Origin of the sequence: Streptomyces anthophorae (assembly GCF_049310305.1) — a bacterium.
GTDB lineage: Bacteria > Actinomycetota > Actinomycetes > Streptomycetales > Streptomycetaceae > Streptomyces.
Genome location: NZ_JBLWQQ010000001.1, coordinates 7,377,501 through 7,489,888, shown reverse-complemented (window position 1 = coordinate 7,489,888; position 112,388 = coordinate 7,377,501). Strand labels below are relative to the sequence as shown.

General features: G+C 71.6%; 101 protein-coding genes, 2 rRNA genes, 3 pseudogenes and 1 riboswitch (2 of these 107 cut by a window edge). Of the genes and pseudogenes, 42 read left to right on the top strand and 64 right to left on the bottom strand.

Going from position 1 to position 112,388, the window contains the following annotated elements:
* Window positions 1–662, bottom strand: the 5' portion of a protein-coding gene (locus ACNYS0_RS34030; protein ID WP_422479152.1) for an alpha/beta hydrolase. It extends 310 nt beyond the left edge of the window; only the first 662 of its 972 coding nucleotides appear in the window; the start codon lies at window positions 660–662; its stop codon lies off the left edge, out of view.
* A 266-nt stretch (window positions 663–928) separates the two neighbouring features.
* Between ACNYS0_RS34030 and purB the strand changes: the two genes are divergently transcribed.
* The 3 genes from purB to ACNYS0_RS34015 all read left to right on the top strand — a co-directional run bounded on the left by purB (window position 929) and on the right by ACNYS0_RS34015 (window position 4,030).
* The gene (gene purB / locus ACNYS0_RS34025; RefSeq protein ID WP_422479150.1) at window positions 929–2,368 is read left to right on the top strand and encodes an adenylosuccinate lyase; all 1,440 of its coding nucleotides are present in this window, start codon (window positions 929–931) and stop codon (window positions 2,366–2,368) included.
* Window positions 2,365–2,916, top strand: a complete 552-nt coding sequence (mug, locus tag ACNYS0_RS34020) for a G/U mismatch-specific DNA glycosylase (protein WP_422482852.1) — start codon at window positions 2,365–2,367, stop codon at window positions 2,914–2,916. The genes purB and mug overlap by 4 nt, the downstream gene beginning before the upstream one ends.
* Window positions 2,917–3,004: 88 nt before the next feature.
* Window positions 3,005–4,030, top strand: a complete 1,026-nt coding sequence (locus ACNYS0_RS34015) for a bile acid:sodium symporter family protein (RefSeq protein WP_422479148.1) — start codon at window positions 3,005–3,007, stop codon at window positions 4,028–4,030.
* Window positions 4,031–4,034: 4 nt separating this feature from the next.
* Here ACNYS0_RS34015 and ACNYS0_RS34010 read toward each other — a convergent pair whose 3' ends face one another.
* From ACNYS0_RS34010 to ACNYS0_RS34000, 3 genes are all read right to left on the bottom strand, one after another.
* The gene (locus ACNYS0_RS34010) at window positions 4,035–4,832 is read right to left on the bottom strand and encodes an SAM-dependent methyltransferase (RefSeq protein WP_422479146.1); all 798 of its coding nucleotides are present in this window, start codon (window positions 4,830–4,832) and stop codon (window positions 4,035–4,037) included.
* A gap of 86 nt (window positions 4,833–4,918) precedes the next feature.
* Complete coding sequence (locus tag ACNYS0_RS34005) at window positions 4,919–5,653, bottom strand: ABC transporter permease (RefSeq protein WP_422482851.1); 735 nt, start codon at window positions 5,651–5,653, stop codon at window positions 4,919–4,921.
* Between the two features lie 12 nt (window positions 5,654–5,665).
* Window positions 5,666–6,589 carry an ABC transporter ATP-binding protein gene (locus ACNYS0_RS34000; RefSeq protein ID WP_422479144.1) on the bottom strand — a complete coding sequence of 308 codons (924 nt, stop codon included), beginning with the start codon at window positions 6,587–6,589 and terminating at the stop codon, window positions 5,666–5,668.
* A gap of 108 nt (window positions 6,590–6,697) precedes the next feature.
* On the opposite strand from ACNYS0_RS34000, the gene ACNYS0_RS33995 reads away from it, so the two are divergent.
* The 3 genes from ACNYS0_RS33995 to ACNYS0_RS33985 all read left to right on the top strand — a co-directional run bounded on the left by ACNYS0_RS33995 (window position 6,698) and on the right by ACNYS0_RS33985 (window position 9,868).
* Window positions 6,698–7,915 carry a sensor histidine kinase gene (locus ACNYS0_RS33995; RefSeq protein WP_422479142.1) on the top strand — a complete coding sequence of 406 codons (1,218 nt, stop codon included), beginning with the start codon at window positions 6,698–6,700 and terminating at the stop codon, window positions 7,913–7,915.
* Window positions 7,916–7,929: 14 nt separating this feature from the next.
* The gene (locus tag ACNYS0_RS33990) at window positions 7,930–8,580 is read left to right on the top strand and encodes a response regulator (RefSeq protein ID WP_422479140.1); all 651 of its coding nucleotides are present in this window, start codon (window positions 7,930–7,932) and stop codon (window positions 8,578–8,580) included.
* Window positions 8,581–8,710: 130 nt separating this feature from the next.
* Window positions 8,711–9,868, top strand: coding sequence for an ROK family protein (locus tag ACNYS0_RS33985; RefSeq protein WP_422479138.1), 1,158 nt, complete (start codon window positions 8,711–8,713; stop codon window positions 9,866–9,868).
* Between the two features lie 114 nt (window positions 9,869–9,982).
* On the opposite strand, the gene ACNYS0_RS33980 is transcribed toward ACNYS0_RS33985, so the two are convergent.
* Together ACNYS0_RS33980 and sigJ are read right to left on the bottom strand one after the other, a co-directional pair.
* On the bottom strand, window positions 9,983–10,744 hold the full coding sequence (locus ACNYS0_RS33980) for a GntR family transcriptional regulator (protein ID WP_422479136.1): 762 nt from the start codon (window positions 10,742–10,744) through the stop codon (window positions 9,983–9,985).
* Window positions 10,745–10,948: 204 nt separating this feature from the next.
* Complete coding sequence (sigJ, locus tag ACNYS0_RS33975; protein WP_422479134.1) at window positions 10,949–11,830, bottom strand: RNA polymerase sigma factor SigJ; 882 nt, start codon at window positions 11,828–11,830, stop codon at window positions 10,949–10,951.
* Between the two features lie 152 nt (window positions 11,831–11,982).
* Between sigJ and ACNYS0_RS33970 the strand changes: the two genes are divergently transcribed.
* Entirely contained in the window at window positions 11,983–12,813 is an 831-nt protein-coding gene (locus ACNYS0_RS33970; protein WP_422479132.1) for an alpha/beta fold hydrolase, read from the top strand.
* Between the two features lie 99 nt (window positions 12,814–12,912).
* On the opposite strand, the pseudogene ACNYS0_RS33965 reads toward ACNYS0_RS33970, so the two are convergent.
* Window positions 12,913–13,701 (bottom strand): annotated as a pseudogene (locus ACNYS0_RS33965) (EamA family transporter); the annotation flags it as partial.
* 102 nt (window positions 13,702–13,803) lie between these two features.
* Between ACNYS0_RS33965 and pdxR the strand changes: the two are divergent.
* From pdxR to ACNYS0_RS33950, 3 genes are all read left to right on the top strand, one after another.
* Window positions 13,804–15,246 (top strand): MocR-like pyridoxine biosynthesis transcription factor PdxR, encoded by a 1,443-nt coding sequence (gene pdxR / locus ACNYS0_RS33960; protein WP_422479130.1) that lies wholly within the window; start codon window positions 13,804–13,806, stop codon window positions 15,244–15,246.
* Window positions 15,247–15,371: 125 nt separating this feature from the next.
* Window positions 15,372–16,952 carry an alkaline phosphatase D family protein gene (locus ACNYS0_RS33955; RefSeq protein WP_422479128.1) on the top strand — a complete coding sequence of 527 codons (1,581 nt, stop codon included), beginning with the start codon at window positions 15,372–15,374 and terminating at the stop codon, window positions 16,950–16,952.
* Window positions 16,953–17,052: 100 nt separating this feature from the next.
* Window positions 17,053–18,339: a GNAT family N-acetyltransferase gene (locus tag ACNYS0_RS33950; RefSeq protein WP_422479126.1), complete on the top strand. Its 1,287-nt coding sequence runs from the start codon at window positions 17,053–17,055 to the stop codon at window positions 18,337–18,339.
* On the opposite strand, the gene ACNYS0_RS33945 is transcribed toward ACNYS0_RS33950, so the two are convergent.
* A complete protein-coding gene (locus ACNYS0_RS33945; protein WP_422479124.1) occupies window positions 18,251–19,516 on the bottom strand; it encodes a trans-sulfuration enzyme family protein in 1,266 nt (421 codons plus the stop codon). The two genes, ACNYS0_RS33950 and ACNYS0_RS33945, sit on opposite strands and share 89 nt — an antisense overlap.
* A 51-nt stretch (window positions 19,517–19,567) precedes the next feature.
* Here ACNYS0_RS33945 and ACNYS0_RS33940 point away from each other — a divergent pair, with 51 nt between their 5' ends.
* Together ACNYS0_RS33940 and ACNYS0_RS33935 are read left to right on the top strand one after the other, a co-directional pair.
* Window positions 19,568–20,065, top strand: coding sequence for an Lrp/AsnC family transcriptional regulator (locus tag ACNYS0_RS33940; protein WP_422479122.1), 498 nt, complete (start codon window positions 19,568–19,570; stop codon window positions 20,063–20,065).
* A gap of 11 nt (window positions 20,066–20,076) precedes the next feature.
* Window positions 20,077–21,774, top strand: coding sequence for a DUF885 domain-containing protein (locus ACNYS0_RS33935; RefSeq protein WP_422479120.1), 1,698 nt, complete (start codon window positions 20,077–20,079; stop codon window positions 21,772–21,774).
* A 3-nt stretch (window positions 21,775–21,777) separates the two neighbouring features.
* Here ACNYS0_RS33935 and ACNYS0_RS33930 read toward each other — a convergent pair whose 3' ends face one another.
* Entirely contained in the window at window positions 21,778–22,635 is an 858-nt protein-coding gene (locus ACNYS0_RS33930; RefSeq protein WP_422479118.1) for an SDR family oxidoreductase, read from the bottom strand.
* Between the two features lie 66 nt (window positions 22,636–22,701).
* On the opposite strand from ACNYS0_RS33930, the gene ACNYS0_RS33925 reads away from it, so the two are divergent.
* Together ACNYS0_RS33925 and ACNYS0_RS33920 are read left to right on the top strand one after the other, a co-directional pair.
* A complete protein-coding gene (locus tag ACNYS0_RS33925) occupies window positions 22,702–23,178 on the top strand; it encodes a hypothetical protein (protein ID WP_422479116.1) in 477 nt (158 codons plus the stop codon).
* Between the two features lie 116 nt (window positions 23,179–23,294).
* Window positions 23,295–23,534: a chaplin gene (locus ACNYS0_RS33920; RefSeq protein ID WP_422479114.1), complete on the top strand. Its 240-nt coding sequence runs from the start codon at window positions 23,295–23,297 to the stop codon at window positions 23,532–23,534.
* 80 nt (window positions 23,535–23,614) lie between these two features.
* On the opposite strand, the gene ACNYS0_RS33915 is transcribed toward ACNYS0_RS33920, so the two are convergent.
* The 3 genes from ACNYS0_RS33915 to ACNYS0_RS33905 all read right to left on the bottom strand — a co-directional run bounded on the left by ACNYS0_RS33915 (window position 23,615) and on the right by ACNYS0_RS33905 (window position 29,030).
* The gene (locus ACNYS0_RS33915) at window positions 23,615–27,124 is read right to left on the bottom strand and encodes an AAA family ATPase (protein WP_422479112.1); all 3,510 of its coding nucleotides are present in this window, start codon (window positions 27,122–27,124) and stop codon (window positions 23,615–23,617) included.
* The gene (locus ACNYS0_RS33910) at window positions 27,121–28,287 is read right to left on the bottom strand and encodes an exonuclease SbcCD subunit D (RefSeq protein WP_422479110.1); all 1,167 of its coding nucleotides are present in this window, start codon (window positions 28,285–28,287) and stop codon (window positions 27,121–27,123) included. Before ACNYS0_RS33910 ends, ACNYS0_RS33915 begins: the two co-directional genes overlap by 4 nt.
* Before the next feature lie 122 nt (window positions 28,288–28,409).
* Entirely contained in the window at window positions 28,410–29,030 is a 621-nt protein-coding gene (locus ACNYS0_RS33905; protein WP_422479108.1) for a YigZ family protein, read from the bottom strand.
* 115 nt (window positions 29,031–29,145) lie between these two features.
* Here ACNYS0_RS33905 and ACNYS0_RS33900 point away from each other — a divergent pair, with 115 nt between their 5' ends.
* Window positions 29,146–31,116: an APC family permease gene (locus tag ACNYS0_RS33900; RefSeq protein WP_422479106.1), complete on the top strand. Its 1,971-nt coding sequence runs from the start codon at window positions 29,146–29,148 to the stop codon at window positions 31,114–31,116.
* Between the two features lie 74 nt (window positions 31,117–31,190).
* Window positions 31,191–31,598 (top strand): CoA-binding protein, encoded by a 408-nt coding sequence (locus ACNYS0_RS33895; protein WP_422479104.1) that lies wholly within the window; start codon window positions 31,191–31,193, stop codon window positions 31,596–31,598.
* Between the two features lie 16 nt (window positions 31,599–31,614).
* Here the strand turns inward: ACNYS0_RS33895 and ACNYS0_RS33890 are convergent, their stop codons facing one another.
* A complete protein-coding gene (locus ACNYS0_RS33890) occupies window positions 31,615–32,583 on the bottom strand; it encodes a TauD/TfdA dioxygenase family protein (protein ID WP_422479102.1) in 969 nt (322 codons plus the stop codon).
* 439 nt (window positions 32,584–33,022) lie between these two features.
* Here ACNYS0_RS33890 and ACNYS0_RS33885 point away from each other — a divergent pair.
* Window positions 33,023–33,270, top strand: a pseudogene (locus ACNYS0_RS33885) (arylsulfatase); the annotation flags it as partial.
* A 10-nt stretch (window positions 33,271–33,280) separates the two neighbouring features.
* Here the strand turns inward: ACNYS0_RS33885 and ACNYS0_RS33880 are convergent.
* Complete coding sequence (locus tag ACNYS0_RS33880; RefSeq protein WP_422479100.1) at window positions 33,281–34,102, bottom strand: class I SAM-dependent methyltransferase; 822 nt, start codon at window positions 34,100–34,102, stop codon at window positions 33,281–33,283.
* Between the two features lie 156 nt (window positions 34,103–34,258).
* Between ACNYS0_RS33880 and ACNYS0_RS33875 the strand changes: the two are divergent.
* Window positions 34,259–34,360: pseudogene (locus ACNYS0_RS33875) on the top strand (hypothetical protein); the annotation flags it as partial.
* An 88-nt stretch (window positions 34,361–34,448) separates the two neighbouring features.
* Here ACNYS0_RS33875 and ACNYS0_RS33870 read toward each other — a convergent pair.
* From ACNYS0_RS33870 to ACNYS0_RS33850, 5 genes are all read right to left on the bottom strand, one after another.
* Complete coding sequence (locus tag ACNYS0_RS33870) at window positions 34,449–36,479, bottom strand: RICIN domain-containing protein (protein WP_422479098.1); 2,031 nt, start codon at window positions 36,477–36,479, stop codon at window positions 34,449–34,451.
* A gap of 50 nt (window positions 36,480–36,529) precedes the next feature.
* Window positions 36,530–38,575: a beta-galactosidase gene (locus tag ACNYS0_RS33865; protein WP_422479096.1), complete on the bottom strand. Its 2,046-nt coding sequence runs from the start codon at window positions 38,573–38,575 to the stop codon at window positions 36,530–36,532.
* Between the two features lie 42 nt (window positions 38,576–38,617).
* A complete protein-coding gene (locus ACNYS0_RS33860; protein ID WP_422479094.1) occupies window positions 38,618–39,955 on the bottom strand; it encodes an ABC transporter substrate-binding protein in 1,338 nt (445 codons plus the stop codon).
* A gap of 64 nt (window positions 39,956–40,019) precedes the next feature.
* Window positions 40,020–40,952 carry a carbohydrate ABC transporter permease gene (locus tag ACNYS0_RS33855; RefSeq protein ID WP_422479092.1) on the bottom strand — a complete coding sequence of 311 codons (933 nt, stop codon included), beginning with the start codon at window positions 40,950–40,952 and terminating at the stop codon, window positions 40,020–40,022.
* Between the two features lie 5 nt (window positions 40,953–40,957).
* Window positions 40,958–41,854 carry a carbohydrate ABC transporter permease gene (locus ACNYS0_RS33850; RefSeq protein WP_422479090.1) on the bottom strand — a complete coding sequence of 299 codons (897 nt, stop codon included), beginning with the start codon at window positions 41,852–41,854 and terminating at the stop codon, window positions 40,958–40,960.
* 215 nt (window positions 41,855–42,069) lie between these two features.
* On the opposite strand from ACNYS0_RS33850, the gene ACNYS0_RS33845 reads away from it, so the two are divergent.
* Entirely contained in the window at window positions 42,070–43,059 is a 990-nt protein-coding gene (locus ACNYS0_RS33845) for a LacI family DNA-binding transcriptional regulator (RefSeq protein WP_422482850.1), read from the top strand.
* A gap of 15 nt (window positions 43,060–43,074) precedes the next feature.
* Here ACNYS0_RS33845 and ACNYS0_RS33840 read toward each other — a convergent pair whose 3' ends face one another.
* Together ACNYS0_RS33840 and ACNYS0_RS33835 are read right to left on the bottom strand one after the other, a co-directional pair.
* A complete protein-coding gene (locus ACNYS0_RS33840; protein ID WP_422479088.1) occupies window positions 43,075–43,635 on the bottom strand; it encodes a YbaK/EbsC family protein in 561 nt (186 codons plus the stop codon).
* A 43-nt stretch (window positions 43,636–43,678) separates the two neighbouring features.
* Window positions 43,679–44,251: a helix-turn-helix domain-containing protein gene (locus ACNYS0_RS33835; RefSeq protein ID WP_422479086.1), complete on the bottom strand. Its 573-nt coding sequence runs from the start codon at window positions 44,249–44,251 to the stop codon at window positions 43,679–43,681.
* A gap of 135 nt (window positions 44,252–44,386) precedes the next feature.
* On the opposite strand from ACNYS0_RS33835, the gene ACNYS0_RS33830 reads away from it, so the two are divergent.
* Window positions 44,387–45,253: an EamA family transporter gene (locus ACNYS0_RS33830; RefSeq protein ID WP_422479084.1), complete on the top strand. Its 867-nt coding sequence runs from the start codon at window positions 44,387–44,389 to the stop codon at window positions 45,251–45,253.
* A gap of 334 nt (window positions 45,254–45,587) precedes the next feature.
* Here the strand turns inward: ACNYS0_RS33830 and ACNYS0_RS33825 are convergent, their stop codons facing one another.
* Together ACNYS0_RS33825 and ACNYS0_RS33820 are read right to left on the bottom strand one after the other, a co-directional pair.
* The gene (locus tag ACNYS0_RS33825) at window positions 45,588–46,895 is read right to left on the bottom strand and encodes an MFS transporter (protein ID WP_422479082.1); all 1,308 of its coding nucleotides are present in this window, start codon (window positions 46,893–46,895) and stop codon (window positions 45,588–45,590) included.
* A gap of 24 nt (window positions 46,896–46,919) precedes the next feature.
* Complete coding sequence (locus tag ACNYS0_RS33820; RefSeq protein WP_422479080.1) at window positions 46,920–47,663, bottom strand: acyltransferase; 744 nt, start codon at window positions 47,661–47,663, stop codon at window positions 46,920–46,922.
* Between the two features lie 154 nt (window positions 47,664–47,817).
* Here ACNYS0_RS33820 and ACNYS0_RS33815 point away from each other — a divergent pair, with 154 nt between their 5' ends.
* Complete coding sequence (locus ACNYS0_RS33815; RefSeq protein ID WP_422479078.1) at window positions 47,818–48,345, top strand: gamma carbonic anhydrase family protein; 528 nt, start codon at window positions 47,818–47,820, stop codon at window positions 48,343–48,345.
* A 70-nt stretch (window positions 48,346–48,415) separates the two neighbouring features.
* Here the strand turns inward: ACNYS0_RS33815 and ACNYS0_RS33810 are convergent, their stop codons facing one another.
* The 4 genes from ACNYS0_RS33810 to ACNYS0_RS33795 all read right to left on the bottom strand — a co-directional run bounded on the left by ACNYS0_RS33810 (window position 48,416) and on the right by ACNYS0_RS33795 (window position 53,890).
* On the bottom strand, window positions 48,416–49,063 hold the full coding sequence (locus ACNYS0_RS33810) for a DedA family protein (protein WP_422479076.1): 648 nt from the start codon (window positions 49,061–49,063) through the stop codon (window positions 48,416–48,418).
* A gap of 89 nt (window positions 49,064–49,152) precedes the next feature.
* Window positions 49,153–50,748: a carboxylesterase/lipase family protein gene (locus ACNYS0_RS33805; protein WP_422479074.1), complete on the bottom strand. Its 1,596-nt coding sequence runs from the start codon at window positions 50,746–50,748 to the stop codon at window positions 49,153–49,155.
* 1 nt (window position 50,749) lies between these two features.
* On the bottom strand, window positions 50,750–53,248 hold the full coding sequence (locus ACNYS0_RS33800) for a beta-glucosidase family protein (protein WP_422479072.1): 2,499 nt from the start codon (window positions 53,246–53,248) through the stop codon (window positions 50,750–50,752).
* A gap of 189 nt (window positions 53,249–53,437) precedes the next feature.
* Window positions 53,438–53,890, bottom strand: a complete 453-nt coding sequence (locus ACNYS0_RS33795; protein WP_422429940.1) for a DUF4442 domain-containing protein — start codon at window positions 53,888–53,890, stop codon at window positions 53,438–53,440.
* A 255-nt stretch (window positions 53,891–54,145) separates the two neighbouring features.
* Between ACNYS0_RS33795 and ACNYS0_RS33790 the strand changes: the two genes are divergently transcribed.
* The gene (locus ACNYS0_RS33790) at window positions 54,146–55,468 is read left to right on the top strand and encodes an MFS transporter (protein ID WP_422479070.1); all 1,323 of its coding nucleotides are present in this window, start codon (window positions 54,146–54,148) and stop codon (window positions 55,466–55,468) included.
* Here the strand turns inward: ACNYS0_RS33790 and ACNYS0_RS33785 are convergent.
* The 3 genes from ACNYS0_RS33785 to ACNYS0_RS33775 all read right to left on the bottom strand — a co-directional run bounded on the left by ACNYS0_RS33785 (window position 55,455) and on the right by ACNYS0_RS33775 (window position 58,586).
* The gene (locus tag ACNYS0_RS33785) at window positions 55,455–56,312 is read right to left on the bottom strand and encodes a spermidine synthase (RefSeq protein WP_422479068.1); all 858 of its coding nucleotides are present in this window, start codon (window positions 56,310–56,312) and stop codon (window positions 55,455–55,457) included. The genes ACNYS0_RS33790 and ACNYS0_RS33785 overlap by 14 nt on opposite strands.
* Window positions 56,313–56,413: 101 nt before the next feature.
* Window positions 56,414–57,598, bottom strand: a complete 1,185-nt coding sequence (tuf, locus tag ACNYS0_RS33780; RefSeq protein ID WP_422479066.1) for an elongation factor Tu — start codon at window positions 57,596–57,598, stop codon at window positions 56,414–56,416.
* A gap of 280 nt (window positions 57,599–57,878) precedes the next feature.
* Complete coding sequence (locus ACNYS0_RS33775) at window positions 57,879–58,586, bottom strand: DNA alkylation repair protein (protein WP_422479064.1); 708 nt, start codon at window positions 58,584–58,586, stop codon at window positions 57,879–57,881.
* A gap of 87 nt (window positions 58,587–58,673) precedes the next feature.
* On the opposite strand from ACNYS0_RS33775, the gene ACNYS0_RS33770 reads away from it, so the two are divergent.
* Window positions 58,674–59,387 (top strand): TVP38/TMEM64 family protein, encoded by a 714-nt coding sequence (locus tag ACNYS0_RS33770; protein ID WP_422405971.1) that lies wholly within the window; start codon window positions 58,674–58,676, stop codon window positions 59,385–59,387.
* Here ACNYS0_RS33770 and ACNYS0_RS33765 read toward each other — a convergent pair.
* Complete coding sequence (locus tag ACNYS0_RS33765; RefSeq protein ID WP_422479062.1) at window positions 59,317–60,546, bottom strand: MFS transporter; 1,230 nt, start codon at window positions 60,544–60,546, stop codon at window positions 59,317–59,319. The two genes, ACNYS0_RS33770 and ACNYS0_RS33765, sit on opposite strands and share 71 nt — an antisense overlap.
* Window positions 60,547–60,673: 127 nt before the next feature.
* On the opposite strand from ACNYS0_RS33765, the gene ACNYS0_RS33760 reads away from it, so the two are divergent.
* The 3 genes from ACNYS0_RS33760 (at window position 60,674) to ACNYS0_RS33750 (ending at window position 63,702) form a co-directional block, all read left to right on the top strand.
* Window positions 60,674–61,672, top strand: a complete 999-nt coding sequence (locus ACNYS0_RS33760; RefSeq protein ID WP_422479060.1) for an ArsR/SmtB family transcription factor — start codon at window positions 60,674–60,676, stop codon at window positions 61,670–61,672.
* 155 nt (window positions 61,673–61,827) lie between these two features.
* Window positions 61,828–62,703, top strand: coding sequence for an undecaprenyl-diphosphate phosphatase (locus tag ACNYS0_RS33755; RefSeq protein ID WP_422479058.1), 876 nt, complete (start codon window positions 61,828–61,830; stop codon window positions 62,701–62,703).
* 78 nt (window positions 62,704–62,781) lie between these two features.
* A complete protein-coding gene (locus ACNYS0_RS33750; RefSeq protein WP_422479056.1) occupies window positions 62,782–63,702 on the top strand; it encodes an NADP-dependent oxidoreductase in 921 nt (306 codons plus the stop codon).
* Between the two features lie 6 nt (window positions 63,703–63,708).
* On the opposite strand, the gene ACNYS0_RS33745 is transcribed toward ACNYS0_RS33750, so the two are convergent.
* Window positions 63,709–64,416, bottom strand: a complete 708-nt coding sequence (locus ACNYS0_RS33745; RefSeq protein ID WP_422479054.1) for an SDR family NAD(P)-dependent oxidoreductase — start codon at window positions 64,414–64,416, stop codon at window positions 63,709–63,711.
* A gap of 101 nt (window positions 64,417–64,517) precedes the next feature.
* On the opposite strand from ACNYS0_RS33745, the gene ACNYS0_RS33740 reads away from it, so the two are divergent.
* On the top strand, window positions 64,518–65,369 hold the full coding sequence (locus ACNYS0_RS33740; RefSeq protein WP_422479052.1) for a helix-turn-helix transcriptional regulator: 852 nt from the start codon (window positions 64,518–64,520) through the stop codon (window positions 65,367–65,369).
* Window positions 65,370–65,468: 99 nt separating this feature from the next.
* Window positions 65,469–65,642 (top strand): hypothetical protein, encoded by a 174-nt coding sequence (locus ACNYS0_RS33735; RefSeq protein ID WP_422479050.1) that lies wholly within the window; start codon window positions 65,469–65,471, stop codon window positions 65,640–65,642.
* Window positions 65,643–65,666: 24 nt separating this feature from the next.
* Here ACNYS0_RS33735 and ACNYS0_RS33730 read toward each other — a convergent pair whose 3' ends face one another.
* Both ACNYS0_RS33730 and ACNYS0_RS33725 read right to left on the bottom strand, forming a co-directional pair.
* Window positions 65,667–66,407, bottom strand: a complete 741-nt coding sequence (locus tag ACNYS0_RS33730) for an SDR family NAD(P)-dependent oxidoreductase (protein ID WP_422479048.1) — start codon at window positions 66,405–66,407, stop codon at window positions 65,667–65,669.
* A 60-nt stretch (window positions 66,408–66,467) separates the two neighbouring features.
* Window positions 66,468–67,139, bottom strand: a complete 672-nt coding sequence (locus ACNYS0_RS33725) for a maleylpyruvate isomerase N-terminal domain-containing protein (protein ID WP_422479046.1) — start codon at window positions 67,137–67,139, stop codon at window positions 66,468–66,470.
* Between the two features lie 100 nt (window positions 67,140–67,239).
* On the opposite strand from ACNYS0_RS33725, the gene ACNYS0_RS33720 reads away from it, so the two are divergent.
* Both ACNYS0_RS33720 and lnt read left to right on the top strand, forming a co-directional pair.
* Window positions 67,240–67,716: a nuclear transport factor 2 family protein gene (locus tag ACNYS0_RS33720; RefSeq protein WP_422479044.1), complete on the top strand. Its 477-nt coding sequence runs from the start codon at window positions 67,240–67,242 to the stop codon at window positions 67,714–67,716.
* Between the two features lie 102 nt (window positions 67,717–67,818).
* Window positions 67,819–69,396: an apolipoprotein N-acyltransferase gene (gene lnt / locus ACNYS0_RS33715; RefSeq protein ID WP_422479042.1), complete on the top strand. Its 1,578-nt coding sequence runs from the start codon at window positions 67,819–67,821 to the stop codon at window positions 69,394–69,396.
* 40 nt (window positions 69,397–69,436) lie between these two features.
* Here lnt and ACNYS0_RS33710 read toward each other — a convergent pair whose 3' ends face one another.
* The gene (locus tag ACNYS0_RS33710; RefSeq protein ID WP_422479040.1) at window positions 69,437–70,339 is read right to left on the bottom strand and encodes a Gfo/Idh/MocA family protein; all 903 of its coding nucleotides are present in this window, start codon (window positions 70,337–70,339) and stop codon (window positions 69,437–69,439) included.
* 261 nt (window positions 70,340–70,600) lie between these two features.
* Here ACNYS0_RS33710 and ACNYS0_RS33705 point away from each other — a divergent pair, with 261 nt between their 5' ends.
* On the top strand, window positions 70,601–71,089 hold the full coding sequence (locus tag ACNYS0_RS33705; RefSeq protein WP_422479038.1) for a hypothetical protein: 489 nt from the start codon (window positions 70,601–70,603) through the stop codon (window positions 71,087–71,089).
* Between the two features lie 34 nt (window positions 71,090–71,123).
* Here the strand turns inward: ACNYS0_RS33705 and ACNYS0_RS33700 are convergent, their stop codons facing one another.
* The 7 genes from ACNYS0_RS33700 to ACNYS0_RS33670 form a co-directional block, all read right to left on the bottom strand.
* Window positions 71,124–71,675, bottom strand: coding sequence for a hypothetical protein (locus ACNYS0_RS33700; protein ID WP_422479036.1), 552 nt, complete (start codon window positions 71,673–71,675; stop codon window positions 71,124–71,126).
* 118 nt (window positions 71,676–71,793) lie between these two features.
* Window positions 71,794–72,477 carry a uracil-DNA glycosylase gene (locus ACNYS0_RS33695; RefSeq protein WP_422479034.1) on the bottom strand — a complete coding sequence of 228 codons (684 nt, stop codon included), beginning with the start codon at window positions 72,475–72,477 and terminating at the stop codon, window positions 71,794–71,796.
* Between the two features lie 103 nt (window positions 72,478–72,580).
* The gene (locus tag ACNYS0_RS33690; protein ID WP_422479032.1) at window positions 72,581–74,110 is read right to left on the bottom strand and encodes an ABC transporter substrate-binding protein; all 1,530 of its coding nucleotides are present in this window, start codon (window positions 74,108–74,110) and stop codon (window positions 72,581–72,583) included.
* Between the two features lie 211 nt (window positions 74,111–74,321).
* Window positions 74,322–75,089, bottom strand: a complete 768-nt coding sequence (locus ACNYS0_RS33685; protein WP_422479030.1) for an SDR family oxidoreductase — start codon at window positions 75,087–75,089, stop codon at window positions 74,322–74,324.
* A gap of 17 nt (window positions 75,090–75,106) precedes the next feature.
* Window positions 75,107–75,868 (bottom strand): 3-oxoacyl-ACP reductase FabG, encoded by a 762-nt coding sequence (fabG, locus tag ACNYS0_RS33680; RefSeq protein ID WP_399238289.1) that lies wholly within the window; start codon window positions 75,866–75,868, stop codon window positions 75,107–75,109.
* A 240-nt stretch (window positions 75,869–76,108) separates the two neighbouring features.
* Window positions 76,109–76,498 (bottom strand): DUF3037 domain-containing protein, encoded by a 390-nt coding sequence (locus ACNYS0_RS33675; RefSeq protein WP_422479028.1) that lies wholly within the window; start codon window positions 76,496–76,498, stop codon window positions 76,109–76,111.
* A complete protein-coding gene (locus ACNYS0_RS33670) occupies window positions 76,495–77,304 on the bottom strand; it encodes a HipA family kinase (protein WP_422479026.1) in 810 nt (269 codons plus the stop codon). Before ACNYS0_RS33670 ends, ACNYS0_RS33675 begins: the two co-directional genes overlap by 4 nt.
* 126 nt (window positions 77,305–77,430) lie before the next feature.
* Here ACNYS0_RS33670 and ACNYS0_RS33665 point away from each other — a divergent pair, with 126 nt between their 5' ends.
* Window positions 77,431–77,889 carry a Rieske (2Fe-2S) protein gene (locus ACNYS0_RS33665; RefSeq protein ID WP_422479024.1) on the top strand — a complete coding sequence of 153 codons (459 nt, stop codon included), beginning with the start codon at window positions 77,431–77,433 and terminating at the stop codon, window positions 77,887–77,889.
* Between the two features lie 65 nt (window positions 77,890–77,954).
* Here the strand turns inward: ACNYS0_RS33665 and ACNYS0_RS33660 are convergent, their stop codons facing one another.
* Complete coding sequence (locus tag ACNYS0_RS33660) at window positions 77,955–78,599, bottom strand: cysteine hydrolase family protein (protein WP_422482849.1); 645 nt, start codon at window positions 78,597–78,599, stop codon at window positions 77,955–77,957.
* A 167-nt stretch (window positions 78,600–78,766) separates the two neighbouring features.
* On the opposite strand from ACNYS0_RS33660, the gene ACNYS0_RS33655 reads away from it, so the two are divergent.
* A complete protein-coding gene (locus ACNYS0_RS33655) occupies window positions 78,767–79,246 on the top strand; it encodes a pyridoxamine 5'-phosphate oxidase family protein (protein WP_422479022.1) in 480 nt (159 codons plus the stop codon).
* 1 nt (window position 79,247) lies between these two features.
* Here the strand turns inward: ACNYS0_RS33655 and ACNYS0_RS33650 are convergent, their stop codons facing one another.
* The gene (locus ACNYS0_RS33650; RefSeq protein WP_422479020.1) at window positions 79,248–80,165 is read right to left on the bottom strand and encodes a LysR family transcriptional regulator; all 918 of its coding nucleotides are present in this window, start codon (window positions 80,163–80,165) and stop codon (window positions 79,248–79,250) included.
* Between the two features lie 75 nt (window positions 80,166–80,240).
* On the opposite strand from ACNYS0_RS33650, the gene ACNYS0_RS33645 reads away from it, so the two are divergent.
* On the top strand, window positions 80,241–81,185 hold the full coding sequence (locus tag ACNYS0_RS33645; RefSeq protein WP_422479018.1) for a DMT family transporter: 945 nt from the start codon (window positions 80,241–80,243) through the stop codon (window positions 81,183–81,185).
* Window positions 81,186–81,354: 169 nt separating this feature from the next.
* On the opposite strand, the gene ACNYS0_RS33640 is transcribed toward ACNYS0_RS33645, so the two are convergent.
* A complete protein-coding gene (locus ACNYS0_RS33640; RefSeq protein ID WP_422479016.1) occupies window positions 81,355–82,689 on the bottom strand; it encodes an aminotransferase class I/II-fold pyridoxal phosphate-dependent enzyme in 1,335 nt (444 codons plus the stop codon).
* Between the two features lie 37 nt (window positions 82,690–82,726).
* Between ACNYS0_RS33640 and ACNYS0_RS33635 the strand changes: the two genes are divergently transcribed.
* Together ACNYS0_RS33635 and ACNYS0_RS33630 are read left to right on the top strand one after the other, a co-directional pair.
* The gene (locus tag ACNYS0_RS33635) at window positions 82,727–83,404 is read left to right on the top strand and encodes a pyridoxamine 5'-phosphate oxidase family protein (RefSeq protein ID WP_422479014.1); all 678 of its coding nucleotides are present in this window, start codon (window positions 82,727–82,729) and stop codon (window positions 83,402–83,404) included.
* The gene (locus ACNYS0_RS33630) at window positions 83,404–84,054 is read left to right on the top strand and encodes an FMN-binding negative transcriptional regulator (protein WP_422479012.1); all 651 of its coding nucleotides are present in this window, start codon (window positions 83,404–83,406) and stop codon (window positions 84,052–84,054) included. The genes ACNYS0_RS33635 and ACNYS0_RS33630 overlap by 1 nt, the downstream gene beginning before the upstream one ends.
* Before the next feature lie 24 nt (window positions 84,055–84,078).
* Here ACNYS0_RS33630 and ACNYS0_RS33625 read toward each other — a convergent pair whose 3' ends face one another.
* The 3 genes from ACNYS0_RS33625 to ACNYS0_RS33615 all read right to left on the bottom strand — a co-directional run bounded on the left by ACNYS0_RS33625 (window position 84,079) and on the right by ACNYS0_RS33615 (window position 86,969).
* A complete protein-coding gene (locus ACNYS0_RS33625; protein WP_422479010.1) occupies window positions 84,079–85,041 on the bottom strand; it encodes a DMT family transporter in 963 nt (320 codons plus the stop codon).
* A gap of 278 nt (window positions 85,042–85,319) precedes the next feature.
* Complete coding sequence (locus ACNYS0_RS33620; protein ID WP_422482848.1) at window positions 85,320–86,321, bottom strand: EamA family transporter; 1,002 nt, start codon at window positions 86,319–86,321, stop codon at window positions 85,320–85,322.
* A gap of 138 nt (window positions 86,322–86,459) precedes the next feature.
* Window positions 86,460–86,969 carry a Clp protease N-terminal domain-containing protein gene (locus tag ACNYS0_RS33615; RefSeq protein WP_422479008.1) on the bottom strand — a complete coding sequence of 170 codons (510 nt, stop codon included), beginning with the start codon at window positions 86,967–86,969 and terminating at the stop codon, window positions 86,460–86,462.
* A 257-nt stretch (window positions 86,970–87,226) separates the two neighbouring features.
* Between ACNYS0_RS33615 and ACNYS0_RS33610 the strand changes: the two genes are divergently transcribed.
* On the top strand, window positions 87,227–87,655 hold the full coding sequence (locus ACNYS0_RS33610) for a type II toxin-antitoxin system Rv0910 family toxin (RefSeq protein ID WP_422479006.1): 429 nt from the start codon (window positions 87,227–87,229) through the stop codon (window positions 87,653–87,655).
* Between the two features lie 106 nt (window positions 87,656–87,761).
* On the opposite strand, the gene ACNYS0_RS33605 is transcribed toward ACNYS0_RS33610, so the two are convergent.
* Window positions 87,762–88,388, bottom strand: a complete 627-nt coding sequence (locus tag ACNYS0_RS33605; RefSeq protein ID WP_422406007.1) for a PadR family transcriptional regulator — start codon at window positions 88,386–88,388, stop codon at window positions 87,762–87,764.
* Between the two features lie 182 nt (window positions 88,389–88,570).
* Between ACNYS0_RS33605 and ACNYS0_RS33600 the strand changes: the two genes are divergently transcribed.
* Complete coding sequence (locus tag ACNYS0_RS33600; RefSeq protein ID WP_422479004.1) at window positions 88,571–89,380, top strand: PhzF family phenazine biosynthesis protein; 810 nt, start codon at window positions 88,571–88,573, stop codon at window positions 89,378–89,380.
* Window positions 89,381–89,386: 6 nt separating this feature from the next.
* Here the strand turns inward: ACNYS0_RS33600 and ACNYS0_RS33595 are convergent, their stop codons facing one another.
* Window positions 89,387–90,166, bottom strand: a complete 780-nt coding sequence (locus ACNYS0_RS33595; RefSeq protein ID WP_422479002.1) for a CPBP family intramembrane glutamic endopeptidase — start codon at window positions 90,164–90,166, stop codon at window positions 89,387–89,389.
* A gap of 397 nt (window positions 90,167–90,563) precedes the next feature.
* Here ACNYS0_RS33595 and ACNYS0_RS33590 point away from each other — a divergent pair, with 397 nt between their 5' ends.
* Window positions 90,564–92,327, top strand: a complete 1,764-nt coding sequence (locus tag ACNYS0_RS33590; protein ID WP_422479000.1) for a substrate-binding and VWA domain-containing protein — start codon at window positions 90,564–90,566, stop codon at window positions 92,325–92,327.
* Window positions 92,328–92,344: 17 nt separating this feature from the next.
* On the opposite strand, the gene ACNYS0_RS33585 is transcribed toward ACNYS0_RS33590, so the two are convergent.
* Complete coding sequence (locus tag ACNYS0_RS33585) at window positions 92,345–93,865, bottom strand: glutamate-cysteine ligase family protein (RefSeq protein WP_422478998.1); 1,521 nt, start codon at window positions 93,863–93,865, stop codon at window positions 92,345–92,347.
* Window positions 93,866–94,402: 537 nt separating this feature from the next.
* Between ACNYS0_RS33585 and ACNYS0_RS33580 the strand changes: the two genes are divergently transcribed.
* Together ACNYS0_RS33580 and ACNYS0_RS33575 are read left to right on the top strand one after the other, a co-directional pair.
* Window positions 94,403–94,999: a hypothetical protein gene (locus ACNYS0_RS33580; RefSeq protein WP_422478996.1), complete on the top strand. Its 597-nt coding sequence runs from the start codon at window positions 94,403–94,405 to the stop codon at window positions 94,997–94,999.
* Between the two features lie 368 nt (window positions 95,000–95,367).
* On the top strand, window positions 95,368–95,568 hold the full coding sequence (locus ACNYS0_RS33575; protein WP_326023112.1) for a DUF5999 family protein: 201 nt from the start codon (window positions 95,368–95,370) through the stop codon (window positions 95,566–95,568).
* Window positions 95,569–95,623: 55 nt separating this feature from the next.
* On the opposite strand, the gene gcvP is transcribed toward ACNYS0_RS33575, so the two are convergent.
* Window positions 95,624–98,509, bottom strand: a complete 2,886-nt coding sequence (gene gcvP / locus ACNYS0_RS33570) for an aminomethyl-transferring glycine dehydrogenase (protein WP_422478994.1) — start codon at window positions 98,507–98,509, stop codon at window positions 95,624–95,626.
* Window positions 98,510–98,694: 185 nt separating this feature from the next.
* Window positions 98,695–98,791, bottom strand: a riboswitch (glycine riboswitch).
* A gap of 123 nt (window positions 98,792–98,914) precedes the next feature.
* Here gcvP and ACNYS0_RS33565 point away from each other — a divergent pair.
* Entirely contained in the window at window positions 98,915–99,289 is a 375-nt protein-coding gene (locus tag ACNYS0_RS33565; protein ID WP_422478992.1) for a PRC-barrel domain-containing protein, read from the top strand.
* Here the strand turns inward: ACNYS0_RS33565 and ACNYS0_RS33560 are convergent.
* From ACNYS0_RS33560 to ACNYS0_RS33505, 12 genes are all read right to left on the bottom strand, one after another.
* Window positions 99,232–100,719: a DNA polymerase IV gene (locus ACNYS0_RS33560; RefSeq protein ID WP_422478990.1), complete on the bottom strand. Its 1,488-nt coding sequence runs from the start codon at window positions 100,717–100,719 to the stop codon at window positions 99,232–99,234. The two genes, ACNYS0_RS33565 and ACNYS0_RS33560, sit on opposite strands and share 58 nt — an antisense overlap.
* A 46-nt stretch (window positions 100,720–100,765) precedes the next feature.
* Window positions 100,766–101,425, bottom strand: coding sequence for a MerR family transcriptional regulator (locus ACNYS0_RS33555; RefSeq protein WP_422478988.1), 660 nt, complete (start codon window positions 101,423–101,425; stop codon window positions 100,766–100,768).
* A 193-nt stretch (window positions 101,426–101,618) separates the two neighbouring features.
* A complete protein-coding gene (locus ACNYS0_RS33550; protein ID WP_005475662.1) occupies window positions 101,619–102,092 on the bottom strand; it encodes a bifunctional nuclease family protein in 474 nt (157 codons plus the stop codon).
* Between the two features lie 86 nt (window positions 102,093–102,178).
* The gene (gene ftsR / locus ACNYS0_RS33545; RefSeq protein ID WP_385768948.1) at window positions 102,179–102,907 is read right to left on the bottom strand and encodes a transcriptional regulator FtsR; all 729 of its coding nucleotides are present in this window, start codon (window positions 102,905–102,907) and stop codon (window positions 102,179–102,181) included.
* 26 nt (window positions 102,908–102,933) lie between these two features.
* The gene (locus tag ACNYS0_RS33540; protein ID WP_422482847.1) at window positions 102,934–103,827 is read right to left on the bottom strand and encodes an FHA domain-containing protein; all 894 of its coding nucleotides are present in this window, start codon (window positions 103,825–103,827) and stop codon (window positions 102,934–102,936) included.
* Between the two features lie 83 nt (window positions 103,828–103,910).
* Window positions 103,911–104,906 carry a DUF881 domain-containing protein gene (locus ACNYS0_RS33535; protein ID WP_422478985.1) on the bottom strand — a complete coding sequence of 332 codons (996 nt, stop codon included), beginning with the start codon at window positions 104,904–104,906 and terminating at the stop codon, window positions 103,911–103,913.
* A gap of 5 nt (window positions 104,907–104,911) precedes the next feature.
* The gene (locus ACNYS0_RS33530) at window positions 104,912–105,244 is read right to left on the bottom strand and encodes a small basic family protein (RefSeq protein ID WP_266722032.1); all 333 of its coding nucleotides are present in this window, start codon (window positions 105,242–105,244) and stop codon (window positions 104,912–104,914) included.
* Window positions 105,241–106,146: a DUF881 domain-containing protein gene (locus ACNYS0_RS33525; RefSeq protein WP_422406019.1), complete on the bottom strand. Its 906-nt coding sequence runs from the start codon at window positions 106,144–106,146 to the stop codon at window positions 105,241–105,243. The genes ACNYS0_RS33530 and ACNYS0_RS33525 overlap by 4 nt, the downstream gene beginning before the upstream one ends.
* 88 nt (window positions 106,147–106,234) lie before the next feature.
* Window positions 106,235–108,730, bottom strand: a complete 2,496-nt coding sequence (locus ACNYS0_RS33520) for a sugar phosphate nucleotidyltransferase (protein WP_422478983.1) — start codon at window positions 108,728–108,730, stop codon at window positions 106,235–106,237.
* Window positions 108,731–108,842: 112 nt separating this feature from the next.
* Window positions 108,843–109,451: a cardiolipin synthase ClsA gene (gene clsA / locus ACNYS0_RS33515; protein ID WP_385768954.1), complete on the bottom strand. Its 609-nt coding sequence runs from the start codon at window positions 109,449–109,451 to the stop codon at window positions 108,843–108,845.
* A gap of 160 nt (window positions 109,452–109,611) precedes the next feature.
* Window positions 109,612–109,728, bottom strand: a 5S ribosomal RNA gene (gene rrf, locus ACNYS0_RS33510).
* A gap of 88 nt (window positions 109,729–109,816) precedes the next feature.
* Window positions 109,817–112,388: ribosomal RNA gene (locus tag ACNYS0_RS33505) — 23S ribosomal RNA — on the bottom strand; it runs 551 nt beyond the window's last position.

Genomic DNA, 112,388 nt, shown 5'->3' with positions numbered 1-112,388 from the left:
CAGATCATCCCGTCGCGTGTGAGGTAGTAGCCCTCGGCGAACTGAAGGTACGACGGGGTGTCGAAGTCCGCGTTCGTGACCGGGTACAGGAGCACCTGCGCCTTGAGGTCGATGCCGCCGCGCTCCTTGTTCATGAGCGCGAACACCGCCGACATGCAGCCGCCCACGGACTCCCCGGTGACCGCGACGCGGGAGGTGTCCAGGCCGTGCTCGGCGCCGTGCTCCATGACCCACTGCCCCACGGCGTAGTTCTGCTCGACCTGGGTGGGGTACTTCGCCTCGGGCGCCCTGTCGTAGACGGGGAAGACACCCGCGGCGTTCGCGCCGACCGTGAGTTCGCGGAAGAGGCGGTCGTGGGTTTTGTCGTCGCCGAAGACCCAGCCGGCTCCGTGGATGTAGAAGACCACCGGGAGCGGACCGCTCACACCCTTGGGCCTGATGATGCGGGTGCGGACGGTGCCCCACTGCCCGGCGTCCACGTCCACCCACTCCTCGTCGACGTCCGGACGCGGGACGCTCGTGTCGCTCTGGAGACCGAGGAGGATGTCACGCCCCTTCTCCGGAGGGACCTCGTAGATCCGCGGATGCGGATCGGTCGCTTCGGCCAGCTCCTTCGCGGCCTGCTCGAGGAAGGGCGTGACGGGCGGAGGAAGATCACTCATGTCTGCTCCGATGTGAGGGGCTTCGATGCCGTGAGACGAGGGCCGAGAGCACGTCGGATCCAGGTGCCGGGGCAAAGGTGCCGGACCGGTGTCCGACGTGCGCCGTCCCCGATTCATCGTCCCCTGGTCCGCAGCCGACGCAAGTCGGGTTCAGGCCGGGCGGGAGACCGCGCGGGCCCTCGCCGCCCCGGCAGCTCCGACCTGTACGTTCCTACATTCGGACGACGGTTCGGAGCCTGTAGGGACGCCCGGTAAACTCCGTCCATGTGACTGCGCCTGCAAAGCCCCGTATCCCGAATGTCCTCGCCGGCCGCTATGCCTCCGTCGAGCTCGCCACCCTCTGGTCCCCCGAGGAGAAGGTGAAGCTGGAGCGACAGCTCTGGCTCGCCGTGCTGAAGGCCCAGAAGGACCTCGGGATCGACGTCCCGGACGCCGCCATCGCCGACTACGAGCGCGTGCTCGACCAGGTCGACCTGGCCTCCATCGCCGAGCGCGAGAAGGTCACGCGGCACGACGTGAAGGCCCGCATCGAGGAGTTCAACGCCCTCGCCGGGCACGAGCAGGTCCACAAGGGCATGACGTCCCGCGACCTGACGGAGAACGTCGAGCAGCTCCAGGTCCGCCTCTCCCTCGAACTGGTCCGCGACCGCGCCGTCGCCGTCCTCGCGCGCCTCGGCAAGCTGTCCGGCGAGTACGGCGAGCTGGTCATGGCCGGCCGCTCGCACAACGTCGCCGCGCAGGCCACCACCCTCGGCAAGCGCTTCGCGACCGCCACCGACGAGCTGCTCGTCGCGTACGGCCGGGTCGAGGAGCTGCTGAACCGCTACCCGCTGCGCGGCATCAAGGGCCCGGTCGGCACCGCCCAGGACATGCTCGACCTGCTCGGCGGCGACGCCGACAAGCTCGCCGACCTGGAGCAGCGGATCGCCCAGCACCTCGGCTTCTCGCAGGCCTTCACCTCTGTCGGCCAGGTCTACCCGCGCTCGCTCGACTACGAGGTCGTGACCTCGCTGGTGCAGCTGGCCGCGGCCCCGTCCTCGCTCGCGAAGACGATCCGTCTGATGGCCGGGCACGAGCTGGTCACCGAGGGCTTCAAGCCCGGCCAGGTCGGCTCCTCCGCGATGCCGCACAAGATGAACACCCGCTCCTGCGAGCGCGTCAACGGCCTCATGGTGATCCTGCGCGGCTACGCGTCGATGACCGGCGAGCTGGCGGGCGACCAGTGGAACGAGGGCGACGTGTCCTGCTCCGTGGTCCGTCGCGTGGCGCTGCCGGACGCGTTCTTCGCGCTCGACGGTCTGCTGGAGACGTTCCTGACGGTGCTCGACGAGTTCGGCGCCTTCCCGGCCGTCGTCGCCCGTGAGCTGGACCGCTACCTGCCGTTCCTCGCCACCACGAAGGTGCTCATGGCCTCGGTGCGCGCGGGCGTCGGCCGCGAGGAGGCCCACGAGGCCATCAAGGAGAACGCGGTGGCCTCGGCCCTCGCGATGCGCGAGCAGGGCGCCGAGCGCAACGAACTGCTCGACAAGCTGGCCGCCGACTCCCGCATCCCGCTGGACCGCGCACAGCTCGACGAGCTGATGGCGGACAAGCTGTCCTTCACGGGCGCCGCCGCCGGCCAGGTCGCGCAGATCGTGGCCCGCGTCGAGGAGATCGCGAAGCAGCACCCGGAGGCCGCCGGTTACACGCCGGGAGCGATCCTCTGACCTCCCGCCTCACGCAAGCGGACCTGGAGGCCGCCCGCGACCGTCTCGTTCCGGACGTCGTCGCGAGCGGCCTCTCGGTGTTGTTCTGCGGCATCAACCCCGGCCTCATGACGGCCGCGACCGGCCACCACTTCGCCCGCCCCGGCAACCGTTTCTGGCCGGTCCTCCACCTGTCCGGCTTCACGCCGCGGCAGCTGAAGCCGTCCGAGCAGCGGGAACTCCTCTCGTACGGGCTCGGGATCACGAACGTCGTCGCGCGGGCCACGGCGCGGGCGGACGAGCTGAGCGCGGCGGAGTACCGGGAGGGCGGCCGGCTGCTGGAGGAGAAGGTGGCTCGGCTGACGCCCCGGTGGCTCGCCGTGGTGGGCGTGACCGCGTACCGCTCGGCCTTCGGCGAGCCCAGGGCGAAGATCGGCCCGCAGGAGCGGACGATCGGCGGCGCCCGGGTGTGGGCGCTGCCCAACCCCAGTGGCCTGAACGCGCATTGGACGGCGGCGACGATGGCCGAGGAGTACGCGCGGCTGCGCGCGGCGGCGGCCGAGGAGTAGCAGGCCCCGGGCGTCCGGGGTGAGAGCTTGGTCAAGTCGGCGCCAACACGGCCGGACCTCACGCAGCGGCATGCCTACGCTCCGCTGCGTGACGACCTTGATCGCCGCCGTGCAACGACGGCTGCTGCTGCTGATGGTGTGCTGCTACCTGCTGGCCGGGGTGGTGCCCGGCCCCGGCGAGTGGCTGCGCGCGTCCGCGCCGCACGTGCCGATGGCGCTGCTCGCGGTGATGCTGTTCAACGCGGGGCTCGGGGTGCGCCTCACGGATCTGCGGGCGGTGGCGGGCCGGCCCGTACGGCTCGCGCTGGGCGTCGCCGCCAACGCGCTGCTGCCCCTCCTTGTCCTTCCGGTCGTCGCCCTCTGCCTGCGCACCTGGCCCGATCCGGCGGAGGCCGAGGGGCTCGTGGTGGGGCTGATGCTGGTGCTCGCGATGCCGATCGCCGGGGGCGCCGCGTCCTGGGGCCAGACGGCGGGCGGCAACGTCCCGCTGGTCGTCGCGATGGTCATGGGCTCCACGCTGTTGAGCCCGCTCACCGTGCCCTTCGGGATCCGGGCGGCCGGGGCGCTGGTCGGCCCCGGTGGCACGGGAGCGCTGGACGACACGGCGCGGATCGACACCGTCGCGCGGACGGGGGCCGGGGTGTTCGCGCTGGTCGCGGTGGTGCTGCCGTGCCTGGCCGGGATCGTCGTGCGGATCGCGCTCGGCGAGGGCCGGGTGCGCGGGGCGCTGTCCTCGGTCAAGGCCGTCAACCTCGTGAACATCCTGCTGCTCTGCTACATCAACGCGGCCGGCGCGCTGGGGCAGGCTCTGGCCCACCCGGACCCCGACCTGCTGGCGCTCGCGCTCGCCCTGTCGGGGGCGGTGTGCTGCCTGACGTTTTGCTGCGGACGGTGGCTGTCCCGCTGGACGCGCTGCGATCTGCCGGACACGGTCTCGCTGACCTTCGCCACCGGCATGAACAACAGCAGCGCGGCCGCCGTGCTCGCCACCGGCTGGTTCTCCCACCGCCCCGAGGTGCTGCTGCCGATCCTCTCCTACAGCCTGCTTCAGAAGATCGTGGCCGGGGCGGCGGGCCGGGCGCGGCGGCCCCGGGTGCAGGGGGCCGCCGCGTAGGTCGTCACGGCTTGCGGGCCACCACGCCGTACTGGGCGACCTGCGTGGCCTCGTCGTCGCGCCAGCGCGCGCAGGAGACGAGGCCGGGCTCGACGAACTCCAGGCCGTCGACGAACGCCGCGATCTCAGCGCCCGTGCGGGCGGTGATCGGCGGCTTCGCGTTCTCGTTCCAGAACTTCATGGCCTCCTCGTTGCCCTCACCGCCCAGTTCGAGGGTGGGGTGGGTGAGCACCACATAGCTGCCGGAGGGCACGGCGTCGACGAGCTCGCGCACGATGGACGCGGCCTCCTCCGTGTCGAGCACGAAGTTCAGGATGCCCAGGAGCATGATCGCGACGGGCTGCCCGAAGTCGAGGGTCTCGGAGGCCGCCTCGACGATCGCCCTCGGGTCGCGGGCGTCCGCGTCCACGTAGTTGGTCCGGCCCTCGGGAGAGCTGGTGAGCAGCGCGCGGGCGTGGGTGAGCACGATCGGGTCGTTGTCCACGTAGACGACGCGCGCGTCCGGCGCGATCCGCTGGGCGACCTCGTGCGTGTTGTCGACGGTCGGAAGGCCGGTCCCGACGTCGAGGAACTGGCGGACGCCCACCTCGCTCGCGAGGAAGGTGACGGCGCGGCCGAGGAACGCGCGGTCGGCGCGGGCGACCTCGCCGATGCTCGGGTACATGGACGTCACCATGTCGCCGACCTTCTCGTCGACCTCGTAGTGGTCCTTGCCGCCCAGCCAGTAGTTCCACACGCGCGCGTTGTGCGCGATGTGGCTGGAGATCCGTCCATCCGGCCTGGACCCGTCGGCGTCACTCATGCGATCTCCCTTGTACGTAGCCGGTCTCCGCTCAAGATCCCATCTTGGCACGGGAGTTCGATGAAGCGCGCGAGGGGCCCGCGGGTCTACGCGTCCCTGCGTCGTACGGCCCACCATCCGGCGAGCACCGCGGCCGCCGCCCACAGTGCGGTCACGGCGAGTCCGGACCACGGTCCGAGGGAGCCCTCGGCGTGCTGACGGAGGATCTGCTGTCCCGCGCGGTCGGGCAGGAAGTCGGCGGCCGAGCCCGCGACGTCCCCGACGACGAAGGACACGATCAGCAGGAACGGCACCAGGATGCTCAGCACCGCCACCGCGCTGCGCAGCACGGCCGTGAGCCCCGCCGCGAACAGCGCCATCAGACCGAGGTACACCCCGCCGCCGACGCAGGCCCGCAGCGCCCCCGGGTCGCCGGGTCCGAGCGCGTACGGGCCCATGAACGCCTGGCCCACGAGGAACGCGGTGAAGCTGGTGAGCAGGCCGACGACGAGCCCGCAGGCGCCGATGACCGCCGTTTTCGCGGCGTAGAAGAGGTTCCGGTTCGGCACGGCGGCCAGCGAGACGCGCAGCGCGTTGTTCAGGTACTCGCTGGAGACGGCCGTGGCGCCGAAGGCGAGCACCGCGATCTGCCCGAAGTTGAGGGCGTAGAAGGCCTCGAAGAGCAGGTCCCCGCCGTTGCCGGCCTCCTCCTGGCCGATCGTGGAGAACGCGAGGGTGGTGACGGCGAGCGTCGCGACGAAGACGGCGAGCAGCGAGCCGAAGCTGCCGCGCAGCGATCTGATCTTGATCCACTCGGAGTGCAGTACGGCGGTGGCGGACATCCCGGCCATGGGTCAGGCCTCCTGGAGTGGCGTGGCGGCGAACTCGGCGTCGTTCGCGGTCAGGGCGAGATAGGCCTGCTCCAACGAGGCCTGTTCATCGGCGAGTTCGAGGACGGGGACGCCCTCGGCGGCGGCGAGGGCGCCCACCTCCGCGGCGGTGACGCCCTCCACGTCGCAGCGGCCGTCGTCGGCGAGCGTCACCGTGTGCCCGGCGCGCACGAGCGCGGCTCTCAGACGTGCCGGGTCCGTGGAGCGCACCCGCACGCGGCGTGCGCTGTGCGCGGCGATGAACTCCGGCATCGGGGTGTCGGCGAGGAGCCGCCCGCGGCCGAGGACGACGAGGTGGTCGGCGAAGGTCGCGGTCTCGTTCATGAGGTGGCTGGAGACCAGCACCGTGCGGCCGGCGCGTGCCAGGTCGCGCAGCAACTCCCGGATCCAGATGATGCCTTCGGGGTCGAGCCCGTTGGACGGCTCGTCGAGGAGCACCACTTCGGGGTCGCCGATGAGCGCCGCCGCGATGCCGAGGCGCTGGCGCATGCCGAGCGAGAACGTCTTGACGCGCTTCTTCGCCACGGCGGCGATCCCGGCCCGCTCGAGCACCTCGTCGACCCGCCGGACGGGGATCCGGTTGCTGACGGCGAGGGCCCGCAGGTGATCGCGCGCGGTGCGGGAGCCGTGCGCCGCCTGCGGGTCGAGCAGGGCGCCCACCACGCGCAGCGGTTCGTCGTACGCGGCGTAGTGGCGGCCCCCGATGAGCGCGGTCCCCGAGGTGGGGCGGTCGAGGCCGAGGGCGAGGCGCATGGTGGTGGACTTGCCGGCGCCGTTCGGGCCGAGGAAGCCGGTGACACGGCCGGGCGCGACCCGGAAGGTCAGCCCGTCCACGGCGCGCGTCGCCCCGTACTCCTTGGTGAGATCCTGGACGTCGATACTGGTCATGCCCTCAGAATCGGCCGCGCCAAGGGGTCCCGGCCTCCCCCGCCCGTGGAGTTCGCCTCCCCCGCGCGGGGGAGCCGTCGCGCGCGGGGCTGCTGGCACGATGACGGCATGCCCCGCTTCCTGAGACCGCTCGCCCGTGCGGTCACGTACACCCGCTGGCTGCACCTGCTGTGCTCGTCGGTGCTCGCCTTCGTGTTCGCGATGGTCTACCCGGGGCTCTCCTCTCCCTCGGTGCGCGACTGGGTGCTCATCTACCTGACGCCCGTGCCACTGCTCCTGCTGCTCGGCACGATTCCGGTGATCCGGCGCTCGGAGGGGTTGCAGGCGCGGATGATGCTGTTCCCGGGCAAGCATGCGCGCGGGGCCGGCTCCGGTGCGCAGAGCGAGATCTCGGTGACGCCCTCGGCGTCGTGGCAGGACCGCGGCAGGACGTCGGTCTGGCTGGTGCTCCGGCTGTTCCTGGGGCTCTCGGTCGGCCTCTTCTCGGGCCAAGTGGCGTCGTTCACCATTGAGTTGACCGGCGGCGTCATGGACATCCGGGACGCCTCGACCTCACCGCTGCCCGTGCCGGAGGCACCCTGGTTGTGCGCCGTGGCGATCCCCTGGGGCCTGCTCCTCCTGATGTACGTGGTGGCGGGCGCGGGGTGGCTGACGGCCCGCACGGCGCAGGTGCTCCTCGGCCCGTCCGGGGCGGAGCGTCTCGCCGCACTGGAGGAGCGCACCGAACAGCTCCTGGAGCGCAATCGCATCGCCCGGGAGCTGCACGACTCCATCGGCCACGCGCTGACGGTCGCCGTCGTGCAGGCGGGGGCGGCGCGGGCGGCGGGCGATCCGGCGTTCACGCACCGGGCCCTCGACGCCATCGAGGAGACCGGCCGGGCCGCCCTGGAGGAGCTGGAGCGGGTGCTCCTGGTGCTGCGCGAGGCGGAGCAGCCGCTGGGCAGCCGCCCCACGCTCCAGGAGGCGGACCGGCTGCTCGACTCGGCGCGGGCCTCGGGGGCGAAGGTGGAGGTGACGGTGTCGGGACCGCTGGAGAAGGTGCCGGGGCCCGTGTCCCGTGAGGGCTACCGCATCCTCCAGGAGGCGCTCACGAACGTGCTGCGGCACTGCGGAACCGTACCGGTCACCGTGACTCTCCAGGTCGCCGACGAACAGCTGACCCTGGAGGTGCGCAACCCGCTGCCTCCCGGACGCGGATCGGGACACGGCGGCACGGGGAGCGGTCTGCGCGGCGTACGCGAGCGGGCCGCGCTGCTCGGCGGCAACGCCCGGACGGGCCCGGTCCACGACGAGTGGCAGGTTCACGTCGAACTGCCGGTCGGGTGATCTAGGCTGGCGGCGTGCCGCTGACCGTCCTGCTCGTCGACGACGAACCACTCGTCCGCGCCGGCCTGCGCGCCGTGCTCGAGGCGCAGCCCGACATCACCGTGGTCGGCGAGGCCGCGGACGGCGCGGCGGTCGTCCCGCTGGTCCGCGAGCTGCGCCCCGACGTGGTCGCCATGGACGTCCGCATGCCGCTGCTCGACGGGATCGAGGCCACGCGCGCGGTGCTGCGCGGCGCGGAGCGGCCGCCGAAGATCCTCGTGATCACCACGTTCGAGAACGACGAGTACGTGTACGGGGCGCTGCGCGCGGGCGCCGACGGCTTCCTCCTGAAGCGGGCGCGCCCCGAGGAGATCGTGCACGCGGTCCGCTTCGTCGCGTCGGGCGAGTCGCTCCTGTTCCCCGCGGCGGTCCGCAAGTTGGCCTCGGAGTACGGGAGTTCGGCGGCCCGCGAGACGCTGGAGCGGGCGGCGCTGACCGAACGCGAGGAGCAGGTGCTGCGGCTCATGGCGCGCGGCCTGTCGAACGCCGAGATCGCCACGGACCTGATCGTCGGCACCGAGACGGTCAAGTCCCACGTCAGCGCCGTCCTGACGAAGCTGGGCGCGCGGGACCGGACGCAAGCGGTGATCGCGGCGTACGAGTCGGGGTTCGTGGCCCCGGGGTGACGCCCGACCTGCACCGTTTCGGCCGCGCGCGGCTGAGCACCGTACGCCACAGAGGTGCACCCGGCTCTCGCCGCTGCCCGTGGCTGCGGGTACCATCCGGCGAACACGCGCGACTGCGGGGAGGACGACGGTGGGGCGGCTGACCGGCGGGGACCCCTCTCTGCTCAGGCGGATCAATTCCGCGGTGGTGCTGCACGCGCTGCGTTCCACCGATTTCGCCACGCTCACCGAGGTCACCCGCGTGACCGGCCTGTCGCGGCCCACCGTGGAGGGTGTCGTCGAGGGGCTCATCGTGGCCGGGCTCGTCGTGGAGACCACCGTCGAGGAGCCGGGCGCGCGGCGGCAGGGCAGGCCCGCGCGCAAGTTCCGCTTCCGGGCCGAGGCCGGGCATCTGCTGGGCCTGGAGATCGGCGCGCACCGGGTGGCCGCGGTGCTCTCGGCGCTCGACGGCAGAGTGCTCGGTTCGGCGTCCAAGGAGGTCGACGAGGCCGCGGACGCGGACGAGCGTCTGGAGAAGCTGCGCGGCACCGTCGCCGATCTGCTGCGCCGCGCGGGCGTGGCCCGTGACTCGCTGCGGGCGGTCGGCGTCGGCAGCCCGGGGATCGTGCGGGCGGACGGGACGGTGCGGCTCGGCACCGCGCTGCCGGGCTGGACCGGACTCGCGCTCGGCGAGCGGCTGCGGCGCTCCTTCAAGTGCCCGGTGCTCGTGGAGAACGACGCGAACGCGGCGGCCGTGGCCGAGCACTGGAAGGGCGCGGGGGCGGAGACCGACGACATGGTGTTCGTCCTCGCGGGCCTGAGCCCCGGCGCCGGCGCCCTGATCGGCGGCCGCCTGCACCGTGGCTTCGGGGGCGCCGCCGGGGAGATCGGCGCGCTGCACCTGCTGGGCCGCGAGGTGCGGCCCGAGGCGCTGCTCTCCACGACGGACGAGCCGCTGCACCCGCTGGACGAGCTCGCCGTGGCGAAGGTGTTCACGCTGGCGCGCGAGGGCGACGACCGGGCGGCGGCGGCGGTCGAGCGGTTCCTCCAGCGGCTCGTGCACGATGTCGCGGCGCTGGTGCTCGCGCTCGATCCGGAGCTGGTCGTGGTGGGCGGCTGGGCCGCGGGGCTCGACGGCGTGCTCGAACCGCTGCGGCGGGAGCTGGAGCGGTACTGTCTGCGGCCGCCGCGGGTGGCGCTGTCGACGCTGGGCGAGGCGGCGGTGGCCACGGGCGCGCTGCGGCTCGCGCTCGACCATGTCGAAGAGGAACTCTTCGCGACGGAGAGCACGGTCACGGCCCGTCGGTGAGGTCCGGCGGGCGGCGCGCCGAGGCCGACGCCTTGCCGAGGCCGGGGCCCTACGACGCCCGTGCTCTTACGACGCCCGGGCCTTACGAAGCCCGGGCCCTACGACGCCCGGGACTTACGAAGCCCGCGTCTCCGGCGCGTGGTGGATCTCCACGCCCGCCGTGTCGCCGAACGTGAGGCGGCAGGTGTCCGCGCGGTAGGTCGCCACCGAGACGGCCGCGGTCCTGCCGCGGCTGAAGTAGCGGGTCGTGACGACGAGGACCGGGGCGCCGGGCAGCCGGTCGAGCTCCTTCGCGTCGTCGGCGCGCGCCGAGCCCAGCTCGACCGCGCGGTCCTCCCCGTCGAGCCCGAGGCGCTGAAGCTCCCGCACGACCGCACGCGCGCGTGCGGCGCCGGACGCGGCGTCGACGGCCGTCAGGTCGGGGGCCGGGCCCACGGGGACGTACAGCAGCTCGGCGGCGACCGGCTGGCCGTGCGAGACCCGCGTGCGGCGCAGGACGTGCACCTCGGTGTCCGGGGCGGTCTCCAGGGCCGCGGCGACCGCGCTCGGCGGGACCTCGACGGTGGAGTCGACGGCCTGCCACGCGTCGGCGCTGCCACCGGGCCAGTCCCGGTCGTTCGACGCGACGGCGACGCCCATGCGGGGCGGCGCGACCGTGGTGCCGACGCCGCGGCGGCGCTGGAGCCGGCCTTCCAGCTCCAGCTGCTCCAGGGCCTGGCGGAGGGTCGCGCGGGCGACGCCGAAGCGGGCCGCGAGGTCCCGCTCGTTCGGCAGGATCTCGCCCACCGCGAACTCGGAGTCGAGCGCATCGGTGAGCACGGTCTTCAGGTGCCAGTACTTCGGCTCCGGAGCCGCTTCCAACTGCGTGGTCCCCACCCTGTCCTCCGCAACAGCAGTGCCCTGGCGGCTTTTTATCGCCCTTGTTTATTAAAGGTTCCTGCCTTATCCCTGCGAGAGTAGGACCGCTCTCGGAACTTGGTCAATACCAATCGTGGTCCGGTTCTCAGGTGGCGGAACGCGCGAGGCCCGCCCCCGTGTGCGCCACGGGAGCGGGCCTGGGCCGGAGGCCGGGAGCGGCGGCTAGCCGAGCGAGCCGAGCTTGTCCGGGTTGCGCACGATGTAGATCTGCTGGATCCGGCCCTCGTGCACGCCGAGTTGGAGGACGGAGTCCGGCTTTCCGTTCCCGGTGACGAGCACGCCGAGGGCGCCGTTGAACTCCACCATGCGGAGCTCGAAGCCCTCGACGCCCCCCTGCCGCACGGCGCCCTGGACGAACCGGCCCACCTTGTCGGCGCTCTCGATGACCCGCAGCGGGGCCCTGGCCTTGCCGCCGCTGTCGCCCACCAGCCGGGCGTCCGGGGCGAGCATGGCCATCAGCCCGTCGAGGTCGCCCTCGGACGCGGCGGCCAGGAAGCGCTCGGTGAGGTCGCGCTGCTGGGCCGGGTCGACGTCGAAGCGGGGCCGCCGCTCGTCCACGTGCTTGCGCGCGCGTACGGCGAGCTGCCGCACGGCGGCCTCGCCGCGCTCCAGCGTCCCGGCGATCTCCGCGTAGGTCAGGCCGAAGGCCTCCCGCAGCACGAACACCGCGCGCTCCAGCGGCGAGAGGGACTCCAGGACGACGAGCACCGCGAGCGACACGGAGTCGGCGAGCACGGCCTGCTCGGCGGTGTCGGGCACGGTGGGCCCGAAGTCGGTGACGAGCGGCTCGGGCAGCCACGGCCCCACGTAGGACTCGCGGCGCGACTGGACCTGGCGCAGCCGGTCGATGGCGAGCCGGGTGGTGACACGTACCAAGTAGGCGCGTGGTTCGCGGACCTCCGCACGGTCGGCGCGGGACCAGCGCAGCCAGGCGTCCTGCACCACGTCCTCCGCGTCGGCGACGCGGCCCAGCATGCGATAGGCCACGCCCATCAGAACGGCGCGGTGCTCTTCGAAGTCATCGATCTCTGTACCGGTGGCCACCCACCCATCCCATAGGACACGGCGAGTGCTGTCCAGCGGGCGTCCGATACTTCGGCCACTCCCCTTGAACTGCGCCCTACTGAGCGGTAATTGTTGCTGACAAGGAGTCTAAGGAGACCGTCGCGGCGTGGCGGGGACAGGGAGCGAGCGACATGGTGACAGAGGCGTCCTTCAGCATCGAGAGCGCCGGAGGGTCCCGCACCGTCCGCCTCGCGTACGAGCGCACGGGCAGCGGTGAGCCGCTGCTCCTGCTGCACGGGATCGGGCACCACTGGGAGGCCTGGCAGCCCGTGCTGCCGATCCTCGCGACGGAGCGGGACGTGATCGCGGTGGATCTGCCGGGCTTCGGGAAGTCGCCCGCGCTGCCGGACGGGCTCGCGTACGACCTGGCAGGCGTGATCCCCGTCCTCGACGCGTTCTGCCGCCACCTCGGGATCGAACGGCCGCACGTGGCGGGGAACTCGCTGGGCGGGCTGCTCGCCCTCGACCTCGGCCGGGAGAAGCTGGTGCGCTCCGTCACGGCGCTCTCCCCCGCCGGGTTCTGGACCGGGGCCGAGCGGCGCTACGCCTTCGGGACGCTGCTCGCGATGCGGGCGGGCGCGCGGGCCATGCCGGTGCCGGTGATCGAGCGGCTCTCCCGCTCCGCGGCCGGGCGCGCGGCGCTCACCAGCACCATCTACGCGCGGCCCGGCCGCCGTTCACCCGAGGCGGTCGTCGCGGAGACGATCGCCCTGCGGGAGGCGACCGGGTTCCGGGAGACGCTGGAGGCCGGGCGTTCGGTGCTGTTCCGGGACGACATCCAGGAGCTGCCGGTCACGATCGCGTGGGGCGTCAGGGACCGCCTCCTCGTGCGCCGCCAGGGCGTCCGCGCCAAGCAGGTCATCCCGGGGGCCCGCCTGGTCAAGCTCCCCGGCTGCGGGCACGTCCCGATGAACGACGACCCGGCCCTGGTGGCGCGGGTGATCCTCGACGGCAGCCGCTGAGTTCACGGGCGCCGAGCGGCGCGCGAACACCCCCGAGCCCAGGGCGACCCCGGCGGCGACGAGCGCGCTGCCCGCGCCCTGGGCGATGCCGTACGTCCCGGAGCCGACCAGCGGCGCGGTGCAGGCGGCCGCGACGGGGATGAGCCCGGAGAACAGCGTGGCCCGCTCGGCGCCGATCCGCTGCATGCCCATGTACCAGCACACGAAGCCGACGACCGTGACGACCACGGCCTGCCAGGCGAGGGCCGCGAACTCGGTGCCGTCCGGCCTGCGCAGCCAGGAGCCGCCGTCCACGACGATCCCGGCGACGGCCGCCTCCACCGCGGCGACCCCGCACACCGCGCAGGACAGCAGCCGGGGGCCGAGCGGGCGCAGTACCGGCACGGCGAGCACCGCGAAGCCCACCTCGCCCAACAGCGCGCATACGGAGAAGGCGATTCCGGAGAGGTCCGTGCGCCCCCACCCCTGGACCGTGAAGGCCCCGGCCGCCACGAGCAACGCCCCGTAGAGCACGACCCGTTGGGGTCGCACCCCGCTCAACAGGGGAACCAGGACGGCGACCACCACGGGTGCGCATCCTACGAAGACGCCGGGTACCGCGGGTTCGGCGGAGCGCTCGGCAGCGAGGATCGCCAGGTTGAAGCCCACCATGCCGACGGCGGCGAGCAGCGCGAGCCGGCCCCACTGGCGCGGCGTGAGCCGCTTCAACGGGCGCAGGCCGCCCCTGCCGACCAGCGGCAGAAGCAGCAGGCACGCGACGGCGTAGCGGAGGAACTGGCCGCCCGCGTACGGGTAGTGGCCCAGGACGCTGTTGGCGGTGAAGGAGCCGCCCACGAGGACGCAGGCGACCGTGGCGAGCAGGGAGCCTCGAAGCGAAGTGGCGTTCATGGAGGCGACGTTAGGAAGGACGGGTGGTCCGTCACGAGGTCCATTCGCACGGCCGTATCGGGGACCAATCCCGGTCGCACAGGGCCGCCGTAGGGTCCCGGTATGACACAGCCACCCGCCCCGGAGGCCCCCGAACCCTCCTCACCCGCCTGGGAGTTGCTGCTGCCCGCCTCGTCCGCCCCGGCACGCGCGCGTGGTCGCGCCCTGCAATCCGCGCTGCGGGACGCGGTGCGCTCGGGTCGGCTCGCGCCCGGCACGCGGCTGCCGTCGAGCCGGGATCTGGCGCGGGACCTCGGGGTGTCGCGGGGCCTGGTCACGGAGGCGTACGAGCAGTTGACCGCGGAGGGGTATCTGCGCGCCGGGCGGGGTGCCGGGACGTGGGTGGGCGAGGCGGCGCGGGCCGCCGCACCGGGCGCGAGCGACCTGGCGCCCCGCCCGTCGACCGGTGTGCGGGCCGACTTCGTGGCGGGGAGCCCGGACCTGTCGCTGTTCCCGCGCGCGGCCTGGTCGGCGGCGCAGCGCGCGGTCCTGGCCGGCCTTCCGCACCACGCCCTCGGCTACCCGGATCCGCGCGGCCTCCCCCGCCTGCGCACGGCCCTCGCCGAACTGCTCGCCCGGCGGCGCGGCGTGGTGGCGGACCCGGAGCGGATCATCGTGTGCTCCGGGGTGACGCAGGCGGTGACGCTGCTCGGCATCGTGCTCCGCGCGCGAGGGCAGCACGACATCGGTGTGGAGAGCCCCGGCAGTCCCCAGTACGAGGACCTGTTCGCGACCGTGGGCGCACGGGCGGTGCACCTCCCGATGGACGGCGAGGGGCTCGCCCCGGGGCCGCTGCGGGCGTCCGGGGTCCACACGGCGGTCACCACCCCGTCGCACCACTTCCCGTCGGGCATCGCGTACTCGGCGCGCCGCAGGACGCAACTCCTCGCCTGGGCGCGGCGGGTGGGCGGTCTGATCGTGGAGGACGACTACGACGGCGACTTCCGCTACGACCGCGCCCCGGTGGGCGCGCTCCAGGGGCTCGACCCCGAGCACGTCGCGTACACCGGTTCGGTGAGCAAGTCGCTGGCGCCCGGCCTGCGGCTCGGCTGGCTGATCGTGCCGGACGCGCTGACCGACGACGTCGTCGCGCGCAAGCGCTACATGGACCTCGGCAACCCGGCCCTCGACCAGGCGGTGCTCGCCCGCTTCGTCGAGCGCGGCGATTACGACCGCCACCTGCGCCGCTGCCAACGCGCCTACAAGGAACGCCGCGACGCCCTGGTGGCGGCGCTGCGCGAGCACCTGCCCGGCACCGAGGTCTCCGGCATCGCGGCGGGCCTGCACGCCATCGCCACGCTCCCCGACCACTGCGGCCCGCGACAGGAGTTCCTGGACCGCTGCGCGTCCACCGGAGTCTGCGTCCGCACGCTGGACCACTACGGAGGAGGCGGCGCGGGCGACCGCGTGTCCCTGGTGATCGGCTACGCGCACCTGCCCCCGGCCCGCATCGCCGAAGGGGTACGCCTCCTGGCCGACGCGGCCGTGCGCGCCCGGTTCCCCTGACGGTGGGGACAGTTGTTCACTTGGGGTTCGTGTGCGCGCCGTGGCACCGCAGTAGGAGTGGCAGCGCGGCGCCGCGCGCAGGCCATGGCACCGTGCTGTCGTCGAGACCGTCACTGGAGGCGTCCATGTCAGACCGTCCACAAGCTCCCCTGCCCGGCCGCCGCGGAGTGCTGCGCGGCGCGCTCGCCACGTCCGCGGCGCTGGCCCTTCCGGCGATCGGCGGGGCCGCCGCGCCCGCGTTCGCGCTGTCCGGGCGGCCGAAGGCCGGCTGGGGCGTCCAGGCGGGTGACGTGGGCGCGCACTCCGGGCTCGTGTGGGTGCGCTCGGACCGGCCGGCGCGGATGGTCGTGGAGACCTCGGCCACCGACTCGTTCAAGAACGTCACCAGATGGCGGGGGCCGCTGATCGGTCCCGACACCGACTTCACGGGGACGACCCGGCTGCGCGGACTGCCGCCCGGCGAGCAGATCCACTACCGGGTGCGGCTCGCGGACCCGGACGATCCGCGGCGCACCGGCGAGCCCGTCGAGGGCACGTTCCGTACGGCGTCCGTGTCGCGGCGGGACGGAGTGAGGTTCCTGTGGTCCGGTGACATCGCCGGGCAGGGCTGGGGCATCAATCCGGACCGTGGCGGCTATCGCGTGTACGAGGACATGCGCGCCCTCGACCCGGACTTCTTCCTGTGCAGCGGCGACAACATCTACGCCGACGGGCCGATCCTGCCCAGCGTGACGCTGCCCGACGGGCGGGTGTGGCGCAATGTGACCACCGAGGAGAAGTCCAAGGTCGCGGAGACGCTGGGCGAGTTCCGCGGCGCGTTCCGCTACAACCTGCTGGACGAGAACCTGCGTCGCTTCAACGCACAGGTCCCCACGATCACGCAGTGGGACGACCACGAGGTGCACAACAACTGGTACCCGGGCCAGATCCTCAGCGACGAGCGCTACACGGAGAAGAACGTCGACGTGCTGTCGGCCCGTTCGCTGCGCGCGTTCAGCGAGTACTTCCCGATCTCGACGCTGCCGCCGGGCGACGCGGACGGCCGGGTGTACCGGGTGCTGCGCCAGGGTCCGCTGCTCGACGTGTTCGTGCTGGACATGCGGACGTACCGCAACGCGAACTCGACCGGCCGGCAGACCGAGGACGCCACCGGAATCCTCGGCGCCGAGCAGCTCGCGTGGCTGAAGCGGGAGTTGTCGCGTTCGCGCGCCGTGTGGAAGGTGATCGCCTCCGACATGCCGCTGGGCCTCGTCGTCCCGGACGGCACGAACTTCGAGGCGGTGGCGCAGGGCGACCCGGGCGCGCCGCTCGGCCGTGAGCTCCAGCTCGCCGAGCTGCTGCGGCACATCAAGCACGAGCGGATCACCGGCACGCTGTGGCTGACCACGGACGTGCACTACACGTCGGCGCAGCACTACGAGCCGTCGAACGCGGCGTATCAGGACTTCGAGCCGTTCTGGGAGTTCGTCTCGGGACCGCTCGCGGCGGGCGGTTTCAAGGCGCTGAAGCTGGACGGGACGTTCGGTCCGCGGCAGGTCTTCATCAAGGCGCCGGACCGGAACAACACCTCGCCGGCCGAGACCCCGCCGTACTTCGGCGAGGTCGAGATCGACGGCGGCAGCGGGGAACTCACCGTGCGGCTGCGGCAGGAGGGCGGCGACGTGCTGTTCTCGCAGACCTTGCAGCCGGGGCGGGTGGGGCAGTGATCCCGCCACGCCCAGTGGCCAAAAACCGACATAAGCACGCTTAACCCATCGGTCACAAAGCGTTTGTGATCACGCAACACCGGTCCTGCACAGTGGACTCATGAGTAATGAGACGCAAGTTGTCACTGTTGTCCTCTGCTGCGCCGCGGCCCTGCTCGCCATCGCCGCCGCCGGGTTCCACCTGCTCCGGACAGAACGCAAGGAGCACGCGCCACCCACGGCGGATACCGGCACCCGGCCGCCCGCCTCCCCGGAGGCAGCGGCCGGGTCGCTCGACCCGGCGAGCAGCACGCTGTGGCGGATGCGGACGACCGTGCGGGACGAGCCGGGTTCGCTGGCGGCGCTGTGCACGGTGCTCGCCCGCGAGCGGGTCGACATCCTGAGCCTCCAGACGCATCCGCTGGCCGAGGGCACCGTGGACGAGTTCCTGCTGCGCGCCCCCGAGGAGCTGAGCTCGGACGAGCTCGCCGGGGCCGTCGCGGGCGCGGGCGGCGCCGACACCTGGGTCGAGCGGGCGGACGCCCACGACCTGGTGGACGCCCCCACCCGGATCCTCGGCCTCGCCACCCGCACCGCCCTGGACGCCGCCGAACTCCCGCTCGCGCTGCGCCAGTTGCTGGGTCGCTGCACCATCAGGCAGCTGCCCGCGAAGGCGGCCGCCGCGTCCGGCGCACCGGTCGAGGGCGGCTTCGACGACACCGTGCTGCGGCTGCGCACCCCGGAGGGCGGGGTCATCTCGGTGGAGCGGCCGCAGCTGCCGTTCACGCCCACCGAGTTCGCGCGCGCCCGCGCCCTCGTGGAGCTGGACACCCGGCTCGGCCCGCGGGTGCCGAACGGAGAGGACGTCCTGACGCTGCCCGAGGGCAACGACATCACCGTGCGGCGCGCGGACATCGGCGACCTCGCCCTGTCGAGGGCGATGCACGAGCGGTGCTCGCAGGCCACGCTCGCCAGCCGTTACCACGGCCCCGTCGCCGACGCGGACCGCTATCTGAACCACCTGCTGAGCCCGCGCCACGGCCGCACCCTGGCCGCGCAGACGGCGTCGGGCCGGATAGTGGCTCTCGGCCATCTGCTGTGGGACGGCGACGAGACCGAGGTCGCGCTGCTCGTGGAGGACGACTGGCAGCGCCGGGGCATCGGCGCCGAACTCCTCGGCCGCCTGGCCTCGATGGCGGTCGAGGCGGGCTGCGCCAGCGTGTACGCGGTGACGCGGTCGGCCAACACGGGCATGGTCGCGGCGATGCGCGGCCTCGGTCTGCCCCTCGACTACCAGATCGAGGAGGGCACGCTGGTGATCACCGCCCGGCTCGATGCGGCACCGGTGGCGACCCTGCGTCCGTCCGCGAACGAGGACGCGTACGAGCGGGCCGAGCAGCACCGCTGACCACGTGGTCGGCCCCGGGCCCGGCGCCCAGCGCCCGGTCCAGGTCCGTCCACAGGTCCTCGACGTCCTCCAGGCCGACCGAGAGCCGCAGCAGCCGGTCGCCGACGCCTGCCGCTCTGCGGTCGTCGGCGGCGACCACGCGGTGGCTGATCGAGGCGGGGTGCTGGATCAGCGAGTCGACGCTGCCGAGGCTGACCGCCGGGGTGATCAGTTCGACCCCGGCGGTCACCGCGTGCGGGTCGCCCGCGACCTCGAAGGCGACCATGGCGCCGCCGATCCGCGGATAGTGGACGCGGGTGACGCGCGGGTCGCCGACGAGCCGCCGGACGAGCTCGGCGGCCGTCGCGGAGGCGGCGCGCACCCGTACCGGCAGCGTGGACAGGCCGCGCAGCAGCAGGTATCCGGCGAGCGGGTGCAGCACACCGCCGGTCGCGAACCGCACCTTGCGCAGCTCGCGGGCGAAGGCCTCGTCGCAGGCCACGACGCCGCCGAGGACGTCCCCGTGACCGCCGATGTACTTCGTGGCGCTGTGCAGGACGAGCCGGGCGCCGCTCTCGGCGGGGCGTTGCAGCACGGGCGTGGCGAAGGTGTTGTCGACGAGCAGCGGGACCGAACCGCAGGCGTGCGCGACGGCCGCGAGGTCGACCTCCGCGAGCGTCGGGTTGGCGGGCGACTCCACCATGACGAGACCGGTGTCGGGGCGTACGGCGTCGGCGATCCCCGCCGGGTCCACCCACGTCACCTCGGAGCCGAGCGCCCCCGCCGTCAGCAGGTGGTCGCTGCACCCATACAGCGGGCGGACCGCGACGACATGGCGCAGGCCCGCCGCGAGGCGTACGAGGAGCACGGCCGTCAGCGCCGCCATGCCGCTCGCGAACGCGACCGCGCTGTCCGTGCCTTCGAGGCGGGCGAGGGCGGTCTCGAAGCGGGCGACGGTCGGGTTGCCGAGGCGGCCGTAGACGGGCGGCCCGTCGTCGAGCGCGCCGTCGGCGGCGAACGCGTCGATGCGGGCGGCCTCCCCGCGGGTGTCGTGGGACGGATAGGTGGTGGACAGGTCGAGGGGCGGGGCGTGCAGGCCGAGGGCGGCGAGGTCGTCGCGGCCCGCGTGCACGGCTTCGGTGGCGAAGGCCCGGGGGCGGGCACCGCTCATGTCCCAGTGCGTATCCATGGACGGCATCCTGAACAACGGACGGGGGCCGTGGTTCAACTCCCGTGCTACGTTCGGCCGATGACCGACTCCGTCGTACTCGATCCGGTCGACCTGGACATACTGCGGCTGTTGCAGAACGACGCCCGCACCACGTACCGGGATCTGGCGGCGCAGGTCGGCGTCGCGCCCTCCACGTGCCTCGACCGGGTGAACCGGCTGCGGCGCGGCGGCGTGATCCTCGGGCATGTGCTGCGGCTCGATCCGGCGAAGCTGGGCCGCGGCCTGGAGGCGCTGCTCTCGGTACAGGTGCGCCCGCACCGCAGGGAGCTCGTCGGGCCGTTCGTGGAGCGGGTCCGCGCGCTGCCCGAGGCCCGCACGGTGTTCCATCTGACCGGGCCCGACGACTACTTGGTGCATGTCGCCGTCCACGACATGGCCGATCTCCAGCGGCTCGTGCTCGACTCGTTCACCTCGCGCCCCGAAGTGGCGCGCGTCGAGACCCGGTTGATCTTCCAGCAGTGGGAGTGCGGGCCGCTGCTTCCGCCTGCGGCGAATCTTGGTGACGCGGCCCCCTGACGCGTACGAGGATGTGTCGCATGCCACACACCGCGAGCTCCCAGCCCCCCGCCGCCCCACTGCCCCGGCAGGTCGCCGACGCCTTCGTCGACGCCATGGTCGCCCTCGATCCCGTCGAGGGCACCTTCCTGGGGGTACGGGAGGCCCACAGCAAGCTGCCCGACCTCTCCCCCACCGGCCTCGCCGCCGTCGCGGACCTCTCGCGCGAGACCCTCGCCCGGCTCGCCGAGGCGGAGCGCGCGCCCGGTGCGGACAGCGACGTCGAGCGGCGCTGCGCCCGGCTGCTGCGCGAGCGCCTGACCGCCGCGCTCGCGGTGCACGAGGCGGACGAGCACCTGCGCGAGGTCTCCAACCTCGGCTCCCCGGTCCACAATGTGCGCGAGGTGTTCACGGTCACCCCGACCGACACGGACGAGGACTGGGCGGCGATCGCCGAGCGGCTGCGCGCGGTGCCCGCCGCGTTCGCCGGCTACCGGGAGACGCTCGCGCTCGGCCTGGACCGCAAGCTGCACGCGGCGCCGCGGCCGACGGAGACGTTCATCGGTCAGCTCGACGAGTGGCAGGGCTGGTTCGAGGAGTTCGCGGCCGCGGGGCCCGAGGCGCTGCGCGCCGAGCTGACGGAGGCGGCCCGCACCGCCGACGCCGCGACCGTCGAGCTGCGCGACTGGATGCGGGACGTGTACGCGCCCGCCGTCGAGGGCGCGCCGAACGTGGTGGGCCGCGAGCGCTACGCGCGCTGGTCGCGCTACTACAACGGCGCGGACCTCGACCTGGACGAGGCGTACGCGTACGGCTGGAGCGAGTTCCACCGGCTGCTCGCCGAGATGCGCACGGAGGCCGAGAAGATCCTGCCGGGCGCGCGAACGCCGTGGGTGGCGCTCGCGCACCTCGACGAGCACGGGCGGCACATCGAGGGCGTCGACGAGGTGCGCCAGTGGCTTCAGAAGCTGATGGACGAGGCCATCGGCGCGCTCGACGGCACCCACTTCGAACTCGCCGACCGGGTGCGGCAGGTGGAGTCCTGCATCGCTCCCGCGGGCAGCGCCGCCGCCCCCTACTACACCCCGCCGTCGGAGGACTTCTCGCGGCCGGGCCGCACCTGGCTGCCGACGATGGGCCAGACCCGCTTCCCCGTCTACGACCTGGTGTCGACCTGGTACCACGAGGGCGTGCCGGGCCACCATCTCCAGCTCGCCCAGTGGGCCCATGTCGCCGGTGACCTCTCCCGCTACCAGGCGACGCTCGGCATCGTCTCCGCGAACGCGGAGGGCTGGGCGCTGTACGCGGAGCGGCTGATGGACGAGCTGGGCTTCCTCACGGACGCGGAGACCCGGATCGGCTACCTGGACGCGCAGATGATGCGGGCCTGCCGGGTCATCGTCGACATCGGCATGCACCTGGAACTGGAGATCCCGGCGGACTCGCCGTTCCACCCCGGCGAGCGCTGGACGCCGGAGCTCGCGCAGGAGTTCTTCGGCGCGCACAGCAGCCGCCCCGCGGACTTCGTGGAGAGCGAGCTGACCCGGTACCTGTCGATCCCGGGACAGGCGATCGGCTACAAGCTGGGCGAGCGGGCCTGGCTGCTCGGCCGGGCGGGCGCGCAGGCCGCGCACGGCGACGCCTTCGACGCGAAGGCGTGGCACATGGCGGCGCTGTCGCAGGGCTCGCTGGGCCTGGACGACCTGGTGGACGAACTGTCCAAGCTGTAGTGCCTAGACGAGGGTTCGGCGGAAGCCGCCCTCGGAGCCGATGACCTGCCCGGTGATCCACGCGGCCTCGTCCGTGGCCAGCCACGCGATGAGCCGCGCCGGATCGTCGGGCATCCCCCACCGCTTGGCGGGGAACAGCTCGGCGATGGCGTCGTACGTCTCGCCGTCCAGGTAATCCGTGTCCACGGGGCCCGGGTTGACGGTGTTCACGGTCACGAACTGCGGGGCGAGGGTCGTGGCGAGGGAGCGTGTGACCGACGCGAGCGCGCCCTTTTGCAGGGCGTACGCGATCTCGCCCGGCATGCCGTCGGCGATGTCCTGACCGGAGGTCATCATGACGACGCGGCCACCGGCCCCCGCCCCGTCAGTGACGGCGACCCGGTGGCGGGCGTAGGCCTGGACGAGCAGCACCACGGAGCGGGCGTCGACGGCCCAATGGGCGTCCAGCATGGCGGCGTCGACGCTGTCGAGCGTGCCGTCGGAGCCGCTGAGGGCATGGTTGGCGACGACGATGTCGAGCCGCCCGCCGAGCGCTTCGGCCGCGTCCCGGATCAGGCGCGCGGGGGCGTCGGGTTCGGTGAGGTCCGCCGGGCCGTGCGCCACGACGGCGTCCGGCTCGCCGCGCGCCTCCCGCACGGCGTCGGCCACGTCGGCGGGCCGGTCGGCACCCCACGGCATCGCCTCGTCGTGCGCCACGTGGTGGTGCAGATACACGCTCGCCCCGTACGCGGCGAGTCGGCGGGCCACGGCGAAGCCGATGCCGCCGCGCCGGCTCGCACCGGTGACGAGCGCGGTGCGGCCACGCAGCGGGAGGGGGTCGCGGCGGAGTTCGGCCGGGGCGGGGTGAGGAAGTCTGGGCATGTCCCGGATCATGCCCGAACACCCCCTTCGACCTGAACCGAATTCCCGCGTGCCTATGCTGACTTCATGGACGCAGCCCACGCCTCCCGCGCCGCCGCACCGCCCCGTCCGCCCTTCGTCGACGAGCACCGGATCGTGGTCGACGCGCCCGCCGAGCGGGTGTGGCCGGCCCTCGCCGCCGAGTTCGGCAGCACCGGTGGCCGGGGCTTCGAGGCGTACGCGCGGTTCATCGGCGCGAAGCCGCTGCGCTCCAGCGGCGCCCCGCTCACCGAGGGCTCGACGCTGCCGGGCTTCGCGGTGGCCGAGGCGGTGCCCGGCCGCTCGGCCCGCCTCGTCGGACGCCACTTCTACTCGCGCTACGAGCTGGACCTCGACCTGTCCGAGCGCCCCGGCGGGACGCTGCTGCGTGCCCGTACGTACGCGGCGTTCCCCGGACCGCTCGGCCGCGTCTACCGGCTCCTCGTGATCGGCTCGGGCGGGCACCGCGCGCTGATGGTCCGCCGCCTGGCCGCCGTGGGCAGGCGCGCCGAGCGGTCCCGCTGACCTGCCGGGCACCCCGCGATCGGCCCTCCCGAGAGGCGAACCGGGCAAAACTGTGAGTGCCTGGGTGGTGACGGAACGCGTATCCGTCGTCCCACCGTCTCACCCAAGGAGTCTTCATGTCGACCATGATCAAGCTGGGTCTCACGGCAGCTGCGGCCGGAATCGCCGTCCTCGGAACCGCCGGCATGGCCGCCGCGGACACCGACCCGTTTGGCGTGGCTCAGAATTCGCCCGGTGTGGTCTCCGGCAACGTGCTCCAGGTCCCGGTCCACGTCCCGGTCAACGCGTGTGGCAACAGCGTCGATGTCGTCGGCCTGCTCAACCCGGCCTTCGGCAACGTATGCGCCAACAAGTGACACACGCCCCCGTGCGGTGACACCCCGCGTCGGTCCCGGCCTCTTCGGCCGGGAACCGGCGCGGGGTGTCCGCTGTGTGCCTACACGCCCGGGATCCCGCGCTGCCGCACCACCGAGCCGTCCCGCCCCTTCACGACCTCCAGCTGCGCGTGCACGCGGCGCCGCAGGTCGCCGACGTGGCTCACGATGCCCACGCTGCGGTCCCGCTCGCGCAGGGAGTCGAGGACGTCGAGGACCTCGTCGAGGGTCTGGTCGTCCAGGCTCCCGAAGCCCTCGTCGATGAAGAGGGTGTCGAGGCGGACGCCGCCCGCCTCGTCCGTGACGACGTCCGCGAGACCGAGCGCCAGGGCGAGCGAGGCGAAGAAGGTCTCACCGCCGGAGAGCGTCGCCGTGTCGCGCTCGCGGCCCGTCCACGCGTCCACGACGTGCAGGCCGAGACCCGAACGGCCGCGCCCCGCGAGGGAGTCGGAGTGCACCAGGGTGTAGCGGCCCGACGACATGCGGCGCAGGCGCGCGGTCGCCGCCGCCGCCACTTGTTCCAGGCGGGCGGCCAGCACATACGACTCCAGGCGCATCTTGCGCTCGTTGTCGGCGGCGGTGCCGGCCGCGAGGGAGGCGAGGCGGGCCACCCGGTCGTACGTCTCGCGCAGCGGGCCGAGGCGGCGGGCCTCGGTGGCGGCGCGACGGGAGAGCCGGTCGAGTTCGGCGCAGCGGCGCTCGGCCGCGTCGCGTGCGGAGCCCGCGGCCCGCACGCGCGCGTCGGCCGCCTCCGCGACGGCCCGGGCCACGGCGACGTCGGCCGCGGGCCTGCGGGCCGCCTCGGCGGTGTCCTCCTCCGCGAGCACCGCGCGGACGGCCGCCTCCTCCGACTGCCGTGCGTCCAGGCGGTGCTGGAGCTCTCGGTACCGGGCATCGTCGAGCAGGGCGGCGGCCGCCTCCTGCGGCGTGTCGAACCCGGCCCGGAACGCGGCGTCGGCGAGTCGCGCGTCCGCGTCCTTGAGCCGCCGCGCCGTGTCCTCGACGGCGCGGGCCGCGTCGGCCGCGTCGGTGAGCAGCGCGGCCTGCCGCTCCAACTGCCCCGCGCGCGCCTCGACGCTCTCCGCACCTCCGCGCGCCTGCGCCAACTCCGCCTCCAGAGAGGCCTGTTCACGGTCGAGTGCCTCGCGCAGGGAGGTCCGGCCCGCCGTCCGCTGCGCGACCTCCTGCCGGGCGACGAGGCGCCGGTCGTGCTCGCTCTCGGCGCCGGCGAGGGCCTCGCGGGCGGGATGCGCGGTGGCCGCGAGGGCGTGCGCCTCGGCGTGTCGCTCCGCCCATTCGCGGGCGGCCTCGGCGAGTTGCGCGGCAGCGGCCTCCCCCGCCGCGGCCTTCGCCGCCGCCAGCTCCTCCCGTACGCCGCCCAGGACGCGCTCCGCCTCGGTGCGGCGCGTGTCGGCGGCGCGGTAGGCGGCGAGCGCGGCCTCCTCGGCGGCCCGGTCGACGTGCCCCTCGGACTTCCGCATGGGCGCCGGGTGTTCGGTCGCGCCGCAGACGGTGCAGGGTTCGCCGTCGACGAGGGCCTCGGCCAGTTCGGCGGCGACGTCGCGCAGCCGCTGCTCCTTCAGGCCGAGCCAGTGCTCGTGCGCGGCCGCCGAGCTCTCGCGGGCGCGCAGCGCGTCGGCGTCGGCGGACGCGGCGCGCTCGGCGAGCCGGTCGCGCTCGACGGCGGCGCGGGCCTGCTTGCGGGCCGGTTCGAGCTGTCCCGCGAGGTGCTCGGCGCGGGTCGCGGCCTCCTGCGCCGCGTCGACCCGGGCCTGGAGGTCGGCGCGCCGGGCGTCCCAGCCGTCGAGCCAGCCCTCGGTGTCGGCGAGCAGATCGACGTCGGCGCGCTCCTCGCGGTCGAGTCCCGCACGCTCCCGCGTGAGTTCGGCGAGCCGCCGCTCGGCGCGGCGCGCCGCGCCGAGACCACCGAGTTCATGAGCGACACGCCGGGCAGCCTCGGTGAGCGCCTCGGGCGAGGTCGGGATGCCGGGCTCGACGTCACCCGGGTACGTCGACCCGGGGCCGGGGGCGGACCTGGAGTCGGGGTCGGAGCCGGTGTCGGAGCCAGAGCCGGAGTCGGGGCCGGAGCCAGAGTCGGAGCCGGGGCCGTTACCGGAGCCGGAGCCAGTGCCGGTACCGGAGCCGGAGCCAGAGCCAGTGCCGGTACCGGAGTCGGTACCGGGGCCGGGGCCGGAGCCAAGACCGGTGCCGGAGCCAGAGCCGGTGCCGGAGCCAGAGCCGGTGCCGGAGCCAGAGCCGAGGCCGGAGTCGGCACCGGGGCCAAAGCCGGTGCCGGAGCCGGAGCCGAAGCCGGTGCCGGAATCGGAGCCGGTGCCGGAATCGGAGCCGGTGCCGGAATCGGCGCCGGTGTCGGTCGGGGCCGGGGAGAGTCGCTCCGTGTCCGCCCCGTGCGCCTCGGCCGCCCGGCCCTCGGTGTCTCCGGCTGCGTCGTTCGCGGAATCCGCCCCGCGCGCACCATCCGGCCACGCCCCCCTCAGCTCCTGCCGGGCCCGCCGGTCCTCCGTCAGAGCCGTCCGGTGCGCCGCCTCCGCCTCCTCCCGGAGGGCCAGCGCCGGCTCCACCGTCGCCGCCTTGCGGGCGCGGTCCATGCGCTCCTGGACGGCGCGGTGCTCACCGGCCCGCTCGTCCAGGGCCGCCTGACGCTCGCGGGCCTGCGCGAAGCGGAGTTGCAGGCGATGCGTCTCCGTCGCCTCGGACAGCTCGCGCTGCGCCGCGATCCGCGCCGACTCAGCCGCGTCCAGGGCGATATGGGCGTGCGTGAAGTGTTCGCGCGCGGTCGAGCGGGCCGTGGCCGCCCAGGTCAGGACGGCGTCCGCGGTGCCGGGGTCGCCCGGCGCCGCATCGACGGGGTCCAGTTCCACGACGGCCCCCGCCGCCTGCTGCATGCGGTGCGCGTCGGCCAGCAACTCCGCGTCGCCCGCGACCACTTGCTTCTGCGCGGCCTTGCGGTCCTCGGCGAGCCGCTGCTCCACGGCGGCGAACCGGTGCGTGTCGAAGAGGCGGCCGAGCAGCTTGCCGCGGGCCTCGGCGTCGGCCCGCAGGAAGCGCGCGAAGTCGCCCTGCGGGAGGAGGACCACCTGGCAGAACTGGTCCTTGCTCATGCCGAGGAGCTGCGTGATCTCCTCGCCGATCTCCTGGTGGGAACGGCTGAGGTCCTTCCACTTCGCCGCCACGGAGTCGTATTCGCGCAGCCAGCTCTGCGCCTTCTCCGTGGTGAAGCCCGTGCCGCGCTTCTTGGGGCGCAGATGCGGCGGCTGCCGGGTGATCTCCAGGCGGCGGCCCGCGACGGTCAGGTCGAGGGTGACCTCCGTGCGCACGCCCGCCTCCGCGTGGTCGCTGCGCAGGTTCTGGCCCTGGCCGCTGCCGCTCTGCCGGGCGCCGGGCACGGACCCGTACAGCGCGTAGCAGACCGCGTCGAGGACGGAGGTCTTGCCCGCGCCCGTCGGTCCGTGCAGGAGGAAGAGTCCCGCCGCCGACAGCTCGTCGAAGTCGACCTTCTGCGTGGCACCGAAGGGACCGAACGCCGTGATCGTGAGTGTGTGCAGCCTCACCTGGCCACCTCGCGCACCACATCGTCCGCGCGCACCGCGTCGAACGCGGCCCGCAGCACCGCCCGCTCGCTCTCGTCGGGCCCCGCGCCCCGGACGTGGGTCACGAAGTCCTCCGCGATCTCGTGGTCGTCGCGCCCCTTGAGGCGCTCGGCGTAGCTGGCGTCCGGCTCCTCCTCGTCCGTGCGGCGCGGGTCGAAGAGCAGGCTGAGGGTGTGCGGAAAGCGGTCGGTGAGGCGGGCCATCGGGTCGTCGGGCCGGACCGCGTCCGTGAGCGTCGCCTCCACCCACGAGTCCTCGTGCCGCGCGAGGGCCGGGTCGTCGAGGAGGTCCTCGAGGTCGCCGCGCAGGCGGGCCAGCGGGCGCGGCACCGGGCAGTCGAGGCGCTCGGCCGTGACCGCGCCCTCGGCGTCGAGGTCGATCAGCCACATGCTCTTGCGGTGGTCGGCCTCCGAGAAGGAGTACGGCAGCGGGGAGCCCGAGTAGCGGACCCGGTCGCTGATGACCTGACTGCCGTGCAGGTGCCCGAGCGCCACGTAGTCCACGCCGTCGAAGACGCCGGACGGCACCGCCGAGACACCCCCGACCGTGATGTCCCGCTCGCTGTCACTGGGCGCGCCGCCGGTCACGAAGGCGTGCGCGAGGACGACGGATCTGGTGCCCGCCGGGCGCTCCGCGAGATCGGCCCGCACCCGCTCCATGGCGGCGGCGAGCACCTGCTCGTGCCCGGCCTTCGCCACCCCGAACTCGTCCTTGACCAGGGCCGGTTCGAGGTACGGCAGGCCGTAGAACGCGACGTCGCCGTGGGTGTCCGGCAGCACGATCGGCTCGCCGCAGCGGGACGGCTGCGTCCGCAGGTGGATGCCGGCCCGGCCGATGAGGCCCGCGCCGACGCCGAGGCGGCGCGCCGAGTCGTGGTTCCCGGAGATCATCACGGTGGGTACGCCGAGCTCGGCGAGGCGGTGCAGCGCGTCGTCGTACAGCTCCACGGCGGCGAGCGGCGGCACCGCCCGGTCGTACACGTCACCCGACACGACCACCGCGTCGACGCCGCGCTCGCGGGCGGTGGCGACGAGGTGGGCGACGAAGTCGGCCTGGGCGTCGAGCATGTTCACGCGGTGGAACGAGCGGCCCAGGTGCCAGTCGGATGTGTGCAGGAACCTCATGGTGCACGAGGCTAACGGGTGGGTCCGACATCGGTGGCGCCTCTTGTCACGGGAGGCGTTTCTCACGACTCGGGGTGCCGCCCCTGACCCCGCCGCTCAATCGCCGCAGGAGCTCCATCGGGTCACCCGTACGCCTCGCCGCCCAGGTCGAAGGTCGCCGTGCCCGCGGTCGCGTCCGCCAGCCAGGCGCGGAAGCGGTCCACGTCCGACTCCGGGAGGCCGATCTCGATGGTGACCGCCGCGCCGTACTGGACGTCCCGTACCTCACAGCCCGTGGACCGCAGGTCGTTCTCCATCTTGCCCGCGCGCGCGTGGTCGACCGTCACCGTGGCGAGGCGGAAGCGGCGGCGCGTCACCGTGCCGAGCGCGTCGAGGGCCTCGCCCACCGCGCCTCCGTAGGCGCGGATGAGGCCGCCGGCGCCGAGCTTGACGCCGCCGAAGTAGCGGGTGACCACGGCGACGACGTAGCGCATGTCGCGGCGGGTGAGCATCTGGAGCATGGGGACACCCGCCGTGCCGCCCGGCTCGCCGTCGTCGCTCGCCTTCTGTACGGAGGCGTCGGCGCCGATGACGTACGCGTAGCAGTTGTGGTTGGCCGACGGGTGTTCCTTGCGGACGCGCGCGACGAAGGCCTGGGCCTCCTCCTCGGTCGCGGCGGGCGCGAGCGCGCACAGGAACCGGGAGCGGCTGATCTCTGTCTCGTGCACACCCTCGCGGGCCACCGTGCGGTACTCGTCCTGCATCGGACCAGCGTATGCGCAGGTGTTACCGGGCTGGCCCCCGCCCGATGCACAGGTGACGATGTGATGGATACTCGCTCGTCGTCCCAGCGAGCCGTCCGACAGGAAGCACCCGAACATGACCGGCATCCAGGCCGAGAGCCCTGCCGCCCCCGCAGCCTCCACGAGCCGTTTCCGCTCCTGGCTGCTGGAGGGGCTGAGCGAGCAGACGGCCCGCCATCAGGGTCCGCACGGGCACGCCCCGGAGGAGCACAAGGGCCACAAGTGGTGGCGCGTGATGTGTCTGACGGGTGTCGACTACTTCTCCACGCTCGGCTATCAGCCGGGCATCGCGGCGCTCGCCGCGGGACTGCTCTCTCCCCTCGCGACGCTCGTCCTGATCGCGCTCACCCTGCTGGGCGCCCTGCCGGTGTACCGCAGGGTCGCGAAGGAGTCGCCGCACGGCGAGGGTTCGATCGCGATGCTGGAACGGCTCCTGCCCTGGTGGGCCGGGAAGCTGTTCGTGCTCGTGCTGCTCGGCTTCGCCGCCACCGACTTCATGATCACGATGACGCTGTCGGCGGCGGACGCGGCCGCGCACGTCGTCGAGAACCCGTTCGCGCCCTCCGGGCTGCACGGCGAGAACACCTGGATCACGCTCGCGCTGCTCGTGGCGCTCGGCGCGGTCTTCCTCAAGGGGTTCCGTGAGGCGATCCGGGTCGCGGTCGTCCTGGTCGGCGCGTATCTGACGCTGAACATCGTGGTGCTGATCACGGCGGCCGCCCATGTCTTCACCCAGCCGGTCAAGATCGGCAACTGGTGGGACGCGATGACGGCCGAGCACTCCTCGCCGTGGCTGATGATCGGCGTCGCGCTGCTCGTCTTCCCGAAGCTGGCGCTCGGCATGTCCGGCTTCGAGACGGGTGTCGCCGTCATGCCGCAGGTCCAGGGCGACTCCACGGACACGTACGCGAAGCCGGCGGGCCGCATCCGCGACACCCGCAAGCTGCTCACGACGGCCGCGCTGATCATGAGCGGGTTCCTGCTCCTGTCCAGCCTCGCCACGACGATCCTGATCCCGCAGCACGAGTTCGAGTCCGGCGGCTCGGCGAACGGGCGCGCGCTCGCGTATCTCGCGCACGCCTATCTCGGCGAGGGCTTCGGCACGGTCTACGACGTCTCCACGATCGCCATCCTCTGGTTCGCGGGCGCCTCCGCGATGGCGGGCCTGCTCAACCTGGTCCCCCGTTATCTGCCGCGCTACGGCATGGCTCCCGAGTGGACGCGGGCCGTGCGCCCGCTGGTCCTCGTCTTCATGGCGGCCGCGGTCTTCATCACCCTCTGGTTCAACGCCAACGTCGACGACCAGTCCGGCGCGTACGCGACCGGCGTGCTGGTCCTCATGCTCTCCGCGTCGTTCGCGTCGACGGTCGCGGTGCACCGGCGCGGCCACCGCAAGTCGACGATCGGCTTCGGCGCGATCACGGCGGTCTTCGCCTACACCCTGGTCACGAACGTCGTGGAACGCCCCGACGGCATCAAGATCGCCGTCATCTTCATCGCGGCGATCCTCATCACCTCCTTCGCCTCCCGCGTCCACCGCGCCTTCGAACTGCGCGCGGGCGCGGTCACGTACGACGAGACGGCCCTGCGGATCATCGACGAGGCCGCCGCCCAGGGCCCGCTGCGGATCATCGCGAACGAGCCGCAGGAGCACACCACCGCGGAGTACCGCGACAAGGAGCACTGCCAGCGCGAGGACACGCCGATGCCGGACGACGGCCGGGTGCTGTTCCTGGAGGTCTTCATCCAGGACTCCTCCGACTTCACCGAGGACCTGCTCGTGCACGGCGACGAGAAGCACGGCGTGCGGCGGCTTCGGGTGCGCGGTCCCGGCGTCCCGAACACGGCGGCCGCGGTCCTGATGGACCTGCGCGACCGCACGGGCAGCGTCCCGCACGCCTACTTCAACTGGACCGAGGGCCACCCCGTCGGCCACCTGTTGCGCTTCCTGGTGTTCGGCGACGGCGAGGTCGCCCCGGTCACCCGCGAGGTGCTGCGCCGCGCCGAACCCGATCCGGGGCGCCGCCCGCGCGTGCACGTCGGCTGAGCCCGCCGGAATCCTCGCGCCGCGCGAGGAGTTGTCCTGACCGTACGAAGAAACGTCCCGTCGCAGGAGGCCCCATGTACGGCGATCACGACACGGTCCGCAAGATCCTCACGGAGTCCGGGGACACCTGGGCGGTGGTCGGCCTCTCCTCGAACCAGGCGCGCGCCGCGTACGGGGTCGCGGGCGTCCTGCAACGCTTCGGCAAGCGGATCGTGCCGGTGCACCCGAAGGCGGAGACCGTGCACGGCGAGCAGGGGTACGCCTCGCTCGCGGACATCCCGTTCCCGGTCGACGTGGTCGACGTCTTCGTCAACAGCGACCTCGCGGGGCCCGTCGCCGACGAGGCCGCCGCGATCGGCGCCAAGGCGGTCTGGTTCCAGCTCGGTGTCGTCGACGAGGCGGCGTACGAGCGGACGCGGGCCGCCGGGATCTCCATGGTCATGGACAAGTGCCCCGCCATCGAGATCCCCCGGCTCGGCTGACCCGCCGCAGGGGCGCTCACTCCTCCGCGTACGCCCCGTCCGTCGAGGCGCCGGAGGCGATCCCGTACTCGGGTTCCGGGACCGACGTGGGGGCCAGCAGCGTCGAGCGGCGGCCGTCCACACCGACCGGTACGTCGCCGTCGATGGTGACGCGGCGCAGGGTGCGGGTGTGCGCGTCGGAGTCGTCCACGCCGTAGTGCTGGGTGGCCCGGTTGTCCCAGATGGCGACGTCGCCGGCGCGCCACTGCCAGCGGACCGTGTTCTCCGGGCGCTCGACGTGGGACTGGAGGATGCCGATCAGCGCGCGCGAGTCACGGGCGTTGAAGCCGGTGAGCTTCTGAAGGAAGTTGCCGAGGATCAGCGTGCGTTCGCCGCTCTCCGGGTGCACGCGCACGACGGGGTGCTCGGTCTGGAACTTCGTCGACGTGAACACCTTGCGGTGCTGTTCCACCGCCTTGGAGGGGGCCTCCGGGCGGGCCGCCGCGTAATCGTAGTCGTTGGTGTGCACGCCGCGCAGGGTGTCGGCCAACGCCCGCAGGGATTCCGGGAGTTCGGCGTAGGCGGCCGCGGTGTTGGACCACAGCGTGTTGCCGCCGTACGGCGGGACGACCTCGGCGCGCAGGATGGAGAAGGCGGGGTACGCGGGCACGAACGTGACGTCCGTGTGCCACTGGTTGGCGCGCCCGCCGTGCTCGTTGTCGATACCGAGGGCGTAGCGGCCGTCGACGGAGGGGACGGTGGGGTGGGCGACCGGGGTGCCGAGGAGGCGGGCGAACGCCTCGTGGCTCCCGGCGTCGAGGTGGTCCTGGTCGCGGAAGAAGACGACCTTGTGCTCCACGATGGCGGCCCGGACCGCGGCCACGGTGGCCTCGTCCAGGTCTCCGCCGAGGCGGACCCCGGAGATCACGGCGCCGAGCCGGCCGCCGACCTTCTGGACGGTGACTTCGGATGCGGCGGGCACGGCGGCGGGTGCGGTGGACGTCATGGCGGGACCCCTTCACTGGACGGGTGGGCGGTTTCCGCTTCCCCCTGGGCGGCCGGCCGCGGCGCGGGGCGAGCGCGGCGGCGAGGACCGCGGCGGGAGCGGGAGCTGCGGGTCGAGAGCGTCAGTGACACGGACACGCGAACGGTGCCGGGCGCTCCAGGTCGACGTGGAGCCGCGTCACGAGCTGCATCGTCGTCGCGGTCATGAACGAGAGCTTGGCCAGCGGCCCGAGAGCCGGTCAAGGGCCCGCCGGGCCGCTTCACGACCCTGCAATGCGTGCGACATGTCTTCCCACATCCTGGACCGGCCGCGCTTCTCGTCACGGCCACGGCCCCGGCACCGGATCCGCAGTTCACAGGCGCGCCGCAAGCTTGCGTCCATACCGCCGCAACACCCCAGCCACACCCACAACTGCCTTGGCCCGCAGCGCTGTTGACCCCTGCGCGAGACGGACGCGGGCCCGCTGCCGACCGGCACCCGCGCCGTCACGCCCTCGGTCCACCAGCTGGTCGGCATGGCACCGTTCCAGGGCATCAGCGTGGGCCTGGAACGCGAGTCGCCCGTGTCCTGGCCGCTGCACGAACGGCACGGCGTCTTCCGCTGCACCGGCGCCCTCCGCTCGGTCACCTACGAGCCGGGCGCACCGTGGCGGAGGCACTGCGGGAGGCGGCAGCGGCGTTCGAGTAGGGGGCGGGCGCTACCTGCGGGTGGCGAGGCGGAGTTCCGTCAGGTAGCGCTTGGTGACCCGGCCGCCGTGGCGCGTGTCGATGAGTCTGCCGATGCAGTCGAGCAGCCCGGCGCGGGCGGCCGGGTCGAGGGCGAGGGTGCCCGAGTACGTGCCGAGCAGGTCGAGGTAGTCCGCGGTGCCGTAGGTGAGTTCACGTTCGTAGCGGTGGAAGACGGGCGGCTCGAAGCGGTCCGCTCCGGGGAGCACCGCGTTGCCCTGTTCGACGTTCCGGTTCGGCGCTTCCTGGCTGTCGTACGGGATGTCGGCGGCCGGGGTGAGGCGCAGGCCCGGCGGGGTCGTCGGGTCGAAGCGCTCGTAGCAGTCCTGGGCCTCGGCGAAGAAGTCCTCGGTGCCGCCCGCGACATGGTGGGTCGAGACGGTGGCGAGGGTGCCGCCGGGACGCAGCGCGTCCGCGCTCTTGGCGATGCGGACGGCGGGGTCGATCCAGTGGAAGGAGGTGGCGGCGAGGACGAGGTCGAAGGGGTCGGGCGGCAGCGGCCAGTCTTCAAAGGCCGCCACGTCGATGGTCGCGCCGGGCAGCCTCCGGCGGGCGACGGCCGCCGGCTCGGCGCCCAGTTCCACGCCGACGATCCGGCAGCCCCGCTCGGCCAGCGGCAGGGTCGCCTTCCCCGTGCCGCACCCGATCTCCAGCACGCGGCATCCCGGCCCCGCCCCGGCGTGCTCGGCGAGGTCGTCGAACATGCGGGGCGGATAGCCGGGACGGGCACGGTCGTAGCGTTCGGCGTCCTGGGAGAAGGTGCCGCGCAGGCGCTCACGGTCGATGTCGGTCACCTGCCGCACCGTACGCCTCCGTCGGGCATCCAGCTCCTTCCAGCGGGTGGCCGGGACGCCAGGCCTCGCGGGTCAGCCAGTCCTCGGGGGGGGCAGCCGTGAAGAACAGGACGCAGCCGTCCGATCCTGCTGTTCGCGGGCACGGGGCTGACCGCGATGGCGGTCGTCGCCGCGGGTCCGATCCCGTTCCTCGCCATGGCCTCACCGCAACAGGCCCGCCGCGTCACCCGCGCACCGGGACCGAACGTGCTGCCCGCCGCCTGGACGGCCGCCCTCCTGGTGACGGCGGCCGACCTGCTGACGCAGCAGGTGACGGCACGAGGTCGTGAGGCACGCGGGACGCCCGTCAGGACGTCACATCGGAGACCTTCCACCGTTGGTTGGAACCGGAGTTGGGCTGCCACGTCCCGACGGCGGCGCCCTCGTTCGTGGCCTGCCCGCCGACCTCCAGGAGGCGGCCGGTACCGGCGTTGACGAGCGTGTACGTGCCGTCGCCCGTGGTCGACACGATCCACTGGGCGGCCGCGTCCCGCTCGCCCGTGTCGGCCTCGACGACCGGCGCACCCTCACGGACGGCGAGCCGCTTGCCGTCGGCGGCGCTGGTGAACACGTACAGCCTGCGGTTCGCGGGACCGTCCCCGCCGATCCGCGCGAGCCGCCACCGCTGACCGGCGGCCCCCGTCCCCGACCTGATGACGAGCGTGCCGCCGTCCGCGACCGTGAGGTCCTTGCCGCTCTGCACGCCCGTCAGCTCATAGGTGCGCCCCTGGCGCAGCTCGGCGGCGTCCTTCGCCACCCCGGACACCCCCTTGACCACGAACGTGGTCACCGACTGGGCGGGCACCGTGTAGCTCGCCCTGCGATCCTTCACGACGACCGGCGCCCGCTCGTCCAGCTTGCCGTCCGCGCTGGTCACGACCGGGGTGACGGTCGCACCGCTGCGTACGGTCGCGAACTTCGACAGGTCGAGTGTCACCGTGCGTGCGCTCGTGGTGCCGTTGACGTGCACGACGGTGGCACCGTTGCCGCCTCGCGTGACGGCCGCGGTGCTGCTCGTGTCGTCGGTCTTGACGAGGTGGTCCCCTGGCCGGATGTAGTGCGTGAAGTTCCGGGCGGTGTCGAACTTGGTGTTCGTGTAGACGGGGCAGGTCTCCAGGGTGTCGTCGGGGCCCGCGCTGAAGGAGACCTGGACCTCGCCCCAGTTGCCGCCCTTGGCCGACTCCCCGCCCGGCTTCATGTTGTCCCAGTCCTCGACGGGCTGCCAGAACACCCAGGCATTGGGCTCCAGTTCGCGCAGGTCGTCGACGATGTGCTGGGCGAGCCCGAGGCCCGGCCGTATATCGGTGAAGGACTGCCCTTCGCCCCAGTCGCCCTCGACCTCGCTCATCCACAGCGGCTTGCCCTCGGCCTTGGCGAGGTCGCGGACGGAGGTGCGGCCGCCGGTGCCGTACGTGTGGACGTTCATCTGGGCGACGTGGCTCTTCACGTCGGCCGGGTAGCTCGTCCAGTTGGTGACGAAGGTCGTCGGGTTGGTCTCGTCCATGGCCGAGACGGCGGCCGTCGACCGCGCCTTCCTCAGCGCGGTGTCGAGCGCGGGCACGATCTTCCGCTGAAGGGCCGGCCCGATGTGGCAGCCCTCCTGGCGGCCGCCGGTCGGATGGCCGTCGGCCCCCAACTTCGTACCCCAGTAGTCGGTGTTGGGCTCGTTGCAGGGGTCGACGGTCTTCACCCTGATGCCGTGCGCCTTCTCCAGGCGCCGGGTAGCGCCGGCCAGATAGGCGGCGAAGTCCTCGACGGACGCCTCCTTCAGCTGCTCCTTCGACGCGTCGAAGCCGCCGGAGACATAGCCGCTGACCGTCATGAACCAGGGCGGCGAGTTGGAGAACGTCTCCCAGTGGGTGATGTCCTTCTTGATCCGGTCCACCCACCAGCGCTGGCTCGCGTCGGCGTCCTCGTTCCAGTGCCCCGCGTCGTCCGGGTCCCACCAGTCGGTGTCGGTGCGGGTGGTGCCCTCGGGCGCCTTCCACCAGCCCTCGACGGCGCCGCCCGCCCTCAGGTAGTCGGGCACGTCGGGGGCGTTGCCGCCGCCGATGTTGTACCGGGCGATGTTCAGGGCGAGACCGTCCCGTCCGAAGACGAGGTCGGCGATCCTCTCCCGGATCTCGTCCGGGTAGTGCCCGGTGGCGTTCGCGAACCAGACGAGGCTGGTGCCCCACCCCTCGAAGCGGTCGTGCCGGTAGGAGGGGTCGGGGGTGACGGTGACCGTCGCCGTGGTGCCTGCCGCGGCGGCGAGCCGTGCGGCGGAGATCTGGGTTCCGGCCGCCGCGGCCGTGGCCGCGGCGATGCCGATGAACCGTCTGCGGGTCAAGCGCGCCAACGTGTGCTCCCGGTGTGAGTGGGGTGTCGTGGTGCTGGGACGGTGTGGTTCTAGGAGTCGAGCGGCTGCTTCAGGACGGCGACCTGACGGGGCGCCAGGACGAGCTCGTCACCGGCGGGACCGACGAGGACCTCGCCGGTCTGGCCCGGCAGCGCCACCTGCTCGTCGCTCCGGTTGACCAGGAAGACATAGCGGTGCTCGGCGTCACGGCGGACGACCTGCTCGACCAACCCCCACGCCTGCTCCGGGAGTTCACTGCGCACCCCGGCGGGCGCGAGTAGCTCGGGCAGCAGCACCGTGAGCCCTTCGACACCGAGGCGGGTGGAGACGTACGAGGCCGAGCCCCGGCCGGTGCCGCGCCGGGTGACGGCCGGGCGGGTCGCGTACGTGCCCGTGCGGTAGCCCGCGAGGACCTCCACGTCCGTGCCGGTGACCGTGATCCGGTCGGTCCACAGGCTGCCGGTGGTGCCGTTGTCCAGGTCGACGGTGTCGCCGTCGAGCAGCGGCCCGAACTCCTCTATGCGGATGCCGAGGACGTCGCGCAGCGCGCCCGGGTAACCGCCGAGCCATACGTGGTCGTTCTCGTCGACGATCGCGGAGAAGTACGTGGCGACGAGGTGGCCGCCGCCCTCCACGTAGCGGGTCAGCTCCTTGGCGAGCGGCTGCGGCACCACGTGCAGGACGGACGCGATCACGACGTCGTACGCGGACAGGTCGGTGCCGTGCGCGGGCACCACGTCGGCACGGATACCGAGGCGAAGCAGCGCCGAGTACCAGTCGAGGGCCTCGCGGTGGTAGTCGAGGCGTGAGGTCGGGTGGGAGTCCTGCTCACTGGTCCACCAGGAGTCCCAGTCGAAGAGGAGCGCGACGCGGGCGGGCTCGCGTCCGCTGCCCGCGATCGGGGCGAGCGCGCCGAGGGTGTCGCCCAGCTCGACGACGGAGCGGAAGAGCTCGCTGTCGGCGCCGGCGTGCGGGAGCATCGCGGAGTGGTACTTCTCCGCGCCCGCGGCCGACTGGCGCCACTGGAAGAAGCAGACGGCGTCGGCGCCGTGCGCGACGTGCAGCAGCGAGTCGCGGGCCAACTCCCCCGGCTTCTTCGGTAGGTTGACGGGCTGCCAGTTCACGGCGCTGGTGGAGTGCTCCATCAGGAACCAGGGCCGGTGGCCCGCGATACCGCTGGTGAGGTTGGCGGAGAAGGACAGCTCGTCGCGGTCCTGCGGTCCGGGGATGACGTAGTGGTCGTTGGCGACGAAGTCCACCTCGTCGGCCCAGTCCGCGTAGTCCATGCCCTTGGTGCCGGGCATCACCATGAAGTTGGTGGTGACGGGGGTGTCCGGGGTCAGCTCGCGCAGGATCTCCCGCTCGGCCAGCAGATGGTCCTTGAGCGCGTCGGAGGAGAACCGCTTGAAGTCGAGCTGCTGCGTCGGGTTGGGGTGCGAGGCGGCGAGCCGCGGCGGCAGCAACTGTTCCCAGTCGCTGTAGCGCTGGGACCAGAACGCGGTCCCCCAGGCGTCGTTGAGGGCGTCGAGCGTGGTGTAGCGGCGGCGCAGCCAGGCGCGGAAGGCGCGGGCCGCGTCGTCGGAGTGGTCGTAGACGTTGTGGCAGCCGAGCTCGTTGTTGACGTGCCAGGCGACCAGCGCCGGATGGTCGGCGTAGCGGGAGGCGAGTCTGCGGACGAGGGTGAGGGCGTGCTCGCGGAAGACGGGAGACGTGGGCCGCCAGTGCTGGCGGGCGCCCGGCCACAGTGTCTCGCCGCTCGCGGTCACCGGCAGGATCTCCGGGTGCGCGGCGGTCAGCCACGGCGGCGGCGACGCGGTGGCGGTGGCCAGGTCGACGCCGATGCCGCCCGCGTGCAGCAGGTCCATGATCTCGTCGAGCCAGCCGAAGTCCCAGGTGTCGGCCGTGGGCTGGATCCGCGCCCAGGAGAAGATGGCGAGGGAGACGACGTTCACCCCGGCCTCGCGCATCAGCCGGATGTCGTCCGCCCACACCTCCCGCGACCACTGCTCGGGGTTGTAGTCGGCTCCGTAGCCGAGGCGCCGGGTGCCGTCCGAGCTCTTCGCGTACGGGAAACGGGAGGTGAGGGGGGCGACCATGAACGTCCTTCCGGGGATGCGGTCACAAAGAGGGGGCGCGGGCTACTTCTCGACGGTGAAGCCCTGGTCGGTGCCGTACTTGGCGGACGCGTCCTGCCAGGACCTGAGCCCGGCGGTCAGCTTGGTCGAGGAGACGTACGCCTTGCCGACCGTGTCGTTGAAGACCGAGTTGGCGTACACCTGGAACGGCAGGTACTTCCAGTCGGTGGGCACGCTCTTCGCGGACTCGGCGAAGATCTTGTTGGCCTTCTGGCCGCCGAAGTACGGGAACTCGGTGTTCTGGAACGACGACGAGTTCAGGTCCTTCGTCGTCGCGGGGAACGCGCCGTTCTTGACGCGGGTCCGCACGCCGGCGCCGGAGTTGGCGTACTCGACGAAGGCGTAGGCGAGTTCCTTGTTCTTGCCGAGCTCGGGCAGCGCGAGCGAGCTGCCGCCGTTCTCGGAGCTCGCGCCCGCGCCCTTCTCCCACTGCGGCATGGGGGCGACGCGCCAGTCGCCGGAGGCGCCCTTCACGCCGGAGGCGAAGTTGGCGGGCATCCAGGCGCCGGTGGGCAGGGTGGCGATGGTGCCGTCGCCGAGGCCCTTGTACCAGTCGTCGGTCCAGCCGGTGACGGGCGAGACGAGCTTGTCGTCGATCAGCTTCTGCCAGGTGTCGGTGTACTTCTTGGCGCCCGCGTCAGTGAAGTCGATGCCGACCTTGGTGCCGTCGACCTTGTACGGGTGCGAACCGGCCTGCCACAGCAGGCTGGTGGTCAGGCCCGCGTCGCCGACGTCGCTGGTGATGTACGCCTTCGGGTTCGCCTTGTGGAGCTTGCGGGCGGCCTCGACGTACTCGTCCCAGGTCGTCGGGACGGCGATCTTGTACTTGTCGAAGACCTTCTTGTTGTAGAAGAGCGCCATCGGCCCCGAGTCCATGGGCAGGCCGTAGACGCCGTCGCCGGACTTCACCGAATTCCACGGCCCCGGCGAGTACGAGGACGCCAGCTTGTCCGCGCCGTACGCCTTGAGGTCGGTGATCTGCTTCGTCAGGGCGTACTGACCGAGGGCGTAGTACTCGATCTGCGCGACGTCCGGGACGCCCTTCTTCGCGGAGATCGCGTTCGACAGCGCCTTGTACTGGTCGTTGTTGGTGCCCGCGTTGACCAGCTTGATGTCGACCTTCGGGTGCTGCTTCTCGAAGTCTGCGGCGACCTGCTTCAGGGTGGGCTCCCACGCCCACACCGTGACGGTGCCGCCCTTCTTCAGCGCGGACTCGATGTCGGCCGAACCGACCTTCTTGTCGCTGGAGTCGCCGTCCGAGCCGCCGCAGGCGGTGGCGCCGAGGGCGAGGACGCACAGGAGACCTATGCCGCGCAGGACGCGGCGGGAGTGCTGGGGCATGGCGATGCTTCCACTTCGTCGTGGTCTACAGAGGGTGGGTGAGGGGCGAACTGCGGTGCCGCGCCTACTCCTTGACGCTTCCGGCGGAGAGCCCGGACTGCCAGTACTTCTGGAGCAGCAGGAAGGCGGCGATCAGCGGCACGATGGTGAGCAGCGAGCCGGTGAGCACGAGATGGGGGATGGCCTCGCCGCCGGCGGTCTGCGCCTGCTTGTTCCAGGAGTCGAGGCCGAGGGTGAGCGGGTACCAGTCGGGGTCCTTGAGCATGATCAGCGGCAGGAAGTAGTTGTTCCAGGTCGCGACCGTGGTGAAGAGCAGAACGGTGACGGTGCCGGGCGCGAGCAGCGGCAGGGCGACCTGGAAGAAGGTGCGCAGCTCGCTCGCGCCGTCGATGCGGGCGGCCTCCATCAGTTCGCTGGGGATCGCCTCGGTGGCGAACACCCACATCAGATACAGGCCGAACGGCGAGATCAGCGACGGGACGATGACGGCCCACGGGGTGTCGGTGAGCCCCATCTTGCTGAACATCAGGAACGTGGGGACGGCGAGGGCCGTGCCGGGCACCGCGACCGCTCCGATGACGACGGCGAACACGGCGCGCTTGCCGGGGAAAGCGAACTTGGCGAGCGCGTACCCGCCGAGGACCGCGAGGAAGGTGGCGCCGCCCGCGCCCACGACCACGTACAGGAGGGTGTTGATCAGCCAGCGGCCGAAGACGCCGTCCTGGTACGTGAAGGTCTCGGCGATGTTGTGCCAGAGGTCGAAGTCCGCGTCGAACCAGAGGCCGAAGGAACGGGCCAGGCCCTGCGGGGACTTGGTGGCGCTGATCAGGAGCCACGCCAGCGGCAGCAGGCTGTAGACGAGGACGACGCCGGTGAGCACGGTCAGCAGGAGGCTGCGCCGGGGACGGCCGGATGTCGAGGTGCGGCGCGGTGAACGCAGGCGCGGGGCCGCGGACCTGAGCGGTGCGGTGGGCCGTGCGGAGGTGGTGGTGGTCATCGCGCTCACGCTCCCTTGCGCATGCCGCGCAGCTGGACCACGTAGGCCACGATCATCGTGATCACGCCCATGACGATGGCGACCGTCGCGGAGTAGTTCTGCTGCTGGCCGGCGAAGGACAGCGAGTACGTGTAGAAGTTCGGGGTGTAGTCCGTCGTGATCGTGTTGGGCGCGAGCTTCTGGAGAATGGCCGGCTCGTTGAAGAGCTGGAAGCTGCCGATGATCGAGAAGATCGTGGCGATGACGAGGGCACCGCGGATCGCCGGGAGCTTGATGGCCGTGATGACGCGCCACTGCCCGGCGCCGTCGATCTCGGCGGCCTCGTACAGGGAGTGCGGCACGACGCGCAGCGCGGCGAAGAAGATCAGCATGTTGTAGCCGACGAACTCCCAGGTCACGATGTTGCCGAGGGAGGCGAGGACCAGGTCGGCGGAGAGCGGGTCGGGCAGTGTCGTGCCGAACGCGTCGTTGAGGTCGCCGACCAGGCCGTAGCGGGTGCCGTACATGAACCCCCACATGAGGGTCGCGACGACGGCGGGGACCGCGTAGGGCAGGAAGACGGTGATCCGGAAGAAGTCCTTGCCGTAGAGACGGCCGCTGTCGATGGCGAGGGCGACGAGCAGGGCGATGCCCAGCATGACCGGCACCTGGATCAGCAGGAAGAGCCCGACGCGGCCGACCCCGGCCCAGAACTGGGCGTCCTGGAGCGCCTGCTGGTAGTTGTCGAGGCCCACGAAGGTGGTGCCGCCGATGAGTTGTGTACGAAACAGGCTCAGGTAGACCGAGTATGCGAGCGGCGCCAGGAAGACCAGGGCAAAGACGAGCACGAAGGGGCCGATGAACCCCCACCCCGTCCACGAGCGGCGCCGCCTCAGGGCGACCGGCGGTTGCAGCGTGGTCATCTCGCGTCCCTCACTCGTCCGTGCGTCACAGGTCGCGATGTTTGCGTAAACATCCTTGGGCGTGAAGGGCCCGACAGCTGTTATGTTTGCGTAAACATTCGGTGGCGGCATGTCTACACTGCCCCGAGGAGGACGGTCAAGAGTCGGTGAGGGACACGGTGACACCCCAGGAGAGCGCCCCGCAGCGCGGCAGGCGCCGTACACAGAACGCGTCGATGGCCGACGTCGCCCGGGTCGCGGGCGTCTCGTCCCAGACGGTGTCCCGCGTCTCGAACGGCTTCCCCGGCGTCAACGAGGAGACCCGCGAGCGGGTCCTCGCCGCGATGAAGGAGCTCGGCTACCGGCCCAACAGCGCGGCGAGAGCCCTGAAGCGGGGCGATTTCCGCACCATCGGCGTCATCACGTTCACGCTGTCCACGACGGGCAACATGCGCACACTGGAGGCGATCGCCACCTCGGCCGCCCAGGAGGGCTACGCGGTCACGCTGCTCCCGGTCGCGGTGCCCACGCAGGACGAGGTGCGCGGCGCGTTCTCCCGCCTGGGCGAACTGGCGGTGGACGCGGTCATCGTCATCATGGAGGTCCACCTGCTCGACTCGGCGCGGCTGTCACTGCCGCCGCACGTGAAGGTCGTGGTCGCGGACTCCGACGCGGGCGACCGGTACGCGGTGGTGGACACGGACCAGGCGGGCGGCACCCGCGACGCGGTGCGCCACCTCCTCGACCTGGGGCACCGCACGGTCTGGCATCTGGCGGGGCCCTCCGAGTCGTTCGCGGCCCAGCGCCGAACGGACGCCTGGCGTACGGCACTTGAGTCCGCGGGCCGCGCCGTCCCGCCGCCCGTTCGGGGCGACTGGTCGGCCGAGTCGGGCTACCGCGCGGGCCTGCGCCTGGCCGAACAGGCCGACTGCACCGCGGTGTTCGCGGCGAACGACCAGATGGCGCTCGGCCTGCTGCGGGCCCTGGAGGAACGCGGGCGCAAGGTCCCCGAGGACGTCTCGGTCATCGGCTTCGACGACATCCCCGACTCGGGCTCCTTCCAGCCCCCGCTCACCACGGTCCACCAGGACTTCGCCGAGGTCGGCCGCCGCTGCGTGCAGAGCGCGCTGCGTCAGGTGCGGGAGAGCGAGGCGAAGCACGGGACGACGCTGGTGCCGACGCGGCTCGTGGTGCGGGAGAGCACGGCGGTGGCGCGGCGGGGGTGAGCCTCGCCGGGCGGGTCAGGCCGTGACGCCGAGGCCCTCCACCACGACGGCGCCCGGGAGTTCGGCGAGCGCCTTGCCCGGCACGATCAGCTTTCCGCGGCGCGTGCCGCTGCCGATGAGGACGTGCGGGAGGTCGACGACGGCCGCGTCCACGAGGACCGGCCAGTCGGCGGGCAGGCCGATCGGGGTGATGCCGCCGTACTCCATGCCGGACTCGCCGGTCGCGATGTCCATCGGGGCGAACGAGGCCTTGCGGGCGCCGAGTTGGCGGCGCACCGCGCCATTGACGTCGAGCTTCTTCGCGGACGGCACGACACAGGCCGCGAGGGTGGTCTCGCCGCCGCGCTTGCCCGCGACAACGACGCAGTTCGCGGAGGTGTCGAGCAGCTCGGGGCCGTAGTGCTCGACGAACGTCGCCGTGTCGGCCCACTCCGGGTCGGTGTCGACGTGGATCAGGTCCTGCGCGGGCACGGTGCCGCGCCAGGCGCGGACGGCGTCGGCCACGGGCCGGGTGAGCAGGTCGAGGGCGTCGGGGGCGGCAGTTGCGTGGTCGAAGGATCCGATGGGTGCGCGCATGGCGGCACGCTAACAGCCGCCGCCCCGGCGCCGACCGGGCGTCTCAGCGTACGAAAGGCACCGATACGGCCATGATCATCTCGACGTCCTCGGTCCCGTCGTTGCGGTAGGAGTGCGCGGTGCTCGCCTCGAACGAGACACTCGCCCCGGTGGGCACGGCGTGCGGGGCACCGTCCACGACGAGGGTCAGCTCGCCCGCGGTGACATGGACCAGTTCGACGGTGCCCTGCGGGTGCGGGTCGGAGTCGCTGCCCTCGCCGGGCACGAGCCGCCAGTCCCACATCTCCAGCGGGCCCTCGGACTCGGTGCCGGCGAGCAGCCGGTTGTAGCTGCCGGCCTCCGTGTGCCACAGGCGGACCACCTGGTCCTCGGTCACGATGCGGACGTTGGGGCCCTGTTCGTAGTCGAGCAGCGTGGTGATGCTGACGCCGAGTGCGTCGCCGATCTTGACGACGGTGCCGATGCTGGGGTTCGTGCGGGCCTGCTCGATCTGGATGAGCATGCCGCGGCTGACGCCCGCGCGGGCGGCGAGCGCGTCGAGAGTGAAGCCGCGCTCGGACCGCCAGTGCTTGACGTTGCGCGCGAGCGCCTGGTTCAGGAGGTCGAGGTCCGCCACGTTCCGTCCAGAGTCGGGGCCCGGGGCCCGGGGGCCGGGGAGGGTTGGGTCAATATTGTGGATGACAGCGTTCAGTTTGTTGAACTACGGTGTGGTGCACCACAGCGTCCAGCAAACTGTACTGCGAGGTTCGGCATGACAGCACTCTTCGCCCTGGCCACGAGTCTCCTGTGGGGCTTGGCCGACTTCGGCGGCGGGCTGCTGACGCGACGAACCCCGGCGCTCACCGTCGTGGTCGTCTCGCAGGCGATCACCGTGGTCGTGCTCGGCGTGGTCGTCGTCGCCACGGGTGGATTCCTCGAAGCGGGGCCGCAGTTGTGGTTCGCCGTCGCCGCGGGGCTCGTCGGGCCCGTCGCCATGCTCGCCTTCTACAAGGCGCTCGCGCTCGGGCCGATGGGCGTCGTCTCGCCGCTCGGCTCGATCGGGGTCGCGGTGCCGGTGGGGGTCGGGCTCGTGCTCGGTGAGCGGCCGGGGGTGCTCCAGTTCGCGGGGATCCTGGTCGCGGTCGTGGGGGTGGTGCTCGCGGGTGGGCCGCAGTTCAGGGGCGCGCCGGTGCAGCGGCAGGCGGTGCTGCTCACGTTGCTCGCGGCGTTCGGGTTCGGCGCGGTGATGGCGTTGATCGCGGAGGCGTCCACGACGCTCACCGGGCTCTTCCTCGCGCTGTTCGTGCAGCGGGTGACGAATGTCGTGGCGGGTGGGGGTGCGTTGTACGTGTCCGCGAAGCGGGGTGGGCGGGTGCTGCCGCAGGAGGGCGGGTGGCGGCTCATCCGTGCGTCGTTGCCGGCGCTCGCGTTCGTGGGGCTCGCGGATGTGGCGGCCAACGGAACGTATGCGCTGGCCGCGCAGGAGGGGCCGGTCACCGTGGCGGCAGTGCTTGCGTCCTTGTATCCGATGGTGACCGCGGGGGCGGCGCGGGTGGTGCTCAGTGAGCGGTTGCGGGGGGTGCAGGTTGCGGGGGCGGGGTTGGCGATGGTGGGAACGGTGCTGTTGGCCACGGGGTGATTTCGGCCGGGCGTGGTTGCGGCCACGGGGCTCCGCCCCGGCCCCCGCGCCTCAATCGCCGGCGGGGCTGATCTTGCCGCACCGGCGTTGCGGATTCGGGGCTCCGCCCCGTACCCCGCTGCTCAATCGCCGCAGGGGCTTAAATGATCCGGTCCCGCTTTGGGCAATCTGCCGCCTTGGGCGGCAGGGTGGGCAAGGCGGCGCACGGTGCGGCGCAACCGGGACGACGGGCGCCGACCCCGGCGAGGCGAAAAGCCACGCCGCCGCGGAACAGGGACGCGGGCGCCCGCCCCGGGTAGGCGAACCAGCCTCGGCGCCGCCGGAAACCGACGGGTCAGATGCGGTAGCGGCGCAACGCCGGTGCGGCCAGAGCCAGGATCAGCATCGCCAGGACCACCAAGAGGCCTCCCCCGGCGACCGCCGGGCGCGCGCCGAACGCCGATCCCGCCGAACCGTGCAACACATCCGCGAGCCGCGGGCCGCCCGCGACGACCACCGTGAACACACCCTGCATACGGCCGCGCATCTCGTCCGTCGCGGCGGAGAGCAGGATCGCACCGCGGAAGACCATCGACACCATGTCGGCGATTCCGGCCAGGGCAAGGAAGACGACCGCCAGCCACAGACTCCCGCTCAGCCCGAACCCGGTGATCGCGAGGCCCCACGCCACGATCGCCCCGATCACCATCCACCCGTGCCGCTTCGCCCGCGAGAACGTCCCGGAGAACAGTCCCCCGACCACCGCCCCGATCGGAATCGCCGCGAACAGCAGCCCGAGCGCGAGCCCCTCCCCGTACGGCGCGTAGGTCTCGGCGGCGAGCTGCGGGAACAGCGCGCGCGGCATGCCGAAGACCATCGCGATGATGTCCGCGAGGAAGGACAGCAGCAGCACCTTGTGCGTGGACATGTAGCGGAAACCGTCGACGATCTCGCGCACGCCCGCCCGCTTCTTCGCCGCCGCGACCAGCGGCGGCAGCGAAGGCAGCCGGTACACCGCCCACACGGTGACGCACAGCGCGACGGCGTCGATCAGATACAGCTCGGGCAGCCCGATCACCGGGATGAGGACCCCGGCGAGGAGCGGGCCGACGACCTGGCCGGTCTGCATCACCGTCGAGCCGAGCGCGTTGGCCGCGGCCAGTTGGCTCTCGGGCACGAGCCGCGCGATGGACGCGTTGCGGGCCGGCGCGTTGAGGCCCCAGAACGCCTGCTGCATCGCGAGCAGCACCATCAGCACGGCCACCGAGTCGAGCCCGGATATCGCCTGCACCCAGAACAGGACCGAGGTCACGGCGATGCCGGAGTTCGTGATCAGGAGCAGCTTGCGGCGGTCCATGTGGTCGGCGATCGCGCCGCCCCACAGCGCGAACACGACGAGCGGCACGAGCCCCGCCATGCTCGCGGCGCCGACCCAGGCCGACGACCCGGTGATGTCGAAGATCTGCTTGGGCACGGCGACCGCGGTGAGCTGGCTGCCGACGGCCGTCACGATGGTCGAGGACCACAGGCGGCGGTAGGCCGGAATGCGCAGGGGCCGGGTGTCCATGGCCCAGCGGCGCCAGCCGCGCGGCCCGGCCTCGGGCTCCGCGCCGTCGATGCCGCCAGTGGTCCTGCTGTCGTCGCTCGTCTCGCTCGTGTCCACGGCTTCCCTGATTGCTCGCTACATCTATCTGGTCCGGGGTTCAGTGTCCCAGGCGTCGTCGTCGAGTTCGGACAGAGCGAGCAGTTGGTCAGGTGTGACGCCCTCGGGTATCGCCCGCGGCGCCGGCGTCCTGAGCGGCGGCTGCCAGCCGGACTCCGCGTCCCAGCTCCGTACGACGCGTGCGGGCGCGCCCGCGACCACGGCGTGGTCGGGTACCTCTCCGCGCACGACGGCCCCGGCCGCGACCACCACGTTCCGGCCGATGCGGGCGCCGGGCAGGATCACCGCGCCGGTGCCGATCCAGCACCCGGGCCCGATCTCGACCGGTTCCATCCGGGGCCACTGCTTGCCGATGGGCTCGTGCGGGTCGTCGTACGAATGGTTCGTGGACGTGATGTAGACGTACGGGCCCATGTAGACGTCGCTGCCGATCCGCACCGTCGTATCGGCGATGACATGGCTGCCGCGGCCGATCACGACGCCGTCGCCGAGGGTCAGGATCGGGTCCTGGCCAAGGTCGAGGTCCGGCATCAGGCCCGCCGTCAGGGTCACCTGCTCGCCGATGATGCAGTGCGCGCCGAGCCGGATCCACGGTTCGCCGAACACCGTGCCCTGCGGGAACGCGAGCTTCGTGCCGTGCCCGATCGCGCCGAACCGGTGCCCGCCGGGCTGCCGCGCGGTGACCGCGCCCTTGCGCTGCACCCAGCGCCAACCGGCCTGTACGAGCCGGTGGCCGAGGCCACCCTTGTCACTCCGCTTGTTCGGCACGGCGACACGTTACCCACGCGTAGCATCCACCCCCACCTCGACGTCCTGTGATCTTCGCCCCACGGGTACCTTTCCCTTGGCGCGACGCATGCATGACACACACGGCATGACACACACCGCATGACCCGTACGACACGTAGGGAGCACAGACCTCATGTCCCACGAGGCACTCGTCACCGGCATCGGCGACAAGGAACCGAAGGTGGACCCGGAGGCGTTCGTCGCCCCGACGTCCGTGGTGATCGGCGACGTCACGCTGCACGCGGGGGCGAGCGTCTGGTATGGCGCGGTCCTGCGGTCCGAGGTCGAGCCGATCACGCTCGGCGCCGACAGCAACATCCAGGACAACTGCACGGTCCACGTCGACCTGGGCTTCCCGGCGACGATCGGCGAGCGCGTCTCCGTCGGCCACAACGCGGTGCTGCACGGCTGCACCGTGGAGGACGACTGCCTCATCGGGATGGGGGCGACCGTGCTCAACGGCGCGGTGATCGGGGCGGGTTCGCTGGTCGCGGCGCAGGCGCTGGTGCCGCAGGGGATGGTGGTTCCGCCCGGGTCACTGGTGGCGGGTGTGCCGGCGAAGGTGCGGCGGGAGCTGTCCGCGGAGGAGCGGGAGATGGTGACCCTCAACGGCACGCATTATGTGGAGCTGGCGAAGGTGCACAGGGGGGTGCACGAGTAGCGTTCGGCCTGCGAAGGGGTGCGGTCACGGGGCTCTGCCCCGGGTCCCGCGCCTCGATCGCCGGCGGGGCTCAATGTGCCGGCTCGGCCTCTGCCGCCTTCTCCTCGTGTTCCGCCACCATCTTCGCCGCGCGGCGCTTCACGATCAGCATCGAGCCGAGGCCGATCAGGACGGCCACGCCCAGGCCCACGTACGAGAACTTCTTGAGCCAGTCCTCCGCGACCACGCCCACGTAGTAGATGACCGCGGTCGTGCCGCCGGCCCAGACCACGCCGCCCAGGACGTTCGCGATGAGGAACTTCCAGTACGGCATGTGCAGGACGCCCGCGAGCGGTCCGGCGAAGATGCGGAGCAGGGCGATGAAGCGGCCGAAGAAGACGGCCCACATGCCCCACTTCTCGAAGGAGCGCTCGGCGGTGGCGACATGTCCGGGGCCGAAGTGCTTGGGGAACTTGCGGCCCATTTTGGCGAGCAGTGGACGCCCGCCCTTGCGGCCGATCGCGTACCCGATGGAGTCGCCGATGACGGCGCCCGCGCTGGCGCAGGCGCCGAGGACGAACGGGTTGACGTCGCCGTGCTGCGAGGAGAGCAGGGCGGCGGAGATGAGCACGATCTCGCCGGGCAGCGGGATGCCGAGACTCTCGACGCCGATCACCCCGGCCACCAGGGCGTAGACGGCGACCGCCGGAATCGTGTCGAGCCATGCCTGGACGTGCATCGACGTCGCCTCCCGTACCCACCAGTTGCTGCCTGTGCCCGGCGCGCGCTCCCCTCCGGTACGCGCACGCCGGGCAGCCTACCTGCTCCCTAGGACGCCGCCGCGTCCCACAAGGTGCAGTGATGCTCGCGATGAACCTGCGTCGAGAGTGTGATCCCGCCCACACCGGACGTCTTCAGGGACAGCACGTGTCCGGGTGCCCGCCGTTGGTCCGGCATGGCGGGCGCCCCGTCGGCCCGCGGGGCCTGGCCCCTGATGAACGAGCCCCAGTACTGCACCATCCGGTCGGCGAGCGCCCGCTGCTCCGCGTTGAGCGGGGAGTCGAGACCGAAGTGCTTGAAGAGGTACTGCACCTCGTTGACGTGCGTGGCCCCGAAGTCGAACGTCTTGCCCGCCTCCCTGATCGACGCGAACGGCGGTGAGGTGCGGTCCGCGAACTCGTACGCGTAGACCGGCGGCCCGCTCCCCGCGAGCCGCTCGTCGAGGCGGAGCGCCGGGCAGGCCATGAGCTGGTCGCCCTGGGCGGCGGCGTAGGCGTAGGTGGGCGACGCGTACTCGGAGAGCGGGTACGCGCGCAGGGCCTTCTCCCCCGTCTCCTTCCCGTATGTGTCGGTGAGCGCCTTCGGGTAGGCCTCGGCCGTGAGCGGCTTGCCCTGGCCGTCGTACGCGCCGTAGGCGAAGAGGCGGCCCTCGTCCTGGTTGGCGCCGTTGAGGACGGGCACATGTGCCGAGCGGCCCGCGGTGATCGCGGCGGCCGGCTGTTCGGGCAGGAAGGCGCCGCCGGTCACGGGCGCCCAGTCGAACCCGGCCTGCGCGTCCAGGATCTCCTTGGCCGACTTGCCGCGCAGGCACGCGACCGTGTCCGCCGCCGCACCGCACCCCGCCTTCTCCGCGAACCGCGCGCCCTCGGCGACGGCCGCACCGTGTGCGCGGGCCGCGCAGTCCCCGTACGCGCCGGACTCGATGATCCCGGCCCGGAACAGTCCGCGCCCGGTCGGCGACGCGAGCTGGGTGCACACCGAGCGGCCGCCCGCGGACTCACCGGCGATCGTCACGCGGTCCCGGTCGCCGCCGAAGGAGCCGATGTTGGCGCGCACCCAGCGCAGCGCCTGCTGCTGGTCCTGGAGGCCGAAGTTGCCGGACACCCCGTCGGACGCCTGCTTGTCGAGGCCCGCCGCCGCGAGGAAACCCATCGCTCCCAGGCGGTAGTTGACGGTGACGACGACCGTTCCCGTGCGCCGCGCGAAGGTGTCGGGGACGATGTCGGCGCCCGCGCCCGCGGTGAGCCCGCCGCCGTGCAGCCACACCATGACGGGCCGCCCCGCCGAGCCGTCCGGCGCGTACACGTTCAGGTCGAGGCAGTCCTCCGTATAGGTGGGGTCCCCGTAACCGGGGTCCCAACTCGACGCCTGTACGCATCTGTTGGAGAAGCCGGTGGCGTCGCGCACACCGCGCCAGGACTGCGCAGGACGGGGCTCCCGCCAACGCAGCTCGCCGACCGGCTGCTCGGCGTACGGGATGCCGAGGAACTGCCGCCCCTCGTCGGTGTGCTCGCCGCGCACCCAGCCGGACGTGGTGTGCGCCAGCGGGTCGTCGGACCGTTCCGTGGCGTGCGCGGGCACCAGGGCCGCGGCGGCCAGCGCCACCACGGCCGCGAGCACCACACGTATTCGACCGTGCCTCATGTCACTTCCCCTTCCGTCGCTCGATCACCGCGTCCGTGCGCTGGTGCAGGTCACCTGCCGAGGCGCCGAGCCACACGGCGCGCCTGCCGGTGCCGAGCGCCCAGCCGTGCCGCTCGCTGTCCCACGAGGAGAGGGTGCGGGGCGCGACGCGCACGGTGACCCGCCGCCGCTCCCCCGCCGCGAGGGCGAGCCTGCGGTACCCGCCCAACACCCGTACGGCCTGGTCGACTTCGAGGTCCGGCGACGGGCCGACGTACACCTGGGGCACGGCGATCCCCGCCCGCCACCCCGTGTTGCGCACGGTGAAGGCCACGTCCAGGCCGCGCCCGGACGTCCAGCGCGCGCTCAACTCCTCGTACGCGAAGGAGGTGTACGACAGGCCGTGCCCGAACGGGAACAGCGGCTCCACGCGCTGCGCGTCGTACCAGCGGTAGCCGAGGTGGATGCCCTCCGAGTACTCCTCGACGCGGTTCACACCGGGGTAGCGGCGCGGGTCCCCGGACATCGGGTGGGTGGCCTCGGAGGTAGGGAAGGACTGGGTGAGCCTGCCTCCGGCGTCGCAGTCCCCGTACAGGACGGCGGCGGTGGCGGCCGCGCCCTCCTGGCCGGGGTAGTACATCTGGAGCACGGCGCCCACCTGGTCGAGCCACGGCATGGTGATCGCCGAGGAGGTGTTGAGCACGACCGTCGTACGGGGGTTGGCCCGCGCCACCGCGGTGATGAGGGTCTCCTGGTGGTCGGGCAGGGCGAGCGACGTGCGGTCGGAGCCCTCGGTCGCGTCCTCGTAGGCGAAGAGCACCACGTTGTCCGCGCCGCGCGCGGCGCGGACGGCCGCGGCGACATCCGCCGCCCGCGTCGCCCCGGTCACCCGGCGCAGCCGGAACGTCTGTCCCTCGGCGCCGCCCTTCGCCGTGATCTGAAGCCGGTGCGAACCGGCCGCCAGTTCAAGGGACGTGCGGCGCACCGAAAGGCCGTCGGGGGCGGCGGCGACGAGGCCGCCGCTGAAGTGCTCGGCGCTGCCGGGCAGTTTGGGGAACAGTTCGGTGCCGTCGAGCACCACCTTGGGCCGCTCGCCCGAGTGGTGGACGACGAAGGTCCAGTCGTCGGCCTCGTCGGTGGTGAGCGTCCCGTCGTACGACCAGGTCTTCCCGGCCGCGACCCGCCGCTCCTCCAGGTCGGCGGCGGGGGCGAGCGCACCGTCGGGCAGAGCCTTGCCGTAGATGTCGCCGCCGAGCGCGTAGGCGGCCGAACCACCCCTGCGCGCACGGGACTTGATGGCCTGGTACGGGCTGTCGGCGTGGTCGGGGACGACGTGCGCGCTGCCGCCGCCGCTGACGAACGGGACGTAGCCGGTGACGCCGAGGACGGCGACGGAGCCGCCCTCGGGGAGCGGCAGGGTGCCGTTCCTGTTGTGCAGCAGGGTCGCGCCCGCCTTGGCGATGTCGAGGGCGACGGCCGCGCCCGCCGCCGCGTCCCGGCCGGGGCGGGGCGGCACCTTCCCGCCGAGCAGCCCGAAGCGGTCCATCACCGACAGGATCCGGCGCACCGCCCTGTCCACCTGCTCCTCGAGCACCGTGCCGTCCCGGACGGCCTTCTTCAGCGCGGCGCCGAACGCGAGCTCCCCCGGCATCTCCATGTCGAGGCCCGCGGCCATCCCGGCGACGGTGGTGTGTGCGGCGTACCAGTCGGTCATCACCCAGCCCGCGAAGTGCCACTGCCCGCGCAGGAGATCGTCGAGCAGTTCCTTGTTGTCGCAGGCGTAGGTCCCGTTGACCTTGTTGTAGGCGCCCATGACGGCGCCCGCGCCGACGCCCACGGCCGCTTCGAAGCCGCGCAGTTCCAGCTCGTGCATGGTCTGCTCATCGGCCCGTACATCGACCGACGTGCGGTTCTTCTCCTGGTTGTTGAGCGCGAAGTGCTTGACGGTGGCGATCAGGCCCTTGCCCTGGATGCCGCCGATCTCCTCGGTGACCATGTCGGCGGAGAGCAGCGGGTCCTCGGAGAACGTCTCGAAGTTGCGGCCCGCGTACGGCGTGCGGATCAGGTTGACCATCGGCGAGAGCAGCACGTCCTGGCCGAGCGCCCGGCCCTCGCGGCCGATGACCTCGCCGTAGCGGCGGGCGAGCGCCGGGTCGAAGGAGGAGGCGAGGAGGACGGGGGCGGGCAGGGCGGTGGCGTGCTTGGTGACGCGGACGCCCGCGGGGCCGTCGGCGAGGCGCAGCGGCGGGATGTCGAGGCGGGGGACGCCGGGGATGTAGCCGGCCTGGCCGAGATCGTGCGGGTCCTGCGCGCCGTGCAGGAAGGTGAGCTTCTCGTCGAGGGTGAGCCTGCCGAGCAGTGACTCGACGCGCGGTCCGGCGCCGCGTCCCTGCGGGGCGGCCGCGCGCGCGGGGCTCGGGAGGCCGGTGGTGACGGCGGCGGCGACCATGATCGCGCCGCCCATCCGGCGCAGGGCCGCGCGTCTGGAGACTTCGTCCGCGCTGTTTCCGCTGTGGGGCATGGGCTGTCTCTCCTCATTGCGTTCGAGCAGTAAACGCACTGTGCGACAAAACGGACTTGACGCATCGTTAGACACCGCGAAACCGAAGCGGAAACTATGACTGTCGTTGACTCGTGTCAACGGGTTGAACAAGAAACGCGAGGGGCGCCGACCGGATCCGGTCGGCGCCCCTCGCGCGGTGCGGACGGTTCAGCTGTTGGGACGCAGCGTCCACAGAACGGTCATCTCGCCGGTCACGGCCCCGTCCTCGCGCGTGATCGCGATGGCCACCGGGAACTCGGGGCGCTCGCCCGCGTCGAGCTCGGCGACGACGTCGGCGACCGGGCGGCCGAGCGTCGCGGTGGCGGTGACCGGACCCATCGCCAGCTTCTTGTACGCGATGTCGGCGCTCACGGCGAGCGGCACGGCGCGCGAGAGCTGGTCGCCGAAGGCGGCGAGCACGATGGCGCCGCTCGCGGACTCGCCGAGCGTGAACATCGCGCCGGCGTGCGGTCCGCCCACGTGGTTGTGGTAGTCGGCCTGGTCGGGCAGCGAGACGACCGCCTTCTCGGGCGTGGTCTCGTGGAACTCGAGGTTCAGGGTGCGGGCCATCGGCACCGTGGCGGCGAGCATCTCGCCGATGGACATCTGATCTGCGCTCATGCCCGAATGTTACCCGTGAGTAGCCAGTGTGACCATCCCTTCGCGCGTACCCGGTCGCGCACCTGATCAGGCACCTGCCCGCACACCTGCCCGCACACCTGGCCGCGCACTTGACCGGGCACTTGACCGCGCAGTTGACCGCGCACTTGACCGCGCACTTGATCAACCGGGAGATATCAGGCATATGCCGACCAATCGCCCGGCGTCCGGGGAAGCGGTTTGTCGATTCAGCGGCACGGCGGCGATAGTCCCTCCGTGACCTCTGCCGCCGCCCCCGAACCGAAGCGTCCGCGCCTGCGCCCCGCGTGGGCCGGACGGAACTACACGCTGCTCTCCGTCTCGGCGGTCGTCACGACACTGGGGGCGCACGGCGCGCTGATCGCCTCCGCGTTCGCCGTGCTCGACGCGGGCGGCGACGGCGGCGACGTGGGCCTGGTGGCAGCGGCCCGCACCCTGTTCCTGGTGGTCTTCCTGCTCGTCGGCGGCGCGGTCGCCGACCGGCTGCCGCGGCACCACGTGATGGTCGCGGCGAACGCCCTCAACTTCCTCTCCCAGGGCGCGTTCGCGCTGCTCGTCCTCCAGGGCGATCCGAAGCTGTGGCAGATGATGGCGCTCAGCGCGCTCGGCGGCACGGGGCAGGCGTTCTTCAACCCGGCGGCCGAGGGCATGCTGATGGCCTCCGTCTCCGGCGAGCAGGCCAGCCGCGCCTTCGCCCTGTTCCGGATGGGGATGTCCGGGGCCGGGGTGGGCGGCGCCGCGCTCGGCGGGGCGATGGTCGCGGCGTTCGGGCCCGGCTGGGTGCTCGCCGTGGACGCGGCCGCGTTCCTGGTCGCGGGCGCGCTGCGGATGTTCCTCGACGTACGGCACATCGCGCCGCGGGAGCCGGGCGGCGGGCTGCTCGCCGACATGCGGGACGGGTGGCGCGAGGTCATCGGCAGGCCCTGGCTGTGGACGATCGTCGCCCAGTTCGCGGTGGTGGTCGCCGTGGTGGGCGCGGCCGAGTCGGTGTTCGGGCCGCTGGTGGCGCGCGACGAACTGGGCGGGGCGGGGCCGTGGGGCATCGCGCTCGGCGCGTTCGGCGTGGGCACGATCCTCGGCGGGCTGCTGATGATGCGGTGGAAGCCGCAACGGCTGCTGTTCGCGGCGACGCTCTCCGTCTTCTCGCTCGCCCTGCCGTCGGCGGCGCTCGCGGTCCCCGTGCCGCTCGGCTGGCTGATCGCGGTGATGTTCGTCAGCGGCGTCACCATCGAGATATTCGGCGTCTCCTGGATCACCGCGCTGCACCAGGAGATCCCCGAGGAGAAGCTCTCCCGCGTCTCGGCCTACGACTGGTTCGGCTCGGTGGCGATGGTCCCGCTGGCCACCGCGCTCGCGGGCCCGGCCGAGTCGGCCTTCGGGCGGACGGCCTCGCTGTGGGGGTGCGCGGCGCTCGTCGTCGTCGCGACGGCCGCGGTGCTGTTCGTGCCGGACGTACGGCACCTGCGGCGGCGCGAGACGGGCGGCGCCAAGGTCGCCGAGGGCGGTACGACGCCGCAGGCCGGGGTCGCCCCGCCCGCCTCTGACATCACCCCACGCTGAACGAACCTCCCGGCGGCTCCGGCGAGGGCACCGCGTCCGCGTCCGTCACCGGCTTCGCGTCGCCGACGAAACGGCGCAGCGCGGCGCCGTGCTCCACCCGCGCGGGGAACGCGTCGCGGGCGGTGCGCCGGGCCAGCTCCGCCACCTCCAGCTCCTCGCGCGAGGCGAGCAGCACGGCGTTGCCGAACCGTCGCCCCCGCAGCACCGCCGGCTCGGCGACGAGCGCGACGTGCGGGAACACGGCGGCGAACGTGGCCAGTTGGGAGCGCAGGAACGTGAAGGGCGCGCCGTCCGCGAGATTCGCCGCGTACGTGCCGCCGGGCCGCAGCACCCGCGCCGCCTGCCGCGCGTACGCCAGGGTCGTCAGGTGCGCGGGCACCCGGGAGCCGCCGAACACGTCCGCCACGAGCACGTCCGCCGAGGCGTCGGGCGCCGCCTCGAGCCAGGCCCGCGCGTCGCCGCCGTGCACCGTGATGCCCGTGCCGTCCGGGACCGGCAGATGTTCGGCGACCAGCGCCAGCAGCCCCCGGTCGGCCTCGACGACGTCCTGCCGCGAGCCGGGCCGGGTGGCGGCGACGTACCGGGGCAGGGTCAGCGCGCCGCCGCCCAGGTGCAGCACGTCGAGCGGGGCGCCCTCGTCGCCGAGGCAGTCGAGGACGTGGCCGAGCCGGCGCGCGTACTCGAACTCCAGGTGGGCGGGTTCGTCCAGATCCACGTACGACTGGGGCGAGCCGTCCACGGTGAGCAGCCAGGCCCGCCGCCGGTCGACGTCGGGCAGCAGCTTGGCGGTGCCGTGGTCGACGTCGCGGGTGACGGGTATCGGCTCGGGATCGGATGCGTTCACGTGCACATTGTGCCGAACCCGTTCAAGCCCCTGCGGCGTTTGAGCAGCGGGGTCCGGGGCGGAGCCCCGGCTTTCGGCCCGGCCCCGGCCCCCGCTCACTCTCACAGCACGGCCGAAACCGTCCCGGCCCCAACGGTCCGCCCGCCCTCGCGGATCGCGAACCCGAGACCGGCTTCGAGGGGGACGTCCCGCCCCAGCTCGACCGTCATGCCGACGGTGTCACCGGGCCGCGCGACGGCCACCTCACCGAGGTCGACGTCCCCGACGACATCCGCCGTACGCAGATAGAACTGCGGCCGGTACCCCGTGGTGACGGGCGTGGAACGGCCGCCCTCCGCCGCCGACAGGACGTACACCTGCGCGGTGAAGCGCCGCGCCGGCTCGACCGTGCCGGGCTCGGCGACGACGTGCCCGCGTCGCACCGCGTCGCGCGGCACCCCGCGCAGCAGCAGCGCCACGTTGTCCCCCGCCTGCGCCTCCTCCATCGGCTTGCCGAAGGTCTCGACGCCGGTGACGACGGTCTCCAGGTCGTCGGCGGTGCCGTACACGCGCACCCGGTCCCCCACCCGGATCCGGCCGCGCTCGACCGCGCCGGTCACCACCGTGCCGCGCCCGCTGATGGTCATGACGTTCTCGACGGAGAGCAGGAACGGCGCGTCCACGTACCGCTCCGGCATCGGAACGTACGTGTCCACCGCGTCGAGCAGCGCCTCGATGGACGCCGTCCACCGCGGGTCCCCCTCAAGGGCCCTGAGGCCGGAGACCCGCACGACGGGCACGGAGTCGCCGCCGTACCCGTGCGCGGACAGCAGCTCGCGCACTTCGAGCTCGACCAGGTCGGTGAGCTCCTCGTCACCCGCGTCCGCCTTGTTGATCGCGACGACGATGTGGTCGACGCCCACCTGCCGGGCGAGCAGCACGTGCTCGGCGGTCTGCGGCATGATCCCGTCGAGCGCCGAGACGACGAGGATCGCCCCGTCGAGCTGGGCGGCGCCCGTGACCATGTTCTTGACGTAGTCGGCGTGGCCCGGCATGTCCACGTGCGCGTAGTGCCGGGTGTCGGTCTCGTACTCGACGTGCGCGATGTTGATGGTGATGCCGCGCTGCGCCTCCTCGGGCGCCTTGTCGATGCGGTCGAAGGAAACGTATTGGGTACCGCTGTCGGCGCCGCGCTCGGCGAGGACCTTGGTGATGGCGGCGGTCAGGGTGGTCTTGCCGTGGTCGACGTGACCCATGGTGCCGATGTTGAGGTGCGGCTTGGTGCGCACGTATGCCGTCTTGGGCATGGCTGACCGTGTTCCTTTCCGGAACAAGAAAAGTGAAGCCTCCTGGTACCGAGGCGGGAACCCCTGAGCCGGACCGACCCTCCCCCTGCGGGGTCCGCCGGAGTGTCCGGAGAGGGTCAGCTTCGCGCGCCGTCAGCTGCTGCGGCGGTCAGGAAAGCGGCAGCCCGAGCAGCGCCCGCGACTGCGGGCGTAGCTGCGATGAAGGCGTGCCGGAACATGTGGCAGATCTTCTCCGACGCGGGCCCCCGCGTCGAACGATTTTCCACGCCCCGAGCGGGGGTCATCCGCCCACGTTCTTCAGGGCCTCGCGCACCGAGAGCGGCGCGAGGGTGCCCCGGTGGGCGGCGACGAAGGACCGTACGGCGTCGGGGTCGGTCTTGGCGTACTCGCGCAGGGCCCAGCCGATCGCCTTACGAATGAAGAAGTCCGGATGTCCGGACTGCCGCAGGCAGTACGCGAAGAGCCGGTCCTGGTCGGTGGCGTCCTTGTGGCGGAGCTGGTGGAGGAGCGCGGTCCTGGCGACCCAGAGGTTCTCGTCCTCGATCCACGCGTCCATGTCGGCGCGCAGTTTCGGGTCGGCCGCGACGAGGCCGCCGACGATGTGCGCCGCCAGGAGGTCGACGGTGTCCCACCACGGCACGGTCGTGATCAGCTCGCGCGCGACGGGCAGGAAACCGGACGTGAGGCCGCGCGCATGGCGGCGCAGGTAGTCGATGGCGAAGTAGGCGTACTCGCGTTCCGGCAGCGCCCAGCAGCGCAGCGCGACGGCGGTCAGGTCGCTCTCGTCGGGGCGCGGCGTGCCGTCGAGCACGGCCCTGGTCAGCTCCCGGCGCACGGGGGACGTGAGGCCGAGGAAGGGGGCCACGTCCTTCATGTACGCGCGCATCCGCACGGCCCGCTCGGGATCGGCGGCGGCGCCGTACGCCTCGGGGAGCCGGGCGAGCAGGGTGTCGGCGAGAACGCTGGGCGGCGGCGCGGTGACGGGCACGTGACGCTCCTCGCAACTGGGGCAGGATCCACGAAAATGAGACACAACCTACGGCGATCTTATGTGGGGGTCGGTTAGTCTCCCCTGATGCTCGAGACCGTCCCCGCCCGTCCCGCCGGGCCCGCCGCCCGTTTCGGCCAGGCGCTGCTGTCGCCCTGGTCGCGGCTTTCGCTGCTGGTGCTGCTGCTGGCCGCGGGCGCGACGTGCGTGCTGCTCTTCGAGCCGCAGCAGCTGATCACGCAGGGCTGGCCGCCCCAGGTGAACGGGGCGGCGGCGGTCGTCCTGTTCGCGGTGGCGTACGGGGTGTGCACGGTCGCGTTCGTCCCGAGACCCCTGCTCAATCTGGCGGCGGGCGCCCTGTTCGGCTCCCAGCTGGGGCTGCTCGGCGCGCTCGGCGGAACGGTGCTCGGCGCCGGGCTCGCCTTTCTGCTCGGCCGGCTGCTCGGCCAGGACGCGCTGCGCCCGCTGCTGCGCGGGCGCTGGCTGAAGGCGGCGGACGGACAGCTCAGCGAGCACGGCTTCCGCTCGATGCTCGCGGCGCGGCTCTTCCCCGGCATCCCGTTCTGGGCGGCGAACTACTGCGCGTCGATCTCGAAGATGAGCATCGTCCCGTTCCTGCTCGCCACGGCGCTCGGCTCGATCCCGAACACGGCGGCGTACGTGGTGGCGGGCGCCCGCGCCTCGACGCCCACGTCGCCCATCTTCCTGATCGCGATGGGCTTCATCGTCGTCACGGGGTGCGCGGGCGCGGTCGTGGCGTGGTGCAAGCGGCATCACCTGGGGAAGCAGAAGTCGGACTGACCGGCACCCCCTTGAGGCCCCTGCCGAGGCGCAGCGTCACCGCGACGGAGGCCGCGGCGAGCACCGTCATCGCGGTCGCGGGCGAGGTCGCCTGGGCCAGCGCGCCCGCGAGCACCGCGCCCACTCCCTGCATGGTCAGCATGCCCGCGGTGTGCAGGCCGAGGGCGTGCCCGCTCAGCCGCTCCGGGGTCAGTGCCATCAGCCGCTCCTGGAGCAGCAGGCTCGCGGAGAAGCCGACCGAGGCGAGCGCGACCGCCGCCACGGCGAACGGCAGGGCCGGTCGCAGGGCGAACACCAGGTACGGGACGGCGAGCAGCAGCCGCAGCGGCGCGGCGAGCCGGGCCCGCCACCGGGACGGCAGGAAGCGTCCCGTGAGCACGTCCCCGGCGAGCATGCCGAGCGCGGCGCTCGCGAGCAGGACGCCCGCGTGCCCGGTGTCGTAGGGGACGAACAGCGCCTCGCAGCCGACGATCAGCCCGTTGGGCACCCACAGCGCGAGATAGACGTAGCGGCGCGGGACCGAGGACCACAGGGCGGCGTTGCCGCGCATCGTCTCGCGCGGGGACGGGCGTCCGGCGGCGCGCGCCGGGTGCCGGGCCAGTCCGCACCGCGCGACCAGCGCGGCGAGGGCGTAGAGCCCTGCGGCGACCATGAGCGTGCCGCGCGGTGACAGCACGGCGACGAGCAGCCCGCCCAGGCCGTACCCGAGGATCTGGCAGACGCCCGCGCTCATGTTCATGACGGAGCGGCCGAGCAGATAGCCGTCGCGGGCGAGGATGTCGGTGAGCATGCCGTAGCGGACCCCGCCACCGAGCGCCGACGGCACGCCCTGGACGAGGACGAGCGCGAGGGCCGCCGCCGTCGGCAGGCCGGGCGTCGCCTGCGCCGCCGTGGCGAGACCGAGGAAGAGCGCGAGCCCGACGAGGGCGGCGCGCGGCGGCAGCCGGTCCGCCGCCGAGAGCAGCGTGAGCGCGCCCACGACCTGGGCGAGCGAGGGCCCGAACATGGCGAGCGCGGACAGCAGCGGCGATCCGGTCGAGGCGTAGACGAGCGAGCCGAGGGCGAGCCCGCCGACCGTCTGCCCGGCGACCTGGAGCGAGACGGTGGCGAACAGCGAGGCGTATTCGGGCGTGCGGAACAGGTCCCGGTAGGTGTCCATGAGGGGAGGCTGCGGGGCGCGGAACGCGGGACGTTAATGTTTCGCGCACCGGCGAAACGACGGACCGCACGGAGCGGACCGGGCAGGCGGGCGGGACACCGGCGATGCGCAGACAGGGGGCGGAGCCGTGGGCATCTGGCAGGTCGACGCGGACACCCTCGCGGGCAGCCGGTTCGTCGTGTCGCGGCTCGCCGAGGCGACCGCGAGCCTGAGGAAGCTGGCGGCCCCCGTCGCCGCGCATCCCGGCGAACGGCGCTGGCTGGACGCGCATCTGCCCGCCTACCGCGCGCGGCTCGCCGCCGAGCCGACGACGGCGCTGCTGCTGGACGCCGCGTTCGGGGCGCGGTGGATCGCCGACTTCATGACGCCCACGCCGGACGGCGTCCACGAGGACGACCTGGCGGACGGCCTGGAGCGGATCCGCGCCACAGCGCCGACGACCGTCCGCGCGAACCTGGCGGTCTCCTCGCCGGGCCCGCTGCCCGGCGCGCTCGTCCACGCCGACGACCTGGCGGCACGCGCGGCGGACCTGCTCGCGTGGGTGTGGCGGGAGACCGTGCTGCCCGAGTGGCCGCGCCGCCGCCGGGTCATCGAGGCCGATGTCCTCGCCCGGACCAGGGAGTTGACGCGGGGCGGCTGGGCCGCGGCCTTCGGCGGGATGCGCCCCACGATGGGCTGGCTCGGCGAGGGCAGGCTGCGGATCAACGCCCACGACCATCCGCCGCGGAACATCGCGGGCACGCGGCTCCTGTTCGTCCCGGTCACCCCGAAGCAGGGCTGGGTGTCATGGCCGGAAGGCGCCCCGGCCGACCGGTACGCGGTGATCTATCCGTGCGCGGGCGCCCTCGCGGACACGGACAGGACGGCGCCGCCCGGCGGACTCGCGGCGCTCCTCGGCACGGCCCGCGCCCAGGTCCTCGTCCTCCTCGAACAGCCACTGACGACGACCCAGTTGGTGGCCCTCACCGGCCAGGGTCTCGGCTCGGTGGGCCGGCACCTGAAGGTGCTGCACGGGGCCGGGCTCGTACAGCGGCGCAGGGCGGGCCGCTCGGTGCTCTACCTCCGTACGCCGACGGGAGACGCGCTCCTTCGGGCACAGCGACCGGACGCGCGGCCGGGCCTGTAAAGGCGACGCTCACGCCCCTGTGGTGCTCCCGTCACTTTCGAACGCTACTCTGCCCCACGCGACCCCCGGGCCCGGTGTGCCGGGAGTCGGCACCGCCCCGCCTGGCCCGCGTTCGCGGCCGGTTCCGCCGAGCACCTGGATCGCGTACCCACCTCATGTCCTGGTTCGAATCATTCATCCTCGGGCTCGTCCAGGGGCTCACGGAGTTCCTGCCGATCTCGTCGAGCGCCCATCTGCGCCTCACGGCCGCGTTCGCCGGCTGGCACGACCCCGGCGCCGCCTTCACGGCGATCACCCAGCTCGGCACCGAGACGGCCGTCGTCATCTACTTCCGCAAGGACATCGCGCGGATCATCTCCTCGTGGTTCAGGTCCCTCACCGACAAGACGATGCGGGGCGACCACGACGCGAAGATGGGCTGGCTCGTCATCGTCGGCTCGATCCCGATCGGCGTGCTGGGCGTGACGTTCAAGGACCAGATCGAGGGCCCGTTCCGCGATCTGCGGCTCACGGCGACGACGCTGATCGTGATGGGCGTCGTTCTCGGCATCGCCGACCGGCTCGCGGCCCGCGACGAGGCAGGCGGCCGGCACCGGGCGGCGCAGCCCCGCAAGGAGCTGGGGGACCTCTCGGTCAAGGACGGCCTGATCTACGGTCTGTGCCAGGCGCTCGCCCTGATCCCCGGCGTCTCCCGCTCCGGCGCCACCATCAGCGGCGGCCTCTTCCTCGGCTACACCCGCGAGTCCGCGGCTCGCTACTCCTTCCTCCTGGCGATCCCGGCGGTCCTCGCCTCCGGCGTGTTCGAGCTGAAGGACGCGAGCGAGGGCGGCCATGTCTCCTGGGGGCCCACGATCTTCGCCACGGTGATCGCCTTCGGCGTCGGATACGCGGTGATCGCCTGGCTGATGAAGTTCATCTCGACCCGCAGCTTCATGCCGTTCGTCTACTACCGCATCGCCCTCGGCATCGCCCTGTTCGTGCTGGTGAGCGTGGGTGTGCTGAGCCCGCACGCGGCGGAGTCGGCGGGCTGACGGGACGGACCGGGAAGAGACCGGCCGCCCCAAGTGTTGCGCCCCACATCCCAGTTGGGCCGACAGGACGGGCGTGCGATGCGAGCGGTGCGGTTTCACGAGTACGGCGGGATCGATGTGCTGCGGGTCGAGGACGTGCCGCGGCCCGTACCGGCGGCCGACCAGGTGCTGGTCGAGGTGCGGGCGACCGGGATCCAGCCCGGTGAGGTGAGCATCCGGACGGGGTTCCTGCACGAGCGGTGGCCCGCCGCGTTCCCGTCCGGGCAGGGCAGCGACCTGGCCGGGGTCGTCGTCGAGGCCGGCTCGCACGTGCGGGACTTCGCGGTCGGCGACGAGGTCATCGGGTTCACGCACCGCAGGGCCAGCCACGCCGAGTACGTCGCCGTCGACGACGTGAACCTCGTCCACCGGCCCGCCGGGCTCTCCTGGGACGTGGCCGGTTCCCTGTACGTCGCGGGGTCGACCGCGTACGCCTGTGTGTGGGCCGTGGACCTGGGGCCCGGCGACACGGTGGTGGTGTCCGGCGCGGCGGGCGGCGTCGGCTCGTTCGCCGTCCAGCTCGCCCGTCTCAAGGGCGCCACCGTGATCGGTCTCGCGAGCGAGCCGAACCACGCCTGGCTGAAGGAGAAGGGCGTGCTCCCCCTCGCGTACGGGGACGGGGTGCGGGAGCGGATCCTGGAGGCCGCGGGCGGCCGGGGCGTCGACGCGTTCATCGACACGTTCGGCACGGGATACGTCGAGCTGGCCGTGGAGCTTGGCGTGGCGCCCGGGCGGATCAACACCATCCGCGACTGGGCGGTCGCCGCCCGGGTCGGCGCCCGGACGTACGGGGAGGGCGCGGCGGCCAGCGCGGTCGTCCTCGGCGAGCTGGCCCGGCTGGCCGCGCGCGGCGAGCTGGAGGTGCCGATCGCCCGCGGCTACCCGCTGGAGCGGGTGCGCGAGGCCTTCCGCGAGCTGGAGGAGCGGCACACGCACGGGAAGATCGTGCTGCGGCCGTAGGAGGCCTCACCAGGGCAGCGGCCCCTCGGCGGAGACGTACGTGCCCGTGGGTCCGTCCGCCCCGACCCGCGCCATCCGGACGATGATCTCGGCGCCCTCCTCGACGGTCTGGACGCCGGTGTTCCCGTTCAGGTCGGTCCTGGTGAAGCCGGGTTCGACGGCGTTGATCCGGATCTCCGGGAACGCCTTGGCGTACTGCACGGTCAGCATGTTCACGGCGGTCTTGGAGGCCGGGTAGGCGAGGCCGGGGTAAGCGGCGGCCGGGTTCCCCGCGTCGGTGGCGCCCGCGAGGGAGGCCAGGCCGCTGCTGACGTTGACGACGACGGGGGCGGCGGAGCGGCGCAGCAGCGGCAGGAAGGCGTGGGTGACGCGGACGGTGCCGAAGACGTTCGTCTCGAACAGCGGGCGCAGGGTGTCGACGGTCTCGTCGGCCGGGAGCACGATGCCGTTGCCCTCGGTGCGGCCCTCGATGCCGGCGTTGTTGATCAGTACGTCGAGGCCGCCCTCGGCCTCGATGGTCTTCGCGGCGGCCGCGACGGAGTCGTCGTCGGTGATGTCGATGGCGACGTGCCGCGCGCCGAGCTCCTCCGCGGTGCGGCGGCCGCGCTCGGGGTCGCGGGCGCCGACGTAGACGGTGTGCCCTGCCTCGACGAGGCGGCGGGCGGTTTCCCGGCCGAGGCCCTTGTTGGCCCCGGTGATCAGTGTGGTGGTCATGCGTCCAGGCTGCGCCGTGGGCGGCCCCGCGACCAGTCGTCCCGTCTTCCTGGGACCGCCGGTACCAGGAAGATCCGGCCCGGACGGGGCACAGTGGTGACATGGCACATGCGGAGTTCGGCGACTTCGGGGACACGGTGCGGCGCTGGCGGGACCGGGTCTCCCCGGGGGCCGCCGGGATCGCGTCCGTGGGGCCCCGGCGGGCCGCGGGGCTGCGCCGCGAGGAGCTGGCGCTGCTCGCGGGGATCTCGGCGGACTACGTCACCCGGCTGGAACAGGGCCGCGCCACCCACCCCTCCGACCAGGTCGTGGAGGCGCTGGCCCGTGCGCTGCGCCTTACGGACGCCGAGCGCGAGCACCTGTTCCGGCTCGCGGGCCTCGCGCCGCCGGGCCTGGAGACGGTGCCGGCCCGGCTCACCCCCGGCGTGCGCCGGCTCCTGGACCGGCTGTCCGGGACCCCCGCCGCCGTGTTCGACGCGGCGTGGACACTGCTCCTGGCGAACCCGCTGTACACGGCGCTGCTCGGCGAGCGCCCCGCGTGGGGCGGCCACGGGCGCAACGCCGTGTGGTGGACGTTCCTCGGACCGACGAGCCGGGTCCGCCAGACACCGGACGAGCGGCAGGCCATGGAGACGGCCCTGGTGTCGGACCTGCGCACGACCGCGAGCCGCTATCCGCTGGACCCGCGCCTGCACACGCTCGTCGACGAACTCCGCACGCGCAGCCCGCGCTTCGCGGAGCTGTGGGACTCGGGCGCGGTGGGCCGGCACTCCGCCGCGCGCAAGACGGTCGACCACCCCGAGATCGGCCCGCTGACGCTGGACTGCGACATCCTCACGGTGGCGGGCGACGACCTGCGGGTCATGCTCTACACGGCCGAGCCCGGCACCCCGGACGCGGACCGGCTGACGCTGCTCGCGACGGCGGTGCTGCCGACGCTGGTCGGCGCCTGACCAGGCGTTGCGTCAACACCTTTACAGCATCGGTCACTTGATGCTCAGTACCGCTCGCTCAGGGTTCCCAATCAGATGCCCCGCACGTAGCCTTGGCACATGCCGCCCGTCAATTCTGGTTCTGCGCGGTCTGCCGCGGAAGTCAACGAGCAGATCCGTGGATTGTGGCTGCGCACGGGAGGCCGGCTCACCGGCGAGCAGCGTGCCGAGTACGCGCTGCTGGTCACGGAGTGGGCGGAGGCCGTGCGCGCGGAGGTCGTGAAGGCGGCCTGAACCGCCTCCACCGCCCCGGCCCGCTCAGCGGCCCCCGGCCACCCTCAGTACTGTTCCCGTCGCGTAGGACGCGTCCGGTGACAGCAGCCAGGCGATCGCCGCCGCGATCTCGTCGGCCGTCCCGGGGCGCCTCAGCGGGATGCCCGGAGCCGCCTCCCACGCGATGTCGGGCGTGCCGCTCGTGGCGTGGATCTCGGTGTCGACGATGCCGGGCGCGACGCCGTTGACCCGCACGCCCACCGGGCCGAGTTCCTTGGCGAGGCCCAGCGTGATCGTGTCCACAGCCGCCTTGGACGCGGCGTAGTGCACGTACTGGCCGGGGCTGCCGATGGTGGCGGCTCCGGAGGACACGTTCACGATGGCGCCCGCGCCCGCCGCCGTCATGTCGCGTGCGGCGCGGCGGCAGCACAGCAGGACACCGAGGACGTTGACGTCGAGGACGCGGCGGAAGTCCTCGGTGCGCGCCTCGGCGAACGGGCCGACCGGCGCGGTGACGCCCGCGTTGTTCACCAGGCCGGTGAGCGGCCCGAGCCGGTCGGCCGCCTCGTCGAAGAGGCGTTCCACGTCGGCCTCTTGGGAGGTGTCGGCCCGCACGACGAGGCACCGGGCGCCCTCGGCGCGCACGGCATCGGCGGTGCGCTCGGCGGCGTCCTTGTCGCTCACGTAGGACAGGGCGACATCGTGCCCGTCGCGCGCGAGACGCACGGACGTGGCGGCGCCGATGCCCCGGCTGCCTCCGGTCACCAGCGTGATGGGGCGGTTCAAGGGGGCCTCCTGGTCAGAAGTACGTCCCCGTAGACCGGGTTGTGGCCACGCGGACGAAGATCATGTCGCGCCGGGCGCACCGTACCAGCGCCACTTCCCGCGCCGCTCCCTGCCCTCCAGTTCGCCGCGGCCCGTGGCCCACAGGAGCGTCGCCCAGGGGTCGGTGTCATCGGGTACGTCGGGGAAGAGGCGGTGCAGCGTGCGCGCGCACAGCTCGGCCGGCGCCTCGAACCCGATGCCGAGCCCGAGCGCGAGGTCGTGCGCGTGCACCAGCGTCTCGACGACGCCCATCGCGGCGAAGCCCTCGGGGTCGGAGGCCCCGAAGACGTGGAATCCGCGGGCGGTCGGCGGGGTCGCGCGGACCACCGCGGCGAGGATGCCGCCGCCCGCCTCCAACGCGCCGAGCATCGCCGAAGGGCCCGCGCCGGGTTCGACGGTGAGGGTGTTGGCGGGTCCTTCGGGGCGGCGCCGGGTGTAGCCCCAGCGCACGTGGTCGTCCGCCAGGGGGCGCAGCGAGCCGATCTGCGCGGCGTAGAAGAAGAGATCGTCGGCGAGGTGCTCGCCGGTCTCCCAGCACGTCCACTCGAGCGGGCCCGCCGGCGCGTTCCAGTCCGCGTCGGCGGGAGCGGTCCGCAGCGCGGCGACCGCGAGCCCGACGGCCTGCGCGACGTCGTCCGCCGTGACCAGTCCTGGTGTCCCGGCCGGGAGTTGCGTGTTCGGATCAGCTGACATGGCGCGACCGTAACAGCGCACTCCGCGCGCGCCCCAGGAGTTTTCGACCCGGCGGCGCACGCCTCTTGGATCCGTGCGCGCGGGGCCCGAGACTGAGCCGATGACGCAGCGTGTGGAACTCGCGACCGTCCTCGACCGCCTCGCCGTCGACGAGTTGGTGACCGACTACGCCGCGGCCGTGGACGACGGCGACTGGGCGGCGTACCGCGCCCTGTTCGAACCGGAGGGCCGCGCCGACTACCGGGAGGCGGGAGGCGTCGAGGGCAGCGCCGAGGAGATCGCGCAGTGGCTGTCGACGACGATGGAACTGTTCCCGATGCGCCAGCATCTGATCGTGAACCGGCGGGTGCGCTTCGACACCGTCGATCGCGACATCGGCGACACGGGCCGCGTCCGCGCCGACTACTTCAACCCGATGCGTTTCGCGGGCGACGGCGACTCGACGGCCCCCGACTTCATCTGCGGCGGCCGGTACGCCTTCGACCTCGTACGGACGGCCGGCGGCTGGCGGCTGCGCCGGGTGACGGTCTACGAGAAGTGGCGCCGCGTCCCTCAGAAGGCCGTGGCGGGAAGCTGACCCGCTCCCCCTTCGCCCACTGTCGGTGATCGTCGGCGGCACGCACACTGGAGGCGCGAGGCGATCGATGGTCGTACGCGTACGAATCGGGAGGCGCGGCGCATGGAGCGGTGGCGGCAGCGGCTCGACACGTCACGCTGGTGGCGCGGCGCCGCGGCCGTCGGGGCGGGAGCCCTGCCCGCGCTCGCGTTCCCTGCCCCCTCCCTGTGGTGGTTCGCGTACGTCGCGCTCGTGCCGTGGATGCTGCTCGCGCGCTCGGCGGGGACGCCGCGCCGGGCGGCGCTCGACGGCTGGCTCGGCGGGCTCGGGTTCATGCTCGCGGTGCACCACTGGCTGCTTCCGAGCCTGCACGTGTTCACGCTCGTCCTCGCGGCGCTGCTCGGCGCGCTGTGGGCGCCGTGGGGGTGGCTGCTGCGCCGTCTCCTGCACGACCGGCCGGCGCCGGGGCAGGCGGCGACCGCGCTGCTCGCCGTCCCTTCGTGCTGGCTGATGGTCGAACTGGTCCGTTCCTGGCAGGGGTTGGGTGGCCCGTGGGGGCTGCTCGGCTCCAGCCAGTGGCAGGTAACGCCCGCGCTGCGGCTTGCTTCGGTGGGCGGCGTCTGGCTGGTGAGCCTGCTCGTGGTGGCCGTGAACACCGGCGTGACGCTCCTCGTCGTCGCACGCGGCGCCCGCGCTCCGGCGGTGGCGGGCCTCGTCGCGACGGTCGCGGTCACCGGGGCCGCGTGGGCATGGGCGCCGAAGCCCGAGACGGACGGGCGGGCGCGGATCGCGGTGGTGCAGCCGGGCGTGGTCGACGGCATCGGCAGCATCGGGGCCCGCTTCGACCGGGAGGTGGAGCTGACCCGGCAATTGGCCGGCCGGGACCTGGACCTCGTGGTCTGGGGCGAGAGCAGTGTCGGCTACGACCTGCCGCGCCGCCCCGATCTCGCCCGCAGGATCGCCGCGCTCTCCCGCGAGGTGGACGCAGAGATCCTCGTCAACGTCGACGCGCGGCGCCGCGCGGCCGACGGCTCCGGCCAGGGCATATACAAGAGTTCCGTGCTGGTCGGCGGAGACGGCCTCACCGGCGACCACTACGACAAGATGCGGCTCGTCCCCTTCGGCGAGTACGTGCCCGCGCGCTCGCTCCTCGGCTGGGCCACCTCGGTCGGCAAGGCGGCGGGCGAGGACCGGATGCGGGGCACGCGGCAGGCCGTGATGGACGTGCGCCACGGTCGGCGGGTGCTGCGCGTCGGGCCGCTGGTCTGCTTCGAGTCGGCGTTCCCCGACATGACGCGGAAGCTGACGCAGGACGGGGCGCAGGTGCTGCTCGCGCAGTCCTCGACGTCGACGTTCCAGCGCAGTTGGGCGCCCGAACAGCACGCCTCGCTCGCCGCGCTGCGGGCCGCGGAGACGGGCCGGCCCATGGTGCACGCGACGCTGACCGGGGTCTCGGCGGTGTACGGTCCGGACGGCGCGCGGGCCGGTGCCTGGCTCGGCACCTCGGCGAGCGCGGCCCGCGTCTACGACATGCCGACCGCGCAGGGCACGACGCTGTACGTACGCTTGGGCGACTGGCCGGTGCACGGGGCGGTGACGGTGCTGATGCTGCTCGCGGCAGTGGATGCCGCGCGGCGGTTGCACTTCAAGCCCCTGCGGCGTTTGAGCAGCGGGGTCCGGGGCGAAGCCCCGTGTCCGTAACGCCGTCGCAGGCCGACCGATGCGCTTGAACCCCGCTGCGTCACACCCGCCGCGACACCTCACGCACGACCTGCTCACACAACTCATGCGTGGCGAGCGCGTCCCGCGCGCTCAGCACCTTGCCCGCCCGCACCGCGTCGAGGAACGCGAGCACCGCCTGCTCGATGCCCCGCTGGCGAGCGACCGGCACCCAGTCCCCGCGACGGCGAACCGTGGGCTGCCCCTTGTGGTCGACCACATCGGAGAGGTTGAGCACCTGCCGCTTGGAGTCCTGCCCCGACACCTCGAGGATCTCCTCCGTGGAGCCGCTCAGCCGGTTCATGACGCCGAGCGCGGTGAAGCCGTCGCCCGCGAGCTGGAGCACCACGTGCTCCAGGAGTCCGTCCGTGACGCGGGCGCGCACGGTCACGTCGTCGACCGGTCCCGGCACGAGGAAGCGCAGCGTGTCGACGACGTGGATGAAGTCGTCGAGGACCATCGCGCGCGGTTCCTCGGGGAGCCCGACGCGGTTCTTCTGCATCAGGATCAGCTCGCGCGGGTGCTCGACGCACTGCGCGTACCCGGGCGCGTAGCGGCGGTTGAAGCCGACGGCGAGGCTCACGCCGCGCTCCTCGGCGAGCCGTACGAGCCGCTCGGACTCGGCGAGTTCGTAGGCGAGCGGCTTGTCGACGTACGTCGGTACGCCTGCCTCCAGGAGCCGCGCGACGATCTCCGGGTGCGCGGTGGTGGGCGCGTGCACGAAGGCCGCGTCGAGATCCTGCGCGAGGATCGAGTCGAGGTCGGCGTGGCGCTGCGGCGCGGGTACGCGGAGCTGGTCCGCGACCTCGGTCAGGGTCGCGGGCGTCCGCGTCTGGAGGTGCAGTTCGAGCGCGGGCTGCGCGCCGAGCACCGGCAGGTACGCCTTCTTGGCGATGTCGCCGAGTCCGATGACGCCGACTTTCACGTCTGTCTGCTCCTGTCCTGCGATAACCGGTCCACCCCGGCCCGCTGCTGGGTCTGGGCAGCATAATTCCAACGGCCTGCGGCGATCGACTCCGCATGGACCAGCATTCAAGCCCCTGCGGCGATTGAGCAGCGGGGCCCGGGGCAGAGCCCCGCGACGTCAACCACCACTCCCGCCCCACAGCGGAGCCCCTGTCACCCATGCGGGCCAACCTCCCCCGATCACCCCCACCGCACCCCCGCCGTCCCCCACAGTGACCCCGTGCCCAGAACGCCCAGAACGTCCAGCTCAGCCACCATCCTGCTGACCGCGGCGGCCGCCGTCACCGTGGCCACCGCCTCCGGATGCGTCAGCGTGCGCCCGCCGACCACCCCGAAGGCGCCCTCCCCCACGGTCTCCGCCCCGGCTCCCCGCCCCGAGGGCCACGCCGACGGCCCGGTCGTCCAGGCGCCCGCGCGCGAGGCCCTGGAGCGGATGAAGCCGACCGCACCGCACCGCACACCGGCGCACTCCGCCGAGCAGCCGCAGCGGACCGCCGCCCCCGCTCCCCCGCACTCGGCCCCAAAGGCGGTCCCGGTCCCGCACCGGACGACCGTCCCCGAACCCCGTACCGCCCCCGAGCACCACAAGGCCGAGAAGCGCCCGAAGGCCCCAGGAAAGACCGATGTCTGCGCCCTCGGGCGCCGCTACGGCGGCTGGGACCCGGACAGTCCCCAGTCGGCCATCTGCCGCGACACGTACGGAGGTTGACCGCACTCCCGCCGCCCGGCGGGAACCTCCCCGCCTACGACCCGGCCCGCGGCGGGCCCAGCGGCTCCCCGCCGGGCCCGCGCCCCTCTCCCGGCTCCGTCGGCCCCGCCCCCATCGTGGCCACCCGCTCCTCGAGCCGGGTGAGGGCGGCACGCACCCCGTCCCCGTATCCGTCGTCCCCCAGGGCGCCCGCCGCCGCGCGGGCCCGCGCCAGATGGCTGCGGGCCGCCCCGGGGCGGTCCAACTTCACATAGTCAGCCGCCAGGTTGAGATGCAGCGACGGATAGAACGCCTGCAACGCGAGGGACGACTCGTGCTCGGCGAGCCGCTCCTGGGTCAGGGAGTCGGCGGCGGACAGCGCGCGCAGGTCCCAGGCCAGCTCGTCCGAGGGGTCGTCCTGGGTGTCGGCCATGTAGTGCGCGAGCGTGCAGCGGTGCAGCGGGTCTCCGTCCTCCCCGATCTCCGCCCACAGGCCGAGGAAGCGCCCCTGCGCCTCCTCGCGGTCGCCGCCGTGGTGCAGCATGACCGCCTGACCGATGCGGCTCATCATGGCGTCGTCCGCCGCCTGTTCACGCTGCTGTGCCACTTGTCTCCTCCAAGCTCGGCCGCCCGGTGCGCCCGACCACGATGTCCGGTCCGACGACGCTAACCGGCGGCACTGACAATCCAGCTCAGGCGCGACTCCCCGCGAGCCGGGCCCGCGCTCAGCCCAGGTTCGGGATCGTCCAGTCGATCGGCGTGTGGCCCTGCGCGGCGATCGCCTCGTTGATCTGCGTGAACGGCTGCGAGCCGAAGAACTTCCGCGCCGACAGCGGCGAGGGGTGCGCGCCCTTCACCACCGCGTGTCGCTCGGTGTCGATGAGCGGCAGCTTCTTCTGCGCGTAGTTCCCCCACAGCACGAAGACCGCCGGGTCGGGCCGCTCGACGACGGCGCGGATCACCGCGTCCGTGAACTTCTCCCAGCCCTTGCCCTTGTGCGAGTTGGCCTCGCCGGCCCGGACCGTCAGCACCGCGTTGAGCAGCAGCACGCCCTGCTCGGCCCACGGCATCAGATAGCCGTTGTCCGGGATCGGGGTGCCGAGCTCGGCCTGCATCTCCTTGTAGATGTTGCGCAGCGAGGGCGGCGTCTTCACGCCGGGCCGCACCGAGAAGCACAGACCGTGCCCCTGCCCCTCGCCGTGGTACGGGTCCTGGCCGAGGACGAGCACCTTCACCTTGTCGTAGGGCGTCGCGTCGAGCGCGGCGAAGACCTCCTCGCGCGGCGGGTAGACGGGACCCTTGGCGCGCTCCTCCTCGACGAACTCGGTGAGCTCCTTGAAGTAGGGCTTCTGCAGTTCGTCGCCGAGGACGCCGCGCCAGGACTCGGGCAGCATCGCGGTGTCGGTCACGTCAACAACCTCCGGGGTACGGGCAAGTGCTTCAACACCCAGAAACCTACCGGCGCCCACTGACAATCGACGCCCGCACCCGGGAGGGATCAAGAAGGCCGGTTCACCAGCTCGTCTTGCGGTGCAGCTCCCACATCATCATGATCGTCGACGGGTCGAGGGCCCGCTCACCGCCCGAGATCTCCTCGCTCGCCGCGATGAACTGCTTGCCCTGCCACAGCGGCAGCAGCCGCGCGTCCCGCACCATGATGTGCTGCGCCTGCTCGAACTGCCGCGCCACGACGCCCCGGTCGCTCTGCTTGCGGGACAGCGGCAGCAGCTTGTCGGTGATCTCGGGCGAGACGTACGGCGTGCTCAGGGCGTTCTTCTCGCCCACGAACGGCGCGATGAAGTTGTCCGCGTCGGGGAAGTCGGGGAACCAGCCGCGCCCGAACGCCGGGTACTCGCCGTTCTTGTATCCCTGCTCGAACGCCTTCCAGGGACGGCTCTTGAGCGTCACCTTGAAGAGCTTCGACGCCTCCAACTGCCGCTTGATCTCTCGGAATTCGGGCGCGGTGGCCGAGCCGTACCGGTCGGAGGCGTACCAGAGCGTGAGCGGCACGGGGGCGTTGATGCCCGCCTTGGACAGGATCTCGGCGGCCTTCGCGGGGCTCGGGTCGCCGAACTCGTCGAAGTAGTCGGTGGTGTGGCCCGCGAGGCCCCTGGGGACCATCGAGTACAGCGGTTCGACGGTGTTCGCGTACACCTTGTCCGCGATGGCCCCGCGGTCGACGAGCTGGGCGACCGCCCGGCGCACCGCGCTCTTGCCCGCCCAGGGGTCCTTGGGGTTGAAGACCACATAGCTGATCTCCATGCCCGCGCCCTCGACGAGCTGGAGGCCGTCGACGCCCTGCTTGTCCTGGAGCTTCACGATGTCGTCGGCCGCGAGACCGCGGAAGGTCGCGTCGATCTTCTTCGCCTTCAGGGCGTCGACCATGGCGGCCGATGTCTTGAAGTAGCGGATCGTCACCGCGTCGTTCTTGCGGTTCGCGAAGCCCTGGTAGTTGTCGTTGCGCACGAGTTCGGCCTTGCTGCCGTCGGCGTACGACTTGAGCACGTACGGCCCCGAACCGGTCACCTTGCCGTCCGTGCGCGCGGACGTCGCCGGATAGGCGGAGGGGTCGACGATCGACATGGCGGGGGTGGAGAGCACGAACGGGAAGGTGGCGTCCGGCTTAGTGAGGCGGAACGTTACGCCGCGCTCACCCTGCGTCTCCACGCGGTCGAGGCTGCCCAGCAGTCCCGCGGGCCCGCCGCCCCCGCCTATCTTGCGGACCCGGTCGATGGAGTACTTCACGGCCTTCGCGTCGAGCGCGTCCCCGTTGGAGAACTTCATGTCCTCCCGCAGTTCGCAGTGGTAGACGCGGTTGGCGGAGTCCTCGAACCGGCACTCGGCGGCGTCCGCCTGCGGTTCCGCGGCGCCCGAGGGCAGCGACACCAGTGTCTGGTAGACGTTGCGGAACAGCTCCCAGGAGCCGTCCCAGGACATCGCGGGGTCCAGCGTGCTCGGCACACTGGTGGTGCCCACGGCGATGGGGCGTTCGTCGGACCCTTCGCCCGAACTCATCAACCCGCACCCTGTCAGCAGGGTCATCGACGCCAAAGCCGCCCACGCGCGAGGGGCAGGGAACCGGTTGAACACGCGCTCGCTCCTCGATCGGCCATGCCAGGTCGGCAGACAATATCGCAGCGCCCCGCCGGTTCAACTGGTTGAAACGGCGGGGCACTTCACGAGCGAGAACGTTTGTCGGACGTTGTCGGACAACGTCCGGAATCTGCCCTCGGGGCCGACAGGACCCGAGGGCCTATTCGACGCCGGCGTTGAGGAACTTGCCGCCGTCCACGACGAGGTTCTGCCCGGTGATCCAGCCGGACTGCTCGGAGGTGAGGAACGCGGCGGCGCCCCCGATGTCCTCCGGCACACCGAGCCGGCCCATCGGGTACGTGGCCGCGACCTCGGCCTCCCGGCCCTCGTACAGGGCCGTCGCGAACTTCGTCTTCACGACCGCGGGGGCGATCGAGTTGACCCGCACCAGCGGCGCGAACTCGTGCGCGAGCTGGAGCGTCAGGTTGACCATGGCGGCCTTGCTGACGCCGTACGCGCCGATGAACGGGGAGGCGGAGATGCCCGCCACGGACGCGATGTTGACGATCGCGCCGCCGTTCTCCTTCTGCCACGCCTTCCATGTCTGCTGCGCGAAGCCGAGCGCGGAGACGACGTTGGTCTCGAAGACCTTGCGCGCCACGTTCAGGTCGAGCTCGGCGATCGGGCCGAAGACCGGGTTCGTACCGGCATTGTTGACGAGGAAGTCGACGCGGCCGAACGCCTCCATGGTGCGCTCGACGGCGACGGCCTGGTGCGCCTCGTCGTGCGCCTTGCCCGCCACGTAGATCACGCGGTCGGAGCCGAGCTGCTCGACGGCCTCCTTGAGGGCGTCCTCGCCGCGTCCGGTGATGCAGACGCGGTCGCCGCGCGCGAGGAGCGCCTCGGCGACGCCGTAGCCGATGCCGCGGCTCGCGCCCGTGACGAGCGCGACCTTGCCGGAGAGCTCCGGGAGTTCAGAAGTGGTCATGTCCGTTGCCCCCGGCCTCAGTTGAGCGGGCCGCCGGCCACGTACATGACCTGGCCCGAGACGAAGCCGGCCGCCTCACCGGTGAAGAAGGCGATGGCGTTGGCGATGTCCTCCGGGCGGCCCACGCGCTGCACCGGGATCTGGGTCGCGGCCGCGGCCTGGAAGTCCTCGAAGCCCATGCCGACGCGCTCGGCGGTGGCCTTGGTCATCTCGGTGACGATGAAGCCCGGGGCGACGGAGTTGGCGGTGACGCCGAACTTGCCGAGCTCCTTGGCGAGGGTCTTCGTGAAGCCCTGGAGGCCGGCCTTGGCGGCCGAGTAGTTGACCTGGCCGCGGTTGCCGAGCGCCGAGGACGACGACAGGTTCACGACGCGGCCGAACTTCGCGTCCACCATGTGCTTCTGGACGTACTTCGTCATCAGGAAGGCACCGCGCAGGTGCACGTTCATGACCGTGTCCCAGTCGGTGGCGCTCATCTTGAACAGCAGGTTGTCGCGGAGCACGCCCGCGTTGTTCACGAGGATCGTGGGGGCGCCGAGCTCCTCGGCGATGCGCGCGACCGCGGCCTCGACCTGCGCCTCGTCGGATACGTCGCAGCCGACGGCAAGGGCCTTGCCACCGGCGGCGGTGATCGCCTCGACGGTGTCCTTGCAGGCGGCCTCGTCGAGGTCGATCACGGCGACGGCGCGGCCCTCTTCGGCCAGACGGATCGCGGTGGCGGCGCCGATGCCACGCGCGGCTCCCGTGACGATCGCTACGCGCTGCTCAGTGGTGGACATGCTCTTCGGTCTCCTCGCCCTAGAGGTGCGGCCGCTCCGCCCGGGTGTGGGTGAGCAACCGCTTAGTACCCTGTGCGTGCGACGCTAGAAGCCCTGGCACCCGGTGTCAACGTGCCGACCAGGTGCCACAGCTCACTGACCGACCCCGACCCAGGGCCCTTCTGACGGATCTTGCTGGGGTCACGGGCCCTGGCACGGCCTCCCGGGTCCAGCCTGATCCGTCGGAAGGGCCCTGGGCGTTCAGCGCACCAGCAGGCCGAGCAGCCGCTCCGCCTCGGCGGCCGGATCGGCGGTCAGACCGGTGTGCACGGGACCGGGCTGCACCACGGTCGAGCGCGGCGCGACGAGCCAGCGGTAGCGCCGCCCGGCATCGTCCTCCGCGGCCTGCCCCGCGGCGTCTCCCCCGCGGCAGTGCCGCTCGACGGCGTGCAGCACGGCGCGCACGCCGGTGACGTCCGCCTCGGGGTCGAGCGCGAGCAGCCGCTTCTCGTCGAGGTGGGTGAGGGCCGTGACGAAGGACTTGGCGCGGCAGTACACGACGACACCGGCGTTGATCTGCTCCCCGCGCTCGACGCTCGGTACGACGCGCAGCAGGGCGTACTCGAAGACATGGCGTTCGGCCGCGCTCATCGGGCTGCTCCTTCGGTCACCCAGCCGGGCGTTCCGGCGGGCCGGGCGCCACCGGCGGGCAGCGTGACGCGTTCGTGGATCGTGGCGGCACGCGCGCGCAGCGTGTCCACGTACGCGCGGCGCACGGCGTCCGGGGTGTCGAATCCCGGCTCGTCCGCGAGCCATACGTCGGGCACGTCGGCGGCGGCCTCGGCGATCAGTTCCTCGGTGACGCGCGGCGCGAGCTCGGCCGCGGCGGCGGAGACCTCGGGCCCGAAGCGGGCGAGGGCGTGGTCGCTCGCGTCGTACGGCTTGTCCGCCCACGCGTGCGCGCCGCGCCAGTTGTGGTGCCAGATCATGCTGGCGCCGTGGTCGATGAGCCACAGCTCGCCGCCCTTGACCAGCATGTTCGGGTTGCGCCAGGACCGGTCGACGTTGTTGATCAGCGCGTCGAACCAGACGATCCGGCCCGCCTGCACCGGATCGACGACGTACGCGAGGGGGTCGAAGCCGAGCGCCCGCGGCAGGAAGCGCATGCCGAGGTTGGTGCCGCCGCTCCCCTTGAGCAGCTCCTGCACCTCCTGGTCGGGTTCGCCGAGGCCGATCACCGGATCCAGGTCGAGCGTGACGAGCCCCGGCACGCGGAAGCCGAGGGCCTGCGCCAACCGGCCGCAGATCACTTCGGCGACGAGCGTCTTGCGGCCCTGTCCCGCGCCGGTGAACTTCATGACGTACGGGACGAGGTCGTCGGCCTCGACGAGACCGGGAAGCGACCCGCCTTCCCTCAATGGGGTGACATAGCGGGTCACGGTGACTTCGGTGAGCATGCGCCCAGGTTATGAGATCAGGATGGCGTTGAACGCCCGGGGATCACCGTACGTACCTCAGGAAAACCCCCACGGGATCCAGCACGTCCCCTCGACCCGACCCACCCATGAAGGGACCTTCACCTCATGACCGCTTCTCAGGAGCCCGCCTCCACGAGCCACGTTCCGTCGCGCCGCACCGTCGTCACGGCGGTCGGCGCCGCGGGGATCGCCGCGGCGCTGAGCGCCTGCGGCAGCTCGGACGGGGACACGTCGCAGCCCGCGGGCAACGCGTCATCGGGCGGCGGCGAGAAGAAAGGCCAGGCGCTCGCCAAGACCTCGGACATCCCGGAGGGCGGTGGAAAGATCTTCGCGGACGCGGGGGTCGTGGTGACGCAGCCCAAGTCCGGCGAGTTCAAGGCGTTCACCAACATCTGCACGCACCAGGGATGCAAGGTGAACAAGGTGGTCGACGGCACCATCGACTGCCCGTGCCACGGCAGCAAGTTCTCCATCAAGGACGGCAGCGTCGCGCATCCGCCGGCCACGCAGGCCCTGGAGGAGCGGCAGCTCAAGGTCAGCGGCGACTCGATCGAGCTGGCGTAGCCGGTGCGGACTTGGCTGTAGCCGGTGCGGACTTGGCTGTAGCCGGTGAGGACTTGACTGAGGACCTAAGGGCGCTTCCACGCCTCGAGCACGTCCGGCGTCGTCGTCACGGTGGCGACCAGGGCGAGCGTGTTGTCGATCATCGCGGGGGTGTATCCGGCGGGCACCCCCGCGATGGCGTCCCGGGGCACGACCACCGTGTAGCCGAGGTTCACCGCGTCGAACACGGCGTTCGGGATGGCCACGTTGGCGGAGACGCCCGTGACGACGAGGGTGCGGCACCCGAGATTGCGCAGCAGCGGATCCACGTCGGTTCCCGCGATCGGCGAGAGCCCGTGCAGCCGACGCACGACGATGTCCTCGTCCGCGACCTCGACGGGCGGCGCGACGCGGACGGCGTCGGTCCCGGAGAGCTGCTTCACGGGAAGGCGCTCGGTGGCGCGGAAGAGGCGGGCGTTGCGGCTGGCCCCGCGGCCGTCCGGGCGCCGCTCCGCGACGGCGTGCAGGACCTGCGCCCCGCTCTCGTGGGCGGCGGCCACGAGCCGCGCCACGTTGTCGAGGGCGCCCGAGGCCCGCGCCTCCTCGGCGAGTTCGGGCAGTGCGCTGTCGGGGCCGACGACGCCCCGCTGACACTCGACGGTCAGCAGTACGGTGCCCGCCGGGTCGAGCAGCTCGGCCAGTTTCTCGCGCTTCCCGTGCGTCTGGTGCATCTCGTGCTTCTCGTGCGACGGCACGACCGCCCCCTGCCTGTCCTCGGGATCCGGGCTGCTGGAGGGTAGCCACCATTGCGTGTACAGGGAAGAGGCCGCATGCTGCGTTCCTGATACCACGTCAGACGCGCCGGGGTGCACCTCGGATGCCGGACAAGGGAGCCCTGATGACCACCGCCACCCAGCGCCGCGGCCGGAAGATCATGATGTCGCCCGAGGAGCGCGACGCGTTCCTCGTCGAGCAGCGCACCTGTCGCGTCGCCACGGTGGGCGCGGACGGCACGCCGCACGTCAGCCCGCTCTGGTTCGCGTGGGACGGCACGTCGCTGTGGCTCTACTCGCTGTCCCGCAGCCGCCGCTGGGCCGATCTGCGGGCCGACGGCCGGGTGGCGGTGGTGGTCGACGCGGGTGAGGAGTACGGGGAGCTGCGCGGCGTCGAGCTGTCCGGGCGCATCGAGTTCGTCGGCGAGGCACCGCGCACCGGCGAGCCGTGCCCCGAACTCGACGCCCCCGAGCGGCTGTTCGCGCACAAGAACTTCGGGATGACCGAGATGGTCTACGACGGCCGGCACGCGTGGGCGCGGCTCACCCCGGACAAGATCGCGTCGTGGGACTTCCGGAAGCTGGCCGATCCGGGCCGGCGCTGACTCACCCTTCGGCCAGCCGACCGAGGTCCGCCCCCACCTTCTGAAGCGCCCGCACGGCCGCGCGGATCGAGGGCCGCCGGTCCGCGTCCGCGCGCCACACGACGTACACGTGGCGCCGCACCTTCTGCCGCACCGGCACGGTCACCACACCCTCGGGCACCGGATCGCGGCCGAGCAGTGGAGCGACGCACACGCCCAATCCGGCCGCCACAAGGCCGAGTTGGGTGTGCGTCTCGGCGGCGCGGTGGCCGACCTGCGGCTCGACGCCCTTGGCGCGCAGCGTGAACATCAGCCACTCGTGGCAGAACTCGCCCTGCCCCCAGGTGATCCACTCGTCGTCCGCGAACTCCTCGAGGCCGACCTCCGCGCGCCCCGCCAGCGGATGGCCGACCGGCATGGCGACATCCGCCGGGTCGTCGAGGATGCTCGCCTTGACCAGGCCCTCCGGCATGGGCATCGGTTTGTTGTACCAGTCGAGGACGACGGCGAGATCGAGGTCCCCGCGGATCACCTCGGTGACCGCGGCCTCGGGCTCCAGCTCCTGGGACCGCACGCGCAGTTGCGGGTGTTCGGCGCGCAGCGCGGCGAGCGCGCCGGGGAAGAGGCCGCGGGCGGCCGTCGGGAACGCGGACAGCCGCAACTCCCCCACGACCTGTCCACGCTGCGCCTCCAGGTCGGACTGCGCCAGCTCGACCTGCGAGAGGATGCGCGCCGCGTGCTCCGCGAGCAGCCGACCCGCGTCCGTGAGCCGCACACCGCGCCCGCGCTTGGCGAGCAGCTGCTGCCCCGCCTCGCGCTCCAGCTTGGCCATCTGCTGCGAGACGGCGGACGTGGTGACGTGCAGCCCCTCGGCCGCGCCGCTCACCGATCCGTGCCGGGCCAGGGCGTCCAGGACCCGTAGGCGCTCCAGGTTCAACATGTAAGTGATGCTAATGGGTACCCGGAAAACAATCTCGCTTGTGCTACGAAGACGGCGGGAGCCAATCTGGACCCCATGAGCATCACGACCGCTTCCCGAGCCGGCACGGCTCCGTCCACCGCCGTCCCCGCCGCCCCTGCGCGCCGCGCCCTCGACTGGCGCGTCCGCTTCGGCATCCTGGCCCTCATCTGGGGCTTCAGCTTCCTGCTCATCAAGGTGGGCACGGAGGGGTTCGCCCCGTTCCAGGTCACGCTCGGCCGCCTGCTGTTCGGCGCCGCGGTCGTGCTGGTGGCCATGGTCGTGAAGCGTCAGCGGCTGCCCCGCGGGGCCCGCACCTGGGGGCACCTGACGGTCGCGGCGTTCTTCCTGAACGCGCTGCCGTTCTCGCTCTTCGCCTTCGCCGAGGAGACGATCCCGTCGACGCTCGCCGGGATCTGCAACGCGACGTCTCCGCTGTGGGGCATGGCGCTCTCGCTGGTCGCGCTCTCCGAGGACCGGCCCACGCGGCGCCGGGTCGCGGGCCTCGGCATCGGCTTCCTGGGAGTCCTGACCGTCCTCGGCGTGTGGCAGGGCTTCCACGGCCTGGACGTGGCGGGCACGGCGATGGCCCTGCTGGCCTCGCTCTCCTACCCCGTCGGCTGGATCTACGTCCGCCGCACGCTCGCGAACACGGGTGAGTCGAACGTGTCGATGATCGGGGCGCAGCTGCTGCTCGCCACGGCCCAACTCGCGCTCGTCACACCGCTGTTCACCTCCTGGCCGACGCGCTTCCCGACGGTCCCGCTGCTCGCCATCGCGGCACTGGGCGCGCTCGGCACGGGCGTCGCGTTCCTCATCCAGTACGGCCTGGTGGCCGAGGTCGGACCGACGACCGCGCAGATGGTCACGTACTTCGTCCCGGTCATCGCGACGGCGGCGGGCGTCGCGGTCCTCGGCGAATCCCTCTCCTGGTCGACCCCGATCGGCGCGGCGATCGTCCTGGCGGGCGCGGCGCTCACGCAATCGCGCCGGAGGCCCTGACCCCTGCGGGGCGTCCGTCCGCCCCGCCCCGCGTCGCCTCGCCTCGCCTCGCCTCGCCTCGGGCAATCCCACCCCTCCGTCTTGGGCGGCAGGGTGGGCAAGGCGGCACCCCGGTGCCGCGCACCGGAACCTCAGGGCCCCACCCCACCATGGCCCACCGCACCCCACCTCACGCGTAATGCCCCCGCGGCCCCGGCGCCCCCACCGCCGCGGCGACCGCGTCCGCCACCGCCCCCATCTCCCCCACTCCCAACCGGGACACCGTGATCCGCACTCCCGGCCCCGCCTCCATCCGGAACCTCGCCCCCGGCGCGACCGCCCACCCGGCATGCAGCAACCGCGCCACCGCCCCGGTCTCGTCCGGCACCGGCACCCACACGTTCATCCCGCTGCGCCCGTGCGCCACCACCCCGCGCTCCGCCAGCGCGGCGACCAGCGCGTCACGCCGCTCCCCGTACGAGGCCGCGACGGCCGCCGCTTCCACCGCCCCCGCCTCCCACAGCCCGGCCACGGCCCGCTGCGTGATGCGGCTGACCCAGCCGGGACCGAGCCGCTGCCGCCCCCGCACCCGGTCGACCGTGCCCGCGTCCCCCGTGAGCACGGCGAGCCTCAGGTCGGGCCCGTAGGCCTTGGCGACGGAACGTACGAACGCCCACTGCCGCGTGGCCCCCGCGAGCGGGTGCAGCGGCAGATCGACGATGCCGTGGCCGTGGTCGTCCTCGATGAGCAGCACCTCCGGGTGCGCGCCCAGGATCGCCCGCAGCGCCTCCGCCCGGCCCGAACCCACCGCGGCCCCGGTCGGATTCTGCGCCCGGTCGGTCACCACGATCGCGCGGGCCCCCGCGTCCAGCGCCCGCTCCACGTCGTCCGGCAGCGGCCCCTCGTCGTCCACGCCCACCGGCACCGTCCGCAGCCCGAGCGCGGGCACGAGGTCGAGCATGCTGCCCCAGCCGGGGTCCTCCACGGCGACCGCGTCCCCCTGCTTGAGGTGCACGGCGAGCACCCGCTCGATGGCGTCGAGCGAACCGGACGTGACGGCGACGGGCCCGTCCGGTACCCCGTCCGCGTCGAGGTCGGCCCGCGCGCGGCGCGCCAGGCCCGGCTCCAGCGCGTCGTCCCCGTACAGCACCGGCTCCTCGTCGGCGGTGCGCGCGGCCGCCGCGAACGCCTCGACCAGCGAGGGCAGCACGGCGGTGTCGGGGTTGCCGTCCGACACGTTCCGCACGCCCTCCGGCACGTCCACGCGGATGGCCTCGCGCGCGGTGATGGCCGGCTTGGGACGCACCCGACTGCCGCGCCGACCGGACGTCTCGATGACCCCGCGCTCGCGCAGCGACCGGTACGCGGCCGCGACCGTATTCGGATTCACCCCGAGCCGATCCGCCAACTCCCGCATGGGAGGCAGCAGTTGACCCGGCTCCAGGTCCCCTGCGATCACTCCGCGCTCGACACTGGCGCAGATCTCTGCTGCGCGACTCCCGCTGATCCGATACTCTCCTAGCACAAACCACATTATGTACTAGTGCAATGGAGTTCGCAACATGAGCGTCACCCAGGATCAGTCGACCGCCTCCTACGCGCCCACGGACCGCACGACCCCGACCCGCGCCAAGGAGCGCGCGGCGTACGACCACGCCCTGGTGCACTCGATACTCGACGAGACCTACCTCTGCCACCTCGGCTTCGTCCGCGGCGACGCCCCCGTCGTGCTGCCCACGCTGTACGCGCGCGTCGGCGAGCGGCTCTACGTGCACGGCTCCACGGGTTCGCGTCCGCTGCGCATGGCGGGTCAGCAGGACCCGGGCCTGCCGGTCTGCGTGACGGTGACCCATGTGGACGGCCTGGTCCTCGCCCGCTCCGCCTTCCACCACTCCATCAACTACCGCTCCGTGGTGGTGCACGGCACGGCGCACCAGGTCACGGACGCCGAGGAGAAGCGGCTCGCCCTGGACGCGATCGTCGACCACGTGGTGGCGGGCCGCTCCGCCGACTCGCGGGCCGCGAACGCCCAGGAGCTCGCCGCGACCGCCGTGCTGCGCATCGACCTCTCCGAGGTCTCGGCGAAGGTCCGCGCGGGCGGCCCGAACGACGAGCCGGAGGACATGGACCTGCCGCACTGGGCGGGCGTGGTCCCGGTCCAGCGCGGCTACGGCGAGCTGCTCCCCTCGGAGGACCTCGCCGCCGGCATCGAGGTTCCGCCTTACCTCAAGGGGCTGTGATGCTGATCCATCCCTGGGACGCGGCGCGCGACTCGGCCGAGTGGCAGCGGTGGCTCGCCGCCCACGACTTCGGCCAGCTCGCGGTCAACGGCCTCGACGGCGAACCTCCCTTCGTGCAGCCCCTGCACTTCGCGTACGACCCGCAGGGCGCGGGCGAGTTCGGCGAGGCGGTCGCCCACCTCGCCCGCCCCAACCCGCTGTGGTCCGCGCTCGAAGCCAACCCGGAGGTGCTGCTGAGCGTCGTCGACGACTACGCGTTCGTGCCGGGCCCCTGGCAGGCGCCGCCCGACGTCCCGCCGGAGCACGGCACGCCGACCAGCTTCTACACCGCCGTCCAACTGCGCTGCACCGCGCGCGTGGTGGACGCCCCCGAGGAGAAGGCGGCGCTCCTGAACCGCCAGGTGGGCCACTTCCAGCCGCCCGACCTGTCCGTGCCGGTGGCCGCGGACGAGGCCCCGTACGGCCGGATGCTGCCGGGCATCCGGGGCCTGCTGCTGGAGGTGACCGACGTACGGGCCAAGTTCAAGTACGCCGGTCACAAGCCCGAGGAGGTCCAGGACCGGATCGCGGCGGGCCTCGCCGAGCGCGGCGACCCGCGCGACGCCGCCGCCCTCGCCACACAACGACGGCGGCGCCACCAGCCCGCGTAGCGGGCCGGGAAGCCGGTCAGCGGCTCAGACGGTCGACCGGGCCTCCGCGACGGCGAGGCCCGTCACCGCCGCCAGCATCAGGGCGGTGCCCACGACGGTCGCCGCCGTGAGGCTCTCGCCGAGCAGCGTCACCGCGATGACGGCGGCGCTCACCGGTTCGAGCAGCATGATCACGGAGACGGTGGCGGAGCGCACGGCCGCCGCGCCCGCGAAGTACAGGGCGTACGCGAGCGCCGTCGGCACCGAGGCGATGTACGCCAACAGACCGAGCACGGCGAGGTGGTGCCCGGTGTGCGGCACCAGGCCCTCGACCGCGCCGAGCGGCAGCAGCGCGAGGGAGGCGACCGCGAACGTGCCCACGGTCGTGCCGAGCCCGTCACCTCCCCCGCCGTGCCGCCCGAACCACCGGGTGAGCAGCGTCATCACGGCGTACCCGGCCGCCGACAGCAGCGCCCACAGCACCCCGATCGGGCGCACCGTCGCGCCACCGCCGCCGAGGACGAGGACCGCGAGCCCGCCGAGCGCCCCGGCCACGGACAGCACTCCGCCGGCGCCGAGCCGCTCCCCCAGCAGCACGCGCGCGCCGACCGCGATGAGCACGGGCCCCGCGCCGAGCGTGACGACGGTGCCGACGGCGAGCCCGGTCGCCTGCACGGCGGCGAAGTAGGCGGTCTGGAACACGGCGAGCGCCACCCCGAGCACACCGAGCCGGACGGCCTTGCGGCCCCGCGTCTCGTACGACACCGGGGCGGGCGTGCGCCGCAGCACGCGCGCGACGACCAGCAGCACAAGGCCGCCGACGCAGCGCCAGAACGACAGGGCCCCCGGCCCGAGGTCACTGCCCCGGAACACCAGCGAGGCGGCGGCCCCCGCGGTGCCCCAGGCGGCCCCGGCGACGACCAGATACAGCAGGCCGCGGGCGACCGGCAGTTGATGTGTGGAAACAGCGGCAGGCGCGGCTGCGCCCGCCTTTACGGCATGCGACACGTGACACTCCACGGAGAGCGGCCCTCCGCGGACGCGCGGGGGCCAGGAACACGGACCGTCGTGAGCGGACGGCCGTGTCCCTCCGGGAAGCGCCGCCCGCGGCAGGGCCCTGCACGGTCCCAGGGGTCACTCGGGCAGCACGTTTGCGACCGGCACCCTCAGATGGCGGTCGTACGGCGGCGAGATCCCCGGCGGACCGGGCCCGGCCACGACGGCCGGGCAGCCCTCAGACGGCCGGGGGCGGAAGGACGAGTGCGCGTGCGTGCATGCCGGGCACCCTAGACAGCGCCGCCGGAGCGCGACAACACGTTTTCCGGAGCGGCGTCGGACGGCGTCGGCGGCGTGGCCACCGGCTTCGACGACTGCGCGATGAGCGCTCCGACCAGGACCATCGCCCCGCCGAACAGCTGCGGGCCCGACAGGTGCTCCCCGAGCATCACCCAGGCGAGGACGGTCGCGACGACCGCCTCCAGGCAGGCCACGACGCCGGCCACCTGGGGCGAGAGGAGCCGCACCGACACGACCCCGGTGAGGTACGCGACGACCGTGGCGAGCAGCACGATCCAGCACAGCAGCAGCCACGCGGGCACGGCCGTGCCGTCCATGGAGGCGCTGCCCGCGAGCACCGACCAGTCCATGCTCCAGGGGCGGGCGATGACCGTGAGGAGCGCGGCGCCGATGAGCAGCCCGTACGCGATCACACCGAACGGGTCGGGCACCTCGGCCCCGGTCCCGGCGGCGTCGCCGCCGTGGTCGGACAGCACGAAGTAGCCGACCTGGCAGCAGGCCGCGCCGAGCGCGAGCAGCAGGCCGAGCGCGTCGAAGCCGAGCCCCGACCACACCTCGACGACACAGGCGAGGCCGACCACGGCGATCACGACGCCGAGCGCGGCGGCACGCGTCACGGGCTTGCGCTGCACGAAGCGGACCCAGCCGAGTACGAGCGCGGGCGCCAAGTACTCGATGAGCAGGGCGACGCCGACGGGGATGCGGGAGATCGCGGCGAAGTAGCAGGCCTGGACGCCCGCGACCGCGAGAAGCCCGAACCCGGCGAGCAGCGCGGGCCTGCGCAGCACGAGCGCCCGGTGCCGCCAGGCGACCGGCAGCATGACCAGGGCGCCGCCCGCGACGCGCAGCCACACCACGTGGAGCGGGTCGAGCCCCGCCTCGATCAGCGGTTTGGCCGCCACCCCGGAACCGCCGAACGCGAGCGCGGAGAGGAGGGCGAGGCCCAGTCCCATGCCGCGCCCGCGCGTTGCCTGCTTCCCCGAAGACCCCATTGACTCGTGCACGCGCACATCATGGCAGGGCGCGTCAGGAGCGTCATCCCCGTTGACCCCTGTCTCACGGGATGGACGCCGGTCCCCTGAACGCCTCGCGCAGGAGGCCGGACGAGCCGCGGCGCGCCTCGTCCGGTGTCAGTTGAGCCGCTGCCGCAGCAGCTCCACATCGACGCCGGCCCGGCCGAGCACCTCGACCGCCCGGCACTCCGTGTCCGCCGCGAGCGCGGCGAGCACGTCGACGCCGCGCGCCCGCTCGTCCCCGCGCGACGCGGCCCGCTCCACGCCCGCCTCCATCGCGGCGGCCGCGACCGGCGACCAACCGGGAGCGGAGGGCACGAGGGGCACGGCCCCGGAATCCTCCACCGAGCCCTGCCAGCGCAGCCCGTAGCCGATGCTGCGCTGCACGAGATAGCCGAGCAGCCGCGCCACCTGCGCGCCTTCCGGAAACGCGGAGCGCACGTCGGGGTCCGTCTCGAGGAGGGAGTGCAGCAGGTGCGCGGTGTCGATCTGCCGGTCCCCGTCCCGGACCGCGCGCCGTCGAGCGCCCGCGACGACCGCCGCGAGCTCGTCGCTGAGCTGGGCGTCTACGGGTTCGTCACTGGTGGGGCCGAGCGCATCGGCGTCGGACGGGGTTGAGCTATGCACACTCCCCACCCCATCAGTGGGGACTCTGCGGAACATCCACGGTGAGGAGCATTCTCATGTCCGACACAAGTTGGGCACTGATCAAGAACATCTCCTCCTTACGGATGAGATCGAGCCACCGGTCCCCGAGGGGACCGGAATCCGCCCGTCAGGAACTGACGGGTCATCAGTATTGAATGTTCGAGGCCACACGGCTACTTTCCGCGACGACGCGACACCGAAGCCCGTCATGGCTCTCGACTCAAAGGGGTGGCCACATGGCCGAAGTCAGCGCGGAAGCACGCATCGAAGCGCCCGCGGAGAAGGTCTGGGCGCAGCTCACCGACTTCTCCTCGTACGGGAAGTGGAACGCCACCCACACCGACTTCCCCAAGGGCGGACCCACCGCACTGGAAGTGGGCGGACAGTTCGAGGAGAACATGAAGCTGATGGGCTTCCCGGCCGAGGTCACCTGGACCATCGAGGAGCTCGAGACCGCCCGCACCTTCGCCATCAGGGGCAAGGGCCCCATGGGCGTGAACCTGTTCATGCACTACTCGCTCGCGCCGGACGGCGACGCGACCACGGCCCGCATCAAGGGCGAGTTCACCGGGGCGGCGGTCTCCCTGATGGCGGGCAAGCTCAAGGACTCGGCGACAGCCGCGCTCGACGAGTCGCTGCGCAAGCTGAACGGGCTGGTGACCTGAGCCTCGACCTTCGTACGTACCGCGTACGCACGCGAAGAGGCGCCCCGCACCTTTCGTACGGGGCGCCTCTTCCGCGCTCTGTGGCCTGTCCGGGCCCGCACGGGGCTCAGTCCTCGTCGGCGAGGATCAGGTACAGCTTCTTGCGCGCGTCATTGATCACGGAGATCGCCTTGTCGCGCTGGTCCTTGCTGCCGGTCTTCCAGACCTGACCGAAGGCCTCCATGAGGCCGAAGCTCGCGCTCCGGATCTCGTTCATGGCCTCCCAGTCGACGCCGCGACCGGCCTCCTCCCAAGGAGCCTCGGGCCCCTCTTCGGCGGCGGTGCGGCCGTCGTCGGTGAGCGAGAAGAGCTTCTTGCCGCCCTCGCTCGCGCTGGCGATCAGGCCCTCGTCCTCGAGCAGCTGAAGCGTCGGGTAGACCGAGCCGGGGCTCGGCTTCCACGCGCCGCCACTGCGCTCGGCGATCTCCTGGATCATCTCGTAGCCGTGCATCGGGCGGTCCTTCAGGAGGGCCAGGATCGAGGCGCGCACGTCGCCGCGCCGCGCCCGTCCGCGAGGCCCGCCTCCGCGACCGCCGCGCCCCCAGGGGCCGGGGCCGCCGGGACCGCCGAAGCCGGGCCCGAAGGGCCCGAACGCCGCGCGCCGCCCCTCGAAGCCGCCGCCCTCGAATCCGCCCCTGCCGTGGTGGCCGGGGCCGAAGTTGCCATGTCCGTGTTCGTGTCCGTGGTGTCGCATGGGAATCAGTCCTTTCACAACTGATCGCGGGTTTCGCTGAACGCGATCATCAACCGATCGCGATGCCTCAACGATATATCGGGACTGTTCGGATGGCAAGGCCCGGCGACCCCGGGAAAACAGGCCGCCCGCGCCGGATTGGCCTTGGCCGGTTGTCAGTGGGGGCAATTACCGTCATCGGTATGCGTATTCGTATCGTCGACGCCTTCACCGACCGGCCCTTCGCCGGCAACCCCGCAGGGGTCCTGCTCCTGGACGCCTTCCCGGACGACGCCTGGCTTCAGAGCGTCGCCCTCGAGGTCAACCACGCGGAGACCGCCTTCGCGCACCCGCTGCCCGAGGGCGGGGACGCGGACTGGGCGCTGCGCTGGTTCACGCCCGCCACCGAGGTCGACATGTGTGGGCACGCGACGCTGGCCACTGCCCACGTGATGCACTCCGCGGGGGTGACACGCGGCCCCGTGCGGTTCGCGACGCGCAGCGGCGTGCTCGTGGCGACACCCGGCGAGGACGGTTCGCTGACCCTCGACTTCCCGACGGCGCCGCTCACCGAGGAGCCGGCACCCGCGGGGCTCGCCGAGGCCCTCGGCGCCGCGCCGCTCTCCGTGCACGACACGGGCGCCTCCGTCGGCGACCTCCTCGTGGAGCTCGCCGACGAGAAGACCGTCCGGGCGCTCGCCCCCGACCTCAAGGCGCTCGTGGGCCTCTCCCGGCGCGGCATCATCGCCACGGCCCGCGCCGAGGACCCCGCTGCGGGCTACGACTTCGTGTCGCGCTGCTTCTTCCCGGGCGTCGGCGTCGACGAGGACCCGGTGACCGGGAGCGCGCACACGGCGCTCACCCCGTTCTGGGCGGCGCGCCTGGGCCGCGAGGAGCTGACCGGACTACAGGCCTCCGCCCGCAGCGGTCTCGTGCGCGTCGCCCTGCGCGGTGAGCGCACCCTCCTCACCGGCCGCGCGGTCACGACCATCGAGGGCGAACTCCACGCGTAACGCGGGTCATGCGGTGGGCAGCCAGTCCACCTTGCCCGCCAGCACCGCATATCCGACGAACGCACCGATGTCCAAGAGGGAATGGGCCACCACCAGTGGCCCGACCCGCCCCCAGCGCCGGTACAGGAAGACGAAGACGAAGCCCATCGCGAGGTTCCCGAAGAACCCGCCGATGCCCTGGTACAGGTGGTACGAGCCGCGCAGCACGGACGACGCGACGAGCGCCGTCCCCGGCGTCCACCCCAACTGCCCGAGCCTGCGCAGCAGGTACCCGACGACAATGACCTCTTCCAGTACGGCGTTCTGCACCGCCGAGAGGATCAGTACCGGGTACTTCCACCACACGTCGGGCAGCGCCTCCGGCACCACGGTGAGGTTGAACCCGAGGCCGCGGGCGGCGAGGTAGAAGGCGATGCCCGTGCTGCCGATGACGGCGGCCACCGCGGCGCCCCGGCCCGTGTCGAACCACGGGCGCTTGCGGTCGAAGCCGATCGTGCGCATCCCCTCGCCCTCCCTGAGCAGGAGGTGCGCGACGAGCACGACGGGCACGAGCGCACTCGCGATGCCGAACAGCTGCCAGGCGAGGTCGAGCCACGGACGACCGGGCGCCGCCGAGGCGTTGAGCGTCGCCGCCTGGTCCTTGAGGCCGCCCGGTTTCGTGACGGAACCGACGAAGCTGATGAGCGCGGACACACCGCTCGCACCGAGCGAAAGCCCCAGGACAAGCAGGGTCTCGTCCCGCAAAAAGCGCCGTGAGAGCCGCCCTTCGGGAGAAGAACCGGGCATCGGCTCCGCCTCCACCTGCACACCTGCCTCCAGTTGAGTAATCCCGCCGCATCCGTCACAGCGCCCCGCTAGGGTCCTTCTGACGGATCTTGCTGGAGTCGCAAGCCCTGGCACGCGCACCTGCGGCGTTGTCGTCGGTTGCCAACGCTCCGCGTTGACGCCCTCCTCCGCCTTGCAGCTGCACGCACCAGACCCCGCTCACCGGCACCGCACGTGGCGGCCACCCGCATCCGGCCCGACCCGTCAGAAGGACCCTAGGGTCTCGAATGCAGGTACGAAGATCGCGTGCGACAGGCCGAGGGGGCCGAGGCGACGCAATTCGGCGCACCGCTCCCCTCCGCTGCTCCACCGCTTATACCGCAACAGCCTTTGTGGCTCAGGGAGGGGCTCCACCGCCATGGGACGTCACAGCAGCATGCCCGACGAGTACGGGGCGGCCGAGGCCGCACCCCGTCCCCGCTCGCGCGGCCGCACCGTGGCCATCGCGACCGCCCTCGTCCTCGTGGCCGCGGCGGGCACGGCCGCGGTGTTCCGCCCCGGCCTGATCGGCCTCGGCGGCGACTGCGAGGACGAGGTCCATCTCGACGTGGTCGCCTCCCCTGACATGGCCCCGGCGCTGCGCGAGGCCGCGGAGCACGTCCGCCGCGAGAAGCTCACCTCCGACGGCAACTGCCTCGACGTCGCCGTCACCGCGCGCGACGCGTACAAGGTCGCCGACACCCTGCGCGCGGGCAAGGGCTCGGCGGACTTCCAGGTCTGGGTGCCGGACTCGGACGTCTGGGTGCAGCGGGTCACCACGGACACGGGGGCCACCGAGGTGACACCGGCCGGCAACGTCGCCTCCTCACCGGTCGGCGTGGGCATGGTGCCCACGGCCGCGAAGTCCTTCGGCTGGCCGCGCAAGACGTACACCTGGGCACAGTTGGCGGGCGCCGCCATGCGGGACGACAAGCTGCGCCTGGGCGCCGCCGACCCCGCCCGCAGCGCCAGCGGACTGCTCGCGCTCACCAAACTGGCGGCCACCTCCAAGAAGGGGGACGGCACGCAGGCCGCATCCATGGCCAAGAGCCTCTCGCAGCGCACGTCCGACAGCGACGCGCAGCTCATGGACACGGTGCCGCGCGACGACTCCGGCACCGAGCAGGGCAACCCGCGGCGCAACGAGGCGCTGATCCTGTCCGAGCAGGCCGCGTACGCGCACAACAGGGAGGCGGGCGAGGCGGGTTCGGTCGACCTCTTCTATCCGAAGGACGGCTCGCCCGCCCTCGACTACCCGTTCTCGCTGGTCGGCGAGGACCGGCTGAGCACCGACGAGAGCCGGGCGGCCGTCCGCTTCATGACGCTGCTCGGCGCGCCCGAGGGCCGCTCGATCCTGGAGCGGCACGGCTTCCGCACGGACAGCGGCCGGTCCCCCGCGACGGTCGTCTCGCGGGCCGGCGGCCGCTCCCCGCAGCCGTACGCGCGCGTGGCGGCCAAGGCGCCGACCGAGGAGCAGCTCGAAGAGACCCTCGGCATGTGGACGATCACGGTGCAGAGCGCGCGGCTGACGACGGTCGTGGACGCGTCGGCCTCGATGGGGAACATCGTGCCGAACCGCGGCGAGTCCCGCATGGAGGTGACGAAGGCGTCGATGCTGGCGGCCCTGTCCACGTTCACGCCGGAGGACGAGATCGGCCTGTGGGAGTTCGCCACGTTCCTCGACGGAGAGCGCGACTACAAGAAGCTCGTGCCGACCGAGCGCCTCGGCGACCACGTCGGTTCCGGCACCCAGCGCGACCGCCTGTCGGCGGCGTTCACCTCGCTCCAGCCGGTGCCCGGCGGGGCTACGGGGCTGTACGACACCACGCTCGCGGCGTACAAGGAGGCCACGTCCTCGTACAGGAGCGGCCGGTTCAACGCGGTCGTGGTGGTCACGGACGGCGTCAACGAGGACCAGGGGTCGATCTCCCGGGAGAGCCTCATCAAGAAGCTCGAAAGCCTCGCCGACCCCAAGCACCCCGTCCCGCTGATCGTCATCGCCGTGGGGCCCGACACCGACAAACGCGAGGTCGAGCAGGTCGCCGAGGCCACGGGCGGCTCGGGCCACCAGGTCAGCGACCCGGCGGACATCCAGCAGGTCATCCTGAAGGCCATCATCGAGGCGGGCGCCAAGGGCGGCTGAGCCGGTCGGCCGGCCCCTCAGCCCAGCGGAACGGTCGGCTCCGGCAGCCCGACCGGCCAGTCGTGCACGGGCCGCCCCTCGTGCATCAGCTCGCAGTACCGGCGCGTGGTGGCCGCGAGCGCCGCGTCCCGCGCAAGACCGCTCTCCAGGGCCCGGTGATACGTCGCCGACTGCCACGCCGCACCGTTCATCCGCAGCCTGCACCGCTCCTCGATCACCCCCAGATACAGGTCCCGGTCCGCCGGCGCCACACCCCACGCGTCGAGCCCGGCCGCCGCGAGCGGCAACAGCTCGTCCCGTACGAGGTTCACGGCCGGCACCCGCTCCGTGCCGCCGAACCGGCCCCTGCGCGGCCACTCCAGGCGCGCGTCGATGCCGTACCGGCAGGCGGTGTCGAAATTGCGGGCCGCCGCCGCGAAGGGGAGCCGCGACCACACCGGCCGGGCCTCCTCCGCCAGGGCGCGGACGACGCCGTAGTAGAAGGCGGTGTTGGCGATGACGTCCGTGACGGTGGGGCCGGCGGGCAGCACCCGGTTCTCGACGCGCAGGTGCGGGACGCCGTCCGCGATGCCGTACACGGGGCGGTTCCAGCGGTACACCGTGCCGTTGTGCAGGACGAGTTCGGCGAGGCTCGGGGTGTCGCCCTTGGCGATGACGTCGAGCGGCCGCTCGTCGTCGAGGAGCGGAAGCAGCGGCGGGAAGTACTTCAGGTTCTCCTCGAAGAGGTCGTACGCGGAATCGATCCAGCGCTCCCCGAACCAGGTCCGCGGCCGCACTCCCTGCGCCACCAGCTCCGGTGGCCGGGTGTCGGTGGACTGCTGGAACAGCGGGGGCCGCGACTCCCGCCACAGCTCGCGGCCGAACAGGAAGGGCGAGTTGGCGCCGAGCGCTATTTGCACGGCGGCGACCGCCTGCGCGGCGTTCCACACATCGGCGAAACGCCCCGGCGTCACCTGGAGGTGCAACTGCACGGACGTACACGCGGCTTCCGGCGCTATCGAGGAGGACGTGCAGGTCAGCCGCTCGACACCGGCGATGTCGAGGGCGAAGTCCTCGCCGCGCGCGGCGACCATCCTGTCGTTGAGCAGGGTGTAGCGGTCGACGTCCGACAGGTTCGCGGAGACCAGGTCGTCCGCGCCGAGCGTCGGCAGAATTCCGATCATCACGATGCCCGCGTCGACCTCGTTCGCCTTCCGGTGCGCATATCCGAGCCCCGTGCGCAGTTCCTCGGCGAGCTGGTCGAGAACGCGGCCGCCGAGCCGGTGCGGCGCAATGTTCACTTCGAGATTGAACATCGCGAGTTCGGTCTGGAAATCGCGGCTCGCGATGCGCTCCAGAACTTCCGCATTCATCATTCTCGGCAGCCCGTCGGGCCCGGCGAGATTCAGTTCGATCTCGAGCCCCATGAGATTCTGCGGACGATCGAAGCGCTTCTCTTCCAGCAGTCGCCCGAACCCCTCCAGGCACTCCTTGAGCTTCTCCCGATAGCGCCGCGGATCGGCGAGACCGACCGCGCCCGCATCGACCTTCTCCCCCATGGAAGCGTCCCTCCTCGCACGGGCGACCCGTTGATGCTCCGTCCCGGCCGCGTGTCACGGTGGATGATGCCCCGGCAATGTGATCCGTAACGCCCTCGCGCGCGTCCACGGAGCAGTACCCTCGAGGCGGTTACCCGCGGGCACATTCCTCAGGCATGCGGCCGTCCGCAGATTCCGCCGTTCGCGGCCCTGGTGAAAAACGCCGACAAGAACGCGCCGACCGCTCGACCCAAAGACGTCGAGGTCACGCGTGGCGCCCCCGCCGAAGACGGGGAGAATGCCCACAAAACCCCGCGGGAAACGCGCCCGAATAGCACCTTGCGAAATCCGGGCGGCGTGCTAGCGGAAACATCCTGTGAACACGCATCGTATAAACTCCGCTGGCGAGGCAGAGAGTTGGCGCCCGCGGCCCGGGCCCGGACCGGACCCCCGCCCCCTCTGGCCCGTGTACCCCTGTGCACCCGCAGCAGACAGCGCCGTCCGCTCGTCCCGCACCGCCCTCGCATCACATGCCTGTCGAATGAGAGGCGACCCACCATGCCGCTGCACGTCCCACCGGCTCCCGCGCCCGCCCTGCGCAGCGTTCTCACGGCCCTCGGTTCCCCCACCGCCGTCCGCGAGGCACGCACCCCGTCCCTGCGCGCCGCCCAGGGGCCCGCCACCCCCGAACTCCCGCTGCCCCTCCATGTGTTGGACCACATCACCGAGACGACCGGGCCGTCCAGGGCCCGCCTGACCGGCTGGCGTTTCATGATCCGCTGCGGGGAGCGCGCGGTGGCGGCCGCCGACACCATGCTCACGCCGGACGGCTGGGCCTTCTCGCACTTCTTCGAGGGCCCTTACATCAGGTCCACCGAACGGGCCCTGCGCCAGGCGGAGTCGCTGCCCCAGGCCTACCAGCCACGGCTGCTCTCGGTTCCCGAGCTCTACATGCTCACGCTGTGGCTGCACGGCGAGCACACCGCCGACCCGGCGAGCGGCCAGCCCGCGGCCGACGACATCCTCGTCCCGCTGGCTCCCGCCCCGCCCGGCATCGCCCCGCACCGTCCGCACCGGGTGGCCGAGCTCCTGCCGGTCCTCACCCACCGACTGACGCCGACGCCGGCCCCTGCCACGGCCGGCCTGCTCGCCTGAACGACCGGGGGCCCGCCGACGACCCCTGCCGCACACCCTGTGCCCCGCACCGTTCGCCGTCCGGTCGCGGGGCACAGCCCTGCCCGAGCGGACTAGCCCGTACCGACCACTCCTAACCACCCGAAGGGAGAGTCGAGTTGGACTGAACCGTCCGCACGGGTGATGCGTCTGACACCCATAAGGACCGCTGCAAGGAAATCCCTGCGGATTGACGCCCGCAGGGCAACACTGGGTTCCGGTACTCACGAAATCGGGGGGCGGCCATGAACAAGCCTTCAAGCCGCGGCACGACAGACAGCACCAGCACCGCCAGTACAGCAAGCACAGCCCACGTCATCGAGATCACTTCGCAGCGAAAGATCCCATCCATGTGCCAGCACCAGCCAGCCTGCCCGACAGCGGAATCCGAGGACAGGGAAGCCGCACTCCCTGTGGCTCACCACCCCGAACAGGGATGGAGTCTCCTCTGCAACGGGGTCCTGCTCTTCGAGGACACCGGCGAGCTGCTGCCGAGCGGCAGGATCATCGCCCCGCACCGCCCACTGGGCACGGTGGTGACGGCGGCCTAGGGCCCGACCGAGCGGGGCTGCGCGACCGGACGGCGGACGCACAGCCCCGAGTGGATCAGCCCTCGTAGGCGTCGAGCGGCGGGCAGGAACACACCAGGTTCCGGTCGCCGAACGCCTGGTCGATACGCCGCACCGGCGGCCAGTACTTGTCCGAAGCGACCACCCCGGCCGGGAAGACACCTTCTTCCCGGCTGTACGCGTGCTCCCACTCGCCGCCGAGCATCCCGGCGGTGTGCGGAGCGTTCCGCAGCGGGTTGTCGTCCGCCGGCCACTCGCCGGAGGCGACCCGCTCGACCTCGCCGCGAATCGCGATCATCGCGTCGCAGAACCGGTCGAGCTCCTCGATGCCCTCGCTCTCGGTCGGCTCGATCATCAGCGTCCCGGCGACCGGGAACGACATGGTCGGCGCGTGGAACCCGTAGTCGATGAGCCGCTTGGCGATGTCGTCGATGCTCACGCCCGTCGCCTTGCTGATCGGGCGCAGGTCCACGATGCACTCGTGGGCGACGAGCCCGCCCGGACCGTTGTAGAGCACCGGGAAGTGCGGCTCGAGCCGCTTGGCGATGTAGTTCGCGGAGAGCACGGCCACCTGCGTGGCCCGCTTGAGCCCCTCGCCGCCCATGAGCCGCACGTACGCCCAGGAGATCGGCAGGATTCCGGCCGAGCCCCACGGCGCCGCGGAGATCGGGCCGACACCCGTCTCAGGACCGGCGGCGGGTTGCAGCGGGTGGTTCGGCAGGTACGGCGCGAGGTGCTCGCGCACGCCCACCGGGCCGACGCCCGGACCGCCGCCGCCGTGCGGGATGCAGAACGTCTTGTGCAGGTTCAGGTGCGAGACGTCGCCGCCGAAGCGGCCCGGCTTGGCGAGGCCCACCAGGGCGTTGAGGTTGGCGCCGTCGACGTAGACCTGGCCGCCGGCGTCGTGCACCGCCGCGCAGATGTCGGCGACGTGCTCCTCGAAGACACCGTGCGTCGACGGGTACGTGATCATCAGGACGGCGAGCTGCTCGGCGTACTGCTCGATCTTGGCGCGCAGGTCCTCGATGTCGACCTCGCCGTCGTCGGCGGTCTTCACGACGACGACCTTCATGCCGGCCATCACGGCACTCGCGGCGTTCGTGCCGTGCGCGGAGGACGGGATGAGGCAGACGGTGCGCTGCTCGTCGCCGTTGGCGCGGTGGTAGCCGCGGACGGCGAGCAGACCGGCGAGCTCGCCCTGCGAGCCGGCGTTCGGCTGGAGCGACACCTTGTCGTAGCCGGTGACCTCGGCGAGCCGCTCCTCCAGCTCACGGATGAGCGTCAGGTAGCCCTGCGCCTGCTCGGCGGGGGCGAAGGGGTGCAGCTGGCCGAACTCGGGCCAGGTGACCGGCTCCATCTCCGTCGTCGCGTTGAGCTTCATCGTGCAGGAGCCCAGCGGGATCATGCCGCGGTCAAGGGCGTAGTCGCGGTCGGCGAGCATGCGCAGGTAGCGCAGCATCGCCGTCTCGGAGCGGTACTGGTGGAAGACGGGGTGCGTCAGGTACTCGTCCTCGCGCAGCAGCCCGCCCGGCAGTGTGTCCTCGACCTCGGCGTCCAGCGCCTCGATGTCGGCGTCGACGCCGAACGCGGTCCACACGGCGCCCAGTTGGTCCCGCGTGGTCGTCTCGTCGCAGGCGACCGAGACATGGTCGGCGTCCACGAGGTGCAGGTTGACGCCGCCCTCGCGCGCGGCGGAGACGACCGAGGCGGCCTTGCCCGGCACCCGCACGGTGAGGGTGTCGAAGTACGCGCCGTGCACGACCTCGACGCCGCCCGCCGTGAGCCCCGCGGCGAGCAGGGTGGCGTAGCGGTGGGTGCGCCGCGCGATGGACTTGAGCCCCTCGGGACCGTGGTAGACGGCGTACATGCCGGCCATGACGGCGAGCAGCACCTGCGCGGTGCAGATGTTGCTGGTCGCCTTCTCGCGGCGGATGTGCTGCTCACGGGTCTGAAGGGCGAGGCGGTACGCCTTGTTGCCGTCGGCGTCGACGGAGACACCCACCAGTCGGCCCGGCAGCGAGCGCGCGAACTTCTCACGCACGGCCATGTAGCCGGCGTGCGGACCGCCGAAGCCCATCGGGACACCGAAGCGCTGCGTCGTACCGACGGCGATGTCCGCGCCCAGCTCACCGGGCGAGGTCAGCAGCGTCAGCGCAAGAAGATCGGCGGCGACGGTGACGATGGCGCCCAGCTCGTGCGCCTGGTCGATCACGGGCTTGATGTCCCGCACGACGCCGGAGGCGCCCGGGTACTGCACGAGCACGCCGACGACCCCGCGCTCGGCGACCTCGGCCGGAATGCCCTCGCTCAGGTCGGCGACGACGATCTCGACACCGGTCGGCTCGGCGCGGGTCTGGATCACGGCGATGGTCTGCGGCAGGGCGTCGGCGTCGACGACGTACACGCCGTTCTTGACCTTGCCGACGCGGCGCGACAGGGCCATCGCCTCGGCGGCGGCGGTGCCCTCGTCGAGCAGCGAGGAGCCCGAGGTGGGCAGGCCGGTCAGCTCGGCGACCATGGTCTGGAAGTTGAGCAGCGCCTCCAGGCGGCCCTGCGAGATCTCCGGCTGGTACGGCGTGTACGCCGTGTACCAGGACGGGTTCTCCATGACGTTGCGCAGGATGACGGGCGGCGTGAACGTCCCGTAGTAGCCGAGGCCGATCATCGAGCCGAGCACCTGGTTGCGCTCTGCAAGGGACTTCAGCTCGGCGAGCACCTCGGCCTCGCTGCGTGCGGCCGGAAGGTCGAGCGCCTCGGCGCTCTTGATCACATCGGGCACCGCGGCCGCGGTCAGCTCGTCCAGCGAGCCGTAGCCGACCTGCGCGAGCATCTTGGCCTGAGCGGCCTCATCGGGGCCGATGTGGCGCTGCTCGAAGGGGATTCCTCGCTCCAGCTGGGAGAGCGGAATACGATTGGCGGTCATTGCGGAGGCCTCCTGGTCATTGCGACCTACGAGGGGCACCACGGCGCGGGTACCCGGACGGCCTCCCCCTCTGTCATCTCAACCTGAGAGCTTCACCGGCCCACCCCGCGAAAACACGGAACACACCGGCTTGCACCGTCGGTGAGAGCGGAAACCGTGCACCCCGCCCTGCTTTCCAGAGTGACCTCGTCCGTGCGGTACGTGGGCCTGAGAGATTCCGGGGAGGATTTGCTCCTTCGGCGCCTTCCGACGACTGTCGGAGGACTCTCCCGCACGGGGTCAGCAGCCATTTGCCAGCCTACCAGCGGCTACTTGGCCGGAGCCCCCGAGTGGCCGCCTTACGTAATGTGCTCTTTCGTAGTCCTTACAGACGAGTTGCGATCATCGCGATCAGTTGGAGGGCCCGTGCAGACCGATGTCGATCCGCGCAACCTGATCGGCCGCAAGGCGTTCGACCGCAACGGGGCCAAGATCGGCACCATCGACGAGGTGTATCTGGACGATGCCACGGGTGTGCCGGAGTGGGCCGCGATACGAACGGGCCTGTTCAGCCGCGATGCCTTCGTCCCGCTCGAACCGAGCGACTTCACGGACGGCACGCTGCACGTGCCCTTCGAGCGCTCCCTGATCAAGGACGCCCCCGACTTCGGCGTGGGCCGCCATCTCTCCCCTGAGCAGGAGCTCCAGCTCTACGACCACTACGGTCTTGACATCACGGCGCCTCAGTCGCCCGACGTCACGTTCGGCAAGGTCGCGGGCGCGGAGGACGAGACGACCTGATCCCCGGCCTCTTCGGCGGCTTCGAAGGCCTCGGCTTCTTCGGCCGCTTCGAAGGCCCCGGCTCTTTCGGCTCTCTCGACGAGCGGCAGCGGGTCCGCCGGCTCCAGCTCCGGGTCGTCGACCCGGAACGTCCGCACCCGCCCCGGCACCACCGCGTACGGCGTCTCGAACCGCACGGTCACCCGCCCGAGCCCGCTCCCCTGCACCCACCCGGACCCGAACTCCGCATGCCGCACATCGTGCCCGGCCAGCCACTTCCGCTCCACGGGCGTCGGCTCGGGCTCGGCCGCCTCCACCGGCTCGACCGACCCTGCCTCCCCCTCCAGCTCCTCGGCGGCGGCAGCCTCCTCCTCCGCGGCGGCGAACTGTGCGAACAGGTCCTCCTGCGTGAAGTCGGCGAGCCCGCTGACCCCGACGCCCAGCAACCGCACGCCACCGGTCGTGTCCACGCTCTCCAGCAACCGCGCCGCGGCCTCCCGCACCACCCCGGGATCGTCCGTCGGTCCCCGCAGCGTCTCTGAGCGCGTCAGCGTCGAGAAGTCGTAGCGCCGCACCTTGAGCACCACGGTCCGCCCCGAGCGCTCGGCCGCTCTCAGCCGCTCCACGCACCGCCCGGCGAGCCTGCGCACCTCCATCCTGACCTGCACCCGGTCATGGATGTCCACGTCGTACGTGTCCTCGACCGATACGGACTTGGAGTCCCGCTCGGCCACGACCGGCCGCTCGTCGCGGGCCAGGGCCATCTCGTACAGATGGCTGCCGTGCGCTTTCCCGAGGAGCCGCACCAGCTCGTCCTCACCGGCCCCCGCGATCTCCTCCACGGTCAGGATCCCGGCCCGCCGCAGATGATCCGCCGTCGCGGGCCCGACGCCCGGCAGGATCCGCACGGACCGCGGCCCGAGCAGCGCGCGCTCGGTACCGGGGCGTATGAGCACGAGCCCGTCCGGCTTGGCCTCCTCCGAGCCGATCTTCGCGAGCATCTTGGACGCGGCGAGCCCCACCGACCCGGTAAGACCGGTCACGCGCCGGATGTCGGCCCGCAGCCGCCGCCCCACGGCCTCGGCGGAAGCGGCGTCCCAGGCCGCCTCACCGGCCTCCAGATCCACGAACGCCTCGTCCAGGCTCAGCGGCTCCACGAGCGGCGAAAGGGCGCCGAGAAGCCCCATCACCTGCTCGCTGATCTCCCGGTAGAGCCGGAAGCGCGGCACCAGATAGGCGGCATGCGGGGCGAGCCTGCGCGCCTGCCCCATCGGCATCGCCGAGTGCACCCCGAACTTCCGCGCCTCGTACGAAGCCGTGGCCACCACACCACGCGGGCCGAGCCCGCCCACGACGACCGCTTTCCCGCGCAGGCTCGGCTTCGCCGCCTGCTCAGCAGAGGCGTAGAAGGCATCCATGTCGAGATGCAGGATCGTGGGCGCGGTTCTCACATCACTGATGCTGCCCTACGCCACTGACAACGCGGCTGTACGGACCTCACACGGCCCTGCCCCGCCGCCTCGCGAGCTCGTCGGTCGGGTTCGGCGGCACGATCGTCTCGCCGGTGTCCACGCGCTCGCCGTGCAGCTGCGAGAGCGCGGCCTCCACATCCCGCCAGACCACGCCCACGGCGATCCCGAAGACTCCCTGGCCGCCCTGGAGCAGGTCGTGCACCTCGTCCGGCGACGTGCACTCGTAGACCGTCGCGCCGTCGCTCATCAGCGTCATCCGCTCCAGGTCACGGAAGCCGCTCGCGCGCAGGTGCTGCACGGCCGTCCGGATGTTCTGCAACGAGACGCCCGTGTCCAGGAACCGCTTGACGACCTTGAGGACGACGACGTCCCGGAAGCTGTAGAGCCGCTGGGTCCCCGATCCGTACGCGGAGCGCACACTGGGTTCCACAAGGCCGGTCCTGGCCCAGTAGTCGAGCTGCCGGTAGGTGATGCCGGCCGCCGCACATGCCGTCGGCCCCCGGTATCCCAGCTGCTCGGAAGCGGCCGAGCCGCTCTCCCCCGCCACCACAGGCACGGCCTGCGGGCGCTGCGGAGGGTGATCGGCCGCGCCGCCGTGGAGGGGGTACCCCCTGCTCGAGCTCATTCGAGAGCTCGGGGGAAGGTACGGACCGCCCGTCGCCGTACCGTCGCCGCTGCTTCTCACGCCGACCTCCTCATTGACCTGCCTTGTCGACGGTAGGCAGTCACAGGGGGTGCGTCAACGAACGCCACACTAGGCACGCCGAGTGATAATCACCCTAAGAGTGGTTTCCCGTGACCCACCGCCGGGAAAGGCTAGCCGAATGTCTTGAGGGCGCCGCCGCTCGACGGCCGGGCCACGGCCGTCGGCTGTGCGGTCACTGACTGTTGGTGCCGAAGTCCTCGGGAGAGATCTGGTCGAGGAACTCGCGGAACTTCTCCACCTCGTCCTCCTGCTCGTCGGGGATCGCGATCCCCGCGTCATCCAGGACCCCGTCACTGCCGAAGATCGGCGTACCGGTGCGCAGCGCCAGGGCTATGGCGTCCGACGGGCGGGCGCTGACCTCGACCCCGCTCGCGAACACCAGCTCCGCGTAGAAGACGCCTTCGCGCAGGTCCGTGATGCGCACTTCCGTGAGCTCCTGGCCGACCGCCTCAAGGACATCCTTGAAAAGGTCGTGCGTCAGCGGACGCGCGGGCGCCATGCCCTGCTGGGCAAAGGCGATCGCGGTCGCCTCCCCCGGTCCGATCCAGATGGGGAGGTACCGGTCGCCTCCCACTTCACGCAGGAGCACGATCGGCTGGTTGGAGGGCATTTCGACCCGGACACCTACGACGTCGAGCTCGTTCACACAGCAACCCTAGGACGTGCCCGGCCGGTTTGGGTAGTCGGGCACTCACCGAGGACCGGGCCATCGGTGTTCACCCGCGCCCACGATCAGGGCAGACGCACCCCGAGCGCGGTCTGCACAAGTGCCGAGTGCAGCTTTACGGTGAGGCCGGCCAGCTCCTTGGCGCGGGCCTCGGCATGGGCCCGCGTCTGCGGATTGCGGTGCACCTTCAGCGGGGCCACCACCTGGTCCACGAGGCCCGCCTCCCGGTCCGCGGCCGCCCGCATGACCCGCAGGTGCCGCGGCCCGATCCCGAACCGGGCCAGCTCGCCGATGAGCTCGGCGACCGACACGGCCGAGGCGTCGTAGCCACCGTCGGGCAGGGGGGTGAGGAGCCCGTACGACTCCCATTCGTCGAGCTCGTGCTCCTCGACGCCTACGGCGGCCAGCAATTCGTCCCGGCCGACCCGCGCGGCCGTCGGCACGTCGGCACCGTCCTCCGCGTCGCCGGGGCGTCCCGGCGCGGGCACGGTCAGGCTCTCGCCCGGCTCCAGGGCGTCCAGCTGCTCCTTGATGACCTTCAGCGGCAGGTAGTGGTCCCGCTGCATGCGCAGGACATGGGCGAGCCGCTCGACGTCGTCCGGGCTGAACTTCCGGTAGCCCGACGGCGTGCGCCGGGGTTCGACCAGTCCCTCGGACTCCAGGAACCTGATCTTGGAGATGGTGACTTCGGGAAACTCTTCTCGGAGCACGTTCAGTACGGTGCCGATGCTCATCAGCCGACTGTCCGTGGTGGCGGTGCCCCCTGGGGCACCGCCACTCGTCGTGTGCAGCATGGACCTTCCTGAGGGTCGCGGACGGTTCAGATACCGCGCTGGCTCGCGTAGAACACCAGCCGGTACTTGCCGATCTGCACCTCGTCCCCGTTGTTCAGCGTCACCGAGTCGATGCGCTCACGGTTCACATATGTGCCGTTGAGGCTGCCGACGTCGGAGACGGTGAACGAGCCGTCCGGCAGGCGACGGAACTCCACGTGGCGGCGCGACACGGTCACGTCGTCCAGGAAGATGTCGCCCTGCGGGTGGCGTCCCGCGGTGGTGAGCTCGCCGTCCAGGAGGAAGCGGCTGCCCGAGTTCGGACCGCGCCGCACCACCAGGAGTGCCGAGCCCAGCGGCAGCGCGTCGACCGCCGCCTGCGCCTCGGGCGAGAGGGCCGGGAGCTGTGTCTGGCCCGTCGCCTCCGGGTCGTAGGACTCGAGGCCGGAGATGGAGATCGTGGACGTCGTCTCTGACGGCCCCTCCGGGGCAGCGCCGCCGCGCAGCGGCGCACCGCAGTTGGAGCAGAACCGGCTGTTCTCCGCGTTCCGGTTTCCGCACCTCGTACATACCAGGGCCGACATGCCGAACTCTCCACCCGTACTTGAGGTTGACGGTTCCCCGAAACCTATGCGGCCGGAACCGGCAGGGTCAACAGACGACGCGCCCTGTCCGCCCGAATTGTCTCCGGCGACCTGGTCCCGGAACAGGGGGCGCTCGCCCACCTGTGTCTCCGGCGTGTCTCCTTGCCGCGGCGCGCGATGACGGGCGTCCTCGCGTGCGCTCTTGCCGAACAACTTCGCAAACAACTTCACGGGCGATTCCCCTTGACCGAAACAGACCCGCCCGTGGGGCAGGACGAACCCTGACTGCACACATCGGCGTACATCGCGTACATCATTGACACGGACACCCTCACAACGTCCGTATCCGCCAAACAGTTTCCACCACGCGCACCACCCTTGCTGCGGCGACCCCCCGCAACGTCATGCCCTCGCACGGTATCCACCATGCACCCCCGGCTTCACTCCGAGGACGACCGAGCGTAATCAGGCCGTTGCGCGGATCGCAAGGCGTCCACGACGATCTTGTTCGAGCGGCTCACGGCCACCGTGGCCTGCTCCTTCTCCAGCGTCTGCACCACACCCCCGGGGATGTTCAGGGCCGGTTCCAGGTCCTGCGGCTTGCCGATGACCTTGAACCGGTAGGGGCGGCTGATCTCGTGCCCGTCCACGCTGATCCCCTTCCCTCCGCTGCCGTCCGTCAGATACGTGTTGGCCACGACGCGGACATCGTTCACCTGGATCGCCTCCGCGCCGGCGGCGCGCAGCTCCTGGACCGCGTCGAGCAGCATGTCCGCCTCCACGGCCCCCTTCGTGTCGGTGACGGTCATGGTGATCCCGGGGCCCTGCGCAGCCGTCGTGCCCGCCAGAATGCCGAGCTGCTTCTGCTTCTCGGCCGTCTGCTTGCGGGCCTCGTTGGCCTGGTTCGAACTGTTCTCCAGCTCGGTGCGCTGGTCCACGAGCCCTTGCTTCTCATCCTCAAGACGCTGAGTTCGATCGTCCAGTTCATCGAGAATGCGAACGAGATCTTCCTGACGCGCACCGCGCAGGGCGCTGTTGTCGCTGGTGGACCGCACCTGGATGGCGAGTCCGAGCCCCAGGACGAACAGCAGCACAGCCATGATGAGCTGGGCGCGCGACGCACGCGGCGGCCACAGACCCTTCACGAGCCGCTGCCGACCGGTCAGTTCCGGCTCCCCGGCATCCTCTTCGACCCGCCCCGCCTCGACCGGCTCCGGTTCGACGGCCTCGGGCTCCGGGGCGGGCTCGCGCTCCGCTTCCGCCTTCGCCGTGTCGGGCTTCGTGGCCGGCACCTCGGCGGGCAGCTCGGCAGGGAGCTCCTTGCGCAACTGCTCGGCCTCGCCGTCCGGTTGCACGGGCTTGCGGCTCTCGGCGCCCTCAGCGCTCTCGGTGTTCGCCGTGTTCGCCGTGTTCTCGGGGTTCTCTTCGTTGCTCATCGGCCTCACGCCCGGAACACATGCCGCCGGATCGCGGCGGCGTTGGAGAAGATGCGGATGCCGAGCACCACGACGACACCGGTCGACAGCTGCGCACCGACGCCCAACTTGTCGCCCAGGAAGACGATCAGCGCGGCCACGACGACGTTCGACAGGAACGAGACGACGAACACCTTGTCGTCGAAGATCCCGTCCAGCATGGCGCGCAGCGCGCCGAACACCGCGTCCAGCGCCGCGACGACGGCGATAGGAAGGTAAGGCTCGACGACCGCCGGAACCTCGGGCCGGACGAAAAGACCGACCACGACTCCCACGACGAGGCCCAGTACGGCGATCACGATGTGCCCTTCTGCTCTGCTCTCGGCTGTGCTGTACGTACGATCACGCTGGGTGCGGCAGGAAGCTTGATGTCGTCCTGAGCCGAAATGCTGGTCCTGACCCCGAAGTTCTCCTGCAACGCGTGCAGGTAGAGACCGTCGGGGCTGTTCTGGAACCGGGTGCTCAGCCGTTGCCCGTCCCCTACCGCGAGCACCGTGTACGGCGGCACCAGCGGCTTGTTGTCGACCAGTATCGCGTCACCCGCGGCCCTGATCGCGGACAGCGAGGTGAGGCGCTGCCCGTTGATGCTGATGGCCTCGGCGCCGGACTGCCAGAGACCGTTCATGACGCGCTGCATGTCCCGGTCGCGTACGCGGCCGGTGTCGGAGAAACCGTTGCTCTCGCGCGGCCCGCTCCCGTCGCCCGTGGTGGCCGACTTGGCGTCGTCGACGACGAGCTTCACACCGGGGCCGTGCACGGCGACCGCGCCCGAGAGCACCCCCGCCAACTCCCCCTGCTCGCCACCGTGCTTCTTCAACGCCTCGCGCTGCATCTCCCCCACGCGCCCGCGCAGCGAGTCGACCTGTCCCTCCAGCGCGTCGGCGGACTCGGTCTCCTTGTCGATGCGGTCGATGAGCTCCTCGCGCTCCTTGGCCACCACCGGCGCGGTGACCCGGGCCTGCGCCGCGCCCACCGTCACCACCAGCGCGGCGAGCACAAGTCCCGCCGCGAGCCCCAGCTTCGCCCGCAACGTCCTCGGCAAACCGCTCTGCCCCAGCGCCGCTTTGCGCGCGGTGGCCTCCGCGTACCCGTCGTCCAGGCTGTGATCCATGACGTTGGTCAGCAGCGACATGGAGGCGTCGGGGCGCGAGGGGCGCTCTGGGGTGCTCCGATTGGGGGGCTGCTGCGGCATGCCGCACATCGTCGCACGTCGTGGGCACTGGCACCCAACGACCCCACTGCCCTGCTGCCCGACGCCCGAAATGGACGTCGAGCAGCAGGGATCCGGGTCAGCGTCCCGCGCTGTCCACGACGGCCGACCACTCGTCGAGCAGCTGCTGGGCGGAGGCGTCGTCAGGCCCCTCGGCCCACAGGTGGGTGACCGCCTCGGCCGGGTCGGGCAGCACCATCACCCAACGCCCGTCGGCCTCCACGACCCGGACCCCGTCGGTCGTGTCCACGGACCGCTCGCCCGCCTCCTCCACGACACGGCGCATGACGAGACCCTTGACGGCCCACGGCGTCGCAAGATCCCGCTTGAGCACGTGCGCCCGCGGAATCCGCGCGTCGATCTGGCTCAGCGTCAACTGCGTACGGGCGACGAGCCCGATGAGCCGCACAAAGGCCGCGGCCCCGTCGAACACGCTGCTGAACTCGGGAATGATGAACCCGGCCCGCCCGTCCCCACCGAAGATCGTCCCGTCCTCACGCCCCACCCGCGTCAGGTCGTCGGGCGACGTGGTCGTCCACTCGACCTGCGTCCCGTGGTACGCCGCGACCTGCTCGGCGATCCGGGTCGTGGTGACGGGCAGTGCCACCCGCCCGCTCCTGCGCTCCGCGGCGACGAGATCCAGCATCACGAGCAACGCCCGGTCGTCCTCGACGATCCGCCCCTTCTCGTCGACGAGCGAGAGCCGCTCACCGACCGGGTCGAACCGCACGCCGAACGCGGCCCGAGCCGAGGCCACGATCTCCCCGAGCCGTACGAGCCCGGACCTGCGGGCGTCCGCGGTCTCCGTGGGCCGCGACTCGTCGAGCCCCGGATTGATCGTCAGGGAGTCGACACCGAGCCGCCCGAGAAGGCTGGGCAGCACGAGCCCGGCACTGCCGTTCGACGCGTCGACGACGACCTTCAGCCCGGCCTCCGCGACGCCCGTCGTATCGACGTTCCGCAGCAGGGACCCCGTGTACGAGTCGAAGACGCTCGACGGGAAGTGCAGATCACCGATCTCCCCGGGGAACGCCCTGCGGTACTCCTGGCGCGCGTAGACCCGGTCCAGCTTGCGCTGGCTGCCCTGCGAAAGATCGGCCCCGCGCTCGTCGAAGAACATGATGTCGACGGAGTCCGGCACCCCGGGCGTCGTCCGGATCATGATCCCGCCGGCGCTGCCCCGCGCCGTCTGCTGCCGCGCCACGGGCAGCGGCACGTTCTCCAGGTCCCGTACGTCGATGGCGCTGGCCTGGAGCGCGGAGATGACGGCCCGCTTGAGCGCACGCGCACCACGCGAGTGGTCACGCGCGGTCGTGACGGTCGACCCCTTCTTGAGCGTCGTCGCGTACGCACCCGCCAGCCGCACGGCGAGCTCCGGCGTGATCTCGACGTTGAGGATCCCGGAGACGCCCCTCGCCCCGAACAGATGGGCCTGCCCGCGCGACTCCCAGATCACCGACGTGTTGACGAAGGCGCCGGCCTCGATGGTCTTGAACGGGTAGACCCGCACATTGCCCTGGACGATCGATTCCTCACCGACGAGGCACTCGTCGCCGATGACGGCGCCGTCCTCGATCCGCGCGGCCCGCATGATGTCGGTGTTCTTGCCGACGACACAGCCCCGCAGATTGCAGTGCCGCCCGATGTAGACGTTGTCGTGCACGACGGCCTTGTGCAGGAAGGCTCCGTTCTTCACGACGACGTTCGAGCCGACGACGGTGTGCTCGCGGATCTCCACGTCCGCTTCGACCTTGGCGTAGTCGCCGATGTAGAGCGGTCCGCGCAGCACGGCGTCCGGGTGCACCTCCGCACCTTCGGCCACCCACACGCCGGGCGAGATCTCGAACCCGTCGAGCTCGACGTCGACCTTGCCTTCGAGAACGTCGGCCTGGGCCTTCACATAGCTCTCGTGCGTGCCGACGTCCTCCCAGTAGCCCTCGGCGACGTAGCCGTAGATGGGCTTGCCTTCCTTCATCAGCTGCGGGAAGACATCACCGGACCAGTCCACTGACGTGTCGGCCTCGACGTAGTCGAAGACCTCGGGCTCCATGACATAGATGCCCGTGTTCACCGTGTCGGAGAAGACCTGCCCCCAGGTCGGCTTCTCGAGGAAGCGCTCGACCTTCCCTTCCTCGTCGACGATGGTGATACCGAATTCCAGCGGATTGGGCACACGCGTCAGACAGACGGTGACGAGCGCACCCTTTTCCTTGTGGAATTCGATGAGCTCGGTGAGGTCGAAATCGGTGAGTGCATCACCCGAGATGACGAGAAAAGAGTCGTCCTTCAGCGCTTCCTCAGCGTTTTTCACGCTGCCGGCAGTGCCGAGCGGCTTCTCCTCGTTGGCATAGGTGAGCTCCATACCCAACTCTTCGCCGTCACCGAAATAGTTCCTGACGAGTGAAGCCAAGAACTGCACGGTGACCACGGTCTCGCTGAGCCCATGCCTCTTGAGCAACCTGAGCACATGCTCCATGATCGGCCGATTGGCCACAGGCAGGAGCGGCTTGGGCATGCTCGAGGTCATGGGGCGAAGGCGCGTGCCTTCGCCTCCGGCCATCACGACGGCCTTCATGTCGGAAGCGTCCTCCTTGAAGAGACGACGGTCTAGCCGACTTCGCCCGTCCGGAATGGCCCGCACTTGTCACTACGAGCCATCCGGCCTCTGCCAACACGCAATGGCGAGCTCAATCGGCCATGGAGTCCGCCCGGACAAGCCGGCGGACTTGAACCACGTAGAGGATCCCTGCCCACCAGTACAGCGTTGTACCCCATCCGGCGAACGCCCATCCGAAAATAGCAGCGAGTTCGTGGATCCATCCCGTTCCGTCACTGAGAAGCAGCAAGGGGAACGCATACATCAGGTTGAACGTCGCGGCCTTCCCGAGGAAGTTCACCTGGGGCGGCGGATAGCCATGGCGCCTGAGGATCCCCACCATCACCAGAAGAAGCAGTTCACGCGCCAAAAGTACGGCGGTCAACCAAATGGGCAGAATGTCACGCCAGGTCAAACCCACCAACGTGGACAAAATGTAGAGTCGGTCAGCTGCCGGGTCGAGCAGCCGGCCGAGGCTGCTGATCTGATTCCAGCGCCGCGCGAGCTTCCCGTCGAGATAGTCGCTGATGCCGCTGAGGGCCAGCACGAGCAGCGCCCAGCCGTCACTCTTGGGGCCCCCGAACTCAGGGCGCAGGATGAGCCACAGGAAGAGGGGCACGCCGACGAGACGCGCCATGCTGAGGATGTTCGGGATGGTGAGGACCCTGTCCGTCTGAACACGGGTCTCCTGGACCTCCACCCGGGGGCCTCCTGTGGGGAACGAACCAACGATGCCCCCTGACTTTACCCTCAGTGTCGGGAGGCCTGAGCTACGGGGGCGTCATAGCGCTGCACACGGCAACGCCACAAACGCAGAAAAGCCCGGACCGTATCCCGGCCCGGGCTTTTCTCTAAAAGGAGTTCGGCGGCGTCCTACTCTCCCACAGGGTCCCCCCTGCAGTACCATCGGCGCTGTGAGGCTTAGCTTCCGGGTTCGGAATGTAACCGGGCGTTTCCCTCACGCTATGACCACCGAAACACTATGAAACTGTCAACCGGAGCCGTGGCACATGGCTACGACGGTTGTTCGTGGTTTCAGAACCAACACAGTGGACGCGAGCAACTGAGGACAAGCCCTCGGCCTATTAGTACCAGTCACCTCCACACCTTGCGGTGCTTCCAGATCTGGCCTATCAACCCAGTCGTCTACTGGGAGCCTTAACCCCTCAAAGGGGGTGGGAATACTCATCTCGAAGCAGGCTTCCCGCTTAGATGCTTTCAGCGGTTATCCTTTCCGAACGTAGCCAACCAGCCATGCCCTTGGCAGGACAACTGGCACACCAGAGGTTCGTCCGTCCCGGTCCTCTCGTACTAGGGACAGCCCTTCTCAATATTCCTACGCGCACAGAGGATAGGGACCGAACTGTCTCACGACGTTCTAAACCCAGCTCGCGTACCGCTTTAATGGGCGAACAGCCCAACCCTTGGGACCGACTCCAGCCCCAGGATGCGACGAGCCGACATCGAGGTGCCAAACCATCCCGTCGATATGGACTCTTGGGGAAGATCAGCCTGTTATCCCCGGGGTACCTTTTATCCGTTGAGCGACGGCGCTTCCACAAGCCACCGCCGGATCACTAGTCCCGACTTTCGTCCCTGCTCGACCCGTCGGTCTCACAGTCAAGCTCCCTTGTGCACTTACACTCAACACCTGATTACCAACCAGGCTGAGGGAACCTTTGGGCGCCTCCGTTACCCTTTGGGAGGCAACCGCCCCAGTTAAACTACCCATCAGACACTGTCCCTGATCCGGATCACGGACCCAGGTTAGACATCCAGCACGACCAGAGTGGTATTTCAACGACGACTCCACAACCACTGGCGTGGCCGCTTCACAGTCTCCCACCTATCCTACACAAGCCGAACCGAACACCAATATCAAACTGTAGTAAAGGTCCCGGGGTCTTTCCGTCCTTCTGCGCGAAACGAGCATCTTTACTCGTAGTGCAATTTCACCGGGCCTATGGTTGAGACAGTCGAGAAGTCGTTACGCCATTCGTGCAGGTCGGAACTTACCCGACAAGGAATTTCGCTACCTTAGGATGGTTATAGTTACCACCGCCGTTTACTGGCGCTTAAGTTCTCAGCTTCGCCACACCGAAATGTGACTAACCGGTCCCCTTAACGTTCCAGCACCGGGCAGGCGTCAGTCCGTATACATCGCCTTACGGCTTCGCACGGACCTGTGTTTTTAGTAAACAGTCGCTTCTCGCTGGTCTCTGCGGCCACCCCCAGCTCAGAGTGCAAGACTCATCACCAGGAATGGCCCCCCTTCTCCCGAAGTTACGGGGGCATTTTGCCGAGTTCCTTAACCATAGTTCACCCGAACGCCTCGGTATTCTCTACCTGACCACCTGAGTCGGTTTAGGGTACGGGCCGCCATGAAACTCGCTAGAGGCTTTTCTCGACAGCATAGGATCATCCACTTCACCACAATCGGCTCGGCATCAGGTCTCAGGCACAAGCTGTCCGGATTTACCTGGACAGCGCCCTACACCCTTACCCCGGGACTACCATCGCCCGGGCTGGACTACCTTCCTGCGTCACCCCATCGCTCACCTACTACCAGCTTGGGCCGGCGGCTCCACCACTTTCCATTCCCCGAAGGGTCCGGAACGGCTTCACGGCCTTAGCATCACTGGATTCGATGTCTTTCGCGTCACAGCGGGTACCGGAATATCAACCGGTTATCCATCGACTACGCCTGTCGGCCTCGCCTTAGGTCCCGACTTACCCTGGGCAGATCAGCTTGACCCAGGAACCCTTAGTCAATCGGCGCACACGTTTCTCACGTGTGTATCGCTACTCATGCCTGCATTCTCACTCGTGAACCGTCCACAACTACCTTCCGGTGCTGCTTCACCCGGCACACGACGCTCCCCTACCCATCACAGCGGGCGTTGGCCCTATAGCTGCAATGACACGACTTCGGCGGTACGCTTGAGCCCCGCTACATTGTCGGCGCGGAATCACTTGACCAGTGAGCTATTACGCACTCTTTCAAGGGTGGCTGCTTCTAAGCCAACCTCCTGGTTGTCTCTGCGACTCCACATCCTTTCCCACTTAGCGTACGCTTAGGGGCCTTAGTCGATGCTCTGGGCTGTTTCCCTCTCGACCATGGAGCTTATCCCCCACAGTCTCACTGCCGTGCTCTCACTTACCGGCATTCGGAGTTTGGCTAAGGTCAGTAACCCGGTAGGGCCCATCGCCTATCCAGTGCTCTACCTCCGGCAAGAAACACACGACGCTGCACCTAAATGCATTTCGGGGAGAACCAGCTATCACGGAGTTTGATTGGCCTTTCACCCCTAACCACAGGTCATCCCCCAGGTTTTCAACCCTGGTGGGTTCGGTCCTCCACGAAGTCTTACCTCCGCTTCAACCTGCCCATGGCTAGATCACTCCGCTTCGGGTCTTGAGCGCGCTACTATGTCGCCCTGTTCGGACTCGCTTTCGCTACGGCTTCCCCACACGGGTTAACCTCGCAACACACCGCAAACTCGCAGGCTCATTCTTCAAAAGGCACGCAGTCACGACTGTATGTGCAAGCACATACAGCGACGCTCCCACGGCTTGTAGGCACACGGTTTCAGGTACTATTTCACTCCGCTCCCGCGGTACTTTTCACCATTCCCTC

Coding starts and splice junctions, on each gene's coding strand:
- ACNYS0_RS34010 (WP_422479146.1), bottom strand. CDS start 4,832: ATGAGTGACGCCGACGGGTCCAGGCCGGATGGACGGATCTCCAGCCAC.
- ACNYS0_RS34005 (WP_422482851.1), bottom strand. CDS start 5,653: ATGTCCGCCACCGCCGTACTGCACTCCGAGTGGATCAAGATCAGATCG.
- ACNYS0_RS34000 (WP_422479144.1), bottom strand. CDS start 6,589: ATGACCAGTATCGACGTCCAGGATCTCACCAAGGAGTACGGGGCGACG.
- ACNYS0_RS33995 (WP_422479142.1), top strand. CDS start 6,698: ATGCCCCGCTTCCTGAGACCGCTCGCCCGTGCGGTCACGTACACCCGC.
- ACNYS0_RS33970 (WP_422479132.1), top strand. CDS start 11,983: ATGGTGACAGAGGCGTCCTTCAGCATCGAGAGCGCCGGAGGGTCCCGC.
- pdxR (WP_422479130.1), top strand. CDS start 13,804: ATGACACAGCCACCCGCCCCGGAGGCCCCCGAACCCTCCTCACCCGCC.
- ACNYS0_RS33955 (WP_422479128.1), top strand. CDS start 15,372: ATGTCAGACCGTCCACAAGCTCCCCTGCCCGGCCGCCGCGGAGTGCTG.
- ACNYS0_RS33950 (WP_422479126.1), top strand. CDS start 17,053: ATGAGTAATGAGACGCAAGTTGTCACTGTTGTCCTCTGCTGCGCCGCG.
- ACNYS0_RS33945 (WP_422479124.1), bottom strand. CDS start 19,516: ATGCCGTCCATGGATACGCACTGGGACATGAGCGGTGCCCGCCCCCGG.
- ACNYS0_RS33940 (WP_422479122.1), top strand. CDS start 19,568: ATGACCGACTCCGTCGTACTCGATCCGGTCGACCTGGACATACTGCGG.
- ACNYS0_RS33935 (WP_422479120.1), top strand. CDS start 20,077: ATGTGTCGCATGCCACACACCGCGAGCTCCCAGCCCCCCGCCGCCCCA.
- ACNYS0_RS33930 (WP_422479118.1), bottom strand. CDS start 22,635: ATGCCCAGACTTCCTCACCCCGCCCCGGCCGAACTCCGCCGCGACCCC.
- ACNYS0_RS33925 (WP_422479116.1), top strand. CDS start 22,702: ATGGACGCAGCCCACGCCTCCCGCGCCGCCGCACCGCCCCGTCCGCCC.
- ACNYS0_RS33920 (WP_422479114.1), top strand. CDS start 23,295: ATGTCGACCATGATCAAGCTGGGTCTCACGGCAGCTGCGGCCGGAATC.
- ACNYS0_RS33910 (WP_422479110.1), bottom strand. CDS start 28,287: ATGAGGTTCCTGCACACATCCGACTGGCACCTGGGCCGCTCGTTCCAC.
- ACNYS0_RS33905 (WP_422479108.1), bottom strand. CDS start 29,030: ATGCAGGACGAGTACCGCACGGTGGCCCGCGAGGGTGTGCACGAGACA.
- ACNYS0_RS33900 (WP_422479106.1), top strand. CDS start 29,146: ATGACCGGCATCCAGGCCGAGAGCCCTGCCGCCCCCGCAGCCTCCACG.
- ACNYS0_RS33895 (WP_422479104.1), top strand. CDS start 31,191: ATGTACGGCGATCACGACACGGTCCGCAAGATCCTCACGGAGTCCGGG.
- ACNYS0_RS33890 (WP_422479102.1), bottom strand. CDS start 32,583: ATGACGTCCACCGCACCCGCCGCCGTGCCCGCCGCATCCGAAGTCACC.
- ACNYS0_RS33865 (WP_422479096.1), bottom strand. CDS start 38,575: ATGGTCGCCCCCCTCACCTCCCGTTTCCCGTACGCGAAGAGCTCGGAC.
- ACNYS0_RS33860 (WP_422479094.1), bottom strand. CDS start 39,955: ATGCCCCAGCACTCCCGCCGCGTCCTGCGCGGCATAGGTCTCCTGTGC.
- ACNYS0_RS33855 (WP_422479092.1), bottom strand. CDS start 40,952: ATGACCACCACCACCTCCGCACGGCCCACCGCACCGCTCAGGTCCGCG.
- ACNYS0_RS33850 (WP_422479090.1), bottom strand. CDS start 41,854: ATGACCACGCTGCAACCGCCGGTCGCCCTGAGGCGGCGCCGCTCGTGG.
- ACNYS0_RS33845 (WP_422482850.1), top strand. CDS start 42,070: ATGGCCGACGTCGCCCGGGTCGCGGGCGTCTCGTCCCAGACGGTGTCC.
- ACNYS0_RS33840 (WP_422479088.1), bottom strand. CDS start 43,635: ATGCGCGCACCCATCGGATCCTTCGACCACGCAACTGCCGCCCCCGAC.
- ACNYS0_RS33830 (WP_422479084.1), top strand. CDS start 44,387: ATGACAGCACTCTTCGCCCTGGCCACGAGTCTCCTGTGGGGCTTGGCC.
- ACNYS0_RS33815 (WP_422479078.1), top strand. CDS start 47,818: ATGTCCCACGAGGCACTCGTCACCGGCATCGGCGACAAGGAACCGAAG.
- ACNYS0_RS33810 (WP_422479076.1), bottom strand. CDS start 49,063: ATGCACGTCCAGGCATGGCTCGACACGATTCCGGCGGTCGCCGTCTAC.
- ACNYS0_RS33805 (WP_422479074.1), bottom strand. CDS start 50,748: ATGAGGCACGGTCGAATACGTGTGGTGCTCGCGGCCGTGGTGGCGCTG.
- ACNYS0_RS33800 (WP_422479072.1), bottom strand. CDS start 53,248: ATGCCCCACAGCGGAAACAGCGCGGACGAAGTCTCCAGACGCGCGGCC.
- ACNYS0_RS33795 (WP_422429940.1), bottom strand. CDS start 53,890: ATGAGCGCAGATCAGATGTCCATCGGCGAGATGCTCGCCGCCACGGTG.
- tuf (WP_422479066.1), bottom strand. CDS start 57,598: ATGCCCAAGACGGCATACGTGCGCACCAAGCCGCACCTCAACATCGGC.
- ACNYS0_RS33770 (WP_422405971.1), top strand. CDS start 58,674: ATGCTCGAGACCGTCCCCGCCCGTCCCGCCGGGCCCGCCGCCCGTTTC.
- ACNYS0_RS33765 (WP_422479062.1), bottom strand. CDS start 60,546: ATGGACACCTACCGGGACCTGTTCCGCACGCCCGAATACGCCTCGCTG.
- ACNYS0_RS33755 (WP_422479058.1), top strand. CDS start 61,828: ATGTCCTGGTTCGAATCATTCATCCTCGGGCTCGTCCAGGGGCTCACG.
- ACNYS0_RS33750 (WP_422479056.1), top strand. CDS start 62,782: ATGCGAGCGGTGCGGTTTCACGAGTACGGCGGGATCGATGTGCTGCGG.
- ACNYS0_RS33745 (WP_422479054.1), bottom strand. CDS start 64,416: ATGACCACCACACTGATCACCGGGGCCAACAAGGGCCTCGGCCGGGAA.
- ACNYS0_RS33740 (WP_422479052.1), top strand. CDS start 64,518: ATGGCACATGCGGAGTTCGGCGACTTCGGGGACACGGTGCGGCGCTGG.
- ACNYS0_RS33735 (WP_422479050.1), top strand. CDS start 65,469: ATGCCGCCCGTCAATTCTGGTTCTGCGCGGTCTGCCGCGGAAGTCAAC.
- ACNYS0_RS33725 (WP_422479046.1), bottom strand. CDS start 67,139: ATGTCAGCTGATCCGAACACGCAACTCCCGGCCGGGACACCAGGACTG.
- ACNYS0_RS33720 (WP_422479044.1), top strand. CDS start 67,240: ATGACGCAGCGTGTGGAACTCGCGACCGTCCTCGACCGCCTCGCCGTC.
- lnt (WP_422479042.1), top strand. CDS start 67,819: ATGGAGCGGTGGCGGCAGCGGCTCGACACGTCACGCTGGTGGCGCGGC.
- ACNYS0_RS33690 (WP_422479032.1), bottom strand. CDS start 74,110: ATGACCCTGCTGACAGGGTGCGGGTTGATGAGTTCGGGCGAAGGGTCC.
- ACNYS0_RS33685 (WP_422479030.1), bottom strand. CDS start 75,089: ATGACCACTTCTGAACTCCCGGAGCTCTCCGGCAAGGTCGCGCTCGTC.
- fabG (WP_399238289.1), bottom strand. CDS start 75,868: ATGTCCACCACTGAGCAGCGCGTAGCGATCGTCACGGGAGCCGCGCGT.
- ACNYS0_RS33675 (WP_422479028.1), bottom strand. CDS start 76,498: ATGAGCGCGGCCGAACGCCATGTCTTCGAGTACGCCCTGCTGCGCGTC.
- ACNYS0_RS33670 (WP_422479026.1), bottom strand. CDS start 77,304: ATGCTCACCGAAGTCACCGTGACCCGCTATGTCACCCCATTGAGGGAA.
- ACNYS0_RS33665 (WP_422479024.1), top strand. CDS start 77,431: ATGACCGCTTCTCAGGAGCCCGCCTCCACGAGCCACGTTCCGTCGCGC.
- ACNYS0_RS33660 (WP_422482849.1), bottom strand. CDS start 78,599: ATGCACCAGACGCACGGGAAGCGCGAGAAACTGGCCGAGCTGCTCGAC.
- ACNYS0_RS33655 (WP_422479022.1), top strand. CDS start 78,767: ATGACCACCGCCACCCAGCGCCGCGGCCGGAAGATCATGATGTCGCCC.
- ACNYS0_RS33650 (WP_422479020.1), bottom strand. CDS start 80,165: ATGTTGAACCTGGAGCGCCTACGGGTCCTGGACGCCCTGGCCCGGCAC.
- ACNYS0_RS33645 (WP_422479018.1), top strand. CDS start 80,241: ATGAGCATCACGACCGCTTCCCGAGCCGGCACGGCTCCGTCCACCGCC.
- ACNYS0_RS33635 (WP_422479014.1), top strand. CDS start 82,727: ATGAGCGTCACCCAGGATCAGTCGACCGCCTCCTACGCGCCCACGGAC.
- ACNYS0_RS33630 (WP_422479012.1), top strand. CDS start 83,404: ATGCTGATCCATCCCTGGGACGCGGCGCGCGACTCGGCCGAGTGGCAG.
- ACNYS0_RS33620 (WP_422482848.1), bottom strand. CDS start 86,321: ATGGGGTCTTCGGGGAAGCAGGCAACGCGCGGGCGCGGCATGGGACTG.
- ACNYS0_RS33610 (WP_422479006.1), top strand. CDS start 87,227: ATGGCCGAAGTCAGCGCGGAAGCACGCATCGAAGCGCCCGCGGAGAAG.
- ACNYS0_RS33605 (WP_422406007.1), bottom strand. CDS start 88,388: ATGCGACACCACGGACACGAACACGGACATGGCAACTTCGGCCCCGGC.
- ACNYS0_RS33600 (WP_422479004.1), top strand. CDS start 88,571: ATGCGTATTCGTATCGTCGACGCCTTCACCGACCGGCCCTTCGCCGGC.
- ACNYS0_RS33595 (WP_422479002.1), bottom strand. CDS start 90,166: ATGCCCGGTTCTTCTCCCGAAGGGCGGCTCTCACGGCGCTTTTTGCGG.
- ACNYS0_RS33590 (WP_422479000.1), top strand. CDS start 90,564: ATGGGACGTCACAGCAGCATGCCCGACGAGTACGGGGCGGCCGAGGCC.
- ACNYS0_RS33585 (WP_422478998.1), bottom strand. CDS start 93,865: ATGGGGGAGAAGGTCGATGCGGGCGCGGTCGGTCTCGCCGATCCGCGG.
- ACNYS0_RS33580 (WP_422478996.1), top strand. CDS start 94,403: ATGCCGCTGCACGTCCCACCGGCTCCCGCGCCCGCCCTGCGCAGCGTT.
- ACNYS0_RS33575 (WP_326023112.1), top strand. CDS start 95,368: ATGTGCCAGCACCAGCCAGCCTGCCCGACAGCGGAATCCGAGGACAGG.
- gcvP (WP_422478994.1), bottom strand. CDS start 98,509: ATGACCGCCAATCGTATTCCGCTCTCCCAGCTGGAGCGAGGAATCCCC.
- ftsR (WP_385768948.1), bottom strand. CDS start 102,907: ATGCTGCACACGACGAGTGGCGGTGCCCCAGGGGGCACCGCCACCACG.
- ACNYS0_RS33535 (WP_422478985.1), bottom strand. CDS start 104,906: ATGAGCAACGAAGAGAACCCCGAGAACACGGCGAACACGGCGAACACC.
- ACNYS0_RS33525 (WP_422406019.1), bottom strand. CDS start 106,146: ATGTGCGGCATGCCGCAGCAGCCCCCCAATCGGAGCACCCCAGAGCGC.
- ACNYS0_RS33520 (WP_422478983.1), bottom strand. CDS start 108,730: ATGAAGGCCGTCGTGATGGCCGGAGGCGAAGGCACGCGCCTTCGCCCC.